Here is a 115,088-nt window from a genome sequence, read left to right on the forward strand (position 1 = left end):
TTGGTCAAATATTTATGAATCTCATGCCTACAGAAGCAATGACCATCGGCAAGTTAGCCAAATCGGCAGGCGTGGGTGTTGAAACCATTCGCTATTACCAACAGCGTGGCCTGCTTCCAGTGCCGGAGGCCTCCGGTTCATATCGGTACTATCCGGTATCGCTGGGCAACCGAATTCGCTTCATCAAGCGAGCCCAAGAGCTGGGGTTTTCTTTGAACGAGGTATCTGAATTGCTATCACTGGAGGATGGCCTTGATCGCGTTTCAATTAGACATATTGCAGGTCGGCGGCTCGATGAAATACAAGTCAAGTTGGCTGATTTGAACCGTATGAAAAAGGCGTTGACACACCTCATCCATGAATGCGAACACACTAACAAAGAGCAACCGTGCCCAATTATTGCAACAATCACTACAAATAGTCGCTGATTAGTGCTTAAGAGCCCGTATTGCTTTGTAGATGCCTTTTGTGCAGCAGGTACTTCTTCCAGCGCCGCTGCCGATGTGCGTAGAACGCTAACGCAAACAGAGCGCAGAACGGCGTGAAGACCCAGCGCAGATATCTTGCTTGCACTCAACTACATCGACGTAAAGCGTTTGGTTATCCCCCAGCGATTTTGTAATTATCCACCGATCCCAGCGCTGCATCAATGTACCGCGTCCATCATTACGCAGCACGACGCTGCCATCGGACGCAAAGCCGTTGCTCGGGTTGCTGATATTGATCTGCTGGCTGCCCATTGGCAAGATTCCAAAAAGACGAAAGCGAAACACATCACGCCCGATTTCCTTGCGCTCTGGCCAAATACCACTTGCTGGCTGAAAGCTCACTATTGGCCAAGTTATGAAGCGGAAACTTCTGTGCGCTGTAAGAGTTCTACAAATTCGTGGTGTGGGCAGTCATAAATACTGGTTATGCGAATCTTCATTTGCTTTCTTTCACGAGAATGGCGCGACTTTGCTCAATCAAGAGAGTCAAATGCACGGGTACAGGCATTGGTGTCAACGCGCCGACTCTGCTGCTGCCCGGATTGCCAAGTGGCAAGCGTTGAAGCAAATGTCCCAACGGAACGAGGGCAAGGCGCAGCAATTGCGCGAACACCTCTTTCCATGCGTGCTCAGTCCAAGCGCGAGAGAGCATCTGTAGATGCACACGGCCATGGAGAACAAAGCGCGTTTGACCGACTATATGTGCTGCTTCCAACCAAGGCCATGCATTAGAGGAGTGCCGTGGCTCTTTCATGGCTTGCTCTAAAAGCCAGCCAACTTGTTTGTTGGCGACAGATGGTTTGTTCATAGGTTGATCAGTGACTATGCGCAGCTTGCTTCTCACCAGTAGCAAGCTCTTTGCGAGCTGATTTGAATACAGTGAAAGCGGAACTGATGGCCAATAGTCCCATGACACTGGCTACTACCAAATCTGGCCATGCGCTGGCAGTACCAAACACGCCAAATGCAGCGAGGATAACTGCCATATTGGACAGAGCATCGTTGCGTGAACACAGCCAAACGGATTGCATATTGGCATCGCCATTACGGTAGGCATAGAGCATTGCGGCAACACCGATGTTCACGCACAGTGCAGCAAAGCCCACGATGCCCATGGTGAGCGCCTCTGGCGGCACGCCAGTGCGAGCAGACCAAGCCGCTTTGCCCAACACGAAGAGGCCAAAGGCCAGCATGCAAGCGGCTTTGAACAGCGCTGCCTTTGCCCGCACGACCAGTGCCATAGAGAGCACGGCCAGCGATACAGCATAGTTGGCAGCATCACCAAAAAAATCAATCGCGTCTGCAAGCAGTGAGACAGAGCCAGAAGCTAGCCCTGCGGTAAGTTCGACGATAAACATCAGAAGATTGAGCATCAACGCTATCCAGAGAATGCGGCGATAGCGCGGATCGCTAGCTTGCTCCGTGCTGCAAGAATTTGAATGACAGTGGGCAGACATGGAAAAGACCTTTCAAGTTGCAATACACCGATTTAAAACCTTAGAGTTACTTTAAGGTCAAGCCTTATTTTGAATTTTTGTTCTTGCCAGCAATGCCGCGTGAGCAAAGGGGAGCAATCGCTGCTTCAAATGCTTGGCCAGCAAGGCGCTTAGGACGATAAGAATGAGCAGCATTGCCAAGCTGCCATACACCGCCCATTCACGATTCACAGTCAAACCAAGCTGCGCGATCTGCCAGCCAGCAGCCACCAACGTACATGCCCAAATCACAGCACTTAGTGTGTTGATTAGCGCAAAGCGATGCCAGGGCATGGCAGAGCCGCCAGCACCTAAGCTGACTGGGCTGTAAGCACCCTTAACAAAGCGGTAGAGAAACAGCATCGGCCAAGCGTACCGATCCACGCTAGCAGAGGCCAAAGCGAGCCAAGCGGCTACAGAAGGGAATCGCGCATACACCCATCCACTGCCCCAGCGTCCCAACCAAAAACGCAGCTCAGAGCCAAGCAGTGTGCCGACAATCAGCGCAAAGATGAGCAGGACTGGTTGCAGTACACCAGAAGCCGCAACGAAACCTGCTACCAGAGGAAGAGGGCCGGTTTTGGCAAATGCGTAGGCAAACATTAGCCCGTACACCCATTCACGGTGACGGTCGATGTATGCTAAGAGTTCTGCTGTATCCATGTGATAACTGGCGGCGTGTGTTTATTTCACTTCAAAGCGGACTGTCGCTGCGCCCTTTCCAGCCAGTGTCACCAAGGCAATTCCTTTGGTGCCTTTGGTCACTTTGAATGCCCCTTTAGCTTCGAGCTTATCGCCAGCAGGTTGCAGTTCTACTTCGCTTTTCTCACTGCCATTGAGCAGGGTCACCTTGGCTTTCGCGCCATCGAGCTTGACCGGTTTGCCGTGATCGCTCAAGTAGAGCTGGATCATTTCTGGCTTCGCAACGATTTCATAGTCCATGTCTTTGGCTTCGACAACAATACCCCCGTGCTTAGGGCTGTGATCATGCTTTCCGCCGGCAAAGGCGGCAGAAGGCAGGAGGAAGGCGGCGAATAGAATGGCGTAGAGTTTCATAAAAAATCCTTTTTAAGGGTTGAGGGAATTGGAAAAAGAACGCAGCAAAAATGCTGTTGCGCCATAGAGCAAGGCTGTAACAGTGCATGAAACAGACAAGGATGTCCAAAACGACCATCCTTTGCCAAGCAGAAAAGGTAAAAGTAGAAACAAAGCCAGTGAAGGCAAAACCAGCCAAAAAATGTCTTTCGACAGGGCGCTGATCTGCCGCACGCTCGCGCCTTCGTGGTTGAGCCAGATGAATGCGAGCAAAGAAGTCAGCGGCAAGGCGGCCAGCAGCGCTGCCAGCCAAACACTGCGTTTGACCAACTCCGATACCGCTACTACCAAGGCCGCGCTGATTGCAAATTTGAGCAACAGATACATGGCGTACTCCTGATCAGAAAGCCTCATCGTTAGACGAATTGGCCAGAGCTTCCACAGCCTTTTGGCCAAACACTTTGACCATAGCTGGCGTGAGGAATGAATCGAGCAATGTGGAGGTAATCAGGCCAGAGAAAATCACCACAGCGACTGGGTGCAAAATTTCTGTGCCCGGCATATCGGCTTCAAAGAGCAAAGGCGCGAGCGCCAAGGCTGCCACCAAAGCCGTCATGAGCACAGGCGTTAGCCGCTCCATAGAGCCGCGCATCAACATTGAATCGTTGAATTTCTCATTTTCAAAAGCGCAAAGATTCACGTAATGCGAAACTTTGAGAATGCCGTTGCGAATGGCAATGCCTGAGAGCGTGATGAAGCCCACCAAAGCGGCCACTGACAAGGGTTGCCCTGAGAGCCACAAGCCAATCACCGCGCCCACCAAAGCCAGCGGAATATTGGCCATGATGATGGCTGAGAGCACAGCAGAGCGATAACGGGAGTACAAAATCAGGAAGATCACCGCCACAGAAATGATAGAGAGCAAACCAATCAAACGCGAGGCATCTTCTTGCGCTTGGAATTGGCCACCAATGGTGGTGAAATATCCCTCTGGCATTTTGGTATCAGCCAAAATTGTGCGCAAATCAGCTACCACATCGCTCATGGCGCGGCCTTGGGTATTGGCTGCAATCACGATACGGCGGCGGCCATCATCGCGGCTGATCTGATTAGGTCCGTCTGACTCCTCAACTGTGGCGAGTGTTGCCAGTGGTACGCGCCCCGCTGGTGTATCAATCATCAAGCCGCGCAGGCCATCCATACCGCGCGCCGTATCGGGCAGGCGAATCACCAGATTGAAGCGTCGATTACCTTCTACCACTTGTGTGATGCGCTCACCATCGACCATCATTTGTAGCTCTTGCAGCAACTTGGCAGGTGGCAAGCCAACAGCAAGCGCTTTGTCGTAATGCACATTGATCTTGATTTGCGGCGTGAGCACCTGTTTTTCTACTTCCAAATCCACCACGCCGGGCACGGTGGAGAGCTTGACGCGCAGGCTTTCCGCTTGCGCACGCAGCGTATCCAGATCATCACCAAAAATCTTGATGGCGATTTGCGTGCGCACGCCAGAGAGCATGTGATCAATGCGGTGGCTGATGGGCTGCCCCAAGCCAATCGCTGCCGGCAGGCTAGCTAGTCGCGAGCGAATATCGGCATATATAGTTTCAATACTTCGCTCACTGCGCTTGAGCTTCACATCCAGCTCAGACACATGCACACCTTCGGCATGCTCATCCAGCTCAGCACGGCCAGATCGGCGACCCACATTTTCTACCTCAGGCACACCCGCAATCGCCTTTTCTGCAATCGCACCGATGCGCACCGATTCGCTAAGAGTAGTTCCGGGGTTGAGGCGGATGCCTACCAGTGCTACGCCTTCGTTGAAGGGAGGTAGAAACGTAGTGGCGAAAAACGGCACAGCAACTGCGGAGAGTGCAGCCGCTGTTGCGCCTGCGGCTAGCCACACGCGAGGCGCACGCAGCACGAAAGCCAGCGCAGCTTTGTAGCGGCCTTTGACCCAAGCCTGCACCCGCGTGTCCCCATGATCCAGATTTTTCATCGTAGGCAACAGATAGAAAGCCATCACTGGAGTGAGCGTGACGGAGACGATCATCGAAGCCAGCAGCGAGACGATGTACGCCACCGCCAGCGGTTGCATCAAACGGCCTTCAATACCGGGCAAGAAAAACAAGGGAATCAACACCAGCACGATGATCACCGTGGCGATCACAATGCCAGAGCGCACCTCCAGCGTGGCTTTGGCAATCAGCTCCAATGGGCCGATGTGAGGTTTGCCCGCTGATTCCCGCTGCATTTTGAGGCGACGCAATACATTCTCTACACCGACCACCGCATCATCGACCAGCTCGCCAATGGCAATCGTCAGGCCGCCTAGCGTCATGGTGTTGATGCCGAGGCCAAAGTAATTGAAAATCAGCAGCGTGATCGCCATAGAAATGGGAATGGCTGTGAGCGAGATGATGGTGGTACGGGCGTTTTGCAAAAACAGATACAGGATCAGCGCCACGATCACGCCAGCGGCCATCAGCTTGCCTTGAAGTGTGTTGATGGAAGTTTCAATGAAGGTGGCTTGGCGCATCGTGACTTGCGGCTGCCCCATGCCAGCGGGCAAGCCTTTGCTCAGCTCAGCCAAAGCCATCTCCACTTGTTTGGTGAGCTTCACGGTGTCTGCATCAGGCTGCTTTTGGATGCCCATGATCACCGCAGGTTTGCTGTTTAAGCCAGCATCGCCGCGCTTGATCGCCGGCGCGAACGTGACTTGAGCGACTTGCGCGAGCTGGATGGCTTGTGAATTGCGGAAGGCCACTGGTAGCTTTTGCAAATCTTCCAAGCGTGTGGTTTGCGCGATGTTCCGAATCAAGTATTCACGACCATTAAGCTCCAAAAAGCCACCACTAGAATTGCTAGAAAAGCCGCGCACAGTGGCTTCTATCTGCTCCAGTGTGATGCCCAAGGCGGCCATCCGTGCTGTATCAGGCTGCACTTGGTATTGGCGCACTTCGCCGCCAATAGGGATCACCTGCGCGATGCCGGGAATCGTGAGCAAGCGAGGCCGCATCACAAAATCAGCATACTCGCGCACGGCCATCGGCGTGGTCTTGCTGGTGTCCACAGGCATTGCCACGAGCATGATTTCGCCCATGATGGAGCTGATCGGGCCCATGCCCACATGCTCCACATCGCTGGGTAATTGCTCGCGCACAGAAGATAGCCGCTCGCCGACCATTTGACGAGCGCGGAAAATCTCGGTCTTCCAGTCAAACGTCACATATACAAAGGCCAAGCCCACGCTGGAGACAGAGCGCACACTCTCCACACCGGGCATACCGCTCATGGCGGTTTCCAGCGGCAAAGTAATGCGTTGCTCCACTTCTTCGGGAGCCATGCCGCCAGCCTCGGCTTGCAGCGTGACGGTGGGTTTGTTGAGGTCAGGGAACACATCCACTGGCATTTTGACGAGCGACAGCGCCCCAAAAATCAAAAGCACAGCGGCCAGAATCAACACCATGAGCCGGTTGCCCATGGCGGAATGCACAAGTTTGTCAAACATAGATGGCTTTCTCTGTTCAACGCACTTGATTGAGCAAGGCAGCGCCTTGCATGACTACACGTTCATCTGCTTTGAGGCCATCGACCACGGTGACGCGGCCCCCATCAAGCGCCTGCCAGCGTACAGTGCGCGCTGCGAACTGCTCTTCACCAGTATGAACCCACACGATGTCTTGGTTGCTTGGGTTTTTCACTACAGCAGCGTTGGGAACAACGAACCCCTGTGTTTGTGATTTGGTTTGCACGATCACTTTCACGGGTTGCCCCACAGCCAATGGCAAAGCCGTTACGCCAGTGGTGCGAAATTGCAGGGGAATCGCACCCTCACGCAACGTACGCCCCGCGCCACTGAATCGCAGCGCAGCACTTTGGTTTTGTGGCAAGGCCAAATTCGCTGATGCGATATTGCTCAAGATGCTGACATCAAAGGCCGTGGCTTCCACCATCAACCGCGCAGGGTCAATGATTTCAAACAAGATTTCACGAGCATCCACGACTTGGCCTGCGACCACATTGCTAGCAGCAATCACGCCTGAGACAGGAGCGACCAAGCTTTCTACTGTGGAGACGCTAGGCGCAACGAGAGCTGTACGTTCAGAGAGGCTTTGCACCTCAGCGCGTGCCGCTTCAATTTCTTTTTGCGGCACTGTGCCTTCCAACTGCTCAAGGCGAGCTAAACGCTTGCGAGCCAACTCCAAATTGCTGCGCAGCTCGGCGCTTTGCGCGCCTTGGTTGGCGCGCTCAATCGCAGATACCGTAGGCCGCACGATAGCCAAGACCTCGCCTTTGCGGACGGCTTGACCAAGCGTAGGCAAGCCACGTGCTCCAACTTCAATCCGGCCAGCTTGTGTGGGCTGTACTTTACCGCCAGCATTCGGATCAGCCACCACGCGACCTAGCAGCTCAACGGTTTGCGGCGCAGATTCTTGCTTAACAGGTACGGTACGCACCAACAATTGGCGCTGGCTGGGCTTGGGTAGAAACACGCTGCCGTCAGGCAAGCGCTTGGGCGCATTGCTGTTGGCCGCTGGCGCAGCATCGCCATGGTCATGGCCGGGACCGGCGATGGCGCGCTGGGGCACTTGCATCATTGCGATGACTATTGCACCTGTTGCAATGGCCGATAAAGTGACGAGTTTCCTACGACGCTGCCAGCGCCAAGCAAGCAGGGCGACGAATACTGCACCAATGGCAGCGGCAGCATAACCTGCATACGCCAACCATGATGTTGTGTGAGCATGATCGTGAGCCTGTTCAGCCTCTGAGACAGTTGCGCCAATTTTCAGCTCGCCAGCGAGCAAATCCGTGTCTTTTCCTGCCGTCACTGTAAAGCTCAAAGCATACGTGCCCGGCTTTTCCAGCAAGTCGTTGGTCACGCTGAATGTTCCGTCTGCCTCAGCTTTAGCAATGAGCTTGATCGGAGATTTATCCTGTGCAATTTCTAACTCGATTTGAGCTTGCGTGATCGGCTCATTGGTGCTGAAACGATCCAGATAGATCGTCATCTTGTTGTGATCAACGATCCCAACAAGCTCAAATAAATCGGAATGCGTACTCACGCGCGGAGAGGCCACGCCAGTGGCAGTGGGCGCTTCATCGCCGTGGTCATGACCGGGGCCAGCTTGCGTAGATAGGCTGAGAACGGCCAAAAAAGTTATTGCGCAGATGCGCAGTGTGTTGGTGAGAAAGGAGAAGCGTTTCATGGCAGAAGCCCTAAGCTGTGTTGCAGTTGCGATTGAGCACGTTGGAGTTGAAGCTGGGCACGGCTCAGTGCCAAATCAGCATCGAATTTTTCGTTGTCTGCGCGCAGACGAGTGGTTAAATCACTTTCGCCCAAGCGATAGGCTTTGGCGTACAAGCTTTGCGCTTCGGTAGCGAGCTTGGCGCGCTGCTCGGCAAGCGCTAGGGCGCGTTGAGCAGAAGCCACTTGCGCGCGCGCTGTACTTTGCTCGGCTTGCAATTGGCGCTCTGTGACTTGAAGAGCATTTTGCGCTTCATCCAATTCGGCGCGCGCTGCGGCTGCTTTGGCTGTATTGCGGCTGGCACTACCCAAGGGGATGCGCACTGCGAATTGCATGCTGGTTTCATTCGGGCTCCCTCTCGCGGATCGCTCGCGCGTAGCGGTGATGCCCACTTCCATCGGATCGCGCGAATCTGCCAGCGTGGTGGCGAGCTTGGCCTGCACCGCAGTCACCGTGGCTTGCGCTTCCTGCAATTGCGGGTGGTTGCTTAGGTCGCTGGTTTGCGCAGAGGATGCGTTACGCAATGGTGCAGGTGTTGTTGTCAAACCCGTCAGGGTCTGCCATTGGCTTTGCAGCGCAACCAGCTCTGATTGTGCCGCTTCAAGCTGCCCTTGCGCGAGCGTCACAGCACTTTGCGCCATGAGGTTGTCAACACGCGCAACATCGCCAACGCGCACACGCTTGGCTACATCGTCAGCTAGGCTTATCGCCTCTGAGACTTTTCGCTTGGCAAGCTGCTGATCCGATTGTGCCAAAGCAAAGCGCGCGGCCAGCTCGCGTAGCTCGCCAGCGAGCTTGAGCTTGGCCGCTTGCCCCGAAAGCAAAAAGCGCTGCTCATCGCGCTCGATTTGGCTTTGTGTGGCAGAGCGCAGGCCAGCATTCCAGAGCGGCGCGCTGATTTCCACTTCTAGGCCACGCAAGCCATTATTGCTGCCTATGCGATCTGTGCTGTGTGCCAAACCGATGGTGGGCGCAGCCGATGTTAAACCTTGAGTTTGCAGCTTGCGCCCGGCCAGCTCAGCGCGTCGGTTAGCCTCGCTTTGAAGCCAAGGATGACGTTGCCAAGCCGATTCAAGTGCTTCGCTAAGGCTTATGTTTTGAGTAACGGTAGTAGAGGGAGAGGTTGCGCTTGTCTGAGCTGTTGCAGATATGCTGATAACTGCTAAGCCAAGCAAACAACCCCATGCTTTTGAATGGAGTATTGAGTTCATCTGATCAGGGGCACAAAGCCCGAGCGTGAAGAAAAAATGACGAAGCTGCGCTTCGCAGCAAAATCGTCAAAGACGCTTTGAAATCAGACGGTTGCCCACTTGGGGCGTTCAATGCTTGCGAGTAAATCAGTAGGATCAACTGTCACTGCGCTCAAGCGAAAAACTTGGCTAAGGGAGTCTACAGACGCAGACAAATGTGTTTGCAGCAAGAGGGTGAGGTGAGATGCAGTGCAATGATGGTGTTCAGCACCACATTCGGCCAGATCGCAACTTGCTATATGGTCGGATGAATGAGCCAAGTGTGAATCATCCGATGCAACACCTTCTGAATGAGAATGGTGATGCTCATGCGGGGTGTACAGGGCATAAGAGGCAAGCGCAACCGATGCCATTTGCATGCAAAGTGCAATGATCAAAAGGGTGCGCCACAAATATGTCATGAGTTAATTCTATGCGATACGCCATTCGTAGGATCGCTTGCGATGCCTAAACGCCTTCATTTGTAGGGATTAAACCCCAGCGTTCAGCTTGCCAGGTGAAGCACCATGACTTCACCAACAATCAGGATCATTGCGGTGCCGCTCGCGGTACTTGGCGACGATAGCCGCAACCTGCGCGCGTAGCTCATGCGGTATCCGCATGGTTGCACTGGTGCTGCTGGGTCTATGCCGCCGTTTTGTGGCAATGACTATTTGTGGTGCCGAGGCAATTGCAGGCTTCATTTTTTGACGCGATTGCTGTGACTGCAACGGTATGGCTGTCACAGCGCTGTGACAGCGGTTTTTGGCAGCTTTGACGGTATTGGTTTTCACATGCTTCTCCGATAGTTGGTTGCACATGCGATGAAATTAGATTAGTGATCAACAAACAAGCGCATTCATGTTCCTTGCGCCTAGTCCTTCTTCTTGCTGCGTTTTGTTTTTGGTTTGGGTTCAGCAGTCTTGGCTTGGTACTCAAGCAATGTCGAATGCTTCCAATGCGCACCACCACCGGGCTTTGTGTAGGGTGCTGGAAATGTTCCGGCTTTGATTTTCTTGTACAGATTGCCCTCAGATTGGCCAATGAAGTACGAGACGTATTTCATCCGCACCTCTGGATCGTGTTCAAGTTTTAGCAGCGCATTAACGCGAACAATCTCATCTTTAAGCAACGCATCGCCGCTTGGCTTCTTGCCACCTATCTTTTTCTTAGCTGGCATCGCAGCCGTAGCTTCGCCGGCCTCGGCCTTTCGAGGCGCTGGCCAGCCAAGCTGACGTGTGACATTGGTGACCAATTCCCGAGCCACCACCTTTCCAACAACGCGCAATCGTTCGTCTGTACTGGTGATGACGGTGAATCGCTGGTCGGACTCTGCCTTGGTGTAGTTTGGTGAAGTTTTGAGGGCAACCAATGCCACTTTGGTTTTACCAGCCGTTGGCTTTTTCGGTGTTGATGCCGCGTACAACGTTCCACTGACAAGAAACGCCTCTTTGTCGCTACGCAAACGCAGCAAGCCCTCGCGGTTTTGTCCAAGATACTGGTAGGTGGTTTTTGCAGCGCTCGCTTTTGTCATTTGGTCTCCTCGGCAGCACACTCTGCCACTTACTATTTTCGCTCATGGCCTTGAGTCACTTTCGCTGCGCCGGGCAGGCGTAATGCTAGCAAGTTCTCGCATTTCATCTCTTGCTATCGCAATGAAAAATGCATAACGAAATGCAGATAGGAAACAAAAAAGCCACCGGATGGTAGCTTTTTATTAACTAAATCAACGAGTTACGTAAATTTAGTGGCGGAGCGGACGGGACTCGAACCCGCGACCCCCGGCGTGACAGGCCGGTATTCTAACCAACTGAACTACCGCTCCCGGTAGTCTGCGCCGCTTGTGCAACAACGCAGAACCAAAACTGGCGACCCTACGGGGATTCGAACCCCGGTACTCACCGTGAAAGGGTGATGTCCTAGGCCTCTAGACGATAGGGTCAGGCACTAGGGCAACAGTGCAAGCACTGCGACCTAAAAAAACTCTCATCAGCTCAATTTGATGGTGGAGGTAAACGGGATCGAACCGATGACCTCTTGCATGCCATGCAAGCGCTCTCCCAGCTGAGCTATACCCCCTTGAGGGTGTGCGGCTTAGATACTCCAAACCACCGCGCTCCGCCAGCAAATCTGCTGAGCCTTGAATTATAGCCTGAAATTGCCGCTCAATGCTAGCGATTTCAGGCTTTTGATGCCTGAAGGGGCGTGGCGGGCGAGACCTTGAACCATTTCACTGCGCCGCCCTTGGTGTGCAGCACCACAAATTGCAGGCCAGCGAGTTCGCAGCGCTCACCGCGCTTGGGCACATGGCCGATCTCATGCGCGATCAAGCCGCCGATGGTGTCGAATTCTTCGGTGGCTTCTTCGCCATCGCGGGTTTTCAAATCCACCGCGAAGCTTTCTTCCACGCGTTCTATGGGTGTATCGCCACTGACGCGATAGGTTTTGTCGGCCAATGCATAAATATCGCCTTCGGTGGCGTGATCGTCAAATTCATCTTCAATTTCGCCTACGATTTCTTCGAGTACATCCTCGATGGTGATCAGGCCAGCGGTGCGGCCAAACTCGTCGATCACGATGGCCAGATGGTTGCGATTGCCTTTGAATTCGCGCAGCAGATCATTGAGCTTTTTGCTCTCGGGCACGAAGACGGCGGGGCGCAGCAGAGCACGCAGATTGAGTTCGGGTGCGCGCTGTAACTTCAGCAAGTCCTTGGCCATGAGGATGCCAATGATGTTTTCCCGGTCGTTCTCATACACGGGAAAGCGCGAGTGTGAGGTGTCGATCACCAGATGCAGCAGCTCGTCAAAAGGTGCATCGATATTGATCAAATCCATGCGTGGCGCGGCCACCATCACATCGCCAGCGGTCATGTCGGTGATGCGCAGCACGCCTTCGAGCATGGCTCGGCTCTCAGCGCCAATCACTTGGTTGTCTTCCGCCTCGGCCAGCGTCTCCATCAGCTCTTCTTTGCTGTCGGGGCCAGGGTGAATGAACTCGGCTATTTTTTGCAGGATGCCGCGGCGGTCTTCGCTTTTGTGGACATGTGCGCCAGCCGCATCTGGTGGCTGTGGATGACCGCTGCGGGCGGCGTTAGGAGAGTCAGGCACGAATAGCTTCAAGAGTTGAACGAACCGCTAGGATAGCGGAAATATGTGATCACTCGTTGGAATCGGTGCGAGAGGCAAGCACGTCTTTGCGGATAACTTGCAAAGCGGCCAAAAACTCCCAAAACTGCAAAGCACGCAATTTCAAGCGGAAATCGACGATGCCGATGCCATCTTCCACAGCATCGCGAACCGCGGTCTCGATACGGTCGCCAAGATCTTGCTCAGGTAAGCGAAGGTGAGCCTCCACTTCGCCGCCGTAGTTCTCTACATGCGCGCCTGCTTTGCGAGCGATTTTTAGCATCGCATCGTTTTCGCTCAGCGCGTGGATGAAGATCATGTCGATGTTCTCGGCGCGTGCGTGCAAAACTGCTCGCTCAAACAGAGCTGTACCTAAGCCCTTGCCTCGCGCGTCGGCGCTGACGGAAACACCAAATTCAGCACAATTGGGATTCTTCGGATCGCTGGCCAAGGCCAGATGAGCCATGGCGATGAGCTGCAAGCGACGGTTGAAAATACCGTAAATCTCATCGCGCTTGAAATTGAGACCATCGACGTACTTGTTGATTTGTTCGTCCGTGGCCATATAACCAAAGCGCAAGTAGCGGTCATGTTCGGGCAGGGCGAGGATATGCTCAGCGATGCGACGACGATGGCGACTGGTCAGCGCGCGAATGGGCACCAAGCCATAGTCATTGCTTTTTGTGGGAGCGGGCTCACCCGCGACTTTGAGACCAGCAACATCGCTCTCAGGATAAGCCTGCGGGTTCGTGCCCGCTTCGGGTTCTGGCGTTTTCCCCGGCCCACGCCAAAACTCTCCCGGTGCATCAAGCGTGGCCTGGAGCAGCTGTTTAGCCTGCGTCATGGTTTGCGACATCATCATGCCCAGTAATTTAAGGGTAAACCCTAGATATTCAAAGCCCCTCTGTCTAGTCTAGGGGATGCGGACTAAACCTGTCAACGCTATATTTTTCATAGCTGTTCGCGCAGATTCTACGCCGGAAATTGAATGATTGTGTCTAAAATTTTATTCTGTTACGCGGTGCGCCAGCCAGGTGAAAAGTTCAAACTGCCAGCTCGATGCGCCACCAATGGCCATCAGAAAGCTGTGCACAGGCTGTAGACCTGTTGAGCGGCATCAAATAATGAATGCGCCCAGGCAAGGGTTTGACATCGGCCAGTTCTTTCCATTGCGCTTTGCCAGAGACTTCTTCCCAGCGTAGGGCATGCAAAGCACGGCGGCTCATATCTGGCACGATCACGGTGGGCCGCTGGCCAGGCGGGGTAAGAATGGCGTGCATCTGCAAATTTGGGTCGCCCATTTGATGATTGGACACATCCATGGCTTTGGCGAAGGGTTCGATGCGGGGCGGTGCGTAGCGATAAAGGGTGAGCGTGCCGCCGATGTGGGGCGTGGTGATGCTGGCGATATCGAGTTTGCCGTTGTCATCAAAATCTGCGAAGCCCACAGGATTGAGCCAGCGAAACGGCAGGCCGAGGTAGGCGCTTCTGGCGCGTTCCTCCAGCAACTCTCCCGAGCGAGGCAAACCATACGCGACCAAGGCTGCACCCCGCTCGGCATCGGCTTCGATCACGATAATTTCATCGCGGCCATCGCCATCCAAATCTACCAGGCGCGGTTGCAAATCTTCAAACACGCGCTGCTTGGGTAAGATGTGCTGATGTACTTTGCCTTCGCGCGAGAGCGTATGCAGGCTACCGGCGTGAATAGGTGAACCCATCGAGGTGTGAGGGTAGCGAGCGGTAGGCGAGGCCAGCCATGCCCATGCAATGTCTTTCTCGCCAAGCGTGGCTAAGCTGCCGCGCAAGCGCTTCAAGGCTTGGATCGGGGCTTGTTTTTGCTGGGCTTCAATGAACTGTTGACCTTGTGCATAGGATGCCGCACATTGCTGGCGATCCGGTTCGGCCATCAAGGCCATGCTTGATGCGCTCAAGCTGCTTTGAAGAAGTGCTACAGCGATGAGGATGTCAATAAGGCGCATGTGTTGGCAGTCGCGCCGAGTGCCAGCTCTCTTACATCACCATCCCGTGCGACGCAGCACAAAGCTTTGCTCAGTTTGTGTCGAGACCAAGCGACGAGTACCTGTGATGGCTTTAGCGCAACTGCCATCGACCACGCGACCTTTCCAAATCGCGATGATGTCTTTGCCGTTGTTGCTCTCTTCCAGATCGAGCACGCCGTTTTCGATGTCACCATACACGTCATGGCGCACGCTGCCGAGAAAGAAACTTCCTGCGAGCGATTCGGCGAATTCAGGATTGCGCTCCATAGAGAGGCGTGAGGTGATTGCTGCGCCTGCGCTGCTTGGCAGCTCCAATATCCACGTTCCAAAAAGATCGGTATTGATCAAATCCTTCGAGGCGGCACATGTCGACTGATTGAGCACATCATTTTTAGGCTGATTTTGGCCTATCGCCGGCATAAATACTGCGCAGAGTGCTATTGAAATAATAGTATTCTGAAGTCGCATGACCTTTCCTTTCACATCGGCACAGCGGCCTTCTCGGCGGCAGCTTGCGCCGCTTTCTTCGCAAATTCTGCCTTCAGTGCTGCAAGACGATCCATCGGGTTTTCTTTGACGGTCGCTTGATCGAGCGCCATCTCGGCAATGAAGCGGCTTGGAATGCCTGCCACGGTATCGCGCCCTTTTTTACGGCGCTTGGGGTAACTCACCGAGAGCGTGCGCTGAGCACGCGTGATGCCTACATACATGAGGCGGCGCTCTTCTTGGATGCGCGCGGCCAGACTCTCGGAAATCTTTCCTTCCACTGGCTTCGTGCCATCTTCCTCCTCAGGTCGGAACGGCAGCAAACCTTCGCACACGCCAGCGAGCGTCACATGCGGCCACTCTAAGCCTTTGGAGGCATGCAAGGTCGAGAGCGTCACCACGTTTTGATCGCCTTCTTTGGCGTTCAAGGTGGAGAGCAGCGAAATCGTTTGGATGACTTCAAAGAGGGATTTACTTTCTGTGCTCATCGTGAGCCCGGCCGCATCGTCCACTTGGCCTCCGCAGCGTTTGGCCATCCAGTCGATGAAGTCGAGCACGTTGGTCCAGCGGCTGGCCGCGAGTTTTTCGTTGTCTTCGCTCTCCATCAAATGCTTTTCATAGCCAATATCTTTGAGCCAATCGCGCAAGAATTCTCCTGCAGCTTCGAAGCCCGAGGTGTGGCGAGCGCGGTATTCCAGATCGTTCAAATAACGGCCAAACTCATGCAGGCCGCCGATGCTGCGTGCGTTGATCGAAGCAGAAAGTGAGTTGGAAAACAGCGCTTCAAACAAACTCAGTTTGTATTGCGAAGCGAAGATACCCAGCTGCTGCAAGGTGGTGTGGCCAATGCCGCGCTTAGGTGAAGTCACTGCGCGGAGAAAAGCCGGATCATCGTCATTATTCGTGAGCAGCCGCAGCCAGGCGCATAAATCTTTGATCTCCGCACGATCAAAAAAGCTCTGTCCGCCGCTCACCTTGTAAGGAATATTCGCCTTGCGCAGTGCCTGCTCCAAGAGGCGCGCTTGGTGATTCGCGCGATACAGAATCGCGAAGTCTTTCCACTCTTTGAATTGGTTGCCTTGCGTGACTTCCGAGCCCGCCCGTAGACTTTGAATGCGAGCCACCGCTCTTTCCGCTTCATGCTCTTCGTTATCCGCATCCACAATGCGCACCGGCTCGCCTTCGCCCAGATCGCTCCAGAGCTTCTTCGGAAAGAGCTTGGGGTTGGGGCCAATCACGTTATTTGCCGCGCGCAGAATCGCACTGGTGGAGCGATAGTTCTGCTCCAGCTTAATCACCTTGAGCGCGGGGAAATCGAGCGGCAGTTTTTTGAGGTTATCCAACGTCGCGCCGCGCCAGCCGTAAATCGATTGATCGTCATCGCCCACGGTGGTGAAGCGCGCGGGGCTGGCCATCATCTTTTTCAGCAGCTCATACTGCACCGCATTCGTGTCTTGGTATTCATCCACCAAGATATGCGCAAACTTCTCTCGCCAAACCTGCGCGGGCTGCTCATGATTTGAGAGCATCTTGAGCGGCAAGCCGATCAAATCATCAAAATCCACCGCCTGATAAGCCGTCAGCCGCTCTTCATAGCGCTCCATGATTTTCGCTGTGATCCGCTCGTCTTCATCTTTGGCCTGCGCCGCAGCCTGCGCAGAATTCAGGCCCGCATTCTTCCAACCGCTGATCGCCCATTGCCAAATCCGCGCTTGCTTGTTGTCCGTGTTCCCGCCCGCGTCTTTGATCATCGAGAGCACGTCATCTGTGTCCAGAATGGAAAACTGCGGCTTCAAACCGACCGATTCACCGCTCTCGCGCAGCATGCGAACGCCCAACGCGTGAAAAGTGCAAATCACCACCTGCCCCGCCGCCTTCGCACCCGCCTTGCCCATCTGCGCCATCAGCAAATCTTTGGCGCGCTCGCGCATTTCTGCTGCAGCTTTGTTGGTAAACGTGATCGCGGCAATCTTCTCTGGCGGCACACCGCTTTGAATCAGTCGAGCAATCTTGTGTGTGATCACCCGCGTTTTCCCCGAGCCCGCGCCCGCGAGCACCAGACAAGGCCCATGCAAAAAATTCACCGCCTCTTGCTGGGCAATATTCAAACCGGGGCCGGGGGAAGACATCGAAATTCAGGGATTCTTGAGAAGCAGCCGCGAATCATACGGGGCGATTTCGTCATCAGGAGCTCCTTGGCAACAAATAAATGCCAAACCCTCCACAAAATCTTGTCAGCCCGATGCAATCTTGCATGGATTACAAGCTGAGACAATCGCTTTGTGCTGCAAATCCTCCTGGTCACTTTCCCCTTCTTCGCGCTCGTGCTTGCGGGCTATGTAGCGGCGCGGCGGGGGTATTTACCATTGGCGGCGATTCCGGGGCTCAATGGTTTTGTGCTCTATTTCGCGCTGCCTTGCATGCTGTATCGCTTTGGCAGCTCCACACCGATTAGCGCTTTGCTCGATGGTGCGGTGTTTGGCGTGTATTTGCTTTGTGCGCTGATCATGGTGGCGTTTGCGGTTGCGATGACGCTATCGCAGCGCATTGATTGGAACAATGCTGCGTTTGGTGCATTGGTCACGGCTTTCCCCAACACCGGCTTCATGGGTATTCCGCTGCTGGTGGCACTGCTGGGTGCAGGTGCGGCGGGGCCAGCGATTGTGACGATTGTGATTGACTTGGTGATCACGAGTTCGCTGTGCATTGCGCTCTCACGCTTGGGCTCGGGGCAGGGTGGCGCGAGCCAAGCGGCGAAAAACGCGCTGAAAGGCGTGGCCTCCAATCCTATGCCTTGGGCGATTCTGAGTGGCGCGTTGGCTTCTTGGCTGCAGATCAAGCTGCCAGCGCCAGTGTTGCAAACGCTAGGCCTGCTCGCGGATGCCGCTTCCCCAGTGGCGCTGTTTACGATTGGTGCGGTGCTTGCGCGTTCGCAGATGTTGGCCAGCAGCGGGCATGCGCCGCCTGTGCCGGTGATGGATTACGTGCCACTGGCTTTATGCAAGCTCATCTTGCACCCACTTTTGGTGCTGCTGGTAGGCGGCGCAGCGATTTCTTTGGGTTTGCCACTGGATCGTTTTGCGCTCACGGTGATTGTGCTGGTGGCAGCCTTGCCCTCAGCTTCAAACGTATCGCTGCTCGCAGAAAAGTTTGAGGCGAACAACGGGAGAATTGCACGCATCATTTTGGTGAGCACGGTACTCGCGTTTTTCAGTTTTGCAGGCGTGGTGAAGCTGGTGGCGCGTTGATATACTGATCGCTTCGTTTTGGAGTTCATCATGCGCGCCCTCAAAATCACACTTTCCATTCTCGCCGCAGCCACTTTAGCCTCTTGTGCTTCAGGCCCCGGTCAAGTCAGCGGTCCAGTCAAACTCACGATTCTTCATACCAATGATCATCACGGCCGCTTCTGGAAAAACAGCGATGGTGAATACGGTCTGGCTGCGCGCAAAACGCTGATTGACCAAGTGCGCGCTGAGGTGAAAGCCGCAGGCGGGCACACGCTCTTGCTCGATGGCGGCGACGTGAACACCGGCATCCCCGAGAGCGACACACAAGATGCTGAGCCCGATTTCAAAGGCATGAAACTCATTGGCTACGACGCGATGGCGCTGGGTAACCATGAGTTCGATAAGCCGCTGCCTGTGCTTGCTAAGCAAATGCAATGGGCGGGCTTCCCCATGATCTCGGCCAACATCTACAAGGATGGCCAGCGCCTGTACAAGCCGTTTGAGATGTTTGATCGCGGTGGTTTGAAGATCGCCGTGATGGGGTTGACGACGGATGACACCAAAAAGATGACTGATCCTGCCAATACGGTGGGCGTGGAATTTCGCAAACCTGCCGATGAAGCCGCAAAGCTTGTACCCGAGCTGCGCAAACAAGCGCATGTGGTGATCGCTGCCACGCACATGGGGCATTACACCGATGGCAAGAGCGGCGTGAATGCGCCTGGTGATGTGGAGATGGCGCGGCAAGTCAAAGGCATGGATCTGATCATCGGCGGCCACAGCCAAAATCCGGTGTGCATGCTGGAGCAGCTTGGTGCATCGCGCCGCAATGACGCTTATGTGCCCGGCACAGCCTGCCGTCCTGATGTGCAAAACGGCACGATCATCGTGCAAGCGCATGAGTGGGGCAAGTTTGTGGGGCGCGCAGATTTCGTCTATGCCAATGGCGAACTCAAGCTAGAGAAATACAGCCTGCTTCCCGTGAACTTGAAGCGCACGGTGAAAGCTCCCGATGGCAAAGATATCAAGCAAACCTTTACGCCTGAGATCAAAGAAGATCCCGCCATGCTCGCGCTCTTGCAGCCTTTCCAAGACAAAGGTCGCGCTGCGCTTGATGTCGTCGTAGGCGAGAGCGATGGCGTGCTTGATGGTGATCGCGCCCGCGTGCGCAGCCAGCCCACCAACATGGGCGTGTTCATTGCCAGCGTGATGATGCAGAAGGCACAAGCTGATCTGGCCATCATGAATTCCGGCGGCATCCGCGATTCGATGCCCGCCGGCAAACTCACCTACAAAGACGTGCTCAAAGTGCAGCCCTTCGGCAATATGCTCGCCCATGTCACTCTCAATGGCACTGAGCTCATGGCTTATTTGAATGCCGCTGCCAAGATGAGTACAGGCGCTGGCGCGTTCGCGCAATTCGCGGGTGTGAATCTTGTGATCGAAGGCGGTGCTGTGAAATCAGCCACCATCAAAGGCGCACCGATTGATCCTGCCAAACGCTACCGCCTCGCCATCAACAGCTTCCAAGCCGGCGGCGGCGATGGTTACCCCAAACTCTCCGACCATCCCGGCTATGTGAACACTGGTTTCGTAGATGCAGATGTGATGCGCGAATATCTGAGCAAAAACAATATCCGTATTGCGAATTTCGCGCCAGGTGAAGCTGTGGTGCGTCGTTAAGCTGCCACGCTCAGCAGCCACACTGCATCAACAAAAAAGGAGCCTGCGCGGCTCCTTTTTTGTTTGGGCTAAGAAATTACTGCACCTTAGCGACAGAGCCTGCGCCCGTGACGTTCTGTGTGAGTTTGGGCGAGCCTTTGTAGTTGACATTGCCTGCGCCAAGGATACGCACGTTCAGGCTTTGGCTGGTGCCAATCTGTACATCGCCACTTCCTCCAATTTGCACATCCGCATTGCTGAAGTTCAGATTGCTGGCTTCAATATCACCCGCGCCGTTCAAGTCAAACTTGCCGCTAGCCGCCGTGCCGCCACCAATGGTGATATTGCCGCTGCCAGAGCTGAGCACATTGAGCTGTTGCGCGCGTAAGCTGCCTACATTCAGATTGCCTGCGCCAGTGAGGTTGATGATGATGCGATCACAGCTGAGGTTACCGAGCTGCTGATCGCCAGCGCCAGACAAGCTGATGGATAACTGCCCGTTGCGGCAAACACCTGTTGCAGCACTGCTCGTTACACCTGCACCCACTCCGGGAACGCCTGAGCCAGAGACTTTGCTGCCACCTGCGTTGACCGCGCCGGCACCACTGCCAGAGCCCTTGACGCTCGCACCCGGTGCGTTGATACTGGCATTGCCTGCCGCATCAACTTTGATGCTCGCGCCTGGCGCTTGGATGCTGACCTGCGCCCAAGCTGTGCTCACGCAGAGCGCTGTTGTAGCAAGCACGGCCAAAGCTTGAAATGTTAAACGGGTGTGATTGCGAGTGCCTTGCATAGTTTCTCCACTGAATAATGAATGAGTGACGAGAATAGGCGATGAGGTTCATCGCGCGTAGGCAAGAGCCGTAAATCAAACGCAAGAATCACTACAAGGTGTATGCCTTAATGCTCGGCGAGCAGCTGTGGCGCTTTCTCATGCGTGAGTGACATCACCAGCGCTGTTTTGACGCTACCCCAAGCAGCCAAGCGATCCACGATTTTTTCCAAATCACTGGGCTGGGCAAATGCGCAGCGCACGACAAAACAATCTTCCCCGGTCACTCGCACTGCATGCAACACGGCTGGCATGCTGGCAAAAAGTTGCTGATAGCGCTTAATGTGTTCGTGCGTGGTTTGGATGCGCACCACCGCTTGCAAAGGCAAGCCTACGGCCGCTAAATTGACACGCGCACCATAGCCCTCAATCACGCCCGCTGCTTCGAGCTTTTTCACGCGCTCGCTGATCGCGGGTTGCGACAAGCCAATACGCTTACCCAATGCGGCCAAGCTTTGGCGGGCATCCGCCTGCAAAGCTGTCAGGATTTGCAGATCTTTTTTATCTAATTCCATGCGCAATATTGTGGGGGCTTTTGTGGCGCTTGTTTTCGATGAGTCATTGCTTTTAGGCTTTGATTGCCGATGATTTGCCATGGGTGAATGAGCATTTGATCCCTAAGCTGCAAGCTTTTGATGTGATGGAGAGACATGAAATGAGCAAGGGTGAACGAAGCACGATATTGATCCTGCCGGGTATCTGCAACTCCGGCGATGCGCATTGGCAAACTCGTTGGGAGAAACTGCATGCCCAGCACCCACGCTTTCAGCTCAAGCGCATTGCGCAAACGGATTGGGATCACCCCATCTGCGCGCAATGGGTGCAGGCGCTGGAGCAACATGTGCGCAATGCAGGCCAAGGCACAGTGCTTGTGGCGCACAGCTTGGCCTGCCTCATGCTTGTGCATTGGGCAGCGCAAACAACTCTCGCTCAGCATATTGATCAAGCCTTGCTTGTGGCAGTGCCTGATCCGCAGGGCGCTGCTTTTCCGCGCGACGCCAGCGGCTTTGGCAAGCTTCCTGGCACACGCCTGCCTTTTCCCAGCAAGCTGCTGTGCAGCAGTAACGACCCCTACAGCAGCCTAGATTTCAGCCGCCGCTGCGCAGCGAAGTGGGGTTGCAGCTTGAGCGAGCTCGGCGCGCTAGGGCATATCAATGACCAAAGTGGTTTGGGCGATTGGCCGCAGGGATGGGCAGCGCTGGGTGCGGATTAAGGCGTAAGCAGCGTCGCGCTGCTGCTATGTTCAGTGAAACGCTTGTTGACCTTAGAAGCGATCAAGATCGTGCGGGCTCATGGGGTTGCAAATGCCACACAAGCCACGGGCGGCAAATGTCCGCCAATGTGCTGCCAATGCTCGCCGCTATCAGGGCTGATCCAGAGGTTGCCGGTGGTAGAGGCCATAGCAAGGGTTTGCGCATCAGAGGCCAATGCCAAACCGTGGCGATAGACCAGATCGTAGGCTTGGCTTTGCGGCAGACCGGCGCGGAAAATCTGCCAGCTCTTGCCGCCATCGTCTGTGCGCGCCACACACATGCGCGCGCCGGGTGCGTAGCGCAATGCATCGGCCTGCGCGGGTACGACCCATGCGCGCAGCGGGTTCGTGGGGTGCGCAAGGATGGGAAAACCAAAATCGCCGACCTCGGGATGGCCTTGAAGCTGCTGCCAGCTTTGGCCAGCATCGGTGGAGCGATACAGGCCAAAGTGCAGTTGCGTCCACATCACATCCGGCTGCGCGGCACACATGCTGATGCGATGCGGGTCTTGAATATTGGGGTCGCCTAAGAGTTCTGGTGGCACAAAATCCGCTTTGAAGCCTTGGCCAATCGACTGCCATGAGCTTCCACTATCGCGCGTCTCCCACAAACCGCCGCAGGAGATTGCACCGATCAAATGCTGATCGTTGTTCGGATGTGCGAGCAGCGTATGCAAGCCGGGGAAATCGTTGCCGCCACCCATCCAGGCCTTGCGCTTCTCATCGAGCCAGAAGCTCTCGCACAGCGTCCAGCTCTTCGCGCCATCGTCACTGTAAAACACCGCGGCAGGCATCGTGCCGACCCAGAGGCGGCGTTTGCTGGCTGAGCCCGTAGCCGCAAACGACCAGATCATCTCCACATTCCAAGGTGTGGGATCGTCTGCCCAAAAGCCTGTTTGGGGTTTGGCAGGGAATGCCGGGCAAATCACTTCGCTCCAACTCGCGCCACGATCCGTGCTTTTGTGCAGCTTCACGCCGAAATGCCCCAATCGCAGTGCCGCAAACCAATGCCCCGTGACGGGATCAGTGAAGGTTTGAGAGACAGGCTCGCCTGCGAAATGATGCGACTGAATGCCCCAAGCGCCTGGCGTATCCGAGGTCATCACGAAGAGGCCTTTGCGTGTGCCGATGAGTAATGGCTCCATGATGTGTCTCCTTAGATGAGGATGTGATGGCTTAACCGGCCTCAACCACCCGTCAGGCACTGAATCACCAGCACCTTGTCGCCCGATTGCAAGACGCGGCTCAAGTCATCGCGTGGCTGGTGCATATCGCGGTTGATAAACACCGCCACATGCTTGCGTATCGCGCCTTGATCGTCCAAGATGTAATGGCGCAGGCCTTCGCTGGCTGCGCAAGCCGTATCAAGCACCTGCGCTAGCGTATTGGCGGGCAATTGCTGTGAGAGGACAGCTTTATGACGCTGAATGGATGGCGCGAAATCGACGGTGACCATCTCCCAACCATAGCGCTAAACACTTGGTTTTGCAATGGCGGTCTATCTTTGCCGGCCTTTGTTGAGTTGGCTTTAGTGGCCAGACAAAAGTGCTGCATTGCCGCCTGCCGCCGCAGTGTTCACCGTCACAGTTTGCTCCGCGCAGAAGCGGTAGAGATAGTGCGGGCCGCCAGCTTTGGGGCCGGTGCCACTGAGGCCTTCGCCGCCGAAGGGCTGCACGCCAACGACTGCGCCGATCATGTTGCGGTTGATGTAGACGTTGCCGATGTGGGCGGCTTGCGCGAGCTGCTGGGCTCGGCTGTCGATGCGGGTTTGAATGCCTAGGGTCAGGCCGTAGCCTAAAGCGTTGATTTGTTCGATGACTTGTTGTGGCGTCGTTTGAGCCTCTTGACCATAGCGCACAACATGCAGGACTGGGGCGAAGACTTCGTGTTTGAGGTCGCTGATTTGATGGAGCTCAACGATATGTGGATGAAGCAAGTTTGCTATTGAATTAGGAGCTGCTTGCGCAGATTCTATGCCGGCAAACTGCTGTTTTTGCTTATAAATATCTTGCTCCAGGAGCATGTTGATGCCTGCGTAGGCTTCGGCGTCAATGAGTGGGCCGACATCGGTAGAGAGCTGCGCTGGATCGCCAGACGTGAGTTCGCTGGCTGCGCCTTGCAGCATCTCAATCACTTTATCGGCAATCGCGTGATGCACGCAGAGCAGACGCAGGGCGGAGCAGCGTTGGCCGGCGCTTTTGAAGGCGCTTTGGATGGCGGCATCGACCACTTGCTCGGGCAGGGCGCTGGAGTCCACGACCATGGCGTTGATGCCGCCGGTCTCCGCGATGAGTGGTGTGATCGCGCCGTCTTTCGCGGCCAGTGCGCGGTTGATGATTTTGGCGACTTGTGTAGAGCCGGTGAAGACCACGCCTGCAATGTTTGGAAGAGTAACCAGCGCAGCGCCAACTGTTTCGCCAGGGCCGTGCAGCACTTGGCAAGCGGCTTCGGGCACGCCGGCAAGATGGAGCAGCTTGGCGGCTTCGATGGCGACGTATGGCGTTTGCTCGGCAGGTTTGGCGAGCACGGTGTTGCCTGTGGCGAGTGCGGCAGCCACTTGGCCGAGGAAGATGGCCAGCGGGAAATTCCAGGGGCTGATGCAGACCCAGACGCCGCGTGGTTTGAGGCGCAGCTCATTGGTTTCGCCAGTGGGCGAAGGCATGGCTTTAGGCTGCATCACGCGCTGGGCTTCCACCGCGTAGTAGCGCAGAAAATCCACCGCTTCGCGCACCTCGGCCACAGCATCGCCCCAAGTCTTATGCGCTTCTTTCACGAGCAGGGCGCAGAATCTTGGCATTTGCGCCTCTAACACATCAGCGGCTTTTTGCAGAATCGCAGCGCGTTGCTCAGCAGAGAGTTTGCTCCATATTTGATAGCTGTCTGCGCAATCCTTATGCCGGCGAATGGCCTCTTTTGCTTCAAAAAACGGCACAGCGGGCACTTGCGCAGTCGCATAAGCCGCGAGCATGGGCGCGCGGTGCGTTTCATCCGCCAGATCAAAGCCCGCGCTGTTTTTACGCTCTGTACCAAACAAATCAGCCGGCAGCGGCAAGATTTGCTGAGCAGATAAATGCAGCGGTGAGGCCAGCAGCTCATCCATGCGCACGCCAACATCTGCGAGCTGGTGCACGAAGGATGAGTTCGCGCCGTTTTCCAGCAAACGGCGCACAAGGTAGGCGAGCAAATCGCGATGAGCACCAACTGGCGCATAAATTCGTAGCCTCACGAGCGGGTTTTTCAGTACCTCGCGGTAAATGCCTTCGCCCATGCCATGTAGGCGTTGCAATTCAAACTCGGCGCCATTGCGCGAGGCGAGCTGCATGATGGCGGCGATGGTGGCCGCATTATGCGTCGCGAATTGCGGGTAGATCACGTCTTTGGCTGTAAGCAGTGCGGCAGCGCAGGCGAGGTAGCTCACATCGGTGTGGTGTTTGTGGGTGAATACCGGGTAATGCGGCAAGCCCAGCTCCTGCGCGCGCTTGATCTCTGCATCCCAATACGCGCCTTTGACGAGGCGACACATGAGCTTGACTTGATGTTGGCGAGCAATCCGCGCCACTTCCTGAATCAGCTCGACCGCGCGGGTTTGATACGACTGCAAAGCCAGGCCGAAGCCACTCCAGTGCGGATACTTTTCTGCGATACGAATGACCAAGGCTTCAAACACATTCAAAGAGAGTTCGAGACGATCCACTTCTTCTGCATCAATCGTCAAATTCATATCTGCCAGAGCCGCCATCTCACACAGTTGCCACACACGTGGCACGAGCTCATGCATCACTCGGTTTTGCTGCGCCCACTCATAGCGCGGGTGAAGCGCAGACAGCTTGATGGATATGCCATCGCCGGTTTGAGCCGTGTTTTTCATGCCTTTTTGGCCATTCGCCGGCATAGAATCTGCGCGGTGTGCTATTGATTTAATAGCATTTGCATAGCTTGCCAAATACACATCTGCGTCATGCTGGGTGCGTGAGCCTTCGCCGAGCATGTCAAAACTGAAAGCCACACCGCTTTTCGCGCGCTGCGCATGAGCCACATCCAAAGCTTCGTCAATCGTCTGCCCCAGGACGAATTGTTTGCCCAAGAGTTGCACCGCACGCAGCGTGGCGGTGACCACGGTTTTCGCACCGAGCTTGGCGAGCAGGCCAGGCTCAGTGGAGCGATCTGCATCGGGCAGAAAATGCTTGCTCATGGAGATCGCGGCGCTGCTCAATCGCGTTAAAGCTGCGTTACCTGAGCCTTCAAAATCCGCCCGCGAGAGCTGATCCGCCGTCAAAGCAATCGCCGTATCTGCATCGGGAATCCGTAGCAGCGCTTCCGCCAATCGCATCAAAGCCAAGCCCTCAGCGGAAGACAGCGGATATTCGCGCAGCAGCGATTCCATCGCCCAAAACGGCGGCGGATTCTCGCGCACGGCTTGCACCCAAGGCGAGGCCTGCGCGGCGGCAGCGGCCCAATCCAAAGCGCCTTCTAAAGCAGCCAAGCGGCTCGAGACGATCTCCCCTTCTGGGCGATAAGCGGTGGGCAGGCGATTCGGTAGAGAGAAATTCATGATGACATCAAATAAACAGTGAATTTGATGATCATTGCTTGAATTTAAAAGAATTTCTCGCTAAATTACGTGCTTCTGATGAATGAATCTCTGAAAAAATGGATAACGGTAGTGAAATCGACAAGATCGACCGAAAAATCCTGCAAGTTTTGCAGGAAGATGGCCGCATCAGCAATTTAAAGCTCGCGGAAACGATTGGCCTCTCGGCGACGGCTGTGCTTGCACGCACGCAGCGCTTGCAGCGCGAAGGCTTCATCTTGGGCTACGAAGCTAAGCTCAATCCCGCCAAGCTAGGCAGAGGGATGGCTGTGTTCGTCGAGGTACTGCTCGATCGCACCACAGCCAATGTGTTTGACGCCTTCAAAGCCGCCGTGCAAGTGCACGACGAAATCATGGAGTGCCACTTGGTCGCGGGTGGCTTCGATTATTTGATCAAGTTGCGTGTGGCCGATATGCAAGCCTACCGAGATTTCGCCGGCCGTGTGCTCTGGCAACTTCCCGGCGTGCGCGAGACACGCACCTACGCCGTGATGGAAGAAATCAAAGAGAGCACCCGGCTTGCAGTATGAAACGCTTAACCAAATCATCTGTGAATTCCTGCGTTAGTGTGTGGCAAAAACGCAGCGCTGTACGGCCAAAATTGTGAAGCCTGCACGTTATGAACTACTTAGTTCAAAAAAACTGCTTGCTCTCTTTATGATTGCGTTTACGTAAAAGTAAATAGTGACACCAGCCCGGTGCATTAAAAGCAATCATTGAATCGTTGGAATCATCGTGACATCTGAGCAAGTTTGGCAAGGGGGCTCAACCCCCATCGTTTTTCTGCGGCCGATTGGCATCGCAGCGGGCGATGCCATGCGTCTGATGGAGCTGGCCAAGCGGCTGCGCGGTGATGTGCGTTGGCGCATGGCGCCACCCGGTGTGGCCGCCGACGCGTATCTGGTGCATCGCTTCAGCGTGGTGGACAGAGAGGCCATGACCACATTGCCCGCAGGCTCGGTCAGCTCTGATTGGCTTGCATCCAGCGCTCCAACGAGCAGCCAGTCGTCCCATTCCGGCAGCTCACGTAAACTCAGTTTGGATGAGCATGGCTGGCATCGTGGCCGCCCGGTGTGTATCTTGGGCAAGCATGTCGATACCCAAGGGCTGGACGATGACGAGCTGGCTCCCCTGATCTTTCCTGAGGCCCTCAAAGAGATGGAGCAGGGCTTGAGCAAAGTGTTTGATGAGCTGGTGGGCGCTCGCATGCTTTATGCCGTGGGCTCCATGGCTTGGGAGCAGCGTCAAAAATGGCAAACACACCGTCTGCACGCCATTGAATCGGGGCGCTTGGTGGGCGTGATCGATGCACTTCAGTGGCAATTTTTCTTGCTCGATGGTTGCTCTGTAGAGCGCATGATGGATGCAGACATCGTACCCATGCCCCGCTCCGGCGGTTTTGCGGCAGAAGGCTTCCATCCTTTCCAGCTAGAGACAGCGCTGTGGGAATTTGCCAAGCGCTGCCCCGAGCCCATGCTGGATCAAGTATTGCCGCATGGCTATCTGAACGAGCCGCTCACGCATCGCCGCGCACCCCACTTGAAAGAAGCCGCATTGGGCGATCATTGCGTGGCCATTCTGCGCGCGCTTGATACTCAATCACGTACAGCAGATGAGCTGCAAAACAGTCTGCGCCTCACACGCCCTTCACTCATGCGCGCACTCACCAGCTTGGCGCTGGTCAGAGCCATCCAGCCGGAATCACGCAGCCAACGCAGCCTCCTCGATCACATGGGAGGCTTGTGGGCGCGCATCACCGGCAAAGCACCACAAAACTCTCTGTTTTGAGCCAGCGGCTCATGCCGCTAAAAACGCCATAAGCTCCTCTTTGCGCGCATAGGCATCGCGCTCACCGAGTGCAATGAGTGCTTGCGTAAATGCTGGCTCAAACAGCAAATAACTCGCCAAGCCCGCACCCGCACTGCCGCCAGCTGCCGCCTTGCCTGCCAACGAAGCAAGCACAGAACGCACAGGGGCGGGTAGCGCGTATGCACTTTGCCGTGCGAGTTCATCCAGAGATTCGCTAGGCTGCAAGCTCATCACCTGCACGCGTCGATACGGCATCACAGCAGCCACCTCGCGTGGCAGTTGATCCAAGGTGTGATTCATGCGCTGCGCCTGCTCCACATCGCCCAGCAAGGTATCGTGAAACACGCTTGCCAGTGCGTGGCCCAGCACACCGCCCACGCCAGGTGATATTAATTGAGGAGCACTCTGCGCAGGTTCGTAGCCGGCGATAGGGCTTTTTTGCTTTGAATGATGAGCATTCATGGCGCCACCAAAACTGCTTCTTTGGGGCTGCCCCACGCCAATCACCAAGAGCTTATCTGCGCCCAAATGCAGCGCTGGAGACAATGGTGAGGTCTGCCGCATCGAGCCATCGCCGAAAAATTCACTGTGGCCATCGACCCACAGCGGCTGCGCCGGAAAGATCAGAGGGATGGCGCTTGAGGCCATCAAATGATCCATGGTGATGGGCTGAAATTCAGCGCGTCTACCGGGGCGATTCCAAACCTCCTGGCTTGCGTCCCGCGCGGTGTGGCAAAAAGTCCAATGCACACCCGAGCTGTAGCTTGACGCTGTCACGGCCAGCGCATGCAAAGCCTTGGCTGAAAGTGCATCGTCGATACCTTGAAGTGAGATGGCTTTGTGCAAGGTGTCGGCCAGGGGAAGGTTATCCAATAGCGCGCCGCTCTCTCTGATTTGTCTGGAGAGGTGCCAGGCCGTTGCAATGCGTGAGAGCTTCGTCCATGCGGGCACATCCAAGCGATAGACCTGATGGCTGCGAAGATCGCGCCAAAATGCCGCCAGCGCGTCCAGCGCGGGCAAACCTTGCGCTGCGTGGGCAGCTAAAAAGCTCGCGTTCAAAGCGCCGGCGGATGTGCCTACCAAGAGTTGAAAAGGCATTTTTGGTGCAGGCGCACCTTGGGGCTGAGCGCTGCTGAGCATCTGCCCTAAGGCTTTGAGCGCGCCCGCTTGGTAGGCGGTGCGTGCGCCGCCGCCCATGAGCACCAGCGCGGTGCGTGGCTTGGTGGGGCGCACGAGTCCCGCATGAATCAGTGTGGATAAAGTCATTGAGGTAAAGTCAAAAGCCTGAGCCGAATTTACATGACAACTCCACTCAACTCCAGCACGCTTTCTCCTCGCCGCGAATTTTGGCTACTGCTCACACTCGCTGGCATTCAATTCACCCACATCCTTGATTTCATGATCATGATGCCATTGGGGCCGCAGCTGCGGCAAGTCTTTGGCATCAGCGACACGCAGTTTGGTTTGCTCGTGTCTGCCTACACTTTCTCTGCAGGTGCCTCTGGATTGGCTGCAGCGTTTTATGTTGATCGCTTTGGGCGAAAAAAGCTGCTGCTGATTTTGTACTCGCTGTTTGCTCTGGCCACACTTGCCTGTGGTCTTGCGCCCACCTATGAGTCGTTGATGGCCGCGCGCGTAGCCGCGGGCGTGTTTGGCGGCGTGCTCTCTGCTCTGTCGCAAACCATCGTGGGCGATGTGATTCCGCAAGAGCGGCGCGGCCAAGCCATGGGCGTTGTGATGTCTGCGTTTTCGATTTCAACAGTTGCCGGTGTACCGCTTGGCTTATTTTTAGCGGCGCATTTCAATTGGCATGTCCCTTTCTTGGCGATCGCAGCATTCAGTGGCGTCTTGGTGATTCTTGCTTGGCAAACCTTGCCCAAAATGCGCGATCACTTGAAGGCCGCGCGCAAGATTTCCCCACTCACGAATCTGCTCGATACAGTGAAAAATCAGGATCACCAGAAAGCACTGCTGTTCACCTTTCTGATGATGTTCGTTGGCTTCGTCGTGATTCCCTACATCACGCTCTACACCACCTCCAATGGGGGCCTCAGCATTTCGGTCTTGCCCTATATTTATCTTTGCGGTGGTATTGCCACGTTGCTCACGGCTCGCGCAATAGGCCGGGCCACCGATGCACGCGGCAAAGTGCCCATGTTTCGCACTTTGGCTTTGCTTGCCATCATTCCCGTGCTTGGATTGACCATCAGCGCACCCACGGGCTTGTACGGTATTTTTGCGATCACCACGCTGTTTTTCGTATTCATGAGTGGCCGCATGATTCCTGGTATGGCCATCGTCACTTCTGCTTGCAATCCACCTCAACGCGGCACCTTCATGGCACTCAATTCCGCAGCCCAATCCTTGGGTATGAGTGCGGCGGCTTTCTTAGGCGGTCTGATCATCAGCCGTGATGCACAGGGCTTGGTGCTCAATTATTGGGCGAGCGGCTTGGTGGGTGTTGCCGCATCATTGGTCAGCTACTGGCTGGTGGGCAAGCTGCGCCTGGACTGGAATACCCCCGCAAACCCCTCCTGATACGCCAGGGATTTAAAAAATTCTCAGCAAAATCAATGCTCTTTTGCGAAGAGCGCGTCTTCACATTATTTTGTTGCAATGCAAGATTGCGCGGGCAAGCAAATAAGCGCATGATGATCTCAAGTGGTTCGATTTCGGCGCTGCTTTCAGACCAGTCAATCTGCAAGCAGCATGTGTGAAACAGAGAGCACAAGGAGGCTTCTCATGAACTTGACGATCAGTGGACATCACCTCGAGGTTACCCCTGCACTGCGGTCTTATGTGACCAGCAAAATTGATCGAATTTCACGTCATTTCGACCAAGTGGTGGATGTCAAAGTCCTACTCACCGTAGAAAAACAAAAAGAGAAAGAACGAAGACAGCGAGCGGAGTGCAATATTCACGTCAAAGGCAATGATCTTTTTGCTGAAAGCTCACACGCCGATCTGTATGCTGCCGTGGATGAGCTGGTCGATAAATTGGATCGCCAAGTGGGGCGTTACAAAACCAAACGCCAAGATCACCATGCTGAAGCTGCTAAACGCTATCTGCAATAGCAAAGTGTGATGGCTCCAAACCAAGCTGCCGCCTCGCTCCCCTAGCCAGGCGGCTTTTTAATGACAATATCATGTCCATTGGTCGGATAATGTCATTTCACTAGGGTTTACACGAACTTAGGTGCATAATGCGCTTCCCTGTGCTGTAAATAGCCTGTTACATATCAGTTGTACATGAACCGACTCGCTGCCATATTGCCTGCCTCCCAAGTGTTGTCTGGCGTAGATGCCACCAGTAAAAAGCGTGCTTTTGAAGAAGCCGGTTTACTGTTTGAGAATTTGCACAGTCTTGCGCGAGCGCTTGTGACCGATAGTTTGTTTGCGCGTGAGCGCTTGGGTTCCACGGGCTTAGGGCATGGTGTGGCGATTCCGCATGGCCGCATCAAAGGCTTGAAAGCACCGATGGCAGCGATGTTTTCGTTGTCCAACCCCATTGGCTTTGATGCCCCTGATGAGCAGCCCGTAAGCCTGCTCATTTTTTTGCTCGTGCCAGAGGCTGCTACGCAAAAGCATTTAGAAATTTTGTCTGAAATAGCAGAGATGCTCAGCGATGCCGCATTGCGTGAGCGCTTGAAGGCTGCGCCTGATGCCGCTGCTTTGCACACCCTGATTGCTGGCTGGCGCTCCGCTGTCACGCCAATGCCTCTCGCGGCCTGATGAGCCTGCCTCATCCAGCGGCTCCAAGCTTTCTACTCATCGATTCATGAAACCCTCGGTCATCAGCGCCGATGTGCTGTTTGAAGATCACCGCGAGCGTCTGAAATGGGCTTGGGTGGCAGGGCTGGGTGCTTCAGAGCGGCATTTTGACGAAGTGGCTGTGCGCGCCGCACGCTCAGGCGCGGATCTCGTAGGCTATCTCAATTACATCCATCCTTATCGCGTGCAGGTGCTTGGCGAGCGTGAGGTCGCTTATCTCACGCCATCAGACGATGTGACCGAAGAAGATTGCGCGCGCCGCATCTCTCGCATCGTTACACTGGAGCCGCCTGTCATCATCATTGGCGATGGCCTGGAGGCTCCTGAGACGCTTTTGCAAATGTGCGAACGCGCCCAGATCCCTGCCTTCCAAACACCGGAATCTGCCGCTTTCGTGATCGATGTCTTGCGGGCGTATCTTTCGCGCCACTTTGCAGACCGCACGAACATGCATGGCGTGTTCATGGATATTTTGGGCTTGGGCGTACTCATCACGGGTGAGTCAGGGCTGGGCAAAAGCGAATTGGCGCTGGAGTTGATCTCGCGTGGCAATGGCCTCGTGGCTGATGATGCGGTGGATCTGTTTCGCACGAACCAAACCACTATCGAAGGCCGCTGCCCCGAGCTGCTGCAAAACTTGCTCGAGCTGCGCGGTATCGGTCTGCTCGATATCCGAGCGATTTTTGGCGAGACGGCGGTGCGGCGGCGCATGCGCCTCAAACTCATTGTGCATCTGGTGCGCCGCGCCACCATGGAGCGTGAATACGAACGCATCCCCTATGAGCCACTCACACAAGACGTACTGGGTATTCCCATCCGTAAAGTGGTGATTCAGGTGGAAGCTGGGCGCAACATGGCGGTGTTGGTCGAGGCTGCGGTGCGCAACACGATCTTGCAGCTGCGAGGTATCAATACCTTCGATGAATTCGTCGAGCGCCAGCGTGTGGCCATGGACAAGGGTTTCTGAGCCAGTTGCAAGTGTTTTTGAAGCCTTTTCAGTATATTGCCCGCATAGATTCTGCGCAGAATGCTATCAAAATAATAGTGAACGAGTTTTCTATCTGCCATCAAAAAAGCGCCTCAAGGGCGCTTTTTTGATGGCGAAGAAACCTTATTTCTTCAGTGAATCGCGGATTTCGCGCAGCAAGAGCACATCTTCAGCCGGAGCAGCAGGCGCTGGTGCAGGTTCTGCTTTCTTCATGGCATTCATCGCCTTGACCATCTGGAAAATGATGAAAGCCAAGATGATGAAGTTGATGGTGATCGTGATGAAATTACCGTAGGCAAACAGGTTGGCGCCGGCTTTTGTTAAAGAGTCGTAGCTGGCCGCGCCTTCCACCGCTTTGGCAGGAGGCGAAAGCATGATGAACATTTCGGTGAAATTAAGGCCACCGAAGATTTTGCCCACGATGGGCATGATGATATCTTTCACCAGCGAATCAACAATTTTGCCGAATGCGCCACCGATGATCACGCCCACGGCGAGATCCATCACATTGCCCTTGAGAGCAAAGTCCTTAAACTCTTGCATCATGCCCATTTTTTAACTCCTGTTAGTTTAGGTTTGCTGGGGCGTGCCAGCGAAAACTTACTACCAAAGTGGTCATTTGATAGCGCGCCTAGGCGCAGTATCGCCGCAAAAAGGCAACTGTCAAGCATGACAAAGTGGCTGCTACACATATTTGCAGAATTCCACTGTGCGAGCTCTTGCGCCGTTTTTTGCTGCACACAGCTTGAAAACGCTGCTCGCGCTCCGCTACAATTGCGGGTTGTCCCTAGAACCCCCAAAAATTGAGGAAATCCATGAGTAACGTGGACCAATCCAAGCGCACCTGGGTGATCACATCCGCCTGCGCTGGTGCTGTTGGAGCAGGCGCAGTTGCTGTGCCTTTTGTCAGTACCTTCAGCCCGTCTGAAAAAGCCAAAGCCGCTGGCGCTGCTGTGGAAGTAGATATTTCCGCGCTCAAATCCGGCGAGAAAATCGTTGTGGAGTGGCGTGGCAAGCCCGTCTGGATCATGCGCCGCAGCCCTGAGATGCTGGCTTCTCTAGCTAAAACGGAAGCTAATTTGGCTGACCCCAAATCCGAGCGCAAAGCCGATGAGACCACACCGATGAAAGAGACGCGCAACGCGCATCGCTCCATCAAGCCCGAAATCTTCGTGGCCGTGGGCATTTGCTCCCATTTGGGCTGCTCGCCATCCGACAAGCTCGAAGCCAAGGCAGAATCTTTCGATGCCAGCTGGCAAGGCGGCTTCATTTGCCCCTGCCACGGCTCCACCTTCGATCTGGCTGGCCGCGTCTATAAAAACAAGCCCGCACCAGACAATCTGGAAGTGCCACCCCATATGTACCTCAGCGATACCAAATTGCTGATCGGTGAATCCAAGCAAGCCTGAGGCAAATCGACATGGCTGAAATGAAAGAAATCTCCCCCAACGCAGCGATTTCAGAGAAGGCGCTCAACTGGGTCGATAACCGCTTCCCCGCCAGCAAGCTCTACAAAGAGCATCTGAGCGAATACTACGCACCGAAGAATTTCAACTTCTGGTACTTCTTTGGCTCACTCGCGCTTTTGGTGCTCGTGATCCAGATCGTTACCGGCATTTTCCTTGTGATGCACTACAAGCCTGATGCGAATCTGGCTTTTGCTTCCGTGGAATACATCATGCGCGATGTGCCTTGGGGTTGGTTGGTGCGCTATATGCATTCCACCGGCGCTTCCGCCTTCTTCGTGGTGGTTTATCTGCACATGTTCCGTGGTTTGATCTACGGCTCATACCGCAAACCACGTGAGCTGATCTGGCTCTTCGGCTGTGGCATTTTCTTATGCCTGATGGCTGAAGCCTTCATGGGTTATCTGCTGCCATGGGGCCAGATGAGCTATTGGGGCGCCCAAGTGATCGTGAACCTCTTTGCAGCTGTACCTTTCATTGGCCCAGACTTGGCACTCTTGATTCGTGGTGACTATGTGGTGTCGGATGCCACTTTGAACCGCTTCTTCGCTCTGCACGTGATCGCGATTCCTCTGGTCTTGCTTGGCCTCGTGGCTGCGCACATCATTGCTTTGCACGAAGTCGGCTCGAACAATCCCGATGGCGTGGAAATTAAAAAGCACAAAGATCCCAAAACAGGCATTCCTTTGGATGGCATCCCCTTCCATCCCTACTACACCGTGCACGACATTCTGGGCGTGAGCGTCTTCCTGATGGTGTTCTCCGCCATCGTGTTCTTCGCGCCAGAGCTCGGCGGCTACTTCTTGGAGTTCAACAACTTCATTCCAGCCGATCCATTGAAGACACCTGCTCACATCGCCCCCGTTTGGTATTTCACGCCTTTCTATTCGATGCTGCGTGCGACCACCGATGAGATGGTTTATGTGCTCGTTGCTCTGATTCTTGGCGGCGCGTTGATCGCTGTGATCAAGAATGTCGTCACCGGCATGCTCAAGCCTGCTGTGATCGGCGCTGCAGTTGTGGCCAGTGTTTTGCTGCTCACGTTTGAAGCCAAATTCTGGGGCGTCGTCGTGATGGGCGCTGCCACCATCATTCTCTTCTTCTTACCTTGGCTCGATTACAGCCCGGTGAAGTCCATCCGCTATCGCCCAAGCTGGCAAAAATGGCTTTACGGCATCTTCGTGTTCAACTTCTTCATCCTCGGCTACCTCGGTATCAAAGCGCCTGGCGTGTGGGGCATTGTGTGGGGTCAAGATTTGGCCGCGCGTGTTTCCCAAATCGGCACTTTGCTCTACTTTGGTTTCTTCGTGCTGATGCCAGTCTGGAGTCGCATTGGCCCCTTCAAAGAAGTGCCAGACCGCGTGACCTTCGAAGCTCACTGATCACGGGGACATCACACATGAAAAAAATCATCCTCTCCCTGTTGGCTGCTCTAACATTTGGCTCGGCATTTGCTGCCGGTGATGGAATTGCTTGGGATAAAGCCAATCCAAAGACCAACGATATGGCTGCGTTACAAAACGGCGCCAAGCTATTCGTCAACTATTGCTTAAACTGCCACAGTGCTGCTTTCATGCGTTACAACCGCTTGAAAGACATTGGCCTGACTGAGCAGCAGATCAAAGATAACCTCTTGTTTGCTACCGACAAAGTGGGCGACACGATGAAGTCTGCGATTGATCCTAAGCAAGCCAAAGAGTGGTTCGGCGGCGTGCCTCCTGATCTCACCGTGATCGCGCGTTCGCGTGCTGACGTGAGCAAAGGCGCTGGCGCAGATTACCTCTACACCTTGCTGCGCACCTACTACCGCGATGATTCCAAAGCCACCGGCTGGAATAACAAGGCCTACCCGAATATCGGTATGCCGCATCCGCTGTGGGAGCTGCAAGGTGAGCGCGAGCCGATTTACCAAACTGTGAAAAATCACGGCAAAGAAGAGCAAGTGCTTGCCGGGTGGAAGCAAGTCAAGCCTGGCCAACTCACACCCCTGCAATACGACCAAGCCGTGAGCGATTTGGTGAGCTATATGCAGTGGATGGGCGAGCCCGCACAAAATCAGCGTGTGCGCATAGGCGTGTGGGTGCTCATTTTCCTGAGCTTCTTCACGATCATTGCTTGGCGTTTGAACGCTTCGTTCTGGAAAGATATCAAATAATGAGTCGAACAAAAGTTTCGCTCAGCTTCGCTGCGCACGATACTTTTATTCGGATAAATCAGGAAAAAATCTAGGGGCGGCCCGTCGATTTTTTCACGGATAGAGTGATCGGTTCCCGATCACTCTTTTTTACTTAAAGGAATCACCGACATGATGGTGCTTTATTCGGGTACAACTTGCCCTTTCTCCCACCGCAGCCGTTTCGTGTTGTTTGAAAAAGGCATGGATTTTGAGATCCGTGATGTGGACTTGTACAACAAGCCCGAAGACATCAATGTGATGAATCCTTATGGCCAAGTGCCGATTCTGGTGGAGCGTGATTTGATTCTGTATGAATCCAACATCATCAACGAATACATCGATGAGCGCTTCCCGCATCCTCAGCTCATGCCTGGTGACCCAGTGGATCGCGCTCGCGTGCGCCTGTTCTTGCTCAACTTCGAAAAAGAGCTGTTCACCAACGTCTCGATCCTCGAAAACCGCGCGATGAAGGGCAATGAGAAGGTGCTGGAGAAGGCGCGTGCGCATATTCGCGACAAGCTCACCCAGATGGCTCCCGTCTTCCTGAAAAATAAATTCATCATGGGTGACAACTTCTCCATGCTGGATGTGGCGCTTGCTCCACTGCTGTGGCGCTTGGATTTCTACGGCATTGAGTTGTCGAAGAATGCTGCGCCTTTGCTGAAATACGCCGAGCGCATCTTCTCTCGCCCCGCCTATATCGAGGCGCTCACGCCTTCTGAGAAGGTGATGCGCAAGTAAATTGCCATCGTCTTGTTTTCAAAACGGCCTGTTACTTGCAGGCCGTTTTGCTTGGGTATTTGCTTTGGTACTATAGGCATCATGATCGATTCGAGCCAATCCACCTCCACCCGCCCGTATCTGCTGCGCGCTCTTTATGAATGGTGCGCTGACAATGGCCTCACGCCCTATGTGGCAGCTTATGTGGATGATTCGGTGAAGGTGCCCCGTGAGCATGTGAAAAACAACGAAATCGTGCTCAACATCAGCATGGATGCCACCAGTCATTTGCAGATCGGTAACGATGTCCTGCAATTCAAAGCCCGATTTGGCGGTGTGGCCAGAGAGATCGTTGTGCCGATTGATCACATCATCGCTATTTATGCTCGCGAAAATGGCCAAGGCATGGCTTTCCCCGTGCCGCAAACTGTGCCTCCACGCGGTGAAGTGAAGGACAGTCCGGCTGCCGAGCGGCGCTCCAGCTTGCGGCCTGTAAGCCTCCCCGGCACAGCCTCGCAAGCTGCAGCCCCCGAACCCAGCAACCCGTTATTGCAACCCTCGATAGAGCCTGCTAAAGAACCGGCAAAAATCGTCAAGCTCAAAGCAGCGCCAGAATCTGTAAAGAAGGTGCGTGAAGACGATCCCACAGAGCCTACACCGCCGCCTGCTGGCGCGGGTAAATCCGTTGGCAGGCCATCGCTCACAAGAGTCAAGTAGAATATCGCCTTTCGCCGCTTTAGCTCAGTGGTAGAGCAACCGCCTTGTAAGCGGTAGGTCGTCAGTTCAATCCCGACAAGCGGCACCATTTAACCGTAAAAGTCTGATTTTCAGACTTCTAATGACGCATCGAAATCTTGATGCGTATGTCTCGTACATCATGGCCATGCGTGCGCAGATGCGCGGCCAAGGCGGGTGTGAGTTGGCGTAATTTGGCGGCCACCGCGCTGTTAGCAGCCAACATGCACCATTGGCCTTCATTCAGTGGCCCAGCTTGTATGCCAGAGCGCATGCCAGCTGGAATCAAGGGAGTCACGGTGCGCAGGCATTGTGCAGATTGGTCAGCCAATTGCGCTAAGCCTGCCAAAGTTGGCGCTCGTTGCACGGCCTGCACCACGGACACCGCCTCGCGCACGCGCACCGTGCGCAGTGGCTGGTATGAGGGCAGATGAGCGGGCTTAACTGTCACGGTATAAGAAACAAAGATTGGAGTATTCAGCGATGCACTTGATTATCACGGATGCTTGGCTCGCCAAATCTCGCCCGGTTCACCTGAGTGGCACAAAGCTCATACTCGCGGGCTTGGCTGCTGCTTTGGCTTTGATGCTGGTGGCCGTTGGCTTGTATCACCTGGTGTTTCTCAAAGGCGCGCGCGAGGGCTGGCCTGTGATTGGCACGCTGGTGAAAATGGTGGTGAAGGATGAGTTTGAGCAACGCGATCGCTTCATGCGTGAAAACATTGATGTGATGGCGAAAAAAGTGGGGGAGCTGCAGGCTAAAGTGGTGCAGTTGGAAGCGCTCACCGAGCGTGTTTCGCAGCTCGCCGGTGTGCCGATTCCAGCAAGCGCCAAAGCTGCGCCAGGGCAGGGCGGTGTGTTGATAGGCAATCGCCCGCTCAGCCTTGATGAACTCAACAAAACTTTGGCTGATCTGGAGGCGGTGAGTAACACCAAAACAGATTTGCTCACTCTGATGGAATCACGATTGTTTGACCAAAAGATCGCCAAAGTGATGCTCCCGACTGCGCAACCTGTGCCTGGCTCTCATTTGGGCTCGTTTTTTGGCTGGCGCATTGATCCGATCACTGGGCGCTCGGCTTTGCATACAGGCTTGGACTTCCAGGCCGATACCGGCACCCCGATTCTGGCAGCAGCAGGCGGTGTGGTGGTCGTGCAGGAATACCATGCTGCCTATGGCAACATGATAGAGATAGACCATGGCAACAGCCTGATCACGCGCTACGCGCATGCCTCCGAAACCTTTGTGAAAAAAGGCGATTTGGTCAAGCGTGGCCAGAAAATCGCCTCTGTTGGCTCCACAGGGCGCTCCACAGGCCCCCATTTGCATTTCGAGGTGTTGGCCGATGGCACACCTCAAGATCCGCAGAAATTCCTTGTGACGGGTGGCTCGGTGCTGCCACCGAGCGAAGCACAAGCCAAAACGCAAGCCAAACGCTGATCCAGCGATAAAATGCTAAGTTAACTTGGGAACTGTTAAAGCGCCCCAAGATTCAGACAATCTCTAGAAAGAACGGCTTGTCGCTTGTATCTGCTGCCCTGTGGTGCGGAAAGCGATTGGCAACATCGCATGGCTATTAATTTCCTCACCCAGATTTTCGGCTCTCGTAACGATCGCCTGCTCAAGACCTATCGCAAAAACGTCGAGCGCATCAATGCGCTGGAGCGCACTTTGGAGGCTTTGAGTGATGAACAACTACAAGCCAAAACACCAGAGTTCAAAGATCGCGTGGCCAAAGGCGAAACGCTAGATGCACTTCTGCCCGAAGCTTTTGCCGTGGTGCGTGAGGCTTCCAAGCGCGTGATGAAGATGCGGCATTTTGATGTGCAGCTGGTCGGCGGCATGGCTCTGCACCAAGGCAAGATTGCCGAGATGCGCACGGGTGAGGGCAAAACACTGACCGCCACACTTCCTGTTTATTTGAATGCCCTCACAGGTAAAGGCGTGCACGTCGTCACGGTGAACGATTACCTCGCCAATCGTGATGCGCAATGGATGGGTAAGCTCTATAACTTCCTTGGGCTCACCGTGGGCATCAATTTGCCCAATATGCCGCGCGAAGAAAAGCAAGCCGCCTACCGCGCTGACATCACCTACGGCACGAACAATGAATACGGCTTTGACTATCTGCGCGATAACATGGTGTATGAAGCGGCTGACCGTGTGCAACGCGGCTTGAGCTATGCGATCGTGGATGAGGTGGATTCGATCTTGATTGACGAAGCCCGTACGCCACTGATCATCTCCGGCCAGGCTGATGATCAAACCGATGTGTATCTTGCTTTAAACAAGGTCGTGCCATTGCTCGTGAAGCAAGAAGGCGAAGCCGATCCACGCACCGGCGAGGGCGTGATCAAGCCAGGCGATTTCACCGTCGATGAAAAAAGCCATCAAGCGTATTTCACCGAGCAAGGCCACGAGAATGCCGAGCGCATATTGTTCAATCTCGGCTTGATTCCAGAGGGCGCGTCGCTCTATGACCCTGCCAACATCACGCTGATGCATCATTTGAATGCTGCTCTGCGCGCGCATCACCTGTATCACCGTGATGAAAAATACGTGGTGCAAGACGGTGAAGTTGTGATCGTCGATGAGTTCACAGGCCGCCTCATGACAGGGCGCCGCTGGAGCGATGGCTTGCACCAAGCGGTGGAAGCCAAAGAAGGCGTGCAGATTCAGGCCGAGAACCAAACCCTGGCTTCGATCACCTTCCAAAACTATTTCCGCCTCTATGGCAAGCTCGCCGGGATGACGGGTACGGCCGATACAGAAGCCTTTGAATTCCAAGACATCTACAGTTTGGAAACGGTGATCATTCCACCGAACAAACCCAGTAAGCGTGATGACCAATTAGATCGGGTTTATAAAACCAGCAAAGAGCGTTATGACGCGGCGATTGCCGACATGCGCGAATGCTACGAACGTGGCCAGCCTGTACTGGTAGGCACGACATCGATTGAAAATTCTGAGCTGATCTCGCAGATGCTTGAGAAAGCCAAGCTGCCTCATCAGGTGCTCAATGCGAAGCAGCATGCGAGAGAAGCCGATATCGTGGCGCAAGCCGGCAGTCTCAAGATGATCACGATTGCCACCAATATGGCAGGTCGTGGCACCGATATCGTGCTCGGCGGCAATGTGGAAAAAATGATTGCGGCTGTTGAAGCCGATGAATCTTTAGATGAAGCCGCCAAGCAAAGCAAAATCACGGCGTTGCGCGAGCAGTGGACGAAAGATCACGAGCAAGTCAAGGCCTTGGGAGGCCTGCGCATCATCGCCACCGAGCGCCATGAGAGCCGCCGTATCGACAACCAATTGCGTGGCCGCTCAGGCCGACAGGGCGATCCTGGTTCATCGCGTTTCTATTTGAGCTTGGACGATCCGCTCATGCGCATCTTCGCGGGTGATCGCGTGGCTGCCATCATGGATCGTTTGAAGATGCCGGAAGGCGAAGCGATTGAAGCGGGCATCGTCACACGCAGCATCGAGAGCGCGCAGCGCAAAGTGGAAGCGCGTAACTTTGATATGCGTAAGCAATTGCTGGAATACGATGACGTGAGCAACGATCAGCGCAAGGTGATCTACCAGCAGCGCAACGATATTTTGGATGCACAAGATTTGAGCGCCCAGATCAAAGGCCTGCGCGAAGGCTGTTTCACCGATATCGTGCGCCAGCATGTGCCCGCTGAGTCTGTGGAAGAGCAATGGGATTTGCCAGCGCTGCAGAACACACTCGCCAACGATTGGCAGCTTGATCTAGATCTCAAGAGCATGGTGGAAAAATCCGATTCCATCACCGATGAAGAGATTCTGGAGAAAGTCATTGCAGAGGCGAATACAGCCTTTGATGCCAAGGTTGAACTCGTCGGCCAAGAGAATTTCACTCAGTTTGAGCGCATGGTGCTGCTGCAGAATATTGACAGCCACTGGCGCGAACACCTCTCCGCGCTTGACTATCTGCGCCAAGGTATTCATCTTCGCGGCTTCGCGCAGAAGCAGCCCAAGCAAGAATACAAGCGCGAGGCGTTTGAGCTCTTTGGCCAGTTGCTCGATGTCGTGAAAAATGACGTCACGCGTATTCTCATGAATGTGAAGATTCAGAGTGAAGAGCAAATAAGCCAAGCCACGCAAGAGATGGAAAACCGCGCGGAAAACATCAGCAACGTGACTTACACCGCGCCGACAGAAGATGGCGGTGTGGAATCCACGCTCGATGAAGACACACGCAACAAACAACAAGTGCTACAAGGCTCTACCGTGCCCCGCGTCGGAAGAAACGATCCTTGTCCCTGTGGCAGTGGTAAGAAATTCAAGCTCTGCCATGGTCGGTTGAGCTAAACTATTTGCTATCAATAGATGAGCACTTCGCGCAGCATCTATGCCGGCGAAGTGCTCTTTTTGCTTTAAATTTCCTCTTTCGATGGAGTAAAAATGGCTGTTAACTTCATTCCAACTGATCCCACCCTCTTGCATCCTGTCGCGGGCGTGCGCATCGGCGTCGTAGAAGCCGGTGTGCGCAAGGCCAATCGCAAAGATGTGACGGTGATGCTGCTGGATGTTGGTGCGAGCGTGGCTGGCGTGTTCACGCTCAATCGCTTTTGCGCTGCGCCGGTGCAAATGTGTCGTGATCATTTGGCGAAGAACTTGGGCATCCGTGCCATCCTCATCAACACCGGCAATGCCAACGCCGGCACAGGCGACGATGGCCTCGCACGCGCGCGCTCCACCTGCGTGGCCATGGCCCGCCATCTGGATATCGCGCCTGAACAAGTGCTCCCCTTCTCCACCGGCGTGATCATGGAGCCTCTGCCCAACGACCGCATCGAAGCTGCCCTGCCCGCCGCCTTGAAAGACGCGCAGCCCGCCCATTGGGGCAAAGCCGCCGAAGGCATCATGACCACCGACACGCTGCCCAAAGCCTTCAGCGAGCAAGTGCAGATCGCAGGCAAGACCGTCACGGTGACTGGCATCAGTAAAGGCGCAGGCATGATCCGCCCCAACATGGCCACCATGCTCGGCTTCTTGGCTACTGATGCTGTGATTCCACAAGCGCTGATGCAACAGCTCGCCAAAGACTTGGCCGATCAATCTTTTAACCGCGTTACGATTGATGGCGACACCTCCACGAACGACAGCTTCATCGTCATTGCTACGAATAAAGTAGCAATCAACGTAGACCCCATGCGTGCGAGCAATGAATTTGATGCCCTAAAAGCAGCGATGCTGCGTGTCTCCCAAAAACTCGCGCAAGCGATTGTGCGAGACGGCGAAGGCGCCACCAAATTCATCACGATTAAAGTCACCGGCGGCGCGAGCCAAGAGGAATGCACGAAAGTAGCCTACGCCATCGGCCATTCCCCCTTGGTCAAAACCGCCTTCTTCGCCAGCGACCCCAACCTAGGCCGCATCTTGGCAGCGGTGGGCTACGCAGGCATCACCGATCTCGATCAAACCAAAATCGCGCTGCATTTAGATGATGTTCACGTCGTTCAAAACGGCGGGCGTCGCGCAGAGTATCAAGAAGCCGATGGCGCACGCGTGCTCAAGCAATCCGAAATCACAGTCCACGTCGATCTCGGTCGGGGCGATGCTGCAGACACGGTGTGGACCTGCGATTTTTCGTATGACTATGTGAAGATCAATGCAGATTACAGAAGTTAAAGTGACGGACAATACTGGTATTTCAAACTTTCTCGCTTCAAGTTGTATAAATTGATCCGATGAAGAATCTTTGGAATAGTCAACCAACCATAGTTTGCCCTGCTTGTGGAACATTCCTACCACTACAGCAATACTTTCCTTTTGCCTACTTTCATGGTGCTAAAACCGCCTGCGCTTATTGCAAAGCTGAATTTGATTTGTGGGACAGTGCAATAAAAATTCTCAGTCAAGAGCCATTGCTTTTTCGTAAAAGAGGTGCGGCTTTTATAGGTGCTCATGAATTGTCGTTTGTGTATCAGTTGCCAGCTGAAGCTACAGTAGAGATTGACTTGCACGAGCTTGGAGTGCCTTTAAATTCTAAGTTGCTGTATATAGTTCACTCTCCGACAAGTGAGGCGGCGTGGCCTCTAGAATTAAGCAGCAATCAGTTAACTCAGAGAAAAAGGACAAATAAACTGATGTTTTATGGGCGTCCTTTCCCTAAATCGCACGAAAGCATAACCTGTTCACCTGATGTTTCAATATCCATTACGTATTTACCACCTTCGAGTGATCAAATATCTTCTGACCAGCTTGCTTTAGCGTGTGAATATCTGCTGGAGGATCAGTATGAAAAAATGCTGCTTCCTTGTGCTGTTGCAGTTGAGCAAATTACGCAGAGAACAGTATTTGATGTTCTCAAAAAACTTGGGCTCCCGACTAATCATGAGCCCAATAAGCGATTAGGACTTGAAGTCATACTTCCAATGGCAAGCCAATTACTTGATATCCCTAAGCTTGATAACAGAGTAACGAATTTGATTGCTAAATTATGGCGTCTGCGTAATCAAATGGCTCACCAAGGTAGCGTCAGTTCTGGCGTAAAACTGGCTGAGGTTGCTGAGATTTTCGTAGCAAGTATTTTCTGTGTGAATCACCTGTCTATGGTTAGACAAGATGTAGAGCAAAAATCTATTTTTCAGAATCTAAAATGAACGAACAATTCCAAGCCCTTCTTGTCCGTGCTGAAAGCCTGCTCGCTCGCGTCGAGCATATTCTTCCACAGCCACTCACCGCGCCCGATTGGTCAACAGACACCATCGCCTGGCGTTATCGCAAGCGCGCGAGCGGCCATGGCGCGTTGGAGCCGGTGAAGCATGTCGCAGGAATGAAGCTGTCTGATCTGAAAGAGATTGATGTTCAGAAAGAGAAGATTCAGCGTAACACGTTGCAGTTCGTGCAGGGCCACACGGCTAACAACGTGTTGCTCACAGGCGCGCGTGGCACAGGTAAATCATCACTGATCAGAGCCTGCCTTGATGAATATTCAGCTCAAGGTTTGCGTCTCATCGAAGTGGATAAAACCGATCTCGTCGATCTGCCCGATATCCTCGACGTGATCGCGGATCGCCCCGAGAAATTCATCATCTATTGCGATGACATTAGTTTTGAAGAAGGCGATGGCAGCTACAAAGCGCTCAAATCCGTGCTCGATGGTTCCATCAGTGGCGGAGCATCCAACATGCTGATCTACGCTACCAGCAACCGCAGGCATCTGCTGCCCGAGTACATGAAGGAAAACCTCACGTATCAGCACACGCCCGATGGCGAGGTGCATCCGGGCGAAGTGGTGGAAGAAAAAATCTCGCTCTCCGAGCGCTTCGGCCTGTGGGTGAGCTTTTATCCGTTCACGCAAGACGAATATCTCGCCATCGTCGCCCAATGGCTGCGCAATCTCGGTGTGGCCGAATCCCGCATCGAAGCCGCCCAAAAAGAAAGCTTGGTCTGGAGCTTAGAACGCGCCAGCAGAAGTGGCCGCGTGGCGTTTCAGTTTGCGAAGGATTTTGCGGGGCGGCAGGTTTAACCCGCCAACGCCGCCTTCACTGCCGCAGACACTTGCCCCATATCGGCCTTGCCAGCGAGTTTGGCTTTCACCACGCCCATGACTTTGCCCATGTCGCCTGGGCCGCTTGCTCCTAGTTCGGTCACGATGGCTTTGACGGCTGCAGTGACTTCTTCTGCGCTCATACGCTGGGGCAAGTAAACCTGCAGGATGGCCATTTCGGCTTTTTCTTTATCGGCCAGATCTTGGCGGCCGCCGGATTCGAAGGCGGTGATGCTGTCTTTGCGTTGTTTGACGAGTTTGTCGACGATAGCGATGACTTGTGCATCATCGAGCGTGATGCGCTCATCGACTTCTTTTTGTTTGATGGCAGCTTGCAGCATGCGGATGGTGAGCAGGCGCTCGCTTTCCTTGGCGCGCATGGCTGATTTCATGTCTTCGGTGAGGGTGTCTTTGATGCTCATGGCTGCTTGCTCTTTCGGCGTACAAATAAAAAGAGCGCTCATTGTAGAGCGCTCTTAAGTGTGGAGGCTCCAGCAGATCAGTGCTTGTGGCCGCTCATGTCTTTACCGGGCACAGAGCCGGGTGCGCGGGCTGCGACTGGCATCTTCACTTCGATCTTGCTTTGCTCGCCTTTGGCATTGCTGAAAGTGAGCGTGACTGGCACTTGGGTATCGACCTTGAGTGACTGCTTGAGATCAAGCAGCATGATGTGAAAACCGCCGGGCTTGAGCTCGACGGCTTTGCCTGCGGGCAGCTCCAAGCCGCCTTTGAGCTCGGCCATTTTCATGACTTGCCCTTCCATTTTCATTTCATGGATTTCGCCGATTTTTGCGACAGGTGTGGCCACGGCAACAAGCTTCATGTTGGCAGGTGCGGTGAGTTTCATGAAGCCGCCTGTACCGCTTTGGCCTTCGACGGCGGTGCGAATCCATGCGCCTTCGATTTTCACATCAGAAGCGGTTTGAGCTTGAATATTCAAGCAAAAGAGGGCTATTGCCGGCAAGAATACTGCGCGGAGTGCTATTGATTTAAGAGTGATCATGATGTGTCTTGTCCGAAATAGTCAGTGCTTGTGACCAGCGTGTGGATTGCTTGTCGTGGAGTTTGGAGTTGCTGTGGGAGTGGAAGTTGCAGCGGGCGCGACCACATTGAGCAAAGCCGCAGGATACTTCAAGCCGCGTGTGCTTGTGCCGCTTGCGGGAATTTCAGTCCATGGGTTGCTGCCAGTTTTGCTGCCGTCTTGGCACTGCTGCGTGACTTTGAACCATGCTGAGCCTGCGGGCATGGCGGCGCGCCCGCGCAGGATGAACTCATCGTAGTGGCCATCTGGCAAGGCGTTCGCAGGCGTAGCCGCCGTCCAAGTGATCTCTGTCACATCTTCTGTGATTTGCTTGCCATGGTTGTCGTAAGGTGTGGCGAGTTTTGCGGAGGTGGTTTGAATCGTCCAGCCCTGCTTGGGCATGGGCTTCGCGCCTTGAAAGCCTGCAGGGAGTTGAACGCGCAGCGCGGTGGTGGGTAGGCCTTCGCAGCCGTGGCCAACACGCAGCACGGCTTTGTAAGTGGTGTTGGCTTCGACTTGTTGTTGCTCAAGGGTTACATGAGAAAAAGCAGAGATTGCTGGCATAAAACCTGCGCAAAGTGCTATGAATTTGAGAGTATTTGAGAATTGCATGAGATATCCTGAGTGAATGCGAAACTGCACTCCAAGCAGATGCGGGAGTGCGACGATGACGAATAAAACGCTGCAGATGCTGCAGCGAAGATCAGCTCAGGAGGGAAGGTGGCCCGCGTGCGGGCAAGGGCGGCGCGGTGTGCGCGATGGAGATATGCAGCTGTGTTTGCGGCGCTGCTTGCGCGAATTCTGCAAGGGGCAGATGAGATGTTGGAGGAGGCGGCAGGCCATCGCCCGATGTACCCAAAGCACATAGCCCGCAATGCACGGTATGTGTGCTCTCCTGTGCTGAGCCATCTGCAGATTTGATGAGCAGCTTCATCGCGCCGCTGCTGGAGCAAAGCAATTCCATGCTCTGCGGTTTGAGCAGCGGGCTGGCGTGAGCGAAGCCTATCGCGAGCAGGAAACTCCAAGTCACAGCGCGACGCAGCAGCGCAGAGCGCAGCCAAGCAAAAGCTGTGTGGGAGTTTTTAAGCATCTTTAAATCTAATCAATAAAAAAGCCACGCGAGCAAGGCCAGCGTGGCTTTGTTTGCAAAGCGACCGAATCAATACATCTTCGGTGGCAATTGCATGCTGCGCACGCGCTTGTAGTGGCGCTTCACAGCGGCCGACTTCTTGCGCTTACGCTCAGCGGTTGGCTTCTCATAGAACTCGCGTGCGCGCAGGTCGGTGAGGAGGCCCAGCTTTTCGATGGTGCGCTTGAAACGGCGCAGAGCCACTTCATAAGGCTCGGTGTCTTTAACACGAATAAGTGTCATTGCAAATAAATTCCAAATTGCGGGCAGGTGATCAATCCGCCCTGATGTTCCCGCCAAAAAATGAATGTGTTCGGCTGGCAGGTTTTACCGGTAAGCCCAAGATTATAACTCGCTCGCTCTAGAGTTTCAAGCCAAAATTATGCGGACAAGAAGCGGTACAGGTTACGCAGCATGCCAGCCGTTGCGCCCCAAATGAAGCGGTTTTGCCCTGTGTTTGTATCCATCCAAGGCATGGAAAACCATTCTCTTTGAAAGCCTTGGAATTCAAACTCATGCCGAGCATGGTGCTTAGGGTTCATGAGGAAGCTCAAAGGCACTTCAAACACATCCGCCACTTCAGCAGGATTAGCCTGCAAGGTAAAGCCTGGCTGCACGGTGGCCACCACGGGGATGATGTGAAAAGCTGTGCCGGTGATGTAGCGCGGCAAGCTGCCCAAAACTTGCACGTGTTTGCTCTCCAGCCCGACCTCTTCATGTGCCTCGCGTAAGGCGGCTTGTTCGACTGTCTCTCCTGCATCGACCTTGCCGCCGGCAAAGGCCACTTGGCCCGAATGGGTGGAGAGCGTGTCGGTGCGTTGGGTGAGCAGAAGCGTCGGTTCATCGCGCATCACAATCGCCACGAGCACGGCAGCATCTCGCGGCTGGCGGTCTGTGAACGCAGGCTCCTCGCGCACTTCAGGCTGCCAAGTGGGCGGCTGCGCGAAACGCTTCAGCAACGCATCTTGCGTGAGCGCATGCGCAGGCACAGCAGGCAAATGCGTATCCCAAGATTTCACGGGCACAGCCAGTGGATTGAAGTTGGGAATTTTGGCCAAAGAGATGAAAGTGCTCATAGGTATTTGCTACATATTTAATAGCTTCTAGCGCAGATTCTATGCCGGCGAACTGCCATTTTTATCTTGAAATCGACATAAAAAAACCGCCAAGCTTGCGCGTTGGCGGTTTTCTCGAAGCACTGATCAAGAGCTGATCAAATGTTGCTTTAGGCAGCTGCAGGCGCAGAGCGTGTGAGCTTTTCTTTGATACGTGCGCTCTTGCCGCTGCGATCACGCAGGTAGTACAGCTTGGCACGACGCACATCACCACGACGCTTGACTTCCACGCCAGCGATCAGCGGAGAGTAGGTCTGGAACGTACGCTCCACGCCTTCGCCACTGGAGATTTTGCGCACGATGAACGAGCTGTTCAGGCCGCGATTGCGCTTGGCAATCACCACGCCTTCGTAAGCCTGCACGCGCTTGCGCGTACCTTCAACCACGTTCACGCTCACGATCACGGTGTCGCCGGGGGCAAAAGAGGGAATGGTCTTGTTCAGACGAGCAATTTCTTCTTGCTCAAGAGTTTTGATGAGATCCATAAGGGTCTTTCATTCATCTTCAGATCAGTAACCGCTACACAAGGGGCGACAGGTTCATTGCTGAGCGGGCTCAGATTTTCAATGCGTCGCGGCGGACAGAGGATCAGAAAAGCCTTCTATTATAGCTTTTTCGGGGCTGTGGAGCTATCCAGTAGATTAAGGCAGTAATTCAGGGCGCTGATTCTGGGTGATGACTTTGCGCTGCGCTTCGCGCCATTTGTTGATTTCAGCGTGATTACCGCCAATCAGCACGGGCGGTACGCTTTGGCCACGCCAGACTTCGGGGCGAGTGTAGTGGGGGTGGTCTAGCAAGCCATCGATGGATGGGTTGAAGCTGTCTTGGATGTGGCTTTGGTCGTCGCTGAGTACGCCAGGCTGGAGGCGGGCGACGGCATCGAGCAGGGCCATGGCGGGGATTTCGCCGCCGGAGAGGACGAAATCGCCGATGCTGATTTGCTCGGTGACGAAGGTGTCGATGAAGCGTTGATCTAGGCCTTCGTAACGGCCGCAGATGAGGATGGCGCCGGGGTTGCTGCCGTGTTCATCATTTGCTTTGGCAAAGCGCTCGACCACGGCGTGTTTGAGAGCTTGACCGATGGGGGAGAAGAGAATGACGGGGCAAGTGGGGATGCCCAGCGCGGCTCGCTCTGCCTGAATGCTTTCCACGCAGCGCGCCAATGGCTCGGCCATCATGAGCATGCCGGGGCCGCCGCCGAAGGGGCGATCATCAATCCGCCGGTAGTTGCCATCAGCGAAATCGCGCAGTTGGCTGAAATGCACATCCACCGCTTTGCTGCCATCCGCGCGTGCTTCAAAGGCGCGGCGGATGATGCCGCTTTGCATCATGGGCGCGAAGAGCTCAGGGAAGAGGGTGATGATGTCAAAGCGCATGGAAAGCTGATTTTATGGCTTAAATTTTATGCCTTTAGGCACTTTGCCGGCATACTTACTGCGCAAGCAGCTATTACTTTAATAGCAATCTGGATCAATAGTCCAACTGCCAATCCACCGTGATGCGCTTGTCTTGCAGGCTCACAGTATCAACATAAGCGTCCACAAAAGGAATCAAAGTCTCGACAGCTTTGCCTTCTACTTCACGCTCTGCGACGATGACCGTCTGCGGGCCGGTGGCCATCAAATCTTTTACTGTGCCGAGTGCGATGCCTTCACGGTTGACGACTTCACAGCCGATCAGGTCAACCCAGTAGTACTCGTCTTTGGAAGCTGTCGGAAAGGAAGAGCGAGCTATGAAAATACGGCAGCTTTTTAAAAGCTCGGCGGTGTTGCGATCATCCACGCCATCAGCTTGCGCCACCACGCCATCAGAATGCTCTTTGGAAGTGCGGATTTTGATGAGCTGGGGTGCTTTGAAAAGCTGTTCTTTGGCCACAACGCCCGCGCGTGGCTCAGGCGGCAACAAGATCCAGCTCTTAGAAGAAAAAAGCGCCTCAGGGGAGGCGCTGTAGGGGATGATTTTGAACCATCCCTTGATGCCCCAAGCGTCGCCGATACGGCCGACCTCGATGGCATCAGGCGGCAGCTCGGTGGGCTCTAAAAAGCCTAACGAAACTGCCATAGCTTAATTAAGCCTTAGCCTTAGCTTGGTTGATCAAACGCTCAACCGTAGGCGAAGCTTGTGCGCCAACGCTCTTCCAGTAGGTCATGCGGTCTTGAGCGATACGCAGGCCTTCTTCGCCGGCAGCAGCGATCGGGTTGTAAAAACCGATGCGCTCGATGAATTTGCCATCACGGCGGGTGCGCTTGTCAGCCACAACGATGTTGTAGAAAGGGCGAGCCTTAGCGCCGCCGCGAGAGAGTCGAATGACGACCATGATTGTTCCTTGCGTGGATAATCCACAAATACTGAGCCGGGTGCTCATGCATGCAGCGTTTGAGACACGCGCTGTGGCCACCCGGCCAGCGACACGCTGCAAAGCCCTCCATTATAGCGCCATGAACACAATTGCCAGAACTTTGATCCGCCCCTCTACAGAGGCAGACCTGCCCGCGATGCAGGCGATTTATGCCCACCACGTCTTGCACGGCACGGGCACGTTTGAAACTGAGCCGCCTACTGTGGCGGATTTGGCCGCTCGACGAGCCGATGTCTTGGCGAAAAAACTGCCTTGGCTGGTGATTGAAGTGGGTGGCGTGATCCAGGGTTACGCCTATGCCAATTGGTTCAAACCTCGCGCGGCCTATCGCTTCAGTGTGGAAGATTCGATTTACATGGCTCACGAATCGGCGGGTAAAGGCTTGGGCAAATTGCTGCTCACTGAATTGCTCGCCCAGCTGGAACGCGGCGGTATTCGCAAAGCGATGGCTGTGATTGGTGACTCAGCCAATGCAGGCTCCATCGGCGTACACAAAGCTTGCGGCTTTGAGCATGTAGGCATCATGAAAAGCTGCGGCTGGAAGTTTGGCGCATGGCGAGATATCGTGCTGATGGAAAAGGCACTTGGAGCTGGCGACAGCACTTCTCCTGAGTAGCCATCTATCAGCCGTGTTTGCCAACGTGAAAGCCGCCATGCGTTTGGGCGGCTTGGCTTGCCACCTGCAAAGGCACAGCCTCCAAAGGCGTGGCCATCGAATCGTTCCAGCGATTCAAGAAACCAAACATCGCTACCACGCCGAGGATCTCCACAATCTGGCCTTCGCTCCAGTGTTTGGAAACTTCGGCAAAGAGTTCATCCGTGACAGCATTAGGTTGAGATGCAGCAGCGAGCGCGAAATCCAAAGCGATTTTCTCGGCGGGTGAGTAGAGGTCGCTGCTGGCGTAATTCCAAACCTGCGCCATCTTCTCCTCACTCACGCCAAAATTCTTCGCGCCGAGCAAAGTGTGTGCTTGGCAATACAAGCAACCGCTGGCCTTACTGGCAACATGGCCGATCAAACGGCGAAAACCCAGATCCACTTCACCTTCGGGCGACATCACCGCCGCATTGAGCTGTGCAAATGCTTTCACCAAGGCGGGTCTGCGTTGCATGGTGAGCACGCTGTTGGGCGTGAAGCCCAATGTACCGAGAAAAAAATCGAAGTGTGATTTCAGTTCAGGCGTTGCATCTGCGCTTAAGGGTTTCAACCGTGACATACAGGCTCCTAATGTGCATACAGTCTAAGTCATCAACTATTGCATCACAAAGAGGAGATTCGTATGACCCAATTACTCACCCGCCGCCGTCTGATGAGCTCAATGGCTACAGCTGCGGCTGCCGGTGCGCTGCCTGCTTTCGCGCAAGCAACGCCCGTGAAGATGCTCGTAGGCTTTCCAGCGGGTGGCTCGGCAGATGCCACAGCGCGTTTGATCGCCGAGAAGATGAGCGCCAGCATGGGCGCGCCCGTGATTGTGGAGAATCGCCCCGGCGCAGGTGGCCGCATTGCGGCACAAGCCGTCAAAGATGCTGCACCTGATGGCAACACACTCATGCTTGTGCCGATGGCGGTGATGGTGGTGCAGCCCGTGATTTTCAAAAGCATCAAGTACGACACCACCAAAGATTTCACACCGGTTGGTAACGCAGCTACCTTCCCGCTAGCTTTGGCTACAGGCCCAGCCACACCTGCAAAGAACATGACTGAGCTGATCGCATGGATCAAAGCCAATCCGAATCAAGCCAACTACGGCTCGCCCGCCACCGGCTCCTTGCCACACTTCTTGGGCGAAATGCTCGGCCAAGCCGCGGGCGTGAAGATGCAGCATGTGCCCTTCCAAGGTGGAGCGCCACTCATGACGGCGTTGCTGGGCGGTCAATTGCCCATGGGCTTTGATACGCCGCTGGAGTTTGCAGAGAACCATCGCGCAGGGAAGCTGCGTATCCAAGCCGTTTCGAGCGCACAACGCATGCCGCAGTTTCCAGATGTGCCGACTTTGCGAGAAGCCGGTATCAATATCGAGGCCAGCGCTTGGTTTGGCATTTTTGGTCCTGCAGGCATGCAGGCTGCGCGTGTGGAGCAGTTGTCTGGCCAGATTCAAGCAGCGCTCAAGCAAACCGATGTGGCCTCTAAACTCACGAATTTGGGGCTCACAGCCGCGCCTGAGAGCAGCCAGCAGATGGCGCAGCGTATGGCGGCTGATAAAGCGAGATGGGAACCCGTGATCAAGGCGACCGGCTTTCAAGCAGATTGATACGGCCTATCCAGCTTCTTCATTGAAAACTTTGCGAGCGTGAAATAATTGCTGCGTTGCAGCACAGAAGTGCGGCTGTTTTTCTGATATCTTGCTTGTTTGTCTTGGACAAAACAGGTAAAGTAAATACATGTACTTACAGCAAGACCATTCTTTGTCTTCGGCGAACTCTGATTCGTCCGAGCAAAGGCGCATGCGCTGGCTTAAAGCCACACCCCAGCTGGATATCACATCTACAAAATTGCGTACGCGCATGATGGCTTTGACTCAGCTGTTAGCCACGCCAAGAGAGAAGGCTGTCGCGATTCATGATTTCGTTAAAAGCTTGCCCTTTGGCTGTTCGGCTGATTACAGCCCGCTCAAGGCCTCCGACGTGCTTAAGCTGGGCCATGGCGACTGCTTTACCAAGGGCATGCTGATGGTGGCGTTGTTGCGATGTGCAGGCATTCCAGCGCGACTACGCTTTATGTCTTTGCCAGTGCATTTTTTGCGAGGCATCATTGACGCCGAAGAATCAACCATCGTGCATGCGATGGCTGAAGTGTTCTTGGAAGATCGCTGGATCGTGACAGATAGTTATGTGCCTGATGAAGCTTTGCAGCTTGCTGCCAATGCCCGCTTGGTTCATGAAAACCGCAGCATGGGTTATGGGGTGCACATTCATGGCAGCCTGTATTGGACTGGCAAAGATGATGCAAGTGCTCAGTGTGATGAGAAAGATCCGAGTAGCTTGCCAACTGTGGATTGGGGTGTGGCCGACGATCCCAACAGTTTTTATGATCATCCCTCACATTCGGAGTTGCGCCGTAATTTCGCCACACGATTGAAATGGCGTTTGGCTGCGCCGGTGGTCAATAAACGCGTTGCGGCCATCCGTATGGCGCATGCTTGATAAGTGTTGATCGCTCTCAGACCGTGTAATTCAGCGCCATCCGCCCGCCGTCCACGGTGACGATTTCTCCGGTGATGTAGCTGGCCGCATCACTGGCTAACCAAGCTACCACATCCGCAATCTCTGAAGGCTCCCCCAAACGGCGCATCGGCGTGCGGCTCATGATTTTGGCTTTGGCGGCTTCATCCGTGAGCACGGCTTTTTGCGCCAGCTCAGTGGCGATCGTGCCAGGTGCGACAGCATTCACGCGGATACCGTGATCGGCGAGCGAGAGCGCTGCAACGCGCGTGAGCTGGTTGATGCCGCCCTTGCTCATGTTGTAGCTGGCAATCGATGGAATGGCGAGCACGCCATTGACCGAGCTCATGTTGATGATGCTGCCTTGTGTTTTGGCCTGCACCATCGCGCGGGCAGCAGCTTGAGCCATGAAGAAGCTGCCTTTTAAATTCACGCGGATCACGGCATCAAAATCTTCTTCGCTCACATCCAGAAAAGGCGCGGCTTTGAAGATGCCAGCGTTGTTCACAAGCACATCAACTCGGCCATGCAGTTCCAGTGTTTTACTCACCAGCGCATCAATCTGCGATTTCTGCGCCACATCGCAATGCACATAAGTGGCTTTCAACTCCGTGGCTAATGCCAGCCCAGCGGTATCGTTCACATCCGCGAGCATCACATGCGCGCCCTCGCGTGCAAAGCGCTGCGCACAGGCTGCACCAATGCCTTGCGCAGCACCTGTAACGATAACGACTTTGCTTTCCAAGCCCAATTGAATCGTATTTTTCATAGAGAATTTAAAGAGAAATCAGCCTTCGCCGTCATAGAATCTGCGCAAGATGCTATGAAATTAATAGCGTCTTGCTGCAATTTGAGTAGTTCTTTGCCTGACGAATAAAGCGATGAACCAATGCCAAAACCATTCGCACCTGCTTGTATGTAAGCTGCCATATTCGCAGCGCTGATGCCACCTACGGGCAGTAGCAGCGCATCTTTTGGCAGCACAGCGCGCATGGCTTTCATGGCAGCGGGTGAGATCATCTCGGCAGGAAACAGCTTGATCGCATCTGCTCCAGCAGCCAAGGCCGCGAAGGCCTCGGTCGGTGTAGCGACACCCGGAATCGCCAACATGCCCGCTTGCTTGGCTGCCCGAACGACATCCAGATTGAAATTCGGCGCAATCATCAATTGCCCGCCAGCAGCTTGGAGCTGCGTGATTTGATCAAGCTCTAAAACCGTTCCAGCGCCAATCAATGCATCAGGCAAAGCCTCGCGCAAAGCAGAAATACTGTCAAAAGGTCGAGGTGAATTGAGTGGGACTTCCAAAATCCGAAAGCCGGCATCCCAAAGCACGCGCCCAACCGCAGGTGCTTCTTGCGGCGTGAGGCCACGCAAAATCGCAATCAAAGGGCAGGCGCTGAGTGCAGCGCGAAACTGTGAAGAGCTCATGCCCAGATCATAGGGGCAGAGCGGTCAAAATGTCAGCTTAGCCGATGCGTTTGCCTTTGGCATCGAAGCCATGAAGCTTGCCCGCGAGCGCTTGCACATGAATCGTGCTGCCGATTGCGGGGCACTCTTGGCCTTCGGAGATGCGCACGATCATATTGGGCTCGGTGCTGTTTCCCAGCCGAGTGTAGAGCAGCCGCTCAGCGCCCAGCATTTCGATACTGAGCACTTGCAGTGGCAAGCCTTGGGGCATCACGCGCAGATGCTCGGGACGCACACCAACCGTAGCAATGGCCTCATTTTTAGTGCCAAATAGGCCGTCGGCCGACATGGAATCTGCGCGAAGTGCTATTAAATCAGTAGCGTCTTTGGCGGCAAGTAGATTCATCGGTGGGCTGCCGATGAAGCTAGCAACGAAGGTGGATGCTGGGAAGTGATAGACCTCATCAGGCGTGCCCAGTTGCTCCACATGGCCACTGTTGAGCACCATCAGCCTTTGCCCAAGCGTCATAGCTTCGACTTGATCGTGGGTGACGAAAAGGCTGGTGATGCCCAAATCTCTGTGCAGTTGCTGAATTTGCAAGCGGGTGGAAGCGCGTAGCTTGGCATCGAGATTTGATAAAGGCTCATCAAACAAAAACACCTGCGGCTTGCGCACAATCGCGCGCCCCATGGCCACGCGCTGGCGCTGCCCGCCTGAGAGTTGCGCTGGCTTGCGATCCAGGTATTGCCCAATCTCCAGCATCTTGGCGGCTTTGTCCACGCGCTGCTTGATTTCTTCCAGTGGCACGCCCTTGATCTTGAGGCCATAAGCCATGTTGTCAAACACGCTCATGTGTGGGTAGAGCGCGTAATTCTGAAACACCATCGCGATATCGCGCTCAGCTGGGTCGAGTTTGTTCACCACGCGATTACCGATGGAGATTTGTCCGCCGGTGATTTCTTCCAAGCCAGCCACCATGCGCAATAGCGTCGATTTGCCGCAGCCTGAAGGCCCGACCATGACGATGAACTCGCCATCTTTGATCTGGGCGCTCACGCCATGAATGACCTGATTGGCTTTCGCGCCCGTGCCATAGCTCTTGGTGATGTTGTCTAGAGTGATTGAAGCCATTTTTTATTTCTCTGAATCCACCAAGCCTTTGACGAACCAGCGCTGCATCAAAATGATCACGACCACGGGCGGCAAGAGCGCAAGGATGGTGGTGGACATGACGATGTTCCAGTCGGTCACGGTGTCGCTGTTGCCGATCATTTTCTTGATGCCGATCACGATAGTGTCGAGCGATTTTTCTGTGACGATCAAGAGCGGCCAGAGGTATTGATTCCAGCCGTAGATGAAGAGAATGACGAAGAGTGCGGCGATGTTAGTGCGCGAGAGGGGCACGAGGATGTCCCAGAAGAAACGCATCGGGCCTGCACCATCCATCTTGGCAGCTTCAACATATTCATTGGGTACAGTCATGAAGAACTGCCTGAACAAAAGCGTGGCCGTGGCAGAGGCCATGAGCGGCAGCGTGATGCCTGTGAAGGTGTTGATCAGCTTCATGTCTGACACCACTTCATACGTGGGCAAGATGCGCACTTCGACCGGCAGCATCAGGGTGATGAAGATCATCCAGAAGAAAATCATGCGGCCTGGAAATTTAAAAAACACTACGGCGTAGGCTGACAAGATGGACAGCACGATCTTGCCGAATGTGATGACCAAAGCCATCACGAGCGAGTTTTGCAGCATCGTCATCACCGGTGGTGAGAGCTTGTTGCCTGAGCCTTGAAACAAAGCCGCAGAGTAATTCTCCATCGCTTGCGCGCCCGGCAGAATGGGCATGGGCGCTTGCGCGAGGGCTTGATTCGTGACTGTGGAGGCCACAAAGGTGAAATACAGCGGAAACGCGACGACCAGCAAACCAAGCCAGATGATCGAATGCGCGAGCCAATTGGATCTTTGGTTCAACATATCAATAGTGAACTTTCTTGCCCACGTACTTGAATTGAATCATCGTGAGCAAAATCACGATCACCATCAAGATCACCGATTGCGCGCTCGATGAACCGAGGTCAAGTGCGATGATGCCGTCGTAATACACCTTGTAAACCATGATCTCGGTTGCCTTCGCGGGGCCGCCGGAGGTGACGGCGTGAATCACGCTGAAGGTTTCAAAGAAGGCGTAAGTGGCGTTGACAACTAAGAGGAAGAAGGTGACAGGTGAGAGCAGGGGGAAAGAAATCGTCCAAAAGCGGCGCGATTCGCTCGCGCCGTCAATCGCGGCTGCTTCGAGTAAAGATTTGGGAATCGACTGCAGGCCTGCAAGGAAGAAGAGGAAGTTGTACGCAATCTGCTTCCATGCCGAAGCGATGATCACCAAGATCATGGCGTGTGTGCCGTTGAGCACAGGATTCCAATCAACGCCAAGTCCATTGAGTAGCCAAGCAATCGTGCCTGTTGCGGGGTTGAACAAAAACAGCCACATCGCGCCAGCCACTGCGGGGGCGACGGCATAGGGAATGATCAAAAAGGTTTTGTAAGCCGTTGCCCAACGCACCACGCGATCCGCCATCACAGCCAAAACCAAGGCTGGCGCCATAGCGAGGAACGTGACGGCCACAGAGAAATAAATTGTGCGCCAGACCGAAGCCAAATAATCCGGATCGCTCAAAACGCGTTTGAAATTGTCGAGGCCGACAAAAGTGACCGAGGTGCCAAAAGCATCTTGCTCCAGCACCGACATGAACAGCGCCTGTCCTGCAGGCCAAAAGAAAAAGATCACCGTGATGGCGATCTGGGGCGCGAGCAGCGCATACGGCAGCAGCTTGTTGTTGAAACCGACCGATTGCATTGTGGATTTTTAAAAGAATTGGGGTCTGCCAACGCAGACCCCAAAAAACTCAAAACATCAATTAGAAGCCATGCGATCAAAGGCGCGCAGCAATGCCGTGCCACGGCGCTGCGTGTTATGCAGTGCATCTGCAGCGTTTTGCTTGCCTTGCAAAGCCTTCTCGACTTCCTCGTGGTAAACATCACGAATTTCGACCCAACGGCCAAAGCGATAGCCGCCCGTGTGCTCGCCAGATTTGCCGCTGATCAGTTGCAGAATAGGCACATCGCGGCCGGGATTCTTGCTGAAGAAGCCTTCGTCTTGCATGGCCTTGAACGCGGCATTCGTTGCTGGCAAGAAGCCAGTTTCTTTCGCCCAAGTGGTCATCACAGGCGTGGAGCGCAGGTAGTTCAAGAAAAGCGCCACACCACGGTATTCATTGGCTGAGCGATTAGGTGCGTTAAACACCCAAAGCGATGCGCCGCCAATCGTGCTGGCGTAAGGCTGGCCGCCTTGCACAGCATCTGGCCAGAAGGGCAGAGGCGCTGTACCGAATTGGAATTTGGCATCGCGGGCAATCGCGCCCAAGCCGCCAGAAGATTGCAAGAGGATCGCGCACTCGCCAGAGATGAATTTAGCAGCTGCGTCATTGCTGCGGCCACCGTAGTCAAAGCTCTTGTCCTTTTGCATATCCACCAAGGTTTGGATGACGCGCTGATTCAAAGGCGTGTTGAGCTCCAAAGAAGCACCTGCGCCCGCTTTGCCATTGCTCATCGTGCCCAGTGGCTTGTTGTGCAAGGCGCTGTATTGCTCGAGCATGATCCAGGCGAGCCAAGTGGTGGTGAAACCGCAGGCTGCGCCGTTTTTCTCGCGGATGGTTTTGGCGGCAGAGACCAGCTCTGGCCAGGTGCGTGGTGGCTTATCGGCATTCAGGCCAGCCTTCTTCATCGCATCTTTGTTGTAGAACATCACAGCTGTCGACACGTTGAACGGCATCGAGAGCATGTCGCCATTGGGCAGGCTGTAGTAGCCGCGTGCGGGGGCGATGAAGTCTGCTGGGTTGAACTGCAAGTTCGCGCGCTTGAACACCTCGCTCACGGGCACGATGGCGTTTTTGGCGGCCGTCATGTCGCCCGAGCCAGCATCAAACATTTGCATGATGTGGGGTGGGTTGCCAGCACGGTAAGCGGCCACTGCAGCGGCGCGCTGCTCGGGATACTGACCTTTGAAGGTCGTCACTACGCGGAATTCGTTTTGCGAGGCATTGAATTCGTTGGAAAAACGGGTGAGCAACTCGCCGCCTTGGCCTGTGAGGCCCATCCACATTTGGATTTCGGTGCGCTGCTGGGCTATGGCAGGGATGGCCGTTGCGCCCAAAGTGAGGGCAGCAGTCACTGCCAGAAGAGATTGCTTTAAAACACTACGCTTGGGAGACATGAAACTTTCCTTTGAAGAAAAAACAGCACGGCCGCAAATCCTATGGGCTAAATGTGACAATTACATGAATGACATATTTGCGCATCAGGGTTGTCCCGCGCCTTTTGCTGCACTGCGGCGATAATGTCACATTGAGCAGCTAGATCTATGAACGCACCCTTGCCTCCCCAGCTTTTGGCCGAAGTTCTGCAAAAGACGCAGGACAGCCCCCGCTTGCGCGAAATTCCTTACAACTACACCTCGTTTTCCGACCGTGAAATCGTGATCAGGTTGCTAGGCTCTCGCTCTTGGGAGTTGCTGGAGCAATTGCGTGGTGAGCGGCAAACCGGGCGAAGCGCTCGCATGCTGTATGAGGTGCTCGGCGACATCTGGGTGGTGCAGCGTAATCCTTATTTGCAGGATGATTTGCTGGACAACCCCAAGCGTCGCAAGGCTTTGGTCGATGCGTTGAATCATCGCTTGACTGAAGTGGAAAAGCGCCGCACGCCGGGCACAGATGCTGAGCGCGATGCCAATGTGGGCAGCTTGCTGGAGGCCGCCCGCGCGTGCGTGAAATCGTTTTACGAATCTTTTTCTCAGGTGTATGACTTGAGGAAAAAAGCGACCAGCGTGTTGCGCAAAACGACGGCGAAAGACAACATCAAATTTGACGGCCTCTCACGTGTGAGCCACGTGACCGATGCGACCGATTGGCGCGTCGAATACCCGTTCGTGGTGCTGACGCCTGATACCGAAGCTGAGATGGCCGGTATGGTCAAAGCTTGTATCGAGTTAGGGCTCACTATCGTTCCTCGTGGCGGTGGTACAGGCTATACCGGCGGTGCGATTCCCCTGACCTGGAAATCGGCGGTCATCAATACCGAAAAATTAGAGACGATGACCGAAGTGCAGATGGTCAATCTGCCTGGTTTGGCTGAGCCTGTAGCAACAGTCTGGTCTGAAGCTGGCGTTGTGACGCAGCGCGTGGCGGATGCCGCTGAGCGCGCGGGCTATGTGTTTGCTGTTGACCCGACATCGGCAGAAGCGAGCTGCATCGGCGGCAATATTGCGATGAATGCGGGCGGTAAGAAGGCGGTGCTCTGGGGCACGGCTTTGGATAACCTGGCTTCATGGCGCATGGTCACGCCTGATGCACAGTGGCTGGAAGTCACGCGCCTGAATCACAACCTCGGCAAGATCCATGATGCGGAAATGGCCAGTTTCGAGCTGAAATATTTTGATGCGGGCGGCAAAAAACTGCTGCGAACAGAGCAACTCGACATCCCAGGCAAGACCTTCCGCAAAGAAGGCTTGGGCAAGGATGTGACGGACAAGTTCCTAAGCGGCCTACCCGGCATTCAGAAAGAAGGCTGCGATGGCTTAATCACCAGCGCGCGCTGGATCGTTCACAAAATGCCAGCGCACACGCGCACGGTATGCCTTGAGTTCTTCGGCCATGCCAAGAATGCTGTGCCGTCGATTGTGGAAATCATCGACTTCATGTTTGCGGAGCAAAAGCGCAGTGGCGTATTGCTCGCTGGCTTGGAGCATTTGGATGACCGCTATCTGAAAGCCGTGGGTTACGCCACGAAATCCAAGCGTGCGCAGTCACTTGGCGCAGCTGGCTCAGGTTTGCCCAAGATGGTGCTCATTGGCGATATCGTGGGCGACGATGCCGATGCTGTGGCACGCGCCACAAGTGAGGTGATCCGTTTGGCGAACTCGCGCAGTGGCGAAGGCTTCGTGGCCATCAGCCCCGAAGCGCGCAAAAAATTCTGGCTGGATCGCAAGCGCACCGCTGCGATTTCCAAGCACACCAATGCCTTCAAGATCAATGAAGATGTGGTGATCCCGTTGCCGCGCATGGCCGAATACACCGATGGCATTGAGCGCATCAATATCGAGCTTTCGCTGCGCAACAAACTGAAATTTGCCGATGAACTGCTCGCTTTCTTTGAGCGCGGCAATTTGCCTCTGGGCAAAGGCGATGATGCGCAAGAGATTCCTAGCGCTGAGCTGCTCGAAGGCCGTGTGAGCGAGGCGATTGCTCTGGTGAAAAGCGTGCGTGAGCTGTGGCAAGGCTGGCTCAATACGGTGGATGAAAAATTCGCTGAGCTTCAAAGCCACGAGCTGCGCGCCAGCTGGAAAACGCAACTCCGCGCTCCGCTGCGCAATATCTTCTCAGGCGGCGCGTTCAAAGGCATCTTGGATGAAGCCACTGCCATTCACAAGCGCGTGCTCAAGGGTCGCGTATGGATCGCCTTGCACATGCACGCAGGCGATGGCAATGTGCACACCAATATCCCCGTGAACAGCGATGATTACGAGATGCTACAAACCGCGCACGAAGCTGTGGGGCGCATCATGGCGCTGGCGCGCCTTTTGGATGGCGTGATCTCAGGCGAGCATGGCATTGGCATCACGAAGCTCGAGTTTTTGAGCGAAGCTGAGCTCAAACCGTTTGCAGACTACAAAGCCAAGGTCGATCCAGAGGGGCGTTTTAACAAAGGCAAATTGCTGCGAAATAGTGAGCACTCTGCGCAGGTATCTACTAACGAAAACGCTAAAAACATCTCAAAAAATGTGGGTGACACATGGTATGCAGACCTCACGCATGCCTACACGCCCAGCTTCGGTTTGATGGGGCATGAGTCGCTGATCATGCAGCAGTCTGACATTGGCGCGATTGCCGACTCGGTGAAAGATTGCCTGCGCTGCGGCAAATGCAAACCCGTCTGCGCCACGCATGTGCCGCGCGCGAATTTGCTCTATTCGCCGCGCAACAAAATCTTGGCCACTTCGCTGCTGATCGAAGCCTTCTTGTATGAAGAGCAAACGCGGCGCGGTGTGAGCATCAAGCATTGGGAAGAGTTTGAAGATGTGGCCGACCACTGCACCGTCTGCCACAAATGCGAATCGCCCTGCCCTGTGAAGATTGACTTTGGCGATGTCTCGATGAACATGCGCAATCTGCTGCGCAAGATGGACAAAAAATCCTTCCGCCCCGGCAATGCAGCGGCGATGTTCTTCTTGAACGCGACCAATCCTGAGACGATCAAACTGATGCGTACAGGTATGGTCGATATTGGCTTCAAAGCACAACGCTTGGCCAATGATCTGCTGCGCGGCTTGGCGAAAAAGCAAACCGCCAAACCGCCCGCGACTCTTGGCACAGCGCCGATCAAAGAGCAAGTCATTCATTTCATCAACAAGAAGATGCCCGGTGGCCTACCGAAGAAAACCGCCCGCGCCTTGCTCGACATCGAAGACAACGACTACGTGCCGATTATTCGCAATCCGAAGGCGACCACAGCTGAAACCGAAGCCGTGTTTTACTTCCCCGGCTGCGGCTCGGAGCGCCTGTTCTCACAAGTGGGCCTCGCCACGCAAGCCATGCTCTGGCATGCGGGCGTGCAAACCGTGCTCCCGCCTGGCTATTTGTGCTGCGGCTATCCGCAGCGCGGCTCAGGGCAATTCGACAAAGCCGAGAAGATGATCACCGACAACCGCGTGCTCTTCCATCGCGTGGCCAATACGCTGAATTACATGGACATCAAAACCGTGGTCGTCTCCTGCGGCACGTGTTATGACCAGCTCCAAGGCTACGAGTTTGACAAGATTTTCCCCGGCTGCCGCATCATTGATATTCATGAATATCTGCTGGAAAAAGGCATCACCTTGCCCCAAGGCCAAGGTGGTTTCCTTTACCATGAGCCTTGCCACAACCCCATGAAGTTGGGCGATTCCATGAAGACCGTGAAGGCCTTGGTGGGCGAGAATGTGCTCAAAAGCGAGCGCTGCTGCGGTGAGTCTGGCACGCTAGGTGTCTCGCGCCCCGATATTTCTACCCAAGTGCGTTTCCGTAAGGAAGAGGAAATCCGTAAAGGCGAAGCGGCTTTGCGTGCATCGGGCGCCGTCGCCGAAAAAGCCAATGTGAAAATCCTCACCAGCTGCCCCAGCTGCTTGCAAGGCCTCTCGCGCTATGGCAACGACCTGCAAAACGGCCTGCTCGAAGCCGATTACATTGTGGTGGAAATGGCCAACCAAATCCTCGGCGACAACTGGCTGCCCGAATACGTGGCCAAGGCCAATACAGGCGGAATTGAGCGAGTGCTGGTTTGATGTATTGCGAAGGCAAGAAGTGTGCGTTTTCTCACACTTTTTGCATTCTGCAGCTTGAGTCAACGCGCTTGGCAGGAGCTAGCGTGATTTATGCCCGCTTCAGCCAAGCTCACATGGCTAGGCAAAACCCTAGAAAAGCCCTACTATCATAGGGATTCACACTCAAAAAATCCCTGTCTTTGTGGGGCGATTTGTTCAGCATGCTTTCAACACATAAGAAAACAAGTTTTTCATGTCAGCAAACTTTGGCATTTTTCAGCTTAGCCGTCGTTTGTAGCGCGCTGAGCTGGAGTGCTTTCGCGCAAACGACGGTGACACCCGCAAATCGAACAAGCAATGCGGGTGAGGTGGAGTTCATGCGTGGCGTGGGTTTCGCGCAGACACCTGGCCAAACGCCGCGTACTCTGGGCAAGGGTTTGCCTTTGCAGGAAGGTGACCGTTTGACAACCGCCGATGGCGCAACTGCTGTGGTGAAACTGCAAGATGGCACACGCATGACCGTGCGTCCTGGCAGCGAGATGGTGCTCTCTCAGTTCAAATTCAGCCAGGATGCGCAGGACAACAGCATGGTAATCAATATGCTGCGCGGTGGCCTGCGCGCCATCACTGGCTTGATCGCCAAAGGCTCGCCCAACGCTGCACGCATTCAAACCAACACCGCCACCATTGGTATCCGCGGTACTGATTTTGATGCACGCATCTGCAGTGTGGACTGTGGCAATGAGGGGCGCCGTATTGCGCAAAATGCCAAGCCGAATGCCATTCAGGCCAGTGCAAAGGTATTGTCTTCGCGCGGCGAAGTGTTGGCCGTTGATGGTGCCGGTCAGCGCCGCCGCTTGGTCGATGGTGGTGGCTTGTACCCCGGCGATGTGGTGGAAACCGGGCAGGGCACACAAGCCGTATTGGCCTTCCGCGATGAATCTCGTGTGACGGTGGGAGCGACCACACGCTTTCGTATCGACAACTTTGTCTTTGACAGCAAAAACGCTGGCGAAGGCCGCATGCTCACCTCGATCCTCAAAGGCACGGTGCGCGCGCTCTCGGGCTTGATTGGCAAAGCCAATAACAAAAACGTGAGCTACAGCACCTCGACTGCAACCATCGGCATCCGCGGGACTGAAGTGCTCATTCGCTGTGTAGGCGTGTGCGCAGGCGAGGGCGGTGGTCAAGGCGATGGCCTCACGGTGTTCACCTATTCTGGTCAAGTGGATGTGACCAAGCTCACAGACTTCACCAGCAGTTTTGTTCTCACGCCTGGCCGGGGGCTGTCCGTCACACCAGCTGGCACTCAGGAGTTTGGTGCAGAGCCACCGAATGATCTGACTGCGCCTGGTAGCTTGCCTTTGCCAGCTTCTCTTTTTGGCAGCGACAACGTGAATGAAAACCAAGAAGGCTTGTATGTGTTTGTGCGCGATGGGCATATTGAGCTCACCACCAACTCCTCTGTTTTGCACCTAGGTCGAAACGAAGCAGGCTTGGCCGGTAACGATGGCAGCACGGTGCGCCCTCAAGATGTGCCGCGCTTTTTGGAATTTGACCGAACGCCTCTACCCAATTCCACCAATTTCAATGTGGCAGCATTGTTGGGGGATTCCAACATAACAGGTGGACGTGTTTGCCGCTGATCCACACATTGAGCCTGCGTTTGTCGCTGAATGTCACAATCTGAAGATGAACGTGAAGCCAAAACAATATCGCCCACTATTCGCTCAGTCTGTTTTGGCTCTGGCTGCTCTGGCTAGCCTGAGTGCGTTTGCACAAGTCGCTCCTGCGCCGCAAGCAACGATGGCCTCTAGCAATCCCAGTTTCGCCATTCGCGGTTTCAATATCAAAGGCGAGAATCCTCTGAGCGCAGCGCAGACCAGTAGCGTGCTGGCTCCTTTCTTGCGTACCGACGCCACAATCGATACCCTGCAAAAAGCCACCTCAACCCTTGAGGCGGCCCTGCGCGACGCAGGCTTCGGCTTACACAAAGTGTCGTTGCCGCCGCAAGAGGTGGGCGATACCGTCACACTGGAAATTGTGAAATTCACGATCGGCCGTGTGGTCGTCACTGGCAACCAGCACTTCGGTGAGGCCAATATTCGCAACAGCTTGCCCGAGCTGAAAGAGGGCAACTCTCCCAATTTCAAGCGCTTGGCGGTACAGACCGCTTTGGCCAACGAGAACAGCAGCAAGCAGATCAATGTGGCCTTGAAAGAGGCCAATGAGGCTGACAAGATTGATGCGACGGTGCAGGTGCGCGATATTCGCCCTTGGTTTGCTGCCGTGACGCTGAGCAACAATGGCAATGATTCATCCGGCAAAGATCGCTTCACCGTCTCCGCAGGGCACAACAACCTCTGGAACAGTGATCATCAAGCCGTGCTGGCCTACACCACATCGCTCGAGCGCACTGGTGATGTGCGCCAGTGGGGTTTGAATTACAAAATCCCTTTCTACAGTGCACGTGGCACGCTTGGCTTCTCTGCGACCCAATCGGATGTGCTGGGTACGTTTGCGACATTCACAAGCACAGGTGTTGGCCATACACGTGGCCTGAATTACACGATTTCCAATGAGCCCGAGGGCGGGCGGCGCAGTTATTTTTCAGTGAGTTTGGATGATCGCGTGTATGGCGCGGCTTTGGTCAACGGCGTGACGGTGGGTGTGGATCGACGCAGCCGGCCTCTGGGTGTGGGTTACAGCGTGAAAAACGAATCAGATGGCTCGGTCTGGGCTTACAACCTGGATCTATCTCTCAACATCGGTTCTGGCTCGGGCAACAATCTCACTGCTTACCGCTCTGAATTTAACGGCCTCGTTGCAGGCCAGGGTATTTCTAGCCGTGCTTTCAAGATCTTGCGGGCAGGGCATCAGTATTCGGCGAGCTTAGGCAAAACTTGGCTTTGGAGCGTGCGATCACAGGCGCAGTTGAGTAACACGGCCTTGATTTCTGGCGAGCAGATCGGCTTGGGCGGCACGGGCTCGCTGCGTGGCGCGCCGGATCGCGCTATTTCTGGGGATGCGGGTTTGCTCAGCAGTTTAGAGATCACTTCGCCTGAGTTGATCAAAGGTTTACGCCTCACCAGCTTCTTGGATTCTGGCTGGCTCAGCAATCGAAGTGCCGATGGCTTTCGTCGCGTGAGCAGTGATAACTTGGCCAGCCTCGGGCTGGGTCTGCGCTTTGGGCATCAAAGCGGCGTTTCTTTGAGTGCGGACTATGGTCGTTTGCTCAATAGCAGCAAACTGCCACTCACCAGTAATTCCAGTGCGCCACAAAAGGGCGATGACAAGCTGCATCTCACGATGTCCGTTCGCTTCTAAAATCTGAGCTTGCGCTGCTTCTAGCGCTTGGAAATTCATCATGGCTGGCCTCACGCAAGATACCCCCACACCGACGGACATCACCGTTCACCAACAATCCAAGTTGCTGGAAATTGCTTTTTCGGATGGCAAGGCCTTCAAGCTGCCGTTTGAACTGATGCGCGTGTATTCGCCGTCTGCCGAAGTACAAGGCCATGGACCGGGGCAGGAAACGCTACAAACAGGCAAGCGGGATGTGGGCTTGCAAGAGCTGGAGCCGATTGGCAATTACGCGATCAAACCCGTGTTTACCGATGGCCACGAGAGCGGGATTTTCTCTTGGGATTATTTGTATTTCCTCGGTAGCCAACAGGATGATCTGTGGAAGCGTTATTTGGCCAAGCTCGAAGAAGCGGGCGCGGATCGTGATGCGCCGATGCTTGGCGGCGGTGGGCATGTGCATGGCGCAGGCTGCAGTCATTGATTTCTATTTACTCTCAATTCAATAGCGCCTTGCGCAATCTACACCATGGCTAGCACGCATTTTGGCTACAAAACAGTCGATGAAAAAGATAAAGCGCGTAATGTACGCGGCGTGTTCGATTCCGTCGCCTCCAAATACGATGTGATGAACGATCTGATGTCTGCTGGCCTGCATCGCGGCTGGAAGGCGTACACGGTGCTCGTCTCCGGCGCGGGCTTGGGCTCCAAGGTGCTGGATGTAGCGGGCGGCACAGGTGATTTAGCGCTGGCTTTCGCCAAAAAGGTCGGCCTAGGCAACGGGCAGGGTGAAGTCGTTCACACCGATATCAACGAAGCCATGCTGCGCGTGGGGCGTGATCGCTTGGTGGATGCTGGGTATGCCTTGCCCACGCTGGTGTGCGATGCGGAGAAGCTGCCCTTGCCAAGCAACTATTTTGATGTGGTCACCGTTGCTTTCGGTTTGCGCAACATGACACACAAGGAAGAGGCGCTGGCCGAGATGTGCCGCGTGCTCAAGCCAGGCGGCAAACTCTTGGTGTTGGAGTTCTCCAAAGTGGCCCAACCTTTGCAAAAGGCCTACGATTGGTATTCCTTTAACATCCTGCCAAAATTGGGCTCAATGGTTGCAGGTGATGCGCAAAGCTATCAATATTTGGCGGAGAGTATTCGCATGCATCCTGATCAGGAGACGCTCAAAACCATGATGCTCTCGCAAGGATTCGGCCACGTGGATATCCACAATATGACAGCAGGCGTGGTCGCGTTGCATGTGGGTATCAAGTGCTGATTTCTTTCAAAGAAGCGCACTTGAAATGATGGGTTTGAGTGGCATGTGTGGGGTTCAATTTTTAATGAGGCGAGATATGAAGTTAATGTCTTACATCGTGACCGGCATCATGGCCGCCAGCTTGGCGCTCGTGAGCTTTGACGCAGATGCCGCTAAGCGCATGGGCGGCGGCAAATCGTTTGGTAAGCAATCCAATAATGTGACTCAGCGTGATGCTGCACCTGCAGCTCCCGCTGCAGCGCCAGGAGCCGCCGCTGCTGCCAAACCTAGCGCACCCGCTGCTGCAGGCGCTGCCGCAGCAGCTCCCAAGAAGCCTTGGGGTGCGATGCTCGGTGGTTTGGCTGCTGGCTTGGGGCTTGCATGGCTCGCCAGCTCGCTAGGTCTTGGTGAAGCCTTCGGTCAAATCTTGATGTTTGGTTTATTGGCTCTTCTCATCATGGTCGCTGTAGGCTGGTTCATGCGTCGCCGTGCGCAAGGCCAAGGCAATATGCAGCAAAACTCGCCTTATGCGATGGCTGGCGCAGGAGCAGGTGGCGCACCGAATGTGCCAACCCAGCGCAGCTACAGTCCAGAAAACGTCGGTAACGATGCGTCAGCACGCCCTTGGGAGCGCAATTCCACGGCTTTCCAGGCGCAGCCTCAATCCACGGGTGGTAGCTTGATCGGTTCACGCCTGTCTGGCGGCGCAAGCAACTGGACGATTCCTGCCGATTTCGATGCACCTGCCTTCCTCGCAACTGCCAAGCAAGCCTTCGTGGCCTTGCAAGCCGCTTGGGATAAGAACGATGTGAAGACCCTGGGCACGATGATGACAGATGAGATGCTGCGCGAAATTCGCCAGCAGCTCTCCGAGCGCGATCAGCACACCGGTGCTGGTGCAAATCACACCGAAGTGGCCGCGCTTGACGCCAAGCTCCTCGGCATTGAAGACACTGGCAGCGAGTGGATGGCCAGCGTGGAGTTCTCCGGCATGATCAAAGAAGATCCATCCCAGAGCCCCGGCCCATTCCGCGAAGTGTGGAACATGACCAAGCCCAAAGACGGCAGCGCAGGCTGGCTCGTTGCAGGTTTGCAGGCTTTGAACTGATCTGTTCTTCGCCCATTCAAGAAGCCCGGTTCGCCGGGCTTTTTTTATGCCTTTTGAGCAATTTGCCGGCGTATTTATTGCGCGAAGTGCTATTAATTTTGTAGTGTGCGGTGGTCGCTGTTTGGACAGACCGGCCGCGAGGCAAGGGGCTGCGGCGTCTGCCTCATATACGCCGCTCGGAGTTTGCAGCACCTGCCGCAAGAGTGTTGATGAAAACGCCTTGCGTTTTCACCATCGTTTCAGGCGATGGGTGTCGCCACTCTCCTGAGCCGGGTACATGAGCCCGCCCGAATACGGCCCCTGCAGGCCGCAAGAGCACCATAAGCAGAGATAATGCAAACCATGAGCACCGCCCCCGCTTTCCCCAGTTTCCCGATCCCCAAGCCGCCCGATTGGCTGTTGCGTGAAATGCAGCAGCGCGTTGTGTTGCTGCTCAATCATGTGTTGCAGCAAGAGCCTGAGGCCGTGGCCAGATTAAAGAGGCAAAAAGGGCAGATTGCCGGCATAGAATCTGCGTGGATAGCTATGAAATTAATAGTGACTCCGGCAGGATTGCTTGATCTAGCAGAGCCAGATGCTGAGGCTGATTTATCCCTCAAAGTGATCGATACGAATCCCTTGAGTATTCTGCAAACCTTGATGAGTGGTGAAAAGCCTCGCATGGAAGTCTCTGGCGATGTGATACTGGCAGCAGAAGTCAATTGGCTGGTCGATCATGTGCGCTGGGATGTGGAGGAGGATCTCTCACGCATCGTGGGCGATGTGCCAGCGCACACGCTCATGAAGGCGGTACGAGGCTTGGGTGATACGCTCAAGGCATTCATCGCCCCCAAAGCTAACAATCAACAAGAAGAATCACCCGCCCCATGAATTGGTTCACCCGCTTTGGCCGTGGCAGCTTCATTGTTTTTATTGCGTTGCGCTATGGGCTGGATCAGCTCGTGCTCACGAGCTTTCAGAAGCCTTGGCTTAAAGTCATCGCGCGCATTGCATCGCTGGGCAGAAATTTAAGCGCGCCGCGTGGCCAGCGGCTGCGTGAGGCGCTCGAAGCGCTCGGCCCGATCTTCGTGAAATTCGGCCAAGTGCTTTCCACGCGCCGCGATTTGCTGCCCACCGATATTGCTGATGAGCTGGCGCTGCTGCAAGATCGTGTGCCGCCGTTTGATGCAAGCATTGCTGTGGCCACGATTGAGCGCTCTTTTGGCCGCAAGCTCGCTGATCTCTTTGAGAGCTTTGATCAAAAGCCGATTGCCAGTGCATCGATTGCACAAGTGCATTTCGCCACACTCAAAACCAAAGATGGCCAGCTGCGCGAAGTGGCGGTGAAAGTGCTGCGCCCTGGCATGCTGCCCGTGATTGACAAAGATTTGAGCCTCATGCGCATGATGGCAGGCTGGGTGGAAAGTCTCTCGGCCGATGGCAAACGCTTGAAGCCGATGGAAGTGGTGGCGGAGTTTGACAAGTATCTGCACGATGAGCTCGATCTCGTGCGCGAAGCCTCAAACGCTGCGCAACTTCGCCGCAATATGGCGGGCTTGAATTTGGTGATGATTCCCGAAATGTTTTGGGACTATTGCCATACCGAAGTCATCGTGATGGAGCGGATGACGGGCATCCCGATCAACCAGATCGATACGCTCAAAGCCGCAGGCGTCGATTTCAAAAAGCTTTCACGCGATGGTGTGACGATTTTCTTCACACAAGTCTTCCGCGATGGTTTTTTTCATGCCGATATGCATCCCGGCAATATTCAGGTGAGCACGGCGAGCGAGACTTTTGGCCGCTACATCTCGCTGGATTTCGGCATTGTCGGCACGCTCACCGAGGTCGATAAAGATTACCTCGCGCAAAACTTCGCCGCCTTTTTCCGCAGAGACTACAAGCGCGTGGCCGAGCTGCATATTGAATCAGGCTGGGTACCGCAAAACACACGGGTCGATGAGCTCGAATCCGCCATTCGTGCCGTCTGCGAGCCTTTCTTTGATCGGCCACTCAAAGAGCTCTCGCTGGGCATTGTGCTCATGCGCCTCTTCCAAACCTCGCGCCGCTTCCATGTCGAGATCCAGCCCCAGCTTGTGCTCCTACAAAAGACCCTGCTCAACATCGAAGGCTTAGGCCGTCAGCTCGATCCCGATTTGGATTTGTGGGCCACCGCCAAGCCATTCCTCGAAAAATGGATGGCAGAGCAAGTCGGCCCGCAGCGCTTCTCGGATGCGCTCAAAGCCCAAGCGCCGCGCTATGCCAAGCTCATCCCGCATCTGCCGCGATTGCTCACTGATTATTTGCAGCGGCCAGGAGGCGGGAATGACGCGCTCATTCAAGAGCTGCTACAAGAGCAAAAGCGCACCAATGCCCTGCTGCAAAAAATCGTTTATGGCGCGATTGGCTTCGTGTTGGGAATGGTAGCGCTACAGCTCATTTTGTACCTACGCATCCGTCTCTGGTGATTGTTCTTTACTTATTTTTAAGCAAAAACGGCTGATTGCCGGCATCAATACTGCGCGAAGTGCTATGAAATACGCAGCATGCCATACATGGGCTCTTACTGAGTAAAAACCCTTTATTGCTCACGGGCTGACGTGAATTGGCATACAAGATGCATAAAATCCCAGCCATTGCTTAAGCGGAGACATCAATCGTGAGTTCATTGATCATTTTTGTGGCCTTTTATCTGGCCGTCACCATTGCCATCGGCCTCATCGCTGCGCGCCGCGTGCAGAATTCGGCTGATTACATGGTGGCTGGCCGCAGCTTGCCGCTGTATATGAACATGGCCACGGTGTTTGCCACTTGGTTTGGCGCGGAGACGGTGCTCTCCATCTCGGCCACCTTTGCGCGCGATGGCTTAGGCGGCATCCCTGGCGATCCGTTTGGCGCATCGCTGTGTCTCGTGCTCGCGGCCTTGCTGTTTGCCAAGCTGTTCTATCGCATGAATCTCCTAACGATTGGTGATTTTTACAAGCAGCGCTATGGCAAAACGGTCGAGGTGATCACGAGTTTTGCCATCGTGGCATCGTACTTGGGCTGGACATCGGCGCAAATGACGGCTCTGGGCTTGGTGATTCATGTGCTCTCGGGGGGCGCTGTCAGCTTAAGCGCCGCGATTGTGATTGGCGGCTTGGTCGTGCTGATCTATACGATTTTTGGCGGCATGTGGTCGGTGGCTTTCACCGATCTCTTCCAGGTGGTGGTGATCATCGTTGGTCTGTCACTCGTGGCTTGGCTGGTGAGTGATATGGCGGGCGGCACACAAAAAGTGATCGCGCAGGCCGCAGCAGATGGCAAATTCAACTGGATTCCGGCAGACAGCAAGGGCTGGTGGGCGATGGCGGGCGCATTCTTCGCCTTTGCCTTTGGCTCGATTCCTCAGCAAGACGTGTTCCAACGTATGACCAGCGCCAAAGATGAGAAAACGGCGATGCGCGGCACGATGTTCGGTGGCCTGATTTACTTTGCCTTTGCTTTCGTTCCCATGTTCATCGCTTATGCCGCTGTGGTGTCCGATCCAGCTGTAGCGAAGCTGTTTGGTGCGGAAGATGCGCGCGAAATCCAAAAAGTGTTGCCTGATTTGGTGTTGGGCAAAATGCCGCTGTGGGCACAGGTGATGTTCTTCGGCGCGCTGCTCTCGGCGATTTTGTCCACCGCCAGTGGCGCTTTGCTCGCGCCCACTTCGTTGTTCACAGAAAACGTGCTCAAGCCTTTTGTGCCGAAGATGAATGACAAGCAATTCCTCTTCACTCTACGCATCGTCTTGGTCACCTTTACCGCTATTGCCCTGCTCTTTGCTTTGAACAGCACGAGCACGATGTATGAAATGGTGCAAAACGCCTACAACGTGACTTTGGCTGGCGCATTCATCCCCTTGGTGGCGGGCGCCTACTGGAAGCGCGCCACCACGCAGGGCGCGATGTTTGCCGCGATCGGCGGGCTGGCTGTTTGGCTGGGCGCCATGAATTTCGCACCCGAATCGCTGATCCCGGCCAATTTACTGGGTTTGTTTGCCTCGGCTGTGTTGATGCTGCTGGGCTCGCTTGCGCCGCAAATCATCAAAAACGCTGGGCATCCCATCCCAAAGCACGCTTTTGACTAAACGCCGAGCCAAACGTCGGGTTCAGGGCGACAAACTATAATGCTGGGTTGCCCGCACCGTAGCGGGCAACGTTCATTTTTGCTTCCAGCATCATGCCGATTTACGCCTACAAATGCTCTGACTGCGGCCACGCCAAAGACGTGCTGCAAAAAATCTCTGACGATCCGCTTACCATCTGCCCCGCCTGCGGGGCTGCGGCATTCTCCAAGCAAGTGACTGCGGCTGGCTTCCAGCTCAAGGGCGCTGGCTGGTATGTGACGGATTTTCGCTCAGGCGGTGATGGGGCGAACAGCGGCGTAGGCAAGGCGGCCGAAGCACCGAAGACCGATGCGCCAGCGGCCACGCCTGCAGCTGCCCCCGCAGCTTCTACGGCTGCACCTGCTGCTTCTCCAGCACCAGCCCCTGCACCAGTTGCTACTAAATCTGTAGCATCTCCCGCAGCTTCCTAGCCGGCGAATGGCTTAAAACGCTTTGAAATCCATCTGACATTCATCTGAAACTTGGCTCTGAGACACTTCAACAATGATGAAATCCATCCGTAAATGGCTGCTCGCAGGCTTGCTCGTGATCGTTCCGGTCATGGTCACGCTCTGGGTGCTTGATTGGATCGTCTCCAGCCTCGACAAAACCCTGCAGATCCTGCCCGGTGATTGGCATCCGGATAAGTTGATTGGTTTTCACATCCCCGGCTTTGGCGTGTTGCTTGCTTTGGCTATTTTGTTGGTCGTCGGCGCGGCAGCTAGCAATTTTCTGGGCAAGAAGCTCGTCTCTTGGTGGGATGCGCTGCTCAATCGCATTCCGGTGGTGCGCTCGATTTATTCCAGCGTCAAACAAGTCTCTGACACGCTGTTTTCCGACAGTGGAAATGCCTTCCGCACCGCCGTGCTCGTGCAATGGCCGCGCGAGAATGTCTGGACGATTGCCTTTATCACCGGCACGCCTGTGGGCGAAGTCGCGTCGCATCTCAAAAACGGCAGCGCTGATGAATTCGTGAGCGTTTATGTGCCCACCACGCCCAACCCCACCGGCGGTTATTTTGTCTTGCTCAAAAAGAGCGATTGCATTGAACTCAAGATGAGCGTGGATGAAGCGCTCAAGTACATCGTCTCGATGGGTGTGGTGGTGCCAGGTGGCCCTGCTGCCTTATCCACATCAGCCGCCAAGTGAATTTAGAAAGAGAAACAGTTATGTCAGCAGTTACCTCCATGCGCTCAAGCTACGCCGGCCTCGTCACCGAAGCGCATCTCGGCCAAATCGTCACGCTCTGCGGCTGGGTCAATCGTCGCCGCGACCATGGTGGCGTGATCTTTATTGATTTGCGTGACCGCGAAGGCACAGTCCAAGTGGTTTGCGATCCGGATCGCGCTGACACGTTCAAAGTGGCCGAAGGCATTCGCAATGAATTCTGTGTGCAGATGAAAGGCCTCGTGCGCGCCCGCCCCGCCGGCACGACGAATGACAACATCAAAAGTGGCAAGATTGAAATTCTCTGCCATGAGCTCACTGTGCTCAACGCATCGGTCACGCCACCGTTCCAGCTCGATGATGACAACCTGAGCGAGACCACGCGCCTCACACACCGCGTGCTCGATCTGCGCCGCCCCTACATGCAAAACAATTTGATGCTGCGCTACAAAGTGGCGATGGCGGTGCGCAATTATTTGGATGGCGCGGGCTTCATCGATATCGAAACGCCGATGCTCACTAAATCCACACCCGAAGGCGCGCGCGATTACCTCGTGCCCAGCCGCGTGCACGATGGCCAATTCTTCGCGCTGCCGCAATCGCCTCAGCTCTTCAAGCAGCTCTTGATGGTGGCCGGCTACGACCGCTATTACCAAATCACCAAATGCTTCCGCGATGAAGATTTGCGCGCGGATCGTCAGCCTGAATTCACGCAGATTGATATTGAGACCAGCTTCCTCACCGAGCAAGAAATTCGCGACATGTTCCAAGGCATGATGACGCAAGTCTTCAAGCAAACCATGAATGTGGATCTCGGCGAATTCCCCGTGATGAAGTATGCAGACGCGATGTTCAAATACGGCTCAGATAAGCCCGATCTGCGCGTGCTGCTCGAATTCACCGAAATGACCGAAGAGATGAAGACGGTCGATTTCAAAGTCTTCAGCGGCGCTGCCAACATGAAGGGTGGCCGCGTGGTGGCTATGCGCGTGCCCCACGGTGGTGTGGAAGGCACCGGCTTTTCCCGCAGCGATATTGATGGCTTCACAGAATTCGTGAAGATCTACGGCGCTAAGGGCTTGGCCTACATCAAGGTGTTGGATTTGGCAAAGGGCCGTGATGGCTTGCAAAGCCCGATTGTGAAAAACATCCATGACGAAGCCTTGAATGCGCTGCTGCAAAAGACTGGTGCGCAAAACGGCGACATCATTTTCTTCGGCGCAGACAAAGAGAAGATCGTCAACGACGCGATTGGCGCTCTACGTATCAAAATCGGCCACAGCGATTTCGGCAAAAAAGGCGGTCTCTTCGTGGATCGTTGGGCACCGATGTGGGTGGTGGATTTCCCGATGTTTGAATACGATGACGAAAGCCAGCGCTATACCGCTGTGCACCACCCCTTCACGGCGCCGAAAGACGGCCATGAAGACTGGATGGTGACCGCGCCTGAGAAATGCATCGCCAAAGGCTACGACATGGTCTTGAACGGCTGGGAAATCGGCGGCGGCTCCGTGCGTATCCACCGCGCCGATGTTCAGGCCAAAGTGTTTGATGCTTTGAAGATCACGCCCGAGGAGCAGCAACTCAAATTCGGCTTCTTGCTCGATGCCCTGCAATACGGCGCGCCTCCTCACGGCGGCTTGGCCTTCGGCCTGGATCGCATCGTGACCTTGATGACCAAAGCCGAATCCATTCGCGATGTGATTGCCTTCCCCAAGACGCAACGCGCTCAGTGCTTGCTCACGCAAGCGCCTTCGCCTGTGGACGAGAAGCAATTGCGCGAGCTGCATATCAAGCTGCGTAACACAGCCGCAGCTGCGTGATGAAGGTGTAGAGTGCTATTGAATAAATAGCACTCTGCGCAGTCTCCAAGCCAGCAAATGCCCCCAAAGACTTAAAAATCAGTAGGTGATGGTGAGCGTATGCGCTTGCGTACCGGTGCAGGTGCCAGTGGCGCATGTGCCTGCTTGATTCGCGGGTGCTGTTGCCGTGATGGAGTGTGCTTGAGGCGCGCCTGTTGCATTGACGCTTGTTGCACTGAGGCTGAGGTTATACAAAATGCCTGCAATGGTTCCGCTGTTCGCACTCAGGCTCATCGTGTAGGGCGTTTGATTCGTGCAGTTGACGCTGAAATTGGTGGTTGCATTGACTGGCGAAGCTGAGAATGCTTGATAGCTCAGATTGATGTTGCCAGGAGGGGTGCTGATGGCGCACACGGGATCGATCACGGCGTAAAACGCGATAGGATCTTGCCCCACAATGGGATTGGTCTGCGGAATACGCACAATGAAGCTAACCAAGGTGTCGTCGTAAGTACCTGCAGGTTTGCCAGTCTGGCTGGTGATGCGCAGATAGTAGGGTACGTTGAATGAAGTGATCAAACCCGTGCCGAAATTGATGTTGCCGTTTACGCGCCGATTGCTGTTGTTCCATGTGGAGGCGTAAGTTGATTCGCGGTAGATGTTGTAGTTCAGCGTTTGCGTGCCGCCGATTCTGGTGTATTGGCGTCCGGCAGGAGGTTCGCCTTGGTCTATGCCAACTGAATAAGTATTGGTAGCCGAGTCTGTGGATAGGCGTGTGCAGGTGATTGTCACCTGACCGGAGGTGTTCAAAACAGTACCTTGGGTGTAACGCACATTCAAAGAGTTTCCTGAGACCGTACAGTCATAGGCTGCATGGCTGATGAGCGGCAAAGTACCCATCATGGACGCAGCAAGTGCGACCCAAGAGCGTTTGTTCATGCATCGTTTCATCGCTTCACTCCTTCGCAGCGCACAGGCCCTAGTCGCAAAATATCGTCGGCTTTGCTCTCGGGTGGCAGTTCGAGCTGTATCTTGCAGTTTGTGCCGTTGTGTTTGAGGACCAAGGTATTTTTGGGCTGCAAACCTGTCATGAAGGCTTCACCGCGCCGAGCCACAAAGAATTCTTGTTTGTCACCCACCAATTCAATCTCTGCACCGGCTGGCGCATCTTGTCCATCGGCCAGAATGATCTTGATCAGCGCCGCGCGACCTGTACGCACAGGGAAGATGATTTTGACGCCGCTGCGTGCAGCTGGCACGGTGATTTGCTCGATGTTGTCAATCTCGGCACTGATGGGTAACTCGGAGGGATCCAGGCGAATGTTATTGCGCTGAAAAGATTGCAGGCGCGGCAAAAATGCTCGACCACTCGCATCGGTGCGAGCTTGTACGCTGCCTTGGAAGCCCACGCCTACATCGGCATAGCCCGGCACTTCCACGATGGCGAAGCTGTCTTGTACCCGGCGAGAAGCATGCAATTGGCCATCGATGAAGACCAGGGCGCTTTGCAAACCGAGGCGCATGTTTTGCTGCGAAGCGTTGGCACTGATGTCGCCAGTGACCAAAGCTTTACTGGCTTGGTGGTACAGGCCTGCTTCGGCATAGCCTTTGTCAGCGCGCACGCCTGCCAGAGCTCGCCAGCCTGTGCCCAACTCGCCAACAGGCGCTTGGCTCACACTGGTGTAAGCATCGGTTTGGCCTGCGCGATGGTTCACGCTGGTGGAAGAGTTCATACGATTGTCGAGTGGAATATTCAGACTCAAGCCTATTGATGTGGCAGGCGCTGCCACGCCAGATCCAAAAGCACGTGTCGCGCTCACGCTCAGAGTGCTGCGCTGGCCGATGCGCATGGAGTAATTGGCGCTGGCTGTGCGGATTTCGCCTGTGCCGTAAGTGTCAATGCGCGCCAAGCCGACACCCAATGCGCCGAAGCGCTCGCTGTTGTAGCTGTAGTTGAGGGCGCTCTCTAGTTTGTTGGGAAGCGAATTGCCAGTGAGGCCAAGTTGGCGGTAATCTCGGCTCGCGCTGGTGACACGTCCGTTGAAACCATGCTTCAAGTGGCTGTATTCGAGGCCTATGCCCCACTCTGTGCCCTTGCCAGTAGTTTTGTCTCGGCTCGTTGCCAAGCTAGCGTAACCTAGCATTTGAAACGGCAGTGCCAGGTTCAGCCCTAGGCCGAGGGTTTGGGTATCGCTTCCGATTTGCGCGGAGATTTCACCCGTGGTTTCTTTGGAAAAACCGTAGCGATACAGGCCGGAGCCAAAGCCTTGGCCATACTTGGCACTGTCCGTACCGAGGTTTTCGCGTACCGCACCGAACTCGACACTCCAATCACTCAAGCCTTTTTCGAGCAAACTGCTGTGGCTGAAAAACGGTTGCACGATCACCGTCTCGCGCCCGAGCACATCGCGCACCACCATGCGCACATTGCCACCGCCCGTGAGCAACGGGAAATTGTCAATAGCGAATGGACCGGTGGGTACGTTAGACGTTTGGCGTAACGCATCATTCACATACAGCTCCACCGTGCTGGGCGCGCTGGATGTGCCTTGGATCACAGGAATGGGCTGGCTGATAAAGCCCGGAGTCAGTGCAAAATTTCGCGTCAGCTGCACACCGCCGAAATACACACTGCGGCTGCCGACGCCACCGCGCGTGCTGGCATCACCCAAGCGAAGCGTGAGCTTGTGATCGGGCAGATCACGGGTGAACGTGGTTTCGAGCCTGCGCCAGCTGGAAGACAGTGCAGGATCACTCGTCATCAAGTTCCGCCCTACAAAGCTGCTGGTGAGCACGCCCCAATTACCAGACAAACCTGCCTCGGTCAGCGCTCCCAAATCTCGTGTACCCACGCCGCCTGCATTGCGAAACCAGCTTTGGCTGTAATTCAGGTCGTAATTGAAAAACACCGCTGGAACACTGGGGCTGATGTCCAGCTTTTGCACATCGTCGTTTGCCAAGCGGGTGGATGCGAAAGCATTGGGGGAAAAAACGAGATCAATCGACTGGTCTGCGAAATTCAGGCGTGATTCATAGCCAGGCACGGATCCCAGTGAGTACCATGCTTGGCTTCGATAAATGAGAGGCTGAACATTGTCGCGGCGATGGAGTCGCCATTCTGTGAACGCATCTTCCAGGGCATAGAGCATGCCATCGCGCTCCAAAAAGAGCCAATTACCACTGGGTGCGCCATTGACACGCACTTCCAGAGGCAAGATGCGCAAAGCGAGCGCAGGTGCGATGGGCGTGCCTACTGAACTAGGCGCAGGACTGATCTGTGCTTGTGCACCAACGGGTATCAAGCAGCCAACCATCAGCCCTGTGCGAAAGAGCGCCGACACCAAAGGATGGGCTGGCCTGCACTTCATAAGGCTGCACGACAATCTCAGGGAAGCCGCACGACGAACGATTGGTCTTTGCCATCGTCAAACGTGAGCTTGAGCGTGGCCTCGCCAGCCGCTATCGGTTGTGCAGCTGAGATGCCAATGGATTTACGCGCACCGGGCAAGATATAGGCGCCGCCTTCAAAGCGAGCCAAGGGCGCTGCCGCAGCATCGCCGCGCAGCACCAGAATTTCACGAATTTGCGCATAAGCGCTGCCTGTGTTCGCGCAAGTAATTGCCAAAGCCACACCTTCGCGATTTGCTTGGCAATTGATCTCGCGTTTGGCAATCGGTGGCGTGATGAAAACGGGCATGGATAGCGCCAAAGCAACTGGCACTTCAATCGAATTGCCTTTGGGTGCAGTGGCCTCAGGAATTTCTCTCACAATCAGACGGTAGGTGAGTTGACGGCTCGCATCCGCGGGCTTGAGCAGTGCCAATCGCACGACTTGGCGCGCTTTGGGGCCAAGTTTGATGATGGGGGGCGAGAGCACCATGTCTTCGGTGAGCACCAGCTCGTCTGTGCCATCGGGTTTTTGGCTCCACACGTTGATATCAGCCTGCAAAGCCACAGGCGAGTCACCTTCATTGGTGATCGTGATGGCCACCGCGCGATCACGTGGGGACATATAAACACGCACCGGCGTGACAGAGAAACTGCCAGCCAGCGCAGGCGCTGCGGGTAAAACAGCGGCAAGCGCCATCGCGAAAGACAGTGCAGCCCTTGGCAGGCAGGGTAAGAAGGACACTCGCTGAAGCAAGCTGAGGACGGTAGTGGGAGCATTCATGCTCAAAAGCTTACCAACAATTCGAGCCGCTCGTCTCGTTCGGTCAAATTCAGTACCCGAAGTGCTGTGATTGTCCCTTGGCCAACCCAATGGTCGAGCTCGCCCGGATGGAGCAGACCTGCTGGCACAGTGCCGATTCCTGAGAAAGCAAAGCGGTAAGCGCCACCATGCGTGCCCACAAATGGGCGCGCTACATTTTGCTCAATGCTCACGAACTGATTGCCTTGGCAGGTGACGCGCACCAAGGCATTGGTTTGTTGGCTCAGGCTCGTGCTGACACAGATACTGCTGGCCAATTCACGCAATTGAATGTTGACGCTGAATGAGTCGGATCTGGTAGCAGCGGTACTGGCAGTAGCCAGACCGGCCGCCAATGTCCAAGTCAACAGAGTGCGCATGATAAGGCTTCGCTTGTAGCAGCCGAAACAATCAGTAGGTGATGGTCACGGTGCGTGCTTTGTCAGTACCAGCCGAGTTGTTGCAAGTACCTGCGGCAGCCAAGGTGCCAGGGGTGGCGCAGTTGCCTGATTGCGATCCAGCAATGGTGGCGTTGACTGTGTATGATTGGTTTCCACCGTTACCGGTACCACTTGCTGCAGACAATGCCAAGGTGTAGTTCAAGTTGGTTGTCACGTCGGTGTAGGAATAGGTTGTGCCAGTTCCGGTATCGGTAGATGCGCGATCAAGACTCAGGGCGTATGGCAAGTTGTTGGTGCAACGCACCGCGAAACTTGTGTTGCCGGTCACGTTTGCGGCCTGAAATGATGTGTAGGCGAGGTCAATATCTGCTGCGGTTGTTTGGAAACTGCAATTGGCCGTCAAAGTGATGTTGACATTGAAGATGTCCGTGGCAGTAACAGCATGTGCAGAAAATGAAGAAACCAGAGCAGCGGTCATAGCAGCCACAAGAGCGATCTTTTTCATGATGAATCCTTAAGAAAAGAAATTGGACACAGTTTAAATACGCACGATGTATACAAACTGGATGTTGGAAATGTAACGTACGGAAACGCTTCCGGGTTACACCTATCGTCACTTGCGTATGACCGTTTAGCGGCGAATCTGCAGAAATCCGTGCGAATGTCACGCACTTAACAAATCGGCTGCTTATTTACCCAGTGTCGGGAAGAGTTTGACTAAGCCATCAGCCATCACTTCAACAGCAAGTGCAGCCAAGATCAGACCCATCAGACGAGTCATCACATTGATGCCGGTTTTGCCGAGAATGCGGGCAATCGGTTGCGCAAGAGCGAAGCATGCGAACGTAGCTAAAGCAATCACGATACCGTAACCAACGAGCGTGCCCAGCTGCAAAAACGTCTTCGCTTTCTCGGCGTAAATCACCACGGTAGACATCGTGGCAGGGCCAGTGAGCAAAGGGATCGTCAGTGGCACGACGGCAATACTGGTACGAGCGGCCATCTCTGCATCGCTCATATCGGCCTGCGCGGATTTGGCTTCTGCTGGTTGTGCGTTCAGCATCGCCAAAGATGAAGTGAGCAAGAGCATGCCACCACCCACCTGAAAGCTCGCCAAGGTGATGCCAAAGAATTCCAAGAGCTTGAGCCCCAGCAAAGCACTCAGCGCAATGACCACAAACACACTGAAGCTCGCCACCAAAATCGTGCGCTTCCTTTGCTCGCGCGAAAAGCCTTGTGTGTAGTGAATGAAAAATGGCACACAGGCCAGCGGATTGACGATGGCCAGCAGGGTGACGAGGGCTTTGGTGTCCATGATGGGCTTGATGAGGTAATTTCATCAAGCCTACCATGTTCACAGCACTGTCCGATAAGCCCGATGCGGCCTCCAGTTACGCAGCCTCTGGAGCAACTGCTGGCGTAGATTTGTTGGCAAACTGCTCATACCAATTGATCTTCCGAGTCAATGTCATCACGATGGCCAAAGCGATAAAGAGCATCACCGAACCCATCACCAGTGCGGTTTGTTCCAGTTGCAGCAGCACATACATGAAGGCATAGATCAGCGCGATACCTGCGCCAAAAGGCAGGCCGCGCAATTTGCCACCGAGCATGTAGCTGGCGTAATAGGTGAGCAGCAGCACCGTGGCGCTTGCGCCAGCCGCATACGCGCGAGCAAAGCCGATGTGCTCGCTGAGCGAGACGAGCAGCAGGAAGAAGGTGCAAATCGCCGCGCCGGCCAGCAGGTATTGCACAGGATGCACACGCAGCTTTTTCATCACTTCAAACAAACCGACGGCGACGAAGGTGAGCACGACGAAGAGCAGGCCGTATTTGCTGGCGCGGTCGCTGAGCGAATAGGCGTTGACAGGCTCGATGAAGGCCACTTGCACGCTTTCTGCGCAGTCTTTTTCGCTCGCTTCTTGTTGACCGCATAAAGGCTTGGCTTGACTGACGAGCTCACCAGCATTGGTAGCCACCGCATTGAGCCGCCATTCGGCTGTGAAGCCCTGCCCGGGGCTGATGTTGCGCTCTGAAGGCGCGAAGCGGCCTGTGAATGAAGGATGAGGCCAGTTGCTGCTCATCTTGATACTCGTCGTCTCGCCCAGCGGCACGATGCCGAGCTGTTGTGTGCCAACGAATTCCACGGTGAGATCCGCGCTCCATCCTTTCTCGCTCGCGGTGACAGCGGCAGGTGGCAAGGCAGCATGCATGCCGCGCTTGTAAGTGGGGTGAAGCGTGCCGGCTTTGAGCTTGTAGTCTTGCCCATTGAATTGCGCACTCACATGCCGGATACCGCGTGGATCATCCAGCGCGAGCATCAGGATGGGCGCGCCGCATTGCAGGCGTGAGCCTATGACCGTGTTTTTGGGTTTGAGCGTGTCACCCGGCTCAAAGCTCGCTTTCAGCAAGGCTTTGGTACTCAGTACCTTAGCTTGATAAATACTGCGCGAACGTGCCTCGGTGGTCACTTGGCTTTGCACATGGAGTGTTTGTGGCGTGCTGGTGAGAATGAACTCACGCTTTTCTTCGCTACTCGCGCCATCTTTCAAGCGCTTATCCCAGCTCTCGGTGCAGCTCATATGCAGCACGGGCCCGAGCAGTGTTTGCGCGCCTGCCACGCTCTGGCTCACACTGTTCAAGGCCTCTTGCCGATAATGCTGCCGCTCTGAAATGATGCCTTGGATCATGTGCAGAAATATCGCCAGTAGCGCGGTGGCGGCGGCCAGCGTGAGTAGTTTGGGAAGAAGGGTATTTTTCATCGTCGCTCCGTTGTTGTGAACGAAGCGACTGTGCAGCACTTGCGTGAGCGCAGATTGAAGTTTGTGAAGCGGTGGTGAACTACTTTAGATGGGCAGCAACAACTCTGCGCGGAATCCAGCAGATGTATTGGCCAAACGCAACTGCCCGCCATGCAATCGCATGATCTCACGCACGATGGCGAGACCCAAGCCGCTGCCAGATCGCTCGCCGTTGGGGCGGGGAGTACTGAAGAAACGCTCGCCTAGGCGGGGTAAGGCGTAATCGGGCACGCCACAGCCTGTGTCTTGCACTTGGATCACATGCCAGTTTTCTTCACGGCTGAGCTGCACATGGATGGTGCTGCCTGCAGGCGAAAAATCTATCGCGTTATCCAGCAGGTTAGAAATAGCCAAAAGCAGTAAATCTGCTTCAATTTTTGAATCAAATTGGCCATTCGCCGGCATAGAATCTGCGCAAACAGCTATTCTTTTGATAGCAATTGATGACTGTGATTGTGCAATGGCACGTACCACCACATCGTACAAAGGCTGCTGTGTCAGTTGCAACAGACGCCCGCCAGACGCGGCTTGCTGTTCTAGCCGCGAGAGATGCAGCATCTGCGCCACAATGCGCTCCAAGCGCTGGCTTTGCGCCACGACTTGCGCGGCAAAGCGCTGCCTGTCTGCGGGCAGCAAATCACCTTCGAGCAATTCACCTGAGGCGCGGATGGCTGCGACTGGGCTTTTGAGCTCATGCGTCAAGGCGCGCACGTGGTTTTCAATGTAATCACGGCCTTCCAAGCGCTCGCGCATGGCCTGCATCGCGCGAGCCAGATCGCCCAGCTCGCCGGGCGCATTGGGCATTTGCGGCATGGCGAGGCCATTTGCCACGGGTTGACCGACCTGCTGGGCATAGCGGCGCAATTTGCGAATGTTCCAGACGGTGTAGAGCGTCACGATCACGCCTACAAGTGCTGACAGCGCAATCAGCAGCAAACCATTGACCAGCACTTTGCGCTCCGCGCGATCAATGAAATCTTGCACAGCGCTGATCGGCTTGGCCACGGTGAGTACGCCGATGATTTTCTCGCCATCGAGTACTGGCGCGGCCACATACATTACCGCGGTCTTATCGTCGCCTTGCACCTCGCGCGTGGCCCTGGCACCGTATTCGCCACGCAGGGTGCGCGCCACATCGCGCCATTTGGAATAGTCTTGGCCTTGGGCGACGTTCTCTGAATCAAAGAGCACGATGCCTTTCACATCGGTCACGTAAATTCTGAAATCCAGTGATTGCTTGGAAAAGCCCCAAATCTTCGCGTCAATCGGGCGGCCCGCGTATTGCATCACCTGCTTGGCAAATGCGCCTTCTTTCACCTGCCCGCTTCGCACATCCTCGGTGGCCAGCTCGGCAAGGATGTTGGCTGTATCCACCATCATGTCTTCCATCACCTCGCGCACGCTGGGCTTGATCTCGGCGCTGAAGACGCGCAGCACGAAGAAAGCCAAGATGCCATTGAGCACGAAAAACACAAACAGCAAACGGATGCCGAGCTTCACACTTTAGCTTTCACGATGTCGAGCGAATAGCCCATGCCACGATGCGTGGTGATGAACTCTTGCGGATCAACGGCTTTGAGCTTGGCGCGCAAGGTTTTGATATGGGTATCGACCGTGCGATCCATGCTGTCTGTCTCCAGCCCCCAGACGCGCTCGAACAAATGCTCGCGAGATAGGATGCGGCCTTTTGCTGCGAGCAGCAAGGCGAGCACGCCGTATTCACGCTTGGTTAAATCCAGCCAAGCACCCTTGAGGCTGATGCGTTGGCCGCTTTCATCATGCGTAAACACACTTGGCGGCTCAGGCGTTTGCACAGCGCGACGAAGCAGCGCCCGCACACGCGCCACCAGCTCGCGCGGGCTGAAAGGCTTGGCCATGTAATCGTCTGCGCCCAGCTCCAAGCCGAGAACGCGATCCATTTCTTCGCCGCGTGCGCTCAGCATCAGGACTCTCGCATCACCCTTGCCGTGTTGTCCACTGCGCAGCTCGCGGCAAATATCCAGCCCATTGCCATCAGGCAAGCCGACATCCAGAAGGTAAAGGGCATACGCTTGCAAAGCCATCAAGCCACGCGCTTCTCGCAGCAGCAAGCAATGCTGCACCTTCCAGCCCTCGCGCTCCAGCGCATACACGATGGTGCTGGCAATCGCGCTATCGTCTTCGAGCAGGAGAATGTTTTCCATCAGCGCCCACCCGCCACATCAAGCAATGTGCCTGTGGTGTAACTTGCTTGATCGGAGAGAAGCCAAAGAATGGCTTGTGCGATTTCATCAGCAGTGCCTGCGCGTTGCAAAGGCAATTGCGCAGCCATACGAGCAGCGCGGCCTGGATCGCCGCCGCTGGCGTGGATATCGGTATCGATGATGCCAGGGCGCACGGCGTTCACACGAATGCCCTCGGAGGCCACTTCTTTGGCCAAACCAAGCGTGAAAGTGTCTATCGCTGCTTTGCTCGCGGCGTAATCCACATATTGCGCAGGTGAGCCCAAACGCGATGCCACGCTAGAGACATTCACAATCGCACCACCATTGCCACCATACTTCGTACTCATGCGCCGCACGGCCTGCGCTGCACACATGAAACTGCTGGTGATATTCGTCGCCCACATGCGCGAGAGGCGTGATACGCTCATTTCATCTACGCGTTGAGCCAAATCCACAACGCCTGCGTTGTTCACCAAACCATCCAACCTACCTAGCTTGGCATCCACTGTTTCAAAAAGCCGCAACACATCAGCTTCAATGCTCACATCTGCTTGCACAGCAATGGCCACACCGCCTGCTGCGCGTATTTGGCGCACCACGCCATCCGCCGCGAGCGAATTTGAAGCGTAGTTGACCGCCACTTGCCAGTCTTGGCTGGCGGCGAGGATGGCGGTGGCAGCGCCAATGCCGCGTGAAGCGCCAGTGATCAGGAGAGTTTGGGGCATGGCTTGTGTCTTCAGCAGAGAAATGATTTTGTGGGTACAGTTTGCGACTCTAACAAAACATTTGAGGATGACTCGTGAGCAAGACCGTTGATTATTACTTCGCACCCCAATCACCTTGGACTTATCTCGGCCATGAGCGCTTTGCCGCGATGGCTGCCAAAGCAGGCGCAACTGTGCGCATCTTGCCTGTTGATCTGGGCCGCGTGTTTCCAGTCTCGGGCGGCTTGCCTCTTCCTAAGCGTGCGCCACAGCGCCAAGCCTATCGCCTGCTGGAGCTCAAGCGCTTCAGTGAACATTTGAAATTACCGATGAATATTCAACCCAAGTATTTTCCAGTGGGCGGTGATGATGCGGCCAAGCTGATCATTGCTGTGGATATCCACGATGGCACGGCGCAGGCCATGCGCGTGGCGGGAGCTGTTTTTAAGGCTTGCTGGGTGCAAGAGCGAAATATTGCTTCCGAATTGACGTTTGCAGAAATCTTGCAAAGCCTTGGCTTATCCGCCGAACGCATCGAGCAAGCACACAGTCAAGCCGTGCAGACACGCTATGACGCTGATACGCAAAAGGCGATCGAGATAGGCGTGTTTGGCGCACCCAGCTATGTGGTGGATGGCGAAATGTTTTGGGGGCAAGATCGTTTGGATTTTGTCGAGCGCAAATTGATGTCTTGAAGGAGTTTGCAATGGGACAGATGATCCACTTAACCAGCGCTGATGGCGCGCAAATCGCTGCTTATGAAGTTGAGCCACAAGGCACACCAAAAGGTGCAGTGCTTGTATTACAAGAAATCTTTGGTTTGAACGGTCATATCCGCAACGTCGCTGATGGCTATGCGAAAGAAGGCTATTTCGTGATCGCCCCCGCCATGTTTCATCGCGTAGCCGCGGGCACAGAGCTGGGCTACACGCCAGAGGATATGCCCAAAGGCTTCGCCCTCAAAGCCGCAGCCGAAGCGCTCCTGCCGCAATTGCTAGGTGACGTGCAAGCCGCGATAGACCACGCTGCTCGCGCAGGCAAAGCCGCCGGCGCACCGAAGACTCTCAAAGTAGGCATCGTCGGCTATTGCTGGGGCGGCCTCATGAGCTGGCGCGCCGCGCAAAAACTCCAAGGTCTCTCTGCCAGCGCTCCATACTACGGTGGCGGCATGACGAAAGAACTCAGCGGCGCACTGCATTGCCCCGTGATAGCTCATCTCTCCGACCGTGATGATTACGTGCCGATGGATGGCGTAGCTGAGTTGCAGAAAGCCTATCCGCAAGCCACGGTGTACATCTATCCCGCCAAACATGGCTTTAACTGCGATGAGCGTGCTTCTTATGATGAGCCGAGTGCTAAGTTGGCGCGCGAGCGAACTTTGGCTTTCTTCGCACAGCATTTGACTTGAGAGCCGCTTCGCGTTTCACACCACCCGCTCACCTGCCACGTGACGTGCCCGAAAAAGCCGAGGACTGTCTTTTTCTGAGCACGGTGCATGGTTTCCCGAGCTGCCATCTTTTGTAGCGGTGATTACATGGCTGGCCGCGCCCGACCAAGACATTCTTCGTTTTTTCAGACCCATCACGCGGCGGATTAATAAGGTTAGTTCGCTGAAAATTGCACCTAAGTATCGGTGTCCTCATGTTTAGATGACTATGATTAGTTGAATTCGATTACTCCATCATCTTTATGGCATTACTCGCAGAATCACTCGTCGAAGAATGGCTGAACCGTCAAGGATTCTTTACTGTTCGTGGCGTGCGTGCGGGTGTTGACGAACTGGATTTACTTGCAATTCGTCCTAGGAAAAACGGCTTAGGATTAGAAGCGCGTCACGTTGAAGTACAAATGAGCGTAAATCCAATCGCTTATATCTCTTCATTGACCTCTGATCAGACCAAGTTGTACGGTAAAGGTAAGACATCGGCATGGAGGCGACCTGATGAGGCATTGCCTATATCAGTTGCGGCTTGGGTCAACAAGAAATTCTTGAAAGACACGAAAATACTCGCTCGGAATCGAGCATGGCCAGATTTGCAATGGACCTTCCAATTTGTGCATGGCAAAGTCAAGCACCATGCAGAGCTGACTTTAATTGCCAGTTATGGCATCGAACTGATTCCATTTCATTCTGTGTTGTCTGATCTATGCGATAACGTAGATAACTCACCGAAAAGTGGTGCTGGCTCTGACATAGCTGATATGTTTGCATACTACGAAGAGTATCGCGATCGATAATTACGGCACCAATAAGAAGGCAGCTATAGGAGCAGATCCGCTGCGTGATGGGTCTGAAAAAACGAAGACTGTCTTGGTCGGGCGCGGCCAGCCCTGTAATCATCGCCACAAAAGATCAGCAGCTCGGGAAACCATGCACGGTTCGCTGAAAAAGACAGTCCTCGGCTTTTTCGGGCACGCCACGTGGCAGGCGAGCGGGTGGCGTGTAGGCGAAGCAGTTAGCACGAAGAAAATTACGCATTAGTAAATGCGTTATGATTAGTGAAATTATCGGAGCCTGCCATGAAGGTTTACGCCATTCCCGAAAGCATGAAAGCAAGCCTGCCTGCGCCAGCGCAAGTCCAGCAGCTGCATCACTACGCTTACCGCGCCCGCGATGCGGAGGAGACGCGTAGTTTTTATGAAGATGTGCTGGGCTTGCCGATGTATCACATCATCCAAAGCGATATCGTGCCTTCCACGGGGGAGTTTTGCCCCTACACGCATTTCTTCTTCCGCCTGCAAGACGGCAGCTTCATCGCCTTCTTTGATTTGGGCGACGACACCGCCGCTGAGCCGAGCCCGAATACGCCGAAGTGGGTGAATCACATCAGCTTTCGGGTGAACACCGTGGCTGATCTTGAGGCGATGAAGGCGCGCTTACAAGCTGCTGGCGTAGAGGTGCTGGGCGTGACCGATCACCACATCTTCAAGAGCATTTATTTCTTTGATCCGAATGGCATTCGTTTGGAGCTCACAGCGCAATTGGCCGATGAATTTCAGATGCTGCAAGAGAGCAAGACGGCGCATGCGCGGCTGAATGAATGGACGGCGCGCAAGAAGGCTTGGCGCGCGGAGCGCGATGCGGCTTTGGCGGCGGGCCAACCCGTGCCCTCTTTGAAGCCGCAAACCAATGATCGCCCTGAGCTGCTGAGCCGGGCTTGAATTAGCGCGGCTAATGCTCCATTGTTTGTGTGTTTTTCGATGATTACCCTGAGCGTGTTTTCGAGCGATAACTTTAGACTGGCGCACTTCTTGCGTAAGCAAATGTTCAGTTTAGGATATCGCTCATGAAACATTCCCATCCATCCTCCCGTCTGGCTTGGTTTCAAAAACCGGTCTCTTTATTGGCTTTTGTCGTGCTCGCAGGCGCAGTGTCTGCCTCCGTTTTCGCACAAAACTTCCCCAACAAGCCAGTGCGTATGCTCGCTGGCTTTGGTGCGGGCAGTGGCTCGGATGTGATGGTGCGGCAAGTCAGCGCGCAAATGGCCAGCCAATTGGGGCAGGCCGTGAATGTGGATAACAAGCCTGGCACGGGCTCAGCCGCTGCGGTGGCTGAAATGCTTGCTGCACCCGCGGATGGCTACACCATCTTTTCCGCAGACAACGGCGTGATGGTTTACAACCCAGCGCTCTACAAAAAGCTGCCATATGACGCGGCAGCCCTCGCACCCCTGGGCGTGATGGCGCGCGCGCCGCTCATGCTGGTCACGCATCCGGGCGCTGGCTTCAAGCATGTGCGAGACATGCTCGATAAAGCCAAAACTGCACAACCCAAAATTGCGTACGCCTCACCCAGCGTGGGCAGCCCCTTTCATGTGGCGATGGAAACCTTCAAGAAGCGCGCTGAAGTGCCTTTCGTTCGCGTGCCTTTTGGCAGCGATGCTGCGGCGCTCAAAGATGTGGTGGCCGGGCAGGTGGATTTGGCGGTGATTGATCTGCCCAGCGCTTTGCCGCACATCAAATCGGGCAAGCTGCAAGTGTTGGCCACTTTCGCGAATCGTCGTGTGAATGTTGCACCCGATGCGCCTTCTGTGAGCGAGCTGGGCTACAAAGATTTGGAGGCTTACATCTGGCAAAGCCTCGTGGTGCCCGCTGCCACACCCAAGGATGTGCAAACCCGTTTGAGCAATGCCATGCAATCGGCCATGGGGCAGAACGCGGTGCGCAAAAACTTGTCAGACAACGGCTGGGAAATTCTCTCTAGCGACGCAGGTTTGACGAGTGCGTTTATTGCAGTAGATGTGCGTGTTTGGCACAAGAACATCAAAGAGGCAGGGATTTCTGCCGATTGATTTTCAAGCAGTTCACCATGAAGCCAAGTGCCACATCCAACGCAAATCAAGAGTTGAATACTATTCATTTGATAGCATTCAGCGCAGATTCTATGCCGCCGAAAAGCACTTTAGGCTTCAAAAATGACCCTGACTGAAACAACATTCACCAACGGCTATGAATTTAGCCAAGGCGATGGCTACACATTGCCTGAATACGAAGCCGTGATCCCCGATGCCGTGCGCACGGGGCGCACAGAGCATCACCGTATCTTGATCGTGGGCGGTGGGCTGACTGGGCTCACGCTCGCTTGCTCGCTCGCTCAGCTGGGCGTGGATTGCGTGCTGCTGGATGAAGACAACACCGTTGGTGTGAAAGGCGCGTCGAGCCGCGGCATTTGCTACACGCAAAAATCGCTGGAGATTTTTGACAAGCTGGGGATTTACGAGCGCATCAAAGCCAAAGGCATTCAGTGGAGCGTGGGGCGCACCTTTGCGGGCGAGGATGAGGTCTATAACTTTGACCTGAAAGCACAAGGCAACTTCAATTTGAGCGTGCAACCTGCCTTCATCAATATCCAGCAGTTTTACAACGAAGGCTTCTTGGTAGAGCGCATCAACGAATTAGGCCATGCGCAGATTCGCTGGAACAACCGCGTCACATCATTCGAGATCAAAAACAATATCGCTACATTTGTGATAGCTACTCCCGCGGGTGAATACTGCGCTACAGCCGATTTCATCATTGATGCCACCGGCTCACGCAGCCCTTTCCATGATTGGCTAGGCGTGAAGAAAACCACCAAGAAGGGCGATGACCGCTGGTGCATTGCTGATGTGCGCTTCAACACACATCCCCCGAAAGAGCGCCACACTTGGATTGAAGCGCCGTTTAACGACAACCGCGCCGTCTGGCAACATCTGATGGCCGATGATGTGTGGCGCATTGATTACCAAATGGCGCCTGATGCGGATCCAGCTTATGTGAGCCGCGAAGATGTGGTGCGCGAGCGCTTAGCCAAGCAGTTTGGCAAAGAGACGCAGGTGGATATCGTCTGGGTCGGGCCTTATGCTTATCGCAGCGAATGTGTGGATCGCATGAGCGCAACTGCTGGTAAGAGCGAAGTGTTTTTCATGGGCGACAGTGCGAAAGTTGTGAGCCCCTTCGGCGCGCGTGGCGGCAACACCGGCATTGCGGATGCAGATAATTTGGCTTGGAAGCTGGCCGCCGTGGTGCAGGGCAGGGCAACTCCAAAGCTGTTGAACAGCTATCACGCCGAGCGCCACGAAGCTGCCAAGACCAATGTGCAAGTGACCAACCGAACCGCGCGCTTCCTGCGCCCGCAAGATGGCATGGAGCGCGTGTTTCGCAACGCCACGATTGAACTGGCCAAGAAGCATGCCTTCGCGCGTGGTTTGGTCAACACTGGGCGCATGGCGGTGGCCAATCCGTATACAAGTTCTCCTATCACTTCACCCCAGCTAGCACAGAGCCATTCGGTGCAAAACGTGAGCTTTGCATGGTGCAATGGCCGTGCGGGGCAACTCAATCAAATTCTGCAATGGGCGAGCGGCCTGCCGCTGCTCTTGATCTGGAGCGATGCGCCCTTGCCAGCTGGCCTGCTGCAGAAAGTGCAAAACCTCTCCTTGGGCAACAAGTTGCGCGCCGTGCTGGTGACTCCAATTCCGCAAACCGCTTGGCTAGAGCAGATCGTGGACAGGCAGGGCAAACTGTTGCAGGCCTGCGGAGGCAGCAGCAACACGCGTTGGGCACTGATTCGCCCTGACAGCTACCTCGCTGCGCGAGAAACGAAAGATGCTGGCCTTCAAGCGCTCGATACTGCGTTGGCTGCTGTGCATGGAGTCAAGCCATGAAGCAAACGCAGGCCACCCCGAAGTTGGAGAATCAGTTCAGTGACCCAGATGGCTTTTATGAGGCCCTGCTGGATGCGCACGAGGGCTTAAGCGCTGATGCCTCAGTTGCCCTCAACGCCAGACTGATCCTGATTCTGGCCAATCAAATTGGCGATCAAACGCTGTTAGCGCAATGCCTGGCATTGGCTAAAAAATAGGCTTTCACGCTTTCTCGATGACTTGATTCAGTTGCGCAGTCTGAACCCGCAGACTTGGCTGAGCCCGACTTAAGTCGAGTGCCAAAAGCGCTTCCGTGATTTAATTCACTAAAAAACCAAGGGTTAACACTAGATTTTTTGACCCGTCGGCTTCAAAATACGTGTGAAGCAAAAACGCTTTTGAAATAACCATACCGGTTCAAACAAGCGAACTGTCGGTCGCCACAAGCAGCCGCACCAGAGACCAGAAAGTGATCCTTGCCATGAGCAAAAACTCGGGTTTCGATCCCCTCGGCCATGGCCGCGGTGAATCGAGATCTTTTAATTTGTCGATGCCTTTTCGCCGTAGCAAAGCGCAGGATGAGGCTGCCAAAAGAAAAATGAGCGTCTCTGAAGTCAAGCTCAAAGTCGAGCTGTGCTTTCAAGATATCGACAACAAAGATGCCGAGCGTCTGCGTTACAAAGTTCGCAGCACGCGTGAAGTCAAAGAGCTCTGGATGCTGCGCAGCGATATCCATCAACTCATCTCTCGCCACATCAGCCAACACGAAGCAGCACAGCGTATCAATGCACTCCTGCCTTGCTTTGCCCATTGGATGCCAGCTCAGTCGCTGATCAAAATCTGAAGCGCCGCTGGCAAAAAACAAAACCCGCTTGCACCTTTAGGACAAGCGGGTTTTTTCATTCGAGTGGTAGGCCCAGAGGGACTTGAACCCCCGACCAAGGGATTATGAGTCCCCTGCTCTAACCAACTGAGCTATAGGCCCACTGCTTAAGAAGCCATGATTATCGCAGGGAAATGTGCGTGTTCTGCACTATGAAAGTAATAGCACTTTGCGCAGGTTCTATGCCGGCGATATGCCGATTTGGCTTATAAATTCTTATAAAAACCGTGATCCAGCCAGCTTCGCGCCCTCTGCCAAGGCTTGTAGCTTTTGCATGGCTACCTCGCGGCTCATCGGAGCGAGGCCGCAGTTGGTGCAGGCGATCAGCTTGTCTTTGCGCACGAATTGCAGGGCTTGGCCGATGGTCTCAGCAATTTGCTCAGGCGTTTCAATCTCTGAGCTTGCCACATCAATCACGCCGACCATGACTTCTTTGCCATCGAGCAATTTCATCAGCTCAGGCGGCACGTGCGAATGGAAGCACTCCAGGCTGACTTGATCGATGCTGCTTTTGGCCAGCGCGGGGAAGACTTGGCTGTATTGACGCCATTCCTCGCCCAGCGTGGCTTTCCATTGGTTGTTGGCTTCAATGCCGTAGCCATAGCAAATGTGCACGGCTTTCTTCGCAGTGAGGCCAGCGCAGGCAATCTCTAGGGCTTTCACACCCCAGTCTGCGGCCTCGGCCATATAGACGTTGAACGCGGGCTCGTCGAACTGAATGATGTCCACACCGTCCGCTTGCAGGGCTTTGGCTTCTTGGTTGAGCAACTCAGCGAATGCAAAAGCCATCTTCACGCGATCGCCGTAGAAGCGATCTGCCACGGTATCGACCATGGTCATCGGGCCGGGCAGGGTGAATTTGAGCTGGCGATTCGTATGTGCGCGGCAAAACTGTGCTTCCGCCGCATGCACGCGACCCTTGAGCTTCAAGGGCGCGATCACCTGAGGCACCATGGCTTTGTAGCGGTCGTTGCGGATGCCCATCTCCACCTTGTTAGCGAAATCAATGCCTTCGACTTTTTCCAAAAAGCCGTGTACGAAATGCTGGCGTGATTGCTCGCCATCGCCGATCACGGACAGGCCGGCATCTTCTTGCGCTTTGATCCAGAGCAGGGTGGCATCGAGTTTGGCTTGGCTTAGCTCATCGCCTTGGCTCTTCCATTGCGGCCAGAGTTTGTTGGTTTCAGCAAGCCAAGCGGGTTTGGGTAGGCTGCCAGCGATTGCGGTAGGAAATGCGGTGCTCATAAGGGGCTCTCATTCATCGTTGTTGAATCTGATCTGCAATCAACTCGGCATAAGCCTCGGGATTGAGTTGGATGCGTATTTTCGCAGGCAGGTATTGCAAGCTGGGGGCGAGCCAGAAGCTCATGGTGATCGTTCCGCGCGGATTGGCCAAGGGGCGCGGTTTGAACTCATGCACTGTCACTGGCCCAATGCGCGGCAAATTCATGGTCTCGGCGGGGCCAATGTCATAGACCCACTCATCCAAGCCGCCGGGGCGGCCAAGCCAGATGCGCAGCGTTTGCCCCTCTTGGAGCTTGGCGCGGCCTTCGGTGAAGCGGTGGCCGATATCAATGAACTGGCTTACGGTGTCTTGTACGGCGAGCGGCTCTGCGGCTGGTCGTGGAACGCGGCGATTACCTTCCAAAATCACATCATGGTCTTCCAGTTTCAAAGGCCGGATGCGCGGGTTGGCCAAGATGCGCTTGGAATATTCTTCAAACGCTTCTGGCAGCAAACCTTGCGGGCTGACCCGGCCTTGGCTTGTCATGCGCAGCTCATACAGGCCGGCGTCCACAATCACGCGCACTTGGTAGCGTTCGTTGTTCTCTCCCTCGCGTGTCCACTGCACTTGGCCAGTACCAAACAGCTCGCCTTGAAAGTAGCCGGTGAGTTTGTAGCTCACGCGCGTGTCTGCCGGCCAGTTGCCTGTGATGAGCAGGCTGTCGGCCTGGCCTGCAGGCTGGGCGGTGAGCGTTTGTGAGGGCGTGGCTTGGGCAGTTGTGACAGTCTCGGTCGGTGTGTTGATGGCGACGGTGGTGCTGGGCGCAGCAGGTTCAGTGGCAACAGGCTCAGGCGCAGGAGGAGGTGAGGGCGTGGCGAGGGTTTCTGTGACGGGAGATTTGCTGATCACTGCAGCGCGAGGCGCACGCGGCGGCGCGGGCGGCGGAGGGGGTGGCTCAGGGGGTGGCGAATCAGCTTGAGGAGAGGCTGCTTCAATCGTGCGTGTGAACAACGGATCGGTCTTCTGCGCTAAAGCACCTGCGCTTTGCATTTGCGAGCCAACCCCGATCAAGCCTAGCAAGTGAAGCAGCAGCGCAGCCAGCAGAGCCAGCAGGAGCGGTTTTAGCCAAGCAGCCATGCGCTCAAGGGTTCATCTTTGGTGCTGCGCAGCATGCAGCTGCTGCTGGGCTCAGTGGATGCGCCCGGCAGCGTGAGCTGGAGTCTGAGCAAGCGTTTGTCGCGGGAAACTGTGGCTGTGGTGTTGGCCGCATTGCCGCACAGCAAAGCCAGATCTTCCAATTTATGTATGCGCCAATCATCCACAGCCAGCCACTCATCACCTGGGGCGAAGCCAGCCTGTTGGGCCAAGCCGCCCGTCAGCACATTCTTGATAATGAGGCTGCCGCTGGATTCACTCACCCGCAACCCCAGACGCTGCGCCATGGGCAAAGAAGCGCCTGGCTCGGCTGTCATGCTCACGCCATGCGCTTCGAGTAACTCTTGCAAAGGTAAATCACCTGTGCCATGCACCCAAGCGGCGATCTCTTTCGCATAGGAGCGCCCTGAAAGTTGCTGCAGGGCTGCAGCGAAATCTGCCTCGGTGATACCGCCTTGGCCTTTCTCAGAGGCTTTGGATTGTTTCCATAGCAAGCGCATCACCTCATCGAGCGAAGTGGTTTTGCTTCCCTTTCCACCTTTGCGTAAGCTGAGATCAAAACACAAGCCCACCAAAGAGCCCTTGGTGTAGTAGCTCACCGTGGCATTGGGTGTGTTCTCGTCTTGCCGATAGTATTTCACCCAAGCATCCATGCTGGCCTGCGCCACGCTTTGCACTTTGCGCCCAGGCGTTTGCTGCACTTGATTGATGGCTTTGGAGAGCAGGCGCAGGTATTGCGTCTGATCAATCAAACCGGCTCTGCGCAGAATCAGATCGTCGTAATAACTCGTGAAGCCTTCGAAGAACCACAGCATCTGGGTGTAGCTTTCTTGGGCGTAGTCGTAGGGCAAAAATTCTTGGGGCTTTAGGCGCTTCACATTCCACGTGTGGAAATACTCGTGGCTGATCAAGCCGAGCAAGGTGGTGTAGCCTTCAGATGGTTTGGTCATGCCGATACGCGGCAGATCGCGTCGGCTGCAAATCAGCGCTGTGCTGGCACGATGCTCTAAGCCGCCGTAGCCATCATCCACCGCATTGAGCATGAACACATAGCGGTCAAACGGGGGTTGCGCATCTTTGCCGTGCCAGAACTGCAATTCGGCCTCAACGATTTTTTTCGTATCGGCCAGCAATCTCGCGCCATCAAAAGAAGCTGGCGCACCGCTCACCACAAACTCATGCTTGACACCGCGCAGCGTGAAGCTGCCGTGCCAGCACTGCTGATCTGAACCGATTTCAAAAGGCGTGTCGGCCAAATGATCGTAATCCTCAAACACATACTCGCCCAGCAGCTTATGAGATGCTTTTTTAGAGGGTTTTAGGGGTTTTGCCGGCGTAAATACTGCGCAGAGTGCTTCTGAATTGATAGCGTTTAGAGAGAGACCATGCTCTTTTTCTTCCTGCCCCTCGACGCGCAAACACAGTGAGGTGGGATTGAAAAACGCACGCTGAGCATCTAACCAAGCCGTGCGCACAGAATTGTCAAAGGCATACACCTCGTAGCTGATCACCAAAGGCTTGGCCGTGCTGCTCTTGATGCGCCAAGTGCATTTATCCAGTTGCTCTGCGGCGCAGGCTTTGCCGTCTTGGCTGGCAGACAAGTTTTGCACATGCTTAGAAAACTCGCGCACCATGTAGCTGCCCGGAATCCAAACTGGCAGGCTCACGGTTTGCAATCTTGCGGGCTTCGCCACAGTGAGCGTCACGCGCCACAGATGTGCATGCACATTGGCTGCTTCAATCAGATAGTGAACAGGTATCGCTTTGATCATGAATTACCTTTTTAGCAAGGCGCGGATTTTCAGACCCGATGCCCAGCATGCTCCAAAATAGATAGCAGCTGATGCAGACAGAACGCCGGCGAGAAGCCCGATCCGCTGCAAATAAGTGCTCTGCATCGCCACCCAATCCACGGCCTGCGCACTCCACAATAAAAAAACCGCCAGCAAGCTGCTCGCCGCCAACACTTGAATCGCAAACAAACCCCAGCCCTTACTTGGCGCATAGGTTTTGCTGCGCAGCAAACCTATCAGCAACCAAAGTGCATTGAGCATCGCGCCTAAGCCAATGGAAAGCGCAAGGCCTGCATGCAAGAGATGGGGTACTAAAAAATAGTTCAAGATTTGCGTGAAGATCAAGACCACCACAGCGATCTTCACGGGTGTTTTGATGTCTTGTTTGGCATAGTAAGCCGGTGCGAGCACCTTGATCGCCACAAGGCCAAGCAAGCCAGAGCCATAGCCCATGAGCGCCAGCGCCACTTGCTGCACATCCGTGCCCTTGAATGCGCCATAGTGATACAGCACAGCCACCAGCGGCGTGGCAAAGCACAGCAAGGCCACAGCGCTTGGGACAGCGAGCAGCACCACGAGGCGCAGCCCCCAATCAATCATCGAAGAAAATTTGTCGTGATCACCGCTGGCTTTAGCCGCGGCCAACTGCGGCATGAGAACGACACCTAAAGCCACGCCTAGCATGGCCGTAGGAAATTCCATCAAACGATCAGCAAAGCTCAGCCAGCTCACCGAGCCTGTGGCCAGATGCGAGGCGATTTGCGTGTTAATCAGCAGCGAGATTTGCGCCACGCTCACGCCGAGCAGGGCGGGTAGCATCAGGGTTAGTATGTTTTTGATAGCAGGCTGCGCAGTGTATTCGCCGGCTAAACGTGGATTGAGCTTAAATTTTGGTAGCAAATTTAACTTCTTCAAGGCCAGCAGCTGCACACCCAACTGCATGACGCCGCCCAGCATCACGCCAGCGGCGAGCGAATAAATTGGCTCAATGCCTCGCGCTTTGAGCTGAGGCGCAAGCAGCCAAGCCGCTGCAATCATCGCCACATTGAGCAGTACGGGCGTGGCCGCAGGCACAGCAAATTTCTTCCAAGTATTGAGCACGCTCGAACACAGCGCCACCAGTGACATGAAGGCGATGTACGGGAACATGAATCGGGTCATCAGCACCGAAACTTCAAACGCACGCGGCGTTTGCTGCAAGCCACTGGCCATCGCCCAAACCAGCAGCGGCGCAGCAGCCACGCCGATCACACAGGTGATGATCAAAGCCCAAAGCAGCACCGTGCCGACTTGATCCACGAGTTGCTTGGTCGCCTCCTCGCCGTTTTTCTCTTTGCTCGCTGCGAGCACGGGTACAAAAGCTTGGCTGAACGCGCCCTCGGCAAACAGGCGACGCAACAAATTTGGAATACGGAAGGCCACATTGAATGCATCCGTCATCGCTGATGCGCCAAACATCGCAGCCACCACCAGCTCACGCACCAAGCCCGTGATGCGCGAAGCTAGCGTCCAGGCAGAGACGAGAGAGGCGGATTTGAAGAGAGACATCAGAGTTTTGGCTTTCCCTTAAGTTTAACTGGGTGACCCAGCTGCACGACAATACAGCCATGTTCAATGTGATCTTGTTCCAACCCGAAATCCCGCCCAACACCGGCAACGTGATCCGCCTATGCGCCAACACCGGCTGCACTTTGCACCTGATCGAGCCGCTGGGCTTTTCCATGGAAGACCGCTACATGCGTCGCGCAGGGCTGGATTATCACGAATACGCTTCCACTCACAAGCATGCTTCGTGGCAAGCTTTTCTGAGCACCTGCCAACCTAAACCCAACCGCATCTTCGCTTTCACCACGCGCGGTAGCCATAGCGTGTTTTCGCAAACTTTCGCAGCAGGAGATTGGCTGCTCTTCGGCTCTGAAACCGCTGGCCTGCCTGCAGACTTGCGAGATGGTTTCCCACCCGAGCAACGCCTACGCCTGCCTATGCGCGAGGGTCAACGGAGTTTGAATCTATCGAACGCCGTGGCCGTAAGCGTGTTTGAGGCTTGGCGGCAGAATGGCTTTGTTAGTTAGCGTGAGCGGTTATCAACGAATAGAACGCAAAAGACGCAAAAAAACGCAAAAAAACGCAAAAGACGCAGAAAACAGCTTGTATTTTCTGCGTCTTTTGCGTTCCTCTGTTTGAGGTGGCAAGGGCTTAAAGCAAAGCTATCAAACTCAGACTGTCGCCTCTTCCCGCGCATACCGACGAATCAAGCTCAGCAGCTCTTCTTCGTTGTAGGGCTTACCGAGGTAGTGGTTCGCACCCAATTCAAACGCATATTCACGATGCTTTTCAGCGATACGTGAAGTGATCATGATCGTGGGCAGGTGTTTGAGCTTGTCGTCGGCACGCACATTGCGTAGCAGATCAAAGCCATCCATACGCGGCATTTCAATGTCTGACAAGATCACCGATGGCAACTCTTCAGCCAAACGCTCCAGCGCTTGCAAGCCATCGGCTGCCATCGTCACACGGTAGCCTTCGCGCTGCAGCAGGCGCTGCGTCACGCGGCGCACAGTGATGGAATCGTCCACCACGAGCACGAGGGGCACGGTCGGCGGCGAGATTGAAGCGGGATTGGCAGGCACGAGTGGCACGACGGGCTGCGCATCGCCTGAGAGCTCACGCGGCACAGCATCGCTGATATCGAGCGAGCCCATTTGCGAAGACACGGCCTGAGATTCGAGCGCATGCGGTTGCGCTGGATCGAAGCTCATGGCGCGGGCTTGTGCGCCATACACCGTGGCCAAGGCGACAGGGTTGTAGATCAGAGCCACAGCACCTGAAGCCAGCACCGTCATGCCAGCCAAGCCAGGCAAGCGAGACAGCTGAGGGCCGAGGTTTTTCACCACCACCTCTTGGTTACCCAACACTTCGTCAATGTGCACGGCCACGCGCTGCGCTGCTGAGCGGAACACGGCCACCGGCATGGTCTTGGTCGCTGGCTCAGAGCTGGCGGAGGAATGCTGCAAGAGCGCGCCGGCCCAGAAGAAGGGCAGGCTCTCGCCAGCGTAATCGTAAGTGCCGCTGTTGTAGGCTGACTGCAGCTCCTTGAGAGAGGCGCGGCGCACGATCTCGATCAAGTTGGCTGGGATACCGATGGCCAGCTCGCCAATGCGCATCATCACCACCTGCGTCACAGCAGTAGTGAGCGGCAACACCAGCTTGAAGCTCGTGCCTTGGCCAGCGGATGTCGATGTCTCGATGCGGCCACCCAAAGCAACCACCTCAGAGCGCACCACGTCCATACCGACGCCACGGCCTGAGAGTTCAGTCACCGTAGCAGCTGTCGAGAAGCCGGGGGTGAAGATCAAGTTGGCGGCATCGTTGTCTGCAAGCGCTGCATCGTGACCAATCAAGCCCTGCGAAATGGCTTTTTCACGGATACGAGCGATATTCAAACCTGCGCCATCATCACGGAATTCAATCGATACGTCGTTACCTTCTTGGTGCAAGGTAATCACGATCTCGCCGCTGGCCGCTTTGCCAGCTGCCGTACGCGCTTCGGCCGCCTCGATGCCGTGAGCCACGCAATTGCGAAGCAAGTGCTCGAAGGCTGGCGTCATACGATCGAGCACGCCACGATCCATCTCAATCGTGCCGCCCAAGATATCGAGCTTGACCTGCTTGCCAGCATCCTTGCCGGCTTGGCGCACCACGCGATACAAGCGCTCGGAAATGCCTTCAAATTCCACCATGCGCGTGCGCAGCAAATCGCGCTGCAAATCACGGGTTTGGCGCGCTTGCATCACCAAATCGTCTTCGGTCGATTCAATCGTGCGTTGGATGTTGCGCTGCACGGTTGCCACGTCGTTCACCGATTCGGCCATCATGCGGGTGAGTTCCTGCACGCGGGTGTAGCGGTCAAATTCCAGTGGGTCAAAGTTCGCTTCGGCTTCTTTGGCTTGCTGAATGCGCGTCTGCATCTGCGATTCAGCTTGCACATCGAGCTCGCGCAGTTGGGTGCGCAGCTTTTCTAAGTTGCCGCCCAAATCGGTGAGCGAGCCGCGCAACTGCGACAGCTCAGCTTCCAAACGGGCACGCGTGATCATCACCTCACCTGCTTGGTTCATCAAGCGATCCAAGAGTTGAGCGCGAACGCGTACCGTTTGGCCAGGTGCTGTACGAACTGGGGCAGCTGGCGTGACCATTCCAGCCGCGCCCACCACAGGTTGTAAAGGTTGAGCAGGTGATGCTTGAACAGCTGGTGTGTTGGCAAGCACAGCGCCTGCGGCCACAACAGGGGCTGCAGTGCTTACAGAAGAGGGCTTGGCTGGCTCGTTGGCCAAGGCTGGATTGCGCAGCACATCAAAGGTGTGCTGCATACCATCGAGCTGCGCCATCAGCGGCTCAATATCCGCAGACTGCGCGCCCTCGTGGGGCACGGCCTCAACGTTGGATTCCATGCGGTGAGCCATCTCACCGAGGCGCATCGCACCGGCCAAGCGGGCACTGCCCTTCAAGGTATGCAAACCGCGCAACACTTCGCCGCGCGCACTCATATTGTCTGGGCGTGCGGTCCATTGGCGCAGCGCAGAAGCGGTGACCGGGAAAATCTCTTGCGCTTCTTCTTCGAAGATTTCAAACAAATCGGGATCGAGCGCGTCAACCGCGTCGATCTCGTCGTCGATCTCGTCTTGGCCGATCTGGCGGCTACGCACAGCTAGCACGGGGGCTTCTGTGAGGCTGGCCGCAGTTTGAACCGATGTAACTGGCGCAGGCGCTGCAACAGGTTTGATGGTCGGCTCTGGGGCAGGCTCGGGCGGCAAGGCTTTGACCGCTTCTTCGACGGCAAGCACCTCAGCTGGCGCTGCGGCTGGCTCGGCAGCGAAGGCGGCAGTGGCAGCAACAGCAGCTGTGGCGATAGCAGCAGGCGCGATGATTTCTGGCGTTGCCCAGCTAGGCGCAGGCGCTGGCTCAGCCGCGGTAGCGGGCGTTTCTGCTAGCGTGCTGAAAGCCGACGGCAAATCAAATGCTATTGAATCAGGAGCACTCTGCGCAGATTCTGTGCCGGCTATAGGCTGTTTTTCATCTAAATCGATGGTGCTGGCAGATGAATCATCTGTGAGTGTGGCCAGCGCCGATGCACTCGGCGTGAATGGCGCTTGCATGCAATGCGCCAAATCAGCCTCAATCTTTGGCGAGCTGTCTTTCAAAATGCCAGCGGCAAACTGATGCAGCAAATGGCGAACCTCTTCAGCAGCGCTCACAAACAAAGTAGCGTGAACATGCGGATCGTAATCACCATCTTCTTCAATGCGCTGCATGTGGATCAGGGTGTTCTCCAGTGAACGCGCCAAGCCAGACAAAGCAGAGAAGCCCACCGTGGCGGAACTGCCAGCCAAGGAGTGCGCGAACGCCACGGCATCATGAGGCACTTTGGCATGTGGCTCCATCGCCCATTCAGCCAAGCCATTGGCCAAACGGCGAGACCACTCATCAGCTTCGTTGAGATAGACGTTGTAAAGCGGCAGGCTCACGCGCAGCGGGCCCACGGCTTTGAATTGCTCCTCTGCGGCATACGCGCCCACACCGGGCATGCCTACAAAGGCAGCTGGCGTTGGTGTTGTCTTGCCAGTTCCAGATGCAAGCGCAGCTGCAGAACCAAGAGCGCCTGCAGCGGCAGCTGCTCCAGCGCCCCACCAGTTGGCAGATGATTCGGCAGTAGCAGATGAGCCACCCTGAAGATCAATCCCTAAATCTCCCAAGGTGCTGGGCTGGGTGTGGGGCGAGAGCGCAGCAGGGACAGTTGCTGTGCTGATGAAATCGCTTGGTCCTGTTGCCTCAGGCGCAGCCATTCTTGTCGGCATGGCCTGCAAAGTAGTCGCCATTGCGGTAGCAGCATAAGCACCGGCTTCAGGCGAAGTGGGTGCAGGAACAGGGGCTGGCAGAGGAAGGTTTTGCAGTGCCTCCAAATCCATTTTGCTGATCGTGAAGTCGTCATGTTCCGGCATGCTGGGCGAGTCCATTGCCAAAACATCTTCGGCCGATGCCTCAACCAGAGGCATCTCGGCTGAAATCACAGCGGAGTCGTCCATGGCCATCATGGCGCGCTCAAATTCAGCCAGCTCTTCAGCTGTGATGAGTGCTTCTTGCTCTGATGCCGTAGGCATCTCTGCAGTCAATTCGATACTCGAGCCGGCATCGGCGGTCACCACAGTCGATGCAATCGGCTCTTCAGGCAAAGTCGCAGCAACGATGGGTTCGGAAGCGGCGACTTCGAAATCGAAATCCATGTCCAGATCAAAAGCTGGCTCAATTGTGGCCGCTTCACCAGCTGGTGAAGCCTGTGGTGGCTGCTCGATGGAGGGCATCACGGGTGTTGCGATGGTGACTACTGGCTCTGGCTCAAGCAGCACAGGCGAAGAAACAGGCGCAAAATTTTGATCGAGATCACCCAAATGCAGTGAAAAATCAGGCTCGGGGGCTGCAGGTGCAGGCACTGCTGGCAAGCTGAGGTCTGGCAGGTCGAGCTCAGGCAAAGTCAGAGCTGGCTCAGGTTCAGCGATGAGAGAAGCTGCGACAGCGGCGAGCGCGCCAGCAGCAGCGGCTGGGATAGCCATCGCAGGTGTTTCTGGAGCGGGTATTTCTTCAGCAGCGGCCTTTACAACAGGTGCAACCCGTTCAGGCAAAGTTTCTGAAATGGCTTGTGGTGCTGCATCCAGCACGATGGGCTGGAATTGACCATGCAAGCGCAAAGCGTCCGCACTGGTGCGGAAGGGCGCTGAGCTGCGCTGTTTGCCACCACCTGCAGCGATTTCTTCGATCCAAGTTTGGTGTGCTTGCAGGGCTTGGGTCGACAATTCACAAAGTTGAGTCGTGGCTGGCTTTTGCTCCGCAAGCCAAGCATTCATCACCTGCTCCATCGACCAAGCAGCTTCGCCAAACACATTGAGCCCCACCATACGTGAGCTGCCCTTCAAAGTGTGGAAAGCACGACGAAGGGTGGTCATCTCGCCGATATTGTTCGGCTCGGCAACCAGGGCTTGCGTCGCAGCCAGACCATTGGCAGCCACTTCGCGCGCCTCTTCCAAGAAGATGTCCAGCAGCTCAGGATCAACTTCATCGGCATCGACGATCACAGGTGCTGTGGACGCGGCAGAAACAGGAGCCGGAGCAACTGCTGCGGTGGCAGCCATAGCCGCCATGGGCAATGTTGCATCGGGGTTGAAGCTGGCTGCCTGGGCAGGAGCTGGTCTCACGACCTCAGGCTCCTCCACAATGGTACGACCCATCAATGGCTTGAGCTCACCTTCGGCATCGTCAAACACAAACAACTTTTTGGCGAGCACCGGCTGATAGCTCAGCATATCGATCAGGAAGCCTAAAGCGCCCAGATTGTTGCCCAGCTTATTGAACATCGCGGTGTTGGCTGCAGTGTTGGCATCATCTGTCGAGACAATGATGTGTTCCACGTTGTCGCGCATGCGAGTAACAGCCAGCTGTGCGTGATCCAAACCGAGTACGGTCAGCACGCCACGCATCTGTGTGAGCTTGCCAGGCACATCGCTCAGCAGCACCTTGTCTTGCGGATCGCGGAAGAAAGCATCCATCAATTTCTCAAGCTCGCCCAAGGTCAACTTGAGCTCGCCCACGACCGAGCCCATGGTCTGGCGATCACTCACGCGGCGATACAGCTCTTCCATCCAAGATTCGAGGGGCTGGCTGTCTGCGCCGCCGCGAGCCATTTGCACGCGCTGCGCCAAATGCCCCATGCGATTGGCTTGTTGTTTGTCTTCCGGATCAAAGTCTTCGAAACTGGCTTCAAGATACAAAATGGCAGTCGCTACTTCCATGCCAAGCGCCGGTTCTGGCGGTTTTTGCTGGCGGGCCGTGCTGTCCACCACCTCGTTCATGGCAGTGATGAGACTCTGCCCTGAGGTAGGCAAGAGTTTGCCAATCGAATCGACCAGCAAAGACATCTGATCTTGCACTGGCTTGGCCTTGGTGAGTTCGCCAGCAGTGAAAGCTGACCAAGATTCTTTGAGCTGACCAATTCGTTTGCGCGCTTGCACCAGGAAGGTAGGGTCAAAGTGGCCGTAAAAACTCTTGCTGTAATCGACCGGAATGTGGTTTGCCAACCCATAGACCATACGCACTTCACCCAGCAATGGCGTCATGCCTTGAGGTGTGGCTTGCGCGCAGAAAAACAGCAAATCTTGCGCCAAGCGCTCGGGCACTGACAGATCGCCTTTCACATGGGTAGCCAGCTGGATCAATAGGCGTGAGACAGTACGTTTCACGTGCAGATCAGGTGCGAGCGATCCGGTGGCTACAGCCTCGAGCGCACCAGCTGCGATACGCCAAAAGACGCGAAAATTATTATCAACAGCCAGCTCAGTTTGATTTGCAAGTGCGGCGCTGAGTTGCGAGAGCTCTTTGCATGCAGCGATATCCGCGGCCTTAACGACCTGCAGAGCAGATTTATCAAAACGTGCGCGAAAATTAATATCCAGTGCCATGGCTGGCACGCCAGTGTCTTGAACATCGCGCCACTGCCAGGGCACTGCCCACAGATCTGCGGGGTGGACCCGTGTTGCACCTGCGAGCTCTTGCACGTCAGCATACTGGCTGAACAACTCCACTGCTGAAGGTTTCTTGCCAACAAGCAATGCCTCCAGATAGCCCAGCAATGCAAAGCTAGCGCGCTCTACCTTACCGGCTGCAGGATCAGTGCAAAGCTCAGGTTTGGTGATGAACTTCTGTACGGCACCTTCCATGCCACGCAGCATGGCAGCAGGAGATGTGAAGCCCACCATCTCCAGCGCACCCACCGATTGGTGCAATTGCTGGCGAGCAATGCGCAATTGGCTGGCATCAGCCGCATTCAGATCGGAGCCTTTAGCCAGCTCGGCATCACGCACATAGCGGCGCAGTGCCTTGGTGGCAGAATCCAGCGACTTGCGCAACTCATCCAGCACCCAAGCCAAAGGGCCGAGGTCATTGACACCGATGTCTGAGACGGGGGTGTTGGGAGATGTGGCCATGGTTCAGTTCATCCTGTTGCGTTGCGCGTCCACTGGGTTTAGCCGTCAATGGCTAGAACCCAGGGCGATCAGCCAATCTTGAATCGCGACACCGACTGACGCAATTCTTCAGCCACTCGGGACAGGTCTCGTACCTGTTGCACCGTGGAGCGTGTACCTTCACCAGTTTGCTCGGTCACCGCGAAAATATGCTGGATGTTACCGGCCACAACGTTGGCCGAATCAGCTTCACGGGAGGCAGATTTGGAAATCTCCTCAATCAGTTCGGCGAGGCGGCGAGACACGGAGTCAATCTGCACCAGTGCTGTACCGGCGTTATCAGAGAGCTTGGCTCCTTCCACCACACCCTGCGTCGAGCGTTCCATAGCGGCCACAGCATCTTGTGTGTCGGTCTGAATGGCTTTCACGAGTGCAGAAATCTGCTTGGTAGCTTCTGCGGAGCGCTCAGCGAGTCGCTGCACCTCCTCCGCCACCACTGAGAAGCCTCGTCCGGCTTCACCGGCGGAGGCCGCTTGGATAGCAGCGTTCAGAGCCAACACGTTCGTCTGCTCGGTAATGTCTGAAATCAGCTCGGTGATCTCACCAATCTCCTGAGACGATTCGCCCAGTCGTTTAATACGTTTAGAAGTATCCTGAATCTGGTCACGGATAGCGTTCATACCGCCGATCGCGTTTTGCACGGCCTGCAAGCCGGATTCCGCAGCTGACAGCGACTGACGCGCCACCTGAGCAGACTCTTGCGCTTGGCCAGACACTTCGTTGATTCGGCCTGCCATCTCGAGTACCGACTGACCGGTTTCACGAATCTCGCGCAGCTGCTCGGTTGAGGCGGCTAGCAGTTCGGTTGAGGTGCTTTCCACCACAGCTGTGGTTTGCAAATCACCTTCAGCGACGGATTGCAGTTCGTTCATCAAACGCAAAATAGCGGCCTGGTTCGCGTCGTTAATACGCTTAGCTTCTTGCTCTTGGCCCTCAGCCAAAAGGCGTTGTTGTTCAGCAATGGCTTGACCCTTACGGCTTTCACCCAGTTGCACGCGCGCCAAGCCAAGACCGGCCAGCACTGCCAGCAGACCCATCAAGCCCAAAACGATCAAAGGAGCGATACCCAGACCCGTTTGGCCCGACAAACGAGCCTGCAAATCTTCGAGTTGCTTACGCAGTGGCTCAGAATCACTCACGATCGCGGACTGCGCCTCACGTGCAGACACCAAGCCTTGCAAGTTACCCAAAATCGCACCAGCTTGGCCGCGTGTTTCTTCATACTGTTTGAGCAGGGCTTCCAAACGCTCGCGGGTTTGTGGATCTTTAGCTGCAGCCAAACGCAACTCTGGGCTGCCTTCGAGCAAGCCTTGGGCAATTTCCTTGAAGGAGTTCAAGTCTTTACCGAGCAAGAACACAGCCTCGGGGCTCACGCCTTCCATGGTCAAGAATTCGTTGGCGGATTTACCGATTCGCTGCGTCAACATCACCAGCTGACCCGATGCAGAAATCTCAGCAGCAGGCGCATTTTGCTGAAGTTTGAGGGAGGAAACAGTTTCTGCAACTTCCAAAAGATCAGAAGATTGACGGTTGATGGTGCGCAAAGCGCTACCGACCTGAGTCAAGATCTTTTGCTGATCCAGCACGGTTTTGGCATTTTTCTCAGCGCGGTCCACCAGAGGGATGGCTTTTTCTACATCCTCTGCGACACCAGGAGCCACTTGTGTGAGGCGAAGTTCGGTATCACCATCTTTGAGGCCACGCACGTTTTTAGCCAATGCTGCTGAACTTTCTGCCACCTCGGAGAAGGCTTGGGGCGAGCCCACCAGAGCTTGAGATACGGATTTCGCTAAGCGCTGTGATTGCATGAGTGATTGACCCGAGGCACCCACTTGGCGAGAAACGTTTTCCGCCTGCGCCAATGCAAAGAACATCACAGCCAAGAAGACCACCAGCGCCACGATCAGCATCACGGTCAAGATGCGTCGATGCTCGGCGGGGGCTCGCGAACCGAGCACAGGCAAGCTCACGGCATCGCCAGCAAGCGATTCGCTGCGCAAATGGGCTTCGGCCAAGATGCTGTTGTCGTCTTGGGCTTGCGCCATATTGGCTCCGCCCCCGCCTTGTTCCACCGCATAGATTTCTTCGGCTGTGAGACCAGCATTTGTGAGTATGGATTGCTCAGCAGATGGTTGGCCACGTTTGAATAGGCTGGAAATACGTTGTGCTACTGACATGGTGATGGCCTCAAAGTGATTCTAGGCTTAGGAAAAAAAGGATGGCATGATTCAAAACTCAGGCAGTGAGCGTTGCAATACCGAGGAATTCGTTGGAGCCGGCGAGCTGCTGCAAATCCAGCTCAATCCAAGATTGGCCGGTTTTGTCAACATACTGCGCAGACATGAATGCAGGTGAGCCTTCAGGTGCGCTATCGCGCGAGACGAAATCTGCTACGCCGCGCAAGCCGCCCAATCGGTCAATCAAAATTGCACAATTGACCTCCAAGGCGCTGTTCAGTGCAATCAAACGCGCCTGCTCGCGGATACTGCCGTCAAAGGTGCGCATCAAATGTGTGCCTGAGATGAAGCTGGCCAGATCGACAATGCCGTAAAGTCCGCCGCGCAAGTTGGCCACACCCATGAACCAGTCTTGGGTGTAAGGTACTTTTTGCACGCTGGTGACAGGGAAAATCTCGCCAGATTGCGCCAAGGGTAGTAAAAAACGCCGACCTGTGAGCTCCACGGCCAGCCAGCCCGCAGCGACACCTTCGGCACGTGCTTGCTGCAGCCTAGCAGCCAAACGCGTTTGCAGTTCTCGCAATGCTTGCCGATTTGCCATGAGGGGGTGTCTTCCTGGGGATTTTTGTGTGAGTAATAGGCGTCTGAGAGAACTTAGCCGAGCGCCTTGATTTTGGCCATGAGCTCGTTGGCATCGACTGGTTTGGTGATGTAGTCTCGCGCGCCTTGGCGCATTCCCCAAACGCGATCGGTCTCTAGATTTTTACTGGTGCACATGATGATGGGCACATCGGAGAACATCGGGTCACGAGAGATGGCGCGGGTGAGTTGGAAGCCATTTTGACCAGGCATCACCACATCCATCAAGATCAGTTCAGGCTTGTCTTCGGCGAGCTTTTTGAAGGCATCGTCTGCATTTTCAGCACTGCGCACAGCAAAGCCGTTTTTGGTCAACAGCTCTGTCAAATACATGATTTCGGTTTTGGAATCGTCAACGATGAGAACTTTGGTGATCGGCATAGCAGGCCTTAAGAGTCAATATGAGTTAGTGCTTTCCAAATTGCTGCACGGTCTGCAGCAGTTGGTCTTTGGTGAAGGGTTTGGTCAGATATTCTTCGCTGCCCACCATGCGTCCACGCGCTTTGTCAAAAACGCCATCCTTGGAAGACAGCATGATGATGGGAGTGCTGGCGAAATGGGCACTGCGCTTGATGATGGCGCATGTTTGATAACCATCCAAGCGAGGCATTAGGATGTCGCAAAAAATCAAGTGGGGTGAAAAATCATTGACTTTGGCAAGCGCGTCAAAGCCATCTTCCGCAAGCATTACTTCATGGCCGCCTTGCTTGAGGAAAATCTCCGCACTACGACGGATGGTGTTGCTGTCGTCTATAACCAGCACCTTGAATGTGCTCACACAGATCTCCTGTTGTTGGAATAGATGAACTTAAAAAATGGGTGTCTCATGACGTTACTGCGCGTTACTGCTCAGTAGATTAACTTAAATTTGAACCATTTCAAAGTCTTCTTTGCGTGCACCGCATTCTGGGCATGTCCAGTTCATGGGTACATCAGCCCATGCCGTGCCGGGCGAGATGCCGTGATCGGCAGCGCCAGCAGTTTCATCGTAGATCCAGCCGCAAATCAGGCACATCCAAGTTTTGTTTGGCTTTGTCTCAGTCATGCTCCCACGAGTCTTTCTTTAAAATCACAATAGAATCAGCTTTTAGAGTGTTGCATTGTATCTACACGGCGGCAATGCAGAGACAAAGCCGAGACTGTGCCGATAGATGGCAAGCTCCGATGCCTAGCTGGTCGTCGGTGTATTTATTTTGTGAAGTGATCGCATGTCATCTCCCCCTTTATCCGACCTTTCTCCCCCCGATGTGGAGGAGGGTGACGATTCCCCGATTTGTGTGATGAGCTTCAATGTGGCGGATGCCAGCGGTGCGGGCGGTTTGTCTGCTGACCAAATCGCCATCACCGCCTCTGGCGGGCATGCACTGCCCGTGACCACCGGCATTTTGGTACGTGATACTTCGACAGTTTTTGACCTGATTGAACTGGATGCCGATGCTGTAGAAGAGCAGGCACGCACCATTTTGGAAGATATGGATGTGGAGGTTTTCAAGGTCGGCTTCGTCGGATCCCCTGAGTCTTTGGCTGTCGTGGCGGAAATTACCGCCGATTACGAAGAAATCCCCGTGATTACCCAGGTGACCCCACTTTCGTGGTGGGAACGCGACAAAATCGAGGCATATCTGGATGCATTAACAGAGTTGATCCTGCCGCAGACCAGTGTCTTGGTGGGTAATTACGATGTTTTATGGCGCTGGCTGTTGCCTGAATGGAGCAGCGAGAAACGCCCAGGTGCGCGCGATATCGCTGCTGCTGCGGCGCAGCATGGCGTGCCTTATGTGGTGATCACGAGTGCCAATGTGCAGGTGGAAAGCACTGAAACGATAGCCGCTTCGCCCGAATCCGTGGTGACCACTGTTTCACTGGATCGCTACGAGGCCAATTTTGTAGGCGCGGGCGATACTTTCTCCGCCACACTGGCCACCTTGCTGGCCAGTGGTGACGAACTGGCAGAAGCTGTGCGTGAAGCCAGTATTTATGTGAACCGCAGCCTGCTCGCTGCCTTCCAGCCCGGCATGGGCGCAGCGATTCCAGATCGTATGTTTTGGGCACAAGTGGAAGGCGAGGATGAGGAGGACGTCGAAGGCGAACCAGAACAAGATGTACTCGGCATCCCGCCCACGGCAACACGGCATTAATTTTGTGATTTGAGTATTTATGGATTTGAACCAAAGCCTTTTCGAGCGCGCCCAAAAAACCATCCCAGGCGGTGTGAATTCTCCTGTGCGCGCATTCCGTGCGGTGGGCGGCACGCCCCGCTTTGTAAAACGTGCTCAAGGCGCGTATTTCTGGGATGCCAATGGCAAGCGCCATATTGATTACATTGGCTCTTGGGGCCCGATGATCTTGGGGCATGGCCACCCAGCCGTCGTCGAAGCTGTGCAAAAAGCCTTGATGGATGGTTTTTCGTTTGGCGCGCCCACCGAGCGTGAGGTCGAGCTCGCTGAAGAAATTTTGCGTCTCATGCCTAGTATGGAGATGGTGCGCCTCGTGTCTTCGGGGACAGAAGCTGGCATGAGCGCGATTCGCCTTGCTCGTGGTGCGACAGGTCGCAGCAAGATCATTAAGTTTGAAGGCTGCTACCACGGCCATGCCGATGCCCTGCTCGTGAAAGCAGGCTCAGGCTTGGCAACCTTCGGCAATCCCACCAGCGCTGGTGTGCCACCGGAAGTTGTGCAACACACCCTCGTGCTCGAATTCAACAATGTCGCGCAACTCGAAGAAGCTTTTGCGCTGCACGGCAACGATATCGCTTGCCTGATGATCGAAGCGATTGCTGGCAACATGAACTTCATTCGCTCCAGCGCTGAATTCGCCAAGAAATGCCGCGAGCTCTGCACCAAGCACGGCGCGTTGCTCGCCTTTGATGAAGTGATGACAGGCTTTCGCGTTGGGCTTGGTGGCGCGCAGCAGGTGCTGGGCATCAAGCCAGATATGACGGTGCTGGGAAAAGTCATCGGCGGCGGCATGCCCTTGGCTGCATTTGGCGCAAGCAAAGAAGTGATGAGCAAGCTCTCTCCGCTCGGCCCGGTGTATCAAGCGGGCACATTGAGCGGTAACCCAATAGCCACCGCTTGCGGCTTGGCCACTTTGAAAGAAATCCAAAAGCCTGGCTTTTATGAAACGCTTGGGGCACGCACACGCGCCCTCGTGCAAGGCATGGGCGAGGCCGCGAAAGCCGCCGGTGTGCCTTACAGCGCAGACAGCGAAGGCGGTATGTTTGGCTTCTTCTTGCAGCCGCAGCTTGCGCAGAACTACAGCCAGGCCGTGCAAACGGACAACGCATTATTTTCTAAATTCTTCCACGGCATGCTCGATCGCGGCATCTATTTCGCACCAGCTTTGTATGAAGCTGGCTTCGTCAGCAGCGCGCACAGTGAAGCTGATTTGCAAGAGACGTTTGCAGCGGCGCGAGAGGTGTTTTCTACGCTTTTTTGATGCCTTTTAGGTGTTTTGCCGGCGTCTAGACTGCGCGAAGTGCTATCAAATTTATAGTATGATAAGCGTTTGAGGAATTCAAATATCGAAGTGATGAAACGTGGGCTCGCCTGTGGGTGGTGAAGCGAAGAAGCGTTGTAAGGTTTCTTTGACAGTGCGAAACGCGAGATCCTCCCACGGAATGTCGGCTTCTGAAATCAGACGCGTGGCCATCGTTTCGTGGCCAGGGTTGAATTCTTTGGATTGCAGCTGGGCAGTGTAGAAAAAATGCACTTGGCCCACACGCTCGACATTGATGAGCGTGAACAAGCTACCTAGCTGGATGTTCGCGCCAGCTTCTTCATGCGTCTCACGTAGCGCGCCTTGTGCAGTGGTCTCTTGCAACTCCATGAAACCGGCGGGGAGGGTCCAGAAGCCTTTGCGGGGTTCGATGTTGCGTTGACAGAGCAGGACTTTGAGTTCGCCGCCTTCGATGATCCACGGGATCGTACCAACAACGTTGAGCGGGTTTTCGTAATGGATCGTGTTGCAGGCGGGGCAAACGGCTCTGAGTTTGGTGTCGCCATCATCAGGTGTGCGCTGATGGGTGGCCGTGCCACAGTTGCGGCAGTGTTTGACGGGGGCGCGGGTGAACATTCAAACAGTTTAGCCGTTCACGAATAGCCCACAAAAAAGCCCTGATGCTTATCGCATCAGGGCTGGCAACAAGCGATCAGAGCTTAGGCTTTTTTCGCTGGCGCTTTTGCAGCGGGTGCTTTAGGCGCAGGAGCTGCAGCCACATTGGTGTGCTTCTCGATCAGGCCACGTGCTTGTTCAAGCAGCTTGTAACCATTGAAACCGCGTTTGTTCATGTCTTCCACCCACTCGACTTCCACCAAACGCGAAGCGCGACGGAATTGTTGAGCTTCGGCGATATCGATCGTGAAGATGGTGTTGCCGGGGCGATCGCTGGCACTCTTGCGGCCGATGGGGTCGTTGCCCGACTGCGTTTTGCCCAGCCAGCCCGAGGTGTTGATACCGGAGTTGTCATCGATGATGCGCTTCAGTTCTGGAGGCAGACTGTTGTATTTGTTGCGGTTCATGCCCATCACGAAGGTGGTGGTGTAGAGCGCGCCGCCTTTGGGGTCAAATTCAGCGTGGAATTTG

General features: G+C 55.0%; 107 protein-coding genes and 5 tRNA genes (1 of these 112 running past the window's edge). 47 read left to right on the top strand and 65 right to left on the bottom strand.

Annotated elements, in window-relative coordinates:
- Positions 1-428 (top strand): MerR family transcriptional regulator (locus tag KIH26_RS10105; RefSeq protein ID WP_349627863.1); only part of this gene is annotated, 428 nt, incomplete at its 5' end.
- A 496-nt stretch (positions 429-924) separates the two neighbouring features.
- On the opposite strand, the gene KIH26_RS10110 is transcribed toward KIH26_RS10105, so the two are convergent.
- From KIH26_RS10110 to KIH26_RS10190, 17 genes are all read right to left on the bottom strand, one after another.
- A complete protein-coding gene (locus KIH26_RS10110; protein ID WP_213444860.1) occupies positions 925-1,296 on the bottom strand; it encodes a DUF3703 domain-containing protein in 372 nt (123 codons plus the stop codon).
- A 7-nt stretch (positions 1,297-1,303) separates the two neighbouring features.
- A complete protein-coding gene (locus KIH26_RS10115) occupies positions 1,304-1,945 on the bottom strand; it encodes a cation efflux transmembrane domain-containing protein (RefSeq protein WP_213444863.1) in 642 nt (213 codons plus the stop codon).
- Positions 1,946-2,002: 57 nt separating this feature from the next.
- Positions 2,003-2,626, bottom strand: coding sequence for a DedA family protein (locus tag KIH26_RS10120; protein WP_213444865.1), 624 nt, complete (start codon positions 2,624-2,626; stop codon positions 2,003-2,005).
- A 21-nt stretch (positions 2,627-2,647) separates the two neighbouring features.
- A complete protein-coding gene (locus tag KIH26_RS10125; protein ID WP_213444867.1) occupies positions 2,648-3,019 on the bottom strand; it encodes a hypothetical protein in 372 nt (123 codons plus the stop codon).
- A gap of 12 nt (positions 3,020-3,031) precedes the next feature.
- Complete coding sequence (locus tag KIH26_RS10130) at positions 3,032-3,385, bottom strand: hypothetical protein (RefSeq protein WP_213444869.1); 354 nt, start codon at positions 3,383-3,385, stop codon at positions 3,032-3,034.
- 13 nt (positions 3,386-3,398) lie between these two features.
- Positions 3,399-6,512: an efflux RND transporter permease subunit gene (locus tag KIH26_RS10135; protein ID WP_213444871.1), complete on the bottom strand. Its 3,114-nt coding sequence runs from the start codon at positions 6,510-6,512 to the stop codon at positions 3,399-3,401.
- Positions 6,513-6,528: 16 nt separating this feature from the next.
- On the bottom strand, positions 6,529-8,214 hold the full coding sequence (locus KIH26_RS17010; RefSeq protein ID WP_249661153.1) for an efflux RND transporter periplasmic adaptor subunit: 1,686 nt from the start codon (positions 8,212-8,214) through the stop codon (positions 6,529-6,531).
- Positions 8,211-9,464: a TolC family protein gene (locus tag KIH26_RS10145; protein ID WP_213444873.1), complete on the bottom strand. Its 1,254-nt coding sequence runs from the start codon at positions 9,462-9,464 to the stop codon at positions 8,211-8,213. Before KIH26_RS10145 ends, KIH26_RS17010 begins: the two co-directional genes overlap by 4 nt.
- An 892-nt stretch (positions 9,465-10,356) precedes the next feature.
- Positions 10,357-11,016, bottom strand: a complete 660-nt coding sequence (locus tag KIH26_RS10150; protein WP_213444875.1) for a hypothetical protein — start codon at positions 11,014-11,016, stop codon at positions 10,357-10,359.
- 214 nt (positions 11,017-11,230) lie between these two features.
- Positions 11,231-11,307, bottom strand: a tRNA-Asp gene (locus tag KIH26_RS10155).
- A gap of 41 nt (positions 11,308-11,348) precedes the next feature.
- Positions 11,349-11,424, bottom strand: a tRNA-Glu gene (locus KIH26_RS10160).
- A gap of 61 nt (positions 11,425-11,485) precedes the next feature.
- Positions 11,486-11,561 (bottom strand) — tRNA-Ala (locus tag KIH26_RS10165).
- Positions 11,562-11,662: 101 nt separating this feature from the next.
- On the bottom strand, positions 11,663-12,499 hold the full coding sequence (locus tag KIH26_RS10170) for a CorC family transporter (RefSeq protein ID WP_349627882.1): 837 nt from the start codon (positions 12,497-12,499) through the stop codon (positions 11,663-11,665).
- A gap of 142 nt (positions 12,500-12,641) precedes the next feature.
- On the bottom strand, positions 12,642-13,454 hold the full coding sequence (locus KIH26_RS10175) for a GNAT family N-acetyltransferase (protein WP_213445970.1): 813 nt from the start codon (positions 13,452-13,454) through the stop codon (positions 12,642-12,644).
- 199 nt (positions 13,455-13,653) lie between these two features.
- Positions 13,654-14,592 carry an FG-GAP repeat domain-containing protein gene (locus KIH26_RS10180; RefSeq protein ID WP_213444890.1) on the bottom strand — a complete coding sequence of 313 codons (939 nt, stop codon included), beginning with the start codon at positions 14,590-14,592 and terminating at the stop codon, positions 13,654-13,656.
- A gap of 36 nt (positions 14,593-14,628) precedes the next feature.
- Positions 14,629-15,081: a hypothetical protein gene (locus KIH26_RS10185; protein WP_213444892.1), complete on the bottom strand. Its 453-nt coding sequence runs from the start codon at positions 15,079-15,081 to the stop codon at positions 14,629-14,631.
- Positions 15,082-15,092: 11 nt separating this feature from the next.
- On the bottom strand, positions 15,093-17,228 hold the full coding sequence (locus tag KIH26_RS10190) for an ATP-dependent helicase (protein ID WP_213444894.1): 2,136 nt from the start codon (positions 17,226-17,228) through the stop codon (positions 15,093-15,095).
- A gap of 153 nt (positions 17,229-17,381) precedes the next feature.
- Between KIH26_RS10190 and KIH26_RS10195 the strand changes: the two genes are divergently transcribed.
- Entirely contained in the window at positions 17,382-18,347 is a 966-nt protein-coding gene (locus KIH26_RS10195; RefSeq protein WP_213444896.1) for an AEC family transporter, read from the top strand.
- 30 nt (positions 18,348-18,377) lie between these two features.
- Positions 18,378-20,012 (top strand): bifunctional UDP-sugar hydrolase/5'-nucleotidase UshA, encoded by a 1,635-nt coding sequence (gene ushA / locus KIH26_RS10200; RefSeq protein WP_213444898.1) that lies wholly within the window; start codon positions 18,378-18,380, stop codon positions 20,010-20,012.
- A gap of 76 nt (positions 20,013-20,088) precedes the next feature.
- Here the strand turns inward: ushA and KIH26_RS10205 are convergent, their stop codons facing one another.
- Entirely contained in the window at positions 20,089-20,784 is a 696-nt protein-coding gene (locus KIH26_RS10205; RefSeq protein ID WP_213444900.1) for a GIN domain-containing protein, read from the bottom strand.
- A gap of 107 nt (positions 20,785-20,891) precedes the next feature.
- Positions 20,892-21,338 (bottom strand): Lrp/AsnC family transcriptional regulator, encoded by a 447-nt coding sequence (locus KIH26_RS10210; protein WP_213444902.1) that lies wholly within the window; start codon positions 21,336-21,338, stop codon positions 20,892-20,894.
- A 140-nt stretch (positions 21,339-21,478) separates the two neighbouring features.
- On the opposite strand from KIH26_RS10210, the gene KIH26_RS10215 reads away from it, so the two are divergent.
- The gene (locus KIH26_RS10215; protein WP_213444904.1) at positions 21,479-22,036 is read left to right on the top strand and encodes an RBBP9/YdeN family alpha/beta hydrolase; all 558 of its coding nucleotides are present in this window, start codon (positions 21,479-21,481) and stop codon (positions 22,034-22,036) included.
- A 77-nt stretch (positions 22,037-22,113) separates the two neighbouring features.
- On the opposite strand, the gene KIH26_RS10220 is transcribed toward KIH26_RS10215, so the two are convergent.
- From KIH26_RS10220 to KIH26_RS10230, 3 genes are all read right to left on the bottom strand, one after another.
- Entirely contained in the window at positions 22,114-23,220 is a 1,107-nt protein-coding gene (locus KIH26_RS10220; RefSeq protein ID WP_213444906.1) for a WD40/YVTN/BNR-like repeat-containing protein, read from the bottom strand.
- Positions 23,221-23,261: 41 nt separating this feature from the next.
- The gene (locus KIH26_RS10225; RefSeq protein WP_213444908.1) at positions 23,262-23,531 is read right to left on the bottom strand and encodes a MoaD/ThiS family protein; all 270 of its coding nucleotides are present in this window, start codon (positions 23,529-23,531) and stop codon (positions 23,262-23,264) included.
- A gap of 72 nt (positions 23,532-23,603) precedes the next feature.
- A complete protein-coding gene (locus tag KIH26_RS10230; RefSeq protein ID WP_213444910.1) occupies positions 23,604-26,627 on the bottom strand; it encodes an L-glutamate gamma-semialdehyde dehydrogenase in 3,024 nt (1,007 codons plus the stop codon).
- Positions 26,628-26,725: 98 nt separating this feature from the next.
- Between KIH26_RS10230 and KIH26_RS10235 the strand changes: the two genes are divergently transcribed.
- Together KIH26_RS10235 and KIH26_RS10240 are read left to right on the top strand one after the other, a co-directional pair.
- Positions 26,726-27,196: an Lrp/AsnC ligand binding domain-containing protein gene (locus KIH26_RS10235; protein ID WP_213444912.1), complete on the top strand. Its 471-nt coding sequence runs from the start codon at positions 26,726-26,728 to the stop codon at positions 27,194-27,196.
- A gap of 205 nt (positions 27,197-27,401) precedes the next feature.
- The gene (locus KIH26_RS10240; RefSeq protein WP_213444913.1) at positions 27,402-28,454 is read left to right on the top strand and encodes a hypothetical protein; all 1,053 of its coding nucleotides are present in this window, start codon (positions 27,402-27,404) and stop codon (positions 28,452-28,454) included.
- 9 nt (positions 28,455-28,463) lie between these two features.
- Here the strand turns inward: KIH26_RS10240 and KIH26_RS10245 are convergent, their stop codons facing one another.
- A complete protein-coding gene (locus tag KIH26_RS10245; protein WP_213444915.1) occupies positions 28,464-29,741 on the bottom strand; it encodes a patatin-like phospholipase family protein in 1,278 nt (425 codons plus the stop codon).
- A 33-nt stretch (positions 29,742-29,774) separates the two neighbouring features.
- On the opposite strand from KIH26_RS10245, the gene KIH26_RS10250 reads away from it, so the two are divergent.
- The 4 genes from KIH26_RS10250 to hprK all read left to right on the top strand — a co-directional run bounded on the left by KIH26_RS10250 (position 29,775) and on the right by hprK (position 33,213).
- A complete protein-coding gene (locus KIH26_RS10250; protein WP_213444917.1) occupies positions 29,775-31,013 on the top strand; it encodes an MFS transporter in 1,239 nt (412 codons plus the stop codon).
- A gap of 204 nt (positions 31,014-31,217) precedes the next feature.
- Positions 31,218-31,550, top strand: coding sequence for a ribosome hibernation-promoting factor, HPF/YfiA family (gene hpf, locus KIH26_RS10255; protein WP_213444919.1), 333 nt, complete (start codon positions 31,218-31,220; stop codon positions 31,548-31,550).
- A gap of 174 nt (positions 31,551-31,724) precedes the next feature.
- A complete protein-coding gene (locus KIH26_RS10260; RefSeq protein ID WP_213444921.1) occupies positions 31,725-32,207 on the top strand; it encodes a PTS sugar transporter subunit IIA in 483 nt (160 codons plus the stop codon).
- A 46-nt stretch (positions 32,208-32,253) separates the two neighbouring features.
- On the top strand, positions 32,254-33,213 hold the full coding sequence (hprK, locus tag KIH26_RS10265; RefSeq protein ID WP_213444923.1) for an HPr(Ser) kinase/phosphatase: 960 nt from the start codon (positions 32,254-32,256) through the stop codon (positions 33,211-33,213).
- A 144-nt stretch (positions 33,214-33,357) separates the two neighbouring features.
- Here hprK and mscL read toward each other — a convergent pair whose 3' ends face one another.
- On the bottom strand, positions 33,358-33,786 hold the full coding sequence (gene mscL / locus KIH26_RS10270) for a large conductance mechanosensitive channel protein MscL (protein WP_213444925.1): 429 nt from the start codon (positions 33,784-33,786) through the stop codon (positions 33,358-33,360).
- A 263-nt stretch (positions 33,787-34,049) separates the two neighbouring features.
- Here mscL and petA point away from each other — a divergent pair, with 263 nt between their 5' ends.
- The 6 genes from petA (at position 34,050) to KIH26_RS10300 (ending at position 38,401) form a co-directional block, all read left to right on the top strand.
- Positions 34,050-34,643, top strand: coding sequence for a ubiquinol-cytochrome c reductase iron-sulfur subunit (gene petA / locus KIH26_RS10275; RefSeq protein WP_213444927.1), 594 nt, complete (start codon positions 34,050-34,052; stop codon positions 34,641-34,643).
- Positions 34,644-34,654: 11 nt separating this feature from the next.
- A complete protein-coding gene (locus KIH26_RS10280; RefSeq protein ID WP_213444929.1) occupies positions 34,655-36,082 on the top strand; it encodes a cytochrome b in 1,428 nt (475 codons plus the stop codon).
- Positions 36,083-36,099: 17 nt separating this feature from the next.
- Positions 36,100-36,855, top strand: coding sequence for a cytochrome c1 (locus KIH26_RS10285; protein WP_213444931.1), 756 nt, complete (start codon positions 36,100-36,102; stop codon positions 36,853-36,855).
- 150 nt (positions 36,856-37,005) lie between these two features.
- Complete coding sequence (locus KIH26_RS10290; protein ID WP_213444933.1) at positions 37,006-37,617, top strand: glutathione S-transferase N-terminal domain-containing protein; 612 nt, start codon at positions 37,006-37,008, stop codon at positions 37,615-37,617.
- Between the two features lie 81 nt (positions 37,618-37,698).
- Positions 37,699-38,313 (top strand): ClpXP protease specificity-enhancing factor, encoded by a 615-nt coding sequence (locus tag KIH26_RS10295; protein ID WP_213444935.1) that lies wholly within the window; start codon positions 37,699-37,701, stop codon positions 38,311-38,313.
- A 13-nt stretch (positions 38,314-38,326) separates the two neighbouring features.
- Positions 38,327-38,401 (top strand) — tRNA-Thr (locus tag KIH26_RS10300).
- Positions 38,402-38,431: 30 nt separating this feature from the next.
- On the opposite strand, the gene KIH26_RS10305 is transcribed toward KIH26_RS10300, so the two are convergent.
- Positions 38,432-38,782, bottom strand: a complete 351-nt coding sequence (locus KIH26_RS10305) for a DciA family protein (protein ID WP_349627864.1) — start codon at positions 38,780-38,782, stop codon at positions 38,432-38,434.
- 32 nt (positions 38,783-38,814) lie between these two features.
- On the opposite strand from KIH26_RS10305, the gene KIH26_RS10310 reads away from it, so the two are divergent.
- From KIH26_RS10310 to KIH26_RS10330, 5 genes are all read left to right on the top strand, one after another.
- Positions 38,815-39,771 (top strand): M23 family metallopeptidase, encoded by a 957-nt coding sequence (locus tag KIH26_RS10310; RefSeq protein WP_213444937.1) that lies wholly within the window; start codon positions 38,815-38,817, stop codon positions 39,769-39,771.
- 129 nt (positions 39,772-39,900) lie between these two features.
- The gene (secA, locus tag KIH26_RS10315; protein WP_213444939.1) at positions 39,901-42,666 is read left to right on the top strand and encodes a preprotein translocase subunit SecA; all 2,766 of its coding nucleotides are present in this window, start codon (positions 39,901-39,903) and stop codon (positions 42,664-42,666) included.
- Positions 42,667-42,759: 93 nt separating this feature from the next.
- Positions 42,760-43,989 carry a bifunctional glutamate N-acetyltransferase/amino-acid acetyltransferase ArgJ gene (gene argJ, locus KIH26_RS10320; RefSeq protein ID WP_213444941.1) on the top strand — a complete coding sequence of 410 codons (1,230 nt, stop codon included), beginning with the start codon at positions 42,760-42,762 and terminating at the stop codon, positions 43,987-43,989.
- Positions 43,990-44,048: 59 nt separating this feature from the next.
- A complete protein-coding gene (locus KIH26_RS10325; protein ID WP_213444943.1) occupies positions 44,049-44,963 on the top strand; it encodes a hypothetical protein in 915 nt (304 codons plus the stop codon).
- Positions 44,960-45,832 (top strand): ATP-binding protein, encoded by an 873-nt coding sequence (locus KIH26_RS10330; RefSeq protein ID WP_213444945.1) that lies wholly within the window; start codon positions 44,960-44,962, stop codon positions 45,830-45,832. The genes KIH26_RS10325 and KIH26_RS10330 overlap by 4 nt, the downstream gene beginning before the upstream one ends.
- Here KIH26_RS10330 and KIH26_RS10335 read toward each other — a convergent pair.
- The 10 genes from KIH26_RS10335 to rpsP form a co-directional block, all read right to left on the bottom strand.
- Positions 45,829-46,275 carry a GatB/YqeY domain-containing protein gene (locus tag KIH26_RS10335; RefSeq protein WP_213445974.1) on the bottom strand — a complete coding sequence of 149 codons (447 nt, stop codon included), beginning with the start codon at positions 46,273-46,275 and terminating at the stop codon, positions 45,829-45,831. The genes KIH26_RS10330 and KIH26_RS10335 overlap by 4 nt on opposite strands.
- 77 nt (positions 46,276-46,352) lie before the next feature.
- A complete protein-coding gene (locus tag KIH26_RS10340; protein ID WP_213444947.1) occupies positions 46,353-46,856 on the bottom strand; it encodes a copper chaperone PCu(A)C in 504 nt (167 codons plus the stop codon).
- A 21-nt stretch (positions 46,857-46,877) separates the two neighbouring features.
- Positions 46,878-47,486 carry a YcnI family copper-binding membrane protein gene (locus KIH26_RS10345; protein ID WP_249661157.1) on the bottom strand — a complete coding sequence of 203 codons (609 nt, stop codon included), beginning with the start codon at positions 47,484-47,486 and terminating at the stop codon, positions 46,878-46,880.
- A gap of 91 nt (positions 47,487-47,577) precedes the next feature.
- The gene (locus KIH26_RS10350) at positions 47,578-47,964 is read right to left on the bottom strand and encodes a DUF2946 family protein (RefSeq protein WP_213444949.1); all 387 of its coding nucleotides are present in this window, start codon (positions 47,962-47,964) and stop codon (positions 47,578-47,580) included.
- A 69-nt stretch (positions 47,965-48,033) separates the two neighbouring features.
- Entirely contained in the window at positions 48,034-48,246 is a 213-nt protein-coding gene (gene rpsU / locus KIH26_RS10355) for a 30S ribosomal protein S21 (protein WP_213444952.1), read from the bottom strand.
- 137 nt (positions 48,247-48,383) lie between these two features.
- A complete protein-coding gene (locus tag KIH26_RS10360; protein ID WP_213444954.1) occupies positions 48,384-49,079 on the bottom strand; it encodes a CoA pyrophosphatase in 696 nt (231 codons plus the stop codon).
- Between the two features lie 149 nt (positions 49,080-49,228).
- A complete protein-coding gene (gene rplS / locus KIH26_RS10365; protein WP_213444956.1) occupies positions 49,229-49,603 on the bottom strand; it encodes a 50S ribosomal protein L19 in 375 nt (124 codons plus the stop codon).
- A 156-nt stretch (positions 49,604-49,759) separates the two neighbouring features.
- Positions 49,760-50,494, bottom strand: a complete 735-nt coding sequence (gene trmD / locus KIH26_RS10370; RefSeq protein ID WP_213444958.1) for a tRNA (guanosine(37)-N1)-methyltransferase TrmD — start codon at positions 50,492-50,494, stop codon at positions 49,760-49,762.
- Positions 50,495-50,588: 94 nt separating this feature from the next.
- The gene (gene rimM / locus KIH26_RS10375; protein WP_213444960.1) at positions 50,589-51,179 is read right to left on the bottom strand and encodes a ribosome maturation factor RimM; all 591 of its coding nucleotides are present in this window, start codon (positions 51,177-51,179) and stop codon (positions 50,589-50,591) included.
- A gap of 7 nt (positions 51,180-51,186) precedes the next feature.
- Positions 51,187-51,435: a 30S ribosomal protein S16 gene (gene rpsP / locus KIH26_RS10380; RefSeq protein WP_213444962.1), complete on the bottom strand. Its 249-nt coding sequence runs from the start codon at positions 51,433-51,435 to the stop codon at positions 51,187-51,189.
- A gap of 121 nt (positions 51,436-51,556) precedes the next feature.
- On the opposite strand from rpsP, the gene KIH26_RS10385 reads away from it, so the two are divergent.
- A complete protein-coding gene (locus KIH26_RS10385) occupies positions 51,557-52,093 on the top strand; it encodes a GNAT family N-acetyltransferase (RefSeq protein WP_213444964.1) in 537 nt (178 codons plus the stop codon).
- 7 nt (positions 52,094-52,100) lie between these two features.
- Here the strand turns inward: KIH26_RS10385 and KIH26_RS10390 are convergent, their stop codons facing one another.
- Entirely contained in the window at positions 52,101-52,694 is a 594-nt protein-coding gene (locus KIH26_RS10390) for a carboxymuconolactone decarboxylase family protein (RefSeq protein ID WP_213444966.1), read from the bottom strand.
- Between the two features lie 63 nt (positions 52,695-52,757).
- Between KIH26_RS10390 and KIH26_RS10395 the strand changes: the two genes are divergently transcribed.
- Both KIH26_RS10395 and KIH26_RS10400 read left to right on the top strand, forming a co-directional pair.
- Entirely contained in the window at positions 52,758-53,729 is a 972-nt protein-coding gene (locus KIH26_RS10395) for a Bug family tripartite tricarboxylate transporter substrate binding protein (protein WP_213444968.1), read from the top strand.
- Positions 53,730-53,922: 193 nt separating this feature from the next.
- A complete protein-coding gene (locus tag KIH26_RS10400; RefSeq protein WP_213444970.1) occupies positions 53,923-54,621 on the top strand; it encodes a transglutaminase-like domain-containing protein in 699 nt (232 codons plus the stop codon).
- A 16-nt stretch (positions 54,622-54,637) separates the two neighbouring features.
- On the opposite strand, the gene KIH26_RS10405 is transcribed toward KIH26_RS10400, so the two are convergent.
- From KIH26_RS10405 to KIH26_RS10430, 6 genes are read right to left on the bottom strand one after another with little or no spacing between them, the layout of a single operon-like run.
- Complete coding sequence (locus KIH26_RS10405; protein WP_213444972.1) at positions 54,638-55,408, bottom strand: SDR family NAD(P)-dependent oxidoreductase; 771 nt, start codon at positions 55,406-55,408, stop codon at positions 54,638-54,640.
- The gene (locus KIH26_RS10410; protein ID WP_213444974.1) at positions 55,405-56,067 is read right to left on the bottom strand and encodes a 2-dehydro-3-deoxy-6-phosphogalactonate aldolase; all 663 of its coding nucleotides are present in this window, start codon (positions 56,065-56,067) and stop codon (positions 55,405-55,407) included. Before KIH26_RS10410 ends, KIH26_RS10405 begins: the two co-directional genes overlap by 4 nt.
- 37 nt (positions 56,068-56,104) lie before the next feature.
- Positions 56,105-57,178: a sn-glycerol-3-phosphate ABC transporter ATP-binding protein UgpC gene (ugpC, locus tag KIH26_RS10415; RefSeq protein ID WP_213444976.1), complete on the bottom strand. Its 1,074-nt coding sequence runs from the start codon at positions 57,176-57,178 to the stop codon at positions 56,105-56,107.
- A gap of 3 nt (positions 57,179-57,181) precedes the next feature.
- A complete protein-coding gene (gene ugpE, locus KIH26_RS10420; protein ID WP_503005197.1) occupies positions 57,182-58,021 on the bottom strand; it encodes a sn-glycerol-3-phosphate ABC transporter permease UgpE in 840 nt (279 codons plus the stop codon).
- A gap of 4 nt (positions 58,022-58,025) precedes the next feature.
- The gene (ugpA, locus tag KIH26_RS10425; protein WP_213444980.1) at positions 58,026-58,904 is read right to left on the bottom strand and encodes a sn-glycerol-3-phosphate ABC transporter permease UgpA; all 879 of its coding nucleotides are present in this window, start codon (positions 58,902-58,904) and stop codon (positions 58,026-58,028) included.
- 57 nt (positions 58,905-58,961) lie between these two features.
- Entirely contained in the window at positions 58,962-60,320 is a 1,359-nt protein-coding gene (locus KIH26_RS10430) for an extracellular solute-binding protein (protein WP_213444982.1), read from the bottom strand.
- A gap of 147 nt (positions 60,321-60,467) precedes the next feature.
- Here KIH26_RS10430 and KIH26_RS10435 point away from each other — a divergent pair, with 147 nt between their 5' ends.
- The 12 genes from KIH26_RS10435 (at position 60,468) to aspS (ending at position 77,161) form a co-directional block, all read left to right on the top strand.
- Entirely contained in the window at positions 60,468-64,421 is a 3,954-nt protein-coding gene (locus tag KIH26_RS10435; RefSeq protein WP_213444984.1) for a DUF3683 domain-containing protein, read from the top strand.
- Between the two features lie 245 nt (positions 64,422-64,666).
- Positions 64,667-66,046 (top strand): FecR family protein, encoded by a 1,380-nt coding sequence (locus KIH26_RS10440; RefSeq protein ID WP_213444986.1) that lies wholly within the window; start codon positions 64,667-64,669, stop codon positions 66,044-66,046.
- Positions 66,047-66,098: 52 nt separating this feature from the next.
- Positions 66,099-67,727, top strand: a complete 1,629-nt coding sequence (locus KIH26_RS10445) for a ShlB/FhaC/HecB family hemolysin secretion/activation protein (RefSeq protein ID WP_213444989.1) — start codon at positions 66,099-66,101, stop codon at positions 67,725-67,727.
- 40 nt (positions 67,728-67,767) lie between these two features.
- A complete protein-coding gene (locus KIH26_RS10450) occupies positions 67,768-68,190 on the top strand; it encodes a gamma-butyrobetaine hydroxylase family protein (RefSeq protein WP_213444991.1) in 423 nt (140 codons plus the stop codon).
- 45 nt (positions 68,191-68,235) lie between these two features.
- Positions 68,236-68,976: a bifunctional demethylmenaquinone methyltransferase/2-methoxy-6-polyprenyl-1,4-benzoquinol methylase UbiE gene (ubiE, locus tag KIH26_RS10455; protein ID WP_213444992.1), complete on the top strand. Its 741-nt coding sequence runs from the start codon at positions 68,236-68,238 to the stop codon at positions 68,974-68,976.
- A gap of 76 nt (positions 68,977-69,052) precedes the next feature.
- On the top strand, positions 69,053-70,063 hold the full coding sequence (locus KIH26_RS10460; protein ID WP_503005153.1) for a Tim44 domain-containing protein: 1,011 nt from the start codon (positions 69,053-69,055) through the stop codon (positions 70,061-70,063).
- 342 nt (positions 70,064-70,405) lie between these two features.
- The gene (locus tag KIH26_RS10465; protein WP_213444994.1) at positions 70,406-70,933 is read left to right on the top strand and encodes a ubiquinone biosynthesis accessory factor UbiJ; all 528 of its coding nucleotides are present in this window, start codon (positions 70,406-70,408) and stop codon (positions 70,931-70,933) included.
- Positions 70,930-72,510, top strand: a complete 1,581-nt coding sequence (gene ubiB, locus KIH26_RS10470) for a ubiquinone biosynthesis regulatory protein kinase UbiB (RefSeq protein ID WP_213444996.1) — start codon at positions 70,930-70,932, stop codon at positions 72,508-72,510. The genes KIH26_RS10465 and ubiB overlap by 4 nt, the downstream gene beginning before the upstream one ends.
- 191 nt (positions 72,511-72,701) lie before the next feature.
- Positions 72,702-74,153, top strand: coding sequence for a high affinity choline transporter 1 (locus tag KIH26_RS10475; RefSeq protein WP_349627865.1), 1,452 nt, complete (start codon positions 72,702-72,704; stop codon positions 74,151-74,153).
- A 92-nt stretch (positions 74,154-74,245) separates the two neighbouring features.
- Positions 74,246-74,602, top strand: coding sequence for an FmdB family zinc ribbon protein (locus tag KIH26_RS10480; RefSeq protein ID WP_213444998.1), 357 nt, complete (start codon positions 74,246-74,248; stop codon positions 74,600-74,602).
- Positions 74,603-74,678: 76 nt separating this feature from the next.
- On the top strand, positions 74,679-75,320 hold the full coding sequence (locus KIH26_RS10485) for a DUF502 domain-containing protein (protein ID WP_213445982.1): 642 nt from the start codon (positions 74,679-74,681) through the stop codon (positions 75,318-75,320).
- 20 nt (positions 75,321-75,340) lie between these two features.
- Positions 75,341-77,161: an aspartate--tRNA ligase gene (gene aspS / locus KIH26_RS10490; RefSeq protein WP_213445000.1), complete on the top strand. Its 1,821-nt coding sequence runs from the start codon at positions 75,341-75,343 to the stop codon at positions 77,159-77,161.
- Positions 77,162-77,239: 78 nt separating this feature from the next.
- Here the strand turns inward: aspS and KIH26_RS10495 are convergent, their stop codons facing one another.
- From KIH26_RS10495 to KIH26_RS10540, 10 genes are all read right to left on the bottom strand, one after another.
- A complete protein-coding gene (locus KIH26_RS10495; protein ID WP_213445002.1) occupies positions 77,240-78,091 on the bottom strand; it encodes a Csu type fimbrial protein in 852 nt (283 codons plus the stop codon).
- Positions 78,088-80,508, bottom strand: coding sequence for a fimbria/pilus outer membrane usher protein (locus KIH26_RS10500; protein WP_213445004.1), 2,421 nt, complete (start codon positions 80,506-80,508; stop codon positions 78,088-78,090). The genes KIH26_RS10495 and KIH26_RS10500 overlap by 4 nt, the downstream gene beginning before the upstream one ends.
- A gap of 17 nt (positions 80,509-80,525) precedes the next feature.
- On the bottom strand, positions 80,526-81,311 hold the full coding sequence (locus KIH26_RS10505) for a fimbrial biogenesis chaperone (protein ID WP_213445006.1): 786 nt from the start codon (positions 81,309-81,311) through the stop codon (positions 80,526-80,528).
- A gap of 2 nt (positions 81,312-81,313) precedes the next feature.
- Positions 81,314-81,709, bottom strand: a complete 396-nt coding sequence (locus KIH26_RS10510; RefSeq protein WP_213445008.1) for a hypothetical protein — start codon at positions 81,707-81,709, stop codon at positions 81,314-81,316.
- 31 nt (positions 81,710-81,740) lie between these two features.
- A complete protein-coding gene (locus KIH26_RS10515) occupies positions 81,741-82,235 on the bottom strand; it encodes a spore coat protein U domain-containing protein (RefSeq protein ID WP_213445010.1) in 495 nt (164 codons plus the stop codon).
- A 183-nt stretch (positions 82,236-82,418) separates the two neighbouring features.
- Complete coding sequence (locus KIH26_RS10520; RefSeq protein WP_213445012.1) at positions 82,419-83,045, bottom strand: MarC family protein; 627 nt, start codon at positions 83,043-83,045, stop codon at positions 82,419-82,421.
- Positions 83,046-83,121: 76 nt separating this feature from the next.
- Positions 83,122-84,492, bottom strand: a complete 1,371-nt coding sequence (creD, locus tag KIH26_RS10525) for a cell envelope integrity protein CreD (protein ID WP_213445014.1) — start codon at positions 84,490-84,492, stop codon at positions 83,122-83,124.
- 84 nt (positions 84,493-84,576) lie between these two features.
- A complete protein-coding gene (gene creC, locus KIH26_RS10530; protein ID WP_213445016.1) occupies positions 84,577-86,031 on the bottom strand; it encodes a two-component system sensor histidine kinase CreC in 1,455 nt (484 codons plus the stop codon).
- The gene (locus KIH26_RS10535) at positions 86,028-86,714 is read right to left on the bottom strand and encodes a winged helix-turn-helix domain-containing protein (RefSeq protein ID WP_213445018.1); all 687 of its coding nucleotides are present in this window, start codon (positions 86,712-86,714) and stop codon (positions 86,028-86,030) included. Before KIH26_RS10535 ends, creC begins: the two co-directional genes overlap by 4 nt.
- Complete coding sequence (locus tag KIH26_RS10540) at positions 86,714-87,460, bottom strand: SDR family oxidoreductase (RefSeq protein WP_213445020.1); 747 nt, start codon at positions 87,458-87,460, stop codon at positions 86,714-86,716. The genes KIH26_RS10535 and KIH26_RS10540 overlap by 1 nt, the downstream gene beginning before the upstream one ends.
- Positions 87,461-87,534: 74 nt before the next feature.
- Here KIH26_RS10540 and KIH26_RS10545 point away from each other — a divergent pair, with 74 nt between their 5' ends.
- The 8 genes from KIH26_RS10545 to KIH26_RS10580 all read left to right on the top strand — a co-directional run bounded on the left by KIH26_RS10545 (position 87,535) and on the right by KIH26_RS10580 (position 94,408).
- On the top strand, positions 87,535-88,134 hold the full coding sequence (locus KIH26_RS10545; RefSeq protein ID WP_213445022.1) for a 2-hydroxychromene-2-carboxylate isomerase: 600 nt from the start codon (positions 87,535-87,537) through the stop codon (positions 88,132-88,134).
- An 11-nt stretch (positions 88,135-88,145) separates the two neighbouring features.
- Complete coding sequence (locus KIH26_RS10550) at positions 88,146-88,847, top strand: dienelactone hydrolase family protein (protein WP_213445024.1); 702 nt, start codon at positions 88,146-88,148, stop codon at positions 88,845-88,847.
- A gap of 281 nt (positions 88,848-89,128) precedes the next feature.
- The gene (locus tag KIH26_RS10555; RefSeq protein ID WP_213445026.1) at positions 89,129-89,677 is read left to right on the top strand and encodes a hypothetical protein; all 549 of its coding nucleotides are present in this window, start codon (positions 89,129-89,131) and stop codon (positions 89,675-89,677) included.
- A gap of 282 nt (positions 89,678-89,959) precedes the next feature.
- Positions 89,960-90,601: a VOC family protein gene (locus KIH26_RS10560; RefSeq protein WP_213445027.1), complete on the top strand. Its 642-nt coding sequence runs from the start codon at positions 89,960-89,962 to the stop codon at positions 90,599-90,601.
- Positions 90,602-90,726: 125 nt separating this feature from the next.
- Positions 90,727-91,731: a Bug family tripartite tricarboxylate transporter substrate binding protein gene (locus KIH26_RS10565; protein WP_213445029.1), complete on the top strand. Its 1,005-nt coding sequence runs from the start codon at positions 90,727-90,729 to the stop codon at positions 91,729-91,731.
- Positions 91,732-91,854: 123 nt separating this feature from the next.
- Positions 91,855-93,585 (top strand): FAD-dependent oxidoreductase, encoded by a 1,731-nt coding sequence (locus KIH26_RS10570; RefSeq protein ID WP_213445031.1) that lies wholly within the window; start codon positions 91,855-91,857, stop codon positions 93,583-93,585.
- Positions 93,582-93,782 (top strand): DUF2783 domain-containing protein, encoded by a 201-nt coding sequence (locus KIH26_RS10575; protein WP_213445033.1) that lies wholly within the window; start codon positions 93,582-93,584, stop codon positions 93,780-93,782. The genes KIH26_RS10570 and KIH26_RS10575 overlap by 4 nt, the downstream gene beginning before the upstream one ends.
- Positions 93,783-94,114: 332 nt before the next feature.
- Positions 94,115-94,408, top strand: a complete 294-nt coding sequence (locus KIH26_RS10580; RefSeq protein WP_213445036.1) for a hypothetical protein — start codon at positions 94,115-94,117, stop codon at positions 94,406-94,408.
- Between the two features lie 64 nt (positions 94,409-94,472).
- On the opposite strand, the gene KIH26_RS10585 is transcribed toward KIH26_RS10580, so the two are convergent.
- From KIH26_RS10585 to murJ, 5 genes are all read right to left on the bottom strand, one after another.
- A tRNA-Ile gene (locus KIH26_RS10585) sits at positions 94,473-94,549 on the bottom strand.
- A 114-nt stretch (positions 94,550-94,663) separates the two neighbouring features.
- Positions 94,664-95,692 (bottom strand): methionine synthase, encoded by a 1,029-nt coding sequence (locus KIH26_RS10590; RefSeq protein WP_213445038.1) that lies wholly within the window; start codon positions 95,690-95,692, stop codon positions 94,664-94,666.
- A gap of 13 nt (positions 95,693-95,705) precedes the next feature.
- Complete coding sequence (locus KIH26_RS10595; RefSeq protein ID WP_213445040.1) at positions 95,706-96,809, bottom strand: DUF3108 domain-containing protein; 1,104 nt, start codon at positions 96,807-96,809, stop codon at positions 95,706-95,708.
- A complete protein-coding gene (locus KIH26_RS10600; RefSeq protein ID WP_213445041.1) occupies positions 96,794-98,599 on the bottom strand; it encodes a M61 family metallopeptidase in 1,806 nt (601 codons plus the stop codon). The genes KIH26_RS10595 and KIH26_RS10600 overlap by 16 nt, the downstream gene beginning before the upstream one ends.
- A gap of 3 nt (positions 98,600-98,602) precedes the next feature.
- Positions 98,603-100,168 (bottom strand): murein biosynthesis integral membrane protein MurJ, encoded by a 1,566-nt coding sequence (murJ, locus tag KIH26_RS10605; RefSeq protein ID WP_213445043.1) that lies wholly within the window; start codon positions 100,166-100,168, stop codon positions 98,603-98,605.
- A 59-nt stretch (positions 100,169-100,227) separates the two neighbouring features.
- Here murJ and trmL point away from each other — a divergent pair, with 59 nt between their 5' ends.
- Positions 100,228-100,692, top strand: a complete 465-nt coding sequence (gene trmL / locus KIH26_RS10610; protein ID WP_213445045.1) for a tRNA (uridine(34)/cytosine(34)/5-carboxymethylaminomethyluridine(34)-2'-O)-methyltransferase TrmL — start codon at positions 100,228-100,230, stop codon at positions 100,690-100,692.
- A gap of 144 nt (positions 100,693-100,836) precedes the next feature.
- Here the strand turns inward: trmL and KIH26_RS10615 are convergent, their stop codons facing one another.
- The 6 genes from KIH26_RS10615 to KIH26_RS10640 form a co-directional block, all read right to left on the bottom strand.
- Positions 100,837-107,649 carry an Hpt domain-containing protein gene (locus KIH26_RS10615; RefSeq protein WP_249661158.1) on the bottom strand — a complete coding sequence of 2,271 codons (6,813 nt, stop codon included), beginning with the start codon at positions 107,647-107,649 and terminating at the stop codon, positions 100,837-100,839.
- A gap of 68 nt (positions 107,650-107,717) precedes the next feature.
- The gene (locus KIH26_RS10620) at positions 107,718-109,865 is read right to left on the bottom strand and encodes a methyl-accepting chemotaxis protein (RefSeq protein WP_249661159.1); all 2,148 of its coding nucleotides are present in this window, start codon (positions 109,863-109,865) and stop codon (positions 107,718-107,720) included.
- A gap of 58 nt (positions 109,866-109,923) precedes the next feature.
- On the bottom strand, positions 109,924-110,466 hold the full coding sequence (locus tag KIH26_RS10625; protein ID WP_213445047.1) for a chemotaxis protein CheW: 543 nt from the start codon (positions 110,464-110,466) through the stop codon (positions 109,924-109,926).
- A gap of 53 nt (positions 110,467-110,519) precedes the next feature.
- Positions 110,520-110,885: a response regulator gene (locus KIH26_RS10630; RefSeq protein WP_213445049.1), complete on the bottom strand. Its 366-nt coding sequence runs from the start codon at positions 110,883-110,885 to the stop codon at positions 110,520-110,522.
- A 25-nt stretch (positions 110,886-110,910) separates the two neighbouring features.
- Positions 110,911-111,282 (bottom strand): response regulator, encoded by a 372-nt coding sequence (locus tag KIH26_RS10635; RefSeq protein ID WP_349627866.1) that lies wholly within the window; start codon positions 111,280-111,282, stop codon positions 110,911-110,913.
- An 84-nt stretch (positions 111,283-111,366) separates the two neighbouring features.
- Entirely contained in the window at positions 111,367-111,549 is a 183-nt protein-coding gene (locus KIH26_RS10640; RefSeq protein ID WP_213445051.1) for a rubredoxin, read from the bottom strand.
- A 163-nt stretch (positions 111,550-111,712) separates the two neighbouring features.
- Here KIH26_RS10640 and thiD point away from each other — a divergent pair, with 163 nt between their 5' ends.
- Both thiD and hemL read left to right on the top strand, forming a co-directional pair.
- Positions 111,713-112,642, top strand: a complete 930-nt coding sequence (gene thiD, locus KIH26_RS10645) for a bifunctional hydroxymethylpyrimidine kinase/phosphomethylpyrimidine kinase (RefSeq protein WP_213445053.1) — start codon at positions 111,713-111,715, stop codon at positions 112,640-112,642.
- A 19-nt stretch (positions 112,643-112,661) separates the two neighbouring features.
- Positions 112,662-113,942 (top strand): glutamate-1-semialdehyde 2,1-aminomutase, encoded by a 1,281-nt coding sequence (gene hemL / locus KIH26_RS10650; protein WP_213445055.1) that lies wholly within the window; start codon positions 112,662-112,664, stop codon positions 113,940-113,942.
- A gap of 78 nt (positions 113,943-114,020) precedes the next feature.
- On the opposite strand, the gene KIH26_RS10655 is transcribed toward hemL, so the two are convergent.
- Both KIH26_RS10655 and KIH26_RS10660 read right to left on the bottom strand, forming a co-directional pair.
- Positions 114,021-114,578, bottom strand: coding sequence for an NUDIX hydrolase (locus KIH26_RS10655; protein ID WP_213445057.1), 558 nt, complete (start codon positions 114,576-114,578; stop codon positions 114,021-114,023).
- 83 nt (positions 114,579-114,661) lie between these two features.
- Positions 114,662-115,088, bottom strand: the final stretch of a protein-coding gene (locus tag KIH26_RS10660; protein WP_213445059.1) for a TRAP transporter substrate-binding protein. 674 nt of this gene lie beyond the right edge of the window; 427 of the gene's 1,101 nt are visible here — the last part of the coding sequence; its start codon lies beyond the right edge, outside the window; it ends in the stop codon at positions 114,662-114,664.

The organism is Variovorax sp. PCZ-1 (assembly GCF_018413605.1).
In the GTDB taxonomy this organism is placed as follows: Bacteria; Pseudomonadota; Gammaproteobacteria; order Burkholderiales; family Burkholderiaceae_C; genus JANMDU01.

Bases quoted from the DNA above. Each gene is read 5' to 3' on its own strand.
- KIH26_RS10510 (WP_213445008.1), bottom strand. From the start codon at position 81,709: ATGCGCACTCTGTTGACTTGGACATTGGCGGCCGGTCTGGCTACTGCC.
- secA (WP_213444939.1), top strand. From the start codon at position 39,901: ATGGCTATTAATTTCCTCACCCAGATTTTCGGCTCTCGTAACGATCGC.
- KIH26_RS10460 (WP_503005153.1), top strand. From the start codon at position 69,053: ATGAAGTTAATGTCTTACATCGTGACCGGCATCATGGCCGCCAGCTTG.
- trmL (WP_213445045.1), top strand. From the start codon at position 100,228: ATGTTCAATGTGATCTTGTTCCAACCCGAAATCCCGCCCAACACCGGC.
- KIH26_RS10225 (WP_213444908.1), bottom strand. From the start codon at position 23,531: ATGGTCACCGTCGATTTCGCGCCATCCATTCAGCGTCATAAAGCTGTC.
- rplS (WP_213444956.1), bottom strand. From the start codon at position 49,603: ATGGATCTCATCAAAACTCTTGAGCAAGAAGAAATTGCTCGTCTGAAC.
- KIH26_RS10465 (WP_213444994.1), top strand. From the start codon at position 70,406: ATGAGCACCGCCCCCGCTTTCCCCAGTTTCCCGATCCCCAAGCCGCCC.
- KIH26_RS10575 (WP_213445033.1), top strand. From the start codon at position 93,582: ATGAAGCAAACGCAGGCCACCCCGAAGTTGGAGAATCAGTTCAGTGAC.
- KIH26_RS10260 (WP_213444921.1), top strand. From the start codon at position 31,725: ATGAACCGACTCGCTGCCATATTGCCTGCCTCCCAAGTGTTGTCTGGC.
- KIH26_RS10135 (WP_213444871.1), bottom strand. From the start codon at position 6,512: ATGTTTGACAAACTTGTGCATTCCGCCATGGGCAACCGGCTCATGGTG.
- KIH26_RS10330 (WP_213444945.1), top strand. From the start codon at position 44,960: ATGAACGAACAATTCCAAGCCCTTCTTGTCCGTGCTGAAAGCCTGCTC.
- hprK (WP_213444923.1), top strand. From the start codon at position 32,254: ATGAAACCCTCGGTCATCAGCGCCGATGTGCTGTTTGAAGATCACCGC.
- KIH26_RS10550 (WP_213445024.1), top strand. From the start codon at position 88,146: ATGGGACAGATGATCCACTTAACCAGCGCTGATGGCGCGCAAATCGCT.
- KIH26_RS10215 (WP_213444904.1), top strand. From the start codon at position 21,479: ATGAGCAAGGGTGAACGAAGCACGATATTGATCCTGCCGGGTATCTGC.
- ugpC (WP_213444976.1), bottom strand. From the start codon at position 57,178: ATGGCTTCAATCACTCTAGACAACATCACCAAGAGCTATGGCACGGGC.
- KIH26_RS10125 (WP_213444867.1), bottom strand. From the start codon at position 3,019: ATGAAACTCTACGCCATTCTATTCGCCGCCTTCCTCCTGCCTTCTGCC.
- KIH26_RS10480 (WP_213444998.1), top strand. From the start codon at position 74,246: ATGCCGATTTACGCCTACAAATGCTCTGACTGCGGCCACGCCAAAGAC.
- KIH26_RS10340 (WP_213444947.1), bottom strand. From the start codon at position 46,856: ATGATCACTCTTAAATCAATAGCACTCCGCGCAGTATTCTTGCCGGCA.
- KIH26_RS10110 (WP_213444860.1), bottom strand. From the start codon at position 1,296: ATGAACAAACCATCTGTCGCCAACAAACAAGTTGGCTGGCTTTTAGAG.
- KIH26_RS10615 (WP_249661158.1), bottom strand. From the start codon at position 107,649: ATGGCCACATCTCCCAACACCCCCGTCTCAGACATCGGTGTCAATGAC.
- KIH26_RS10630 (WP_213445049.1), bottom strand. From the start codon at position 110,885: ATGCCGATCACCAAAGTTCTCATCGTTGACGATTCCAAAACCGAAATC.
- KIH26_RS10535 (WP_213445018.1), bottom strand. From the start codon at position 86,714: ATGGAAAACATTCTCCTGCTCGAAGACGATAGCGCGATTGCCAGCACC.
- rpsP (WP_213444962.1), bottom strand. From the start codon at position 51,435: ATGGTCGTCATTCGACTCTCTCGCGGCGGCGCTAAGGCTCGCCCTTTC.
- KIH26_RS10590 (WP_213445038.1), bottom strand. From the start codon at position 95,692: ATGAGCACCGCATTTCCTACCGCAATCGCTGGCAGCCTACCCAAACCC.
- rimM (WP_213444960.1), bottom strand. From the start codon at position 51,179: ATGGCAGTTTCGTTAGGCTTTTTAGAGCCCACCGAGCTGCCGCCTGAT.
- KIH26_RS10185 (WP_213444892.1), bottom strand. From the start codon at position 15,081: ATGCGACTTCAGAATACTATTATTTCAATAGCACTCTGCGCAGTATTT.
- KIH26_RS10205 (WP_213444900.1), bottom strand. From the start codon at position 20,784: ATGCAAGGCACTCGCAATCACACCCGTTTAACATTTCAAGCTTTGGCC.
- ubiB (WP_213444996.1), top strand. From the start codon at position 70,930: ATGAATTGGTTCACCCGCTTTGGCCGTGGCAGCTTCATTGTTTTTATT.
- creD (WP_213445014.1), bottom strand. From the start codon at position 84,492: ATGAAAAATACCCTTCTTCCCAAACTACTCACGCTGGCCGCCGCCACC.
- KIH26_RS10180 (WP_213444890.1), bottom strand. From the start codon at position 14,592: ATGCGCCTTATTGACATCCTCATCGCTGTAGCACTTCTTCAAAGCAGC.
- KIH26_RS10350 (WP_213444949.1), bottom strand. From the start codon at position 47,964: ATGCTTAAAAACTCCCACACAGCTTTTGCTTGGCTGCGCTCTGCGCTG.
- KIH26_RS10500 (WP_213445004.1), bottom strand. From the start codon at position 80,508: ATGAAGTGCAGGCCAGCCCATCCTTTGGTGTCGGCGCTCTTTCGCACA.
- KIH26_RS10310 (WP_213444937.1), top strand. From the start codon at position 38,815: ATGCACTTGATTATCACGGATGCTTGGCTCGCCAAATCTCGCCCGGTT.
- KIH26_RS10345 (WP_249661157.1), bottom strand. From the start codon at position 47,486: ATGCAATTCTCAAATACTCTCAAATTCATAGCACTTTGCGCAGGTTTT.
- KIH26_RS10235 (WP_213444912.1), top strand. From the start codon at position 26,726: ATGGATAACGGTAGTGAAATCGACAAGATCGACCGAAAAATCCTGCAA.
- KIH26_RS10230 (WP_213444910.1), bottom strand. From the start codon at position 26,627: ATGAATTTCTCTCTACCGAATCGCCTGCCCACCGCTTATCGCCCAGAA.
- KIH26_RS10485 (WP_213445982.1), top strand. From the start codon at position 74,679: ATGAAATCCATCCGTAAATGGCTGCTCGCAGGCTTGCTCGTGATCGTT.
- KIH26_RS10570 (WP_213445031.1), top strand. From the start codon at position 91,855: ATGACCCTGACTGAAACAACATTCACCAACGGCTATGAATTTAGCCAA.
- KIH26_RS10430 (WP_213444982.1), bottom strand. From the start codon at position 60,320: ATGTCTCCCAAGCGTAGTGTTTTAAAGCAATCTCTTCTGGCAGTGACT.
- KIH26_RS10145 (WP_213444873.1), bottom strand. From the start codon at position 9,464: ATGAACTCAATACTCCATTCAAAAGCATGGGGTTGTTTGCTTGGCTTA.
- KIH26_RS10580 (WP_213445036.1), top strand. From the start codon at position 94,115: ATGCCTTTTCGCCGTAGCAAAGCGCAGGATGAGGCTGCCAAAAGAAAA.
- KIH26_RS10390 (WP_213444966.1), bottom strand. From the start codon at position 52,694: ATGTCACGGTTGAAACCCTTAAGCGCAGATGCAACGCCTGAACTGAAA.
- KIH26_RS10175 (WP_213445970.1), bottom strand. From the start codon at position 13,454: ATGACGCAGGCTAAACAGCTGCTCCAGGCCACGCTTGATGCACCGGGA.
- KIH26_RS10385 (WP_213444964.1), top strand. From the start codon at position 51,557: ATGAACACAATTGCCAGAACTTTGATCCGCCCCTCTACAGAGGCAGAC.
- KIH26_RS10405 (WP_213444972.1), bottom strand. From the start codon at position 55,408: ATGAAAAATACGATTCAATTGGGCTTGGAAAGCAAAGTCGTTATCGTT.
- KIH26_RS10450 (WP_213444991.1), top strand. From the start codon at position 67,768: ATGGCTGGCCTCACGCAAGATACCCCCACACCGACGGACATCACCGTT.
- KIH26_RS10220 (WP_213444906.1), bottom strand. From the start codon at position 23,220: ATGGAGCCATTACTCATCGGCACACGCAAAGGCCTCTTCGTGATGACC.
- hemL (WP_213445055.1), top strand. From the start codon at position 112,662: ATGGATTTGAACCAAAGCCTTTTCGAGCGCGCCCAAAAAACCATCCCA.
- murJ (WP_213445043.1), bottom strand. From the start codon at position 100,168: ATGTCTCTCTTCAAATCCGCCTCTCTCGTCTCTGCCTGGACGCTAGCT.
- KIH26_RS10280 (WP_213444929.1), top strand. From the start codon at position 34,655: ATGGCTGAAATGAAAGAAATCTCCCCCAACGCAGCGATTTCAGAGAAG.
- KIH26_RS10335 (WP_213445974.1), bottom strand. From the start codon at position 46,275: ATGAGCATCAAAGACACCCTCACCGAAGACATGAAATCAGCCATGCGC.
- KIH26_RS10625 (WP_213445047.1), bottom strand. From the start codon at position 110,466: ATGGCAAATCGGCAAGCATTGCGAGAACTGCAAACGCGTTTGGCTGCT.
- KIH26_RS10560 (WP_213445027.1), top strand. From the start codon at position 89,960: ATGAAGGTTTACGCCATTCCCGAAAGCATGAAAGCAAGCCTGCCTGCG.
- aspS (WP_213445000.1), top strand. From the start codon at position 75,341: ATGTCAGCAGTTACCTCCATGCGCTCAAGCTACGCCGGCCTCGTCACC.
- KIH26_RS10295 (WP_213444935.1), top strand. From the start codon at position 37,699: ATGATCGATTCGAGCCAATCCACCTCCACCCGCCCGTATCTGCTGCGC.
- ushA (WP_213444898.1), top strand. From the start codon at position 18,378: ATGCGCGCCCTCAAAATCACACTTTCCATTCTCGCCGCAGCCACTTTA.
- rpsU (WP_213444952.1), bottom strand. From the start codon at position 48,246: ATGACACTTATTCGTGTTAAAGACACCGAGCCTTATGAAGTGGCTCTG.
- argJ (WP_213444941.1), top strand. From the start codon at position 42,760: ATGGCTGTTAACTTCATTCCAACTGATCCCACCCTCTTGCATCCTGTC.
- KIH26_RS10395 (WP_213444968.1), top strand. From the start codon at position 52,758: ATGACCCAATTACTCACCCGCCGCCGTCTGATGAGCTCAATGGCTACA.
- KIH26_RS10290 (WP_213444933.1), top strand. From the start codon at position 37,006: ATGATGGTGCTTTATTCGGGTACAACTTGCCCTTTCTCCCACCGCAGC.
- thiD (WP_213445053.1), top strand. From the start codon at position 111,713: ATGTCATCTCCCCCTTTATCCGACCTTTCTCCCCCCGATGTGGAGGAG.
- KIH26_RS17010 (WP_249661153.1), bottom strand. From the start codon at position 8,214: ATGAAACGCTTCTCCTTTCTCACCAACACACTGCGCATCTGCGCAATA.
- trmD (WP_213444958.1), bottom strand. From the start codon at position 50,494: ATGCGCTTTGACATCATCACCCTCTTCCCTGAGCTCTTCGCGCCCATG.
- KIH26_RS10325 (WP_213444943.1), top strand. From the start codon at position 44,049: ATGAAGAATCTTTGGAATAGTCAACCAACCATAGTTTGCCCTGCTTGT.
- KIH26_RS10245 (WP_213444915.1), bottom strand. From the start codon at position 29,741: ATGACTTTATCCACACTGATTCATGCGGGACTCGTGCGCCCCACCAAG.
- mscL (WP_213444925.1), bottom strand. From the start codon at position 33,786: ATGGGCATGATGCAAGAGTTTAAGGACTTTGCTCTCAAGGGCAATGTG.
- KIH26_RS10115 (WP_213444863.1), bottom strand. From the start codon at position 1,945: ATGTCTGCCCACTGTCATTCAAATTCTTGCAGCACGGAGCAAGCTAGC.
- KIH26_RS10190 (WP_213444894.1), bottom strand. From the start codon at position 17,228: ATGTCTTCCCCCGGCCCCGGTTTGAATATTGCCCAGCAAGAGGCGGTG.
- KIH26_RS10640 (WP_213445051.1), bottom strand. From the start codon at position 111,549: ATGACTGAGACAAAGCCAAACAAAACTTGGATGTGCCTGATTTGCGGC.
- KIH26_RS10360 (WP_213444954.1), bottom strand. From the start codon at position 49,079: ATGAGCACTTTCATCTCTTTGGCCAAAATTCCCAACTTCAATCCACTG.
- ubiE (WP_213444992.1), top strand. From the start codon at position 68,236: ATGGCTAGCACGCATTTTGGCTACAAAACAGTCGATGAAAAAGATAAA.
- KIH26_RS10410 (WP_213444974.1), bottom strand. From the start codon at position 56,067: ATGAGCTCTTCACAGTTTCGCGCTGCACTCAGCGCCTGCCCTTTGATT.
- KIH26_RS10540 (WP_213445020.1), bottom strand. From the start codon at position 87,460: ATGCCCCAAACTCTCCTGATCACTGGCGCTTCACGCGGCATTGGCGCT.
- KIH26_RS10285 (WP_213444931.1), top strand. From the start codon at position 36,100: ATGAAAAAAATCATCCTCTCCCTGTTGGCTGCTCTAACATTTGGCTCG.
- KIH26_RS10505 (WP_213445006.1), bottom strand. From the start codon at position 81,311: ATGAATGCTCCCACTACCGTCCTCAGCTTGCTTCAGCGAGTGTCCTTC.
- petA (WP_213444927.1), top strand. From the start codon at position 34,050: ATGAGTAACGTGGACCAATCCAAGCGCACCTGGGTGATCACATCCGCC.
- KIH26_RS10495 (WP_213445002.1), bottom strand. From the start codon at position 78,091: ATGAAACGATGCATGAACAAACGCTCTTGGGTCGCACTTGCTGCGTCC.
- KIH26_RS10620 (WP_249661159.1), bottom strand. From the start codon at position 109,865: ATGTCAGTAGCACAACGTATTTCCAGCCTATTCAAACGTGGCCAACCA.
- KIH26_RS10120 (WP_213444865.1), bottom strand. From the start codon at position 2,626: ATGGATACAGCAGAACTCTTAGCATACATCGACCGTCACCGTGAATGG.
- KIH26_RS10565 (WP_213445029.1), top strand. From the start codon at position 90,727: ATGAAACATTCCCATCCATCCTCCCGTCTGGCTTGGTTTCAAAAACCG.
- KIH26_RS10515 (WP_213445010.1), bottom strand. From the start codon at position 82,235: ATGAAAAAGATCGCTCTTGTGGCTGCTATGACCGCTGCTCTGGTTTCT.
- KIH26_RS10600 (WP_213445041.1), bottom strand. From the start codon at position 98,599: ATGATCAAAGCGATACCTGTTCACTATCTGATTGAAGCAGCCAATGTG.
- ugpA (WP_213444980.1), bottom strand. From the start codon at position 58,904: ATGCAATCGGTCGGTTTCAACAACAAGCTGCTGCCGTATGCGCTGCTC.
- KIH26_RS10130 (WP_213444869.1), bottom strand. From the start codon at position 3,385: ATGTATCTGTTGCTCAAATTTGCAATCAGCGCGGCCTTGGTAGTAGCG.
- KIH26_RS10520 (WP_213445012.1), bottom strand. From the start codon at position 83,045: ATGGACACCAAAGCCCTCGTCACCCTGCTGGCCATCGTCAATCCGCTG.
- KIH26_RS10150 (WP_213444875.1), bottom strand. From the start codon at position 11,016: ATGACAAAAGCGAGCGCTGCAAAAACCACCTACCAGTATCTTGGACAA.
- KIH26_RS10595 (WP_213445040.1), bottom strand. From the start codon at position 96,809: ATGGCTGCTTGGCTAAAACCGCTCCTGCTGGCTCTGCTGGCTGCGCTG.
- KIH26_RS10400 (WP_213444970.1), top strand. From the start codon at position 53,923: ATGCGCTGGCTTAAAGCCACACCCCAGCTGGATATCACATCTACAAAA.
- KIH26_RS10655 (WP_213445057.1), bottom strand. From the start codon at position 114,578: ATGTTCACCCGCGCCCCCGTCAAACACTGCCGCAACTGTGGCACGGCC.
- KIH26_RS10555 (WP_213445026.1), top strand. From the start codon at position 89,129: ATGGCATTACTCGCAGAATCACTCGTCGAAGAATGGCTGAACCGTCAA.
- KIH26_RS10435 (WP_213444984.1), top strand. From the start codon at position 60,468: ATGAACGCACCCTTGCCTCCCCAGCTTTTGGCCGAAGTTCTGCAAAAG.
- KIH26_RS10210 (WP_213444902.1), bottom strand. From the start codon at position 21,338: ATGGAATTAGATAAAAAAGATCTGCAAATCCTGACAGCTTTGCAGGCG.
- KIH26_RS10250 (WP_213444917.1), top strand. From the start codon at position 29,775: ATGACAACTCCACTCAACTCCAGCACGCTTTCTCCTCGCCGCGAATTT.
- hpf (WP_213444919.1), top strand. From the start codon at position 31,218: ATGAACTTGACGATCAGTGGACATCACCTCGAGGTTACCCCTGCACTG.